At 36.4% G+C, this 115,343-nt stretch carries 108 protein-coding genes, 1 tRNA gene and 1 other RNA gene (1 of these 110 running past the window's edge); 23 read left to right on the forward strand and 87 right to left on the reverse strand.

Annotated features, from left to right (window positions below; genetic code table 11):
- Positions 1-645: 645 nt before the first annotated feature.
- From JZO76_RS11505 to dnaE, 8 genes are all read right to left on the reverse strand, one after another.
- A complete protein-coding gene (locus JZO76_RS11505; protein WP_206904574.1) occupies positions 646-2,133 on the reverse strand; it encodes a HAMP domain-containing sensor histidine kinase in 1,488 nt (495 codons plus the stop codon).
- A complete protein-coding gene (locus tag JZO76_RS11510; RefSeq protein WP_016171674.1) occupies positions 2,130-2,816 on the reverse strand; it encodes a response regulator transcription factor in 687 nt (228 codons plus the stop codon). Before JZO76_RS11510 ends, JZO76_RS11505 begins: the two co-directional genes overlap by 4 nt.
- A gap of 267 nt (positions 2,817-3,083) precedes the next feature.
- Entirely contained in the window at positions 3,084-4,505 is a 1,422-nt protein-coding gene (gene gndA / locus JZO76_RS11515) for an NADP-dependent phosphogluconate dehydrogenase (protein ID WP_206904577.1), read from the reverse strand.
- A 234-nt stretch (positions 4,506-4,739) separates the two neighbouring features.
- Entirely contained in the window at positions 4,740-4,919 is a 180-nt protein-coding gene (rpmF, locus tag JZO76_RS11520) for a 50S ribosomal protein L32 (protein ID WP_010753256.1), read from the reverse strand.
- A 60-nt stretch (positions 4,920-4,979) separates the two neighbouring features.
- Positions 4,980-5,540 carry a YceD family protein gene (locus tag JZO76_RS11525; RefSeq protein ID WP_206904580.1) on the reverse strand — a complete coding sequence of 187 codons (561 nt, stop codon included), beginning with the start codon at positions 5,538-5,540 and terminating at the stop codon, positions 4,980-4,982.
- Between the two features lie 140 nt (positions 5,541-5,680).
- On the reverse strand, positions 5,681-7,465 hold the full coding sequence (pyk, locus tag JZO76_RS11530) for a pyruvate kinase (RefSeq protein ID WP_206904587.1): 1,785 nt from the start codon (positions 7,463-7,465) through the stop codon (positions 5,681-5,683).
- Positions 7,466-7,534: 69 nt separating this feature from the next.
- Positions 7,535-8,497 (reverse strand): 6-phosphofructokinase, encoded by a 963-nt coding sequence (pfkA, locus tag JZO76_RS11535; RefSeq protein ID WP_173103274.1) that lies wholly within the window; start codon positions 8,495-8,497, stop codon positions 7,535-7,537.
- Between the two features lie 158 nt (positions 8,498-8,655).
- Positions 8,656-11,964, reverse strand: coding sequence for a DNA polymerase III subunit alpha (gene dnaE / locus JZO76_RS11540; RefSeq protein ID WP_206904589.1), 3,309 nt, complete (start codon positions 11,962-11,964; stop codon positions 8,656-8,658).
- A gap of 97 nt (positions 11,965-12,061) precedes the next feature.
- Between dnaE and JZO76_RS11545 the strand changes: the two genes are divergently transcribed.
- Entirely contained in the window at positions 12,062-12,241 is a 180-nt protein-coding gene (locus JZO76_RS11545) for a YjzD family protein (RefSeq protein ID WP_206904591.1), read from the forward strand.
- 222 nt (positions 12,242-12,463) lie between these two features.
- On the opposite strand, the gene JZO76_RS11550 is transcribed toward JZO76_RS11545, so the two are convergent.
- Positions 12,464-13,660 (reverse strand): multidrug efflux MFS transporter, encoded by a 1,197-nt coding sequence (locus tag JZO76_RS11550; protein ID WP_206904593.1) that lies wholly within the window; start codon positions 13,658-13,660, stop codon positions 12,464-12,466.
- Positions 13,661-13,874: 214 nt separating this feature from the next.
- Positions 13,875-15,314: an NCS2 family permease gene (locus JZO76_RS11555; protein WP_206904595.1), complete on the reverse strand. Its 1,440-nt coding sequence runs from the start codon at positions 15,312-15,314 to the stop codon at positions 13,875-13,877.
- Positions 15,315-15,598: 284 nt separating this feature from the next.
- On the opposite strand from JZO76_RS11555, the gene JZO76_RS11560 reads away from it, so the two are divergent.
- From JZO76_RS11560 to JZO76_RS11580, 5 genes are all read left to right on the forward strand, one after another.
- Complete coding sequence (locus tag JZO76_RS11560) at positions 15,599-16,402, forward strand: Cof-type HAD-IIB family hydrolase (RefSeq protein ID WP_206904596.1); 804 nt, start codon at positions 15,599-15,601, stop codon at positions 16,400-16,402.
- A 142-nt stretch (positions 16,403-16,544) separates the two neighbouring features.
- Positions 16,545-16,748: a PLD nuclease N-terminal domain-containing protein gene (locus JZO76_RS11565; protein WP_206904599.1), complete on the forward strand. Its 204-nt coding sequence runs from the start codon at positions 16,545-16,547 to the stop codon at positions 16,746-16,748.
- Positions 16,749-17,654 carry an ABC transporter ATP-binding protein gene (locus JZO76_RS11570; protein ID WP_206904602.1) on the forward strand — a complete coding sequence of 302 codons (906 nt, stop codon included), beginning with the start codon at positions 16,749-16,751 and terminating at the stop codon, positions 17,652-17,654. It abuts the gene before it with no gap.
- The gene (locus JZO76_RS11575; protein WP_206904605.1) at positions 17,651-18,415 is read left to right on the forward strand and encodes an ABC transporter permease; all 765 of its coding nucleotides are present in this window, start codon (positions 17,651-17,653) and stop codon (positions 18,413-18,415) included. The genes JZO76_RS11570 and JZO76_RS11575 overlap by 4 nt, the downstream gene beginning before the upstream one ends.
- Positions 18,416-18,486: 71 nt before the next feature.
- Positions 18,487-19,125, forward strand: a complete 639-nt coding sequence (locus JZO76_RS11580; RefSeq protein ID WP_206904608.1) for an NAD(P)H-hydrate epimerase — start codon at positions 18,487-18,489, stop codon at positions 19,123-19,125.
- Positions 19,126-19,315: 190 nt separating this feature from the next.
- Here the strand turns inward: JZO76_RS11580 and asnB are convergent, their stop codons facing one another.
- From asnB to JZO76_RS11605, 5 genes are all read right to left on the reverse strand, one after another.
- Positions 19,316-21,211: an asparagine synthase (glutamine-hydrolyzing) gene (gene asnB / locus JZO76_RS11585; RefSeq protein ID WP_206904610.1), complete on the reverse strand. Its 1,896-nt coding sequence runs from the start codon at positions 21,209-21,211 to the stop codon at positions 19,316-19,318.
- A gap of 204 nt (positions 21,212-21,415) precedes the next feature.
- A complete protein-coding gene (locus JZO76_RS11590) occupies positions 21,416-21,892 on the reverse strand; it encodes a pyridoxamine 5'-phosphate oxidase family protein (protein WP_206904614.1) in 477 nt (158 codons plus the stop codon).
- Between the two features lie 180 nt (positions 21,893-22,072).
- Positions 22,073-22,561 carry a hypothetical protein gene (locus JZO76_RS11595; protein WP_206904617.1) on the reverse strand — a complete coding sequence of 163 codons (489 nt, stop codon included), beginning with the start codon at positions 22,559-22,561 and terminating at the stop codon, positions 22,073-22,075.
- Between the two features lie 435 nt (positions 22,562-22,996).
- A tRNA-Ser gene (locus tag JZO76_RS11600) sits at positions 22,997-23,084 on the reverse strand.
- Positions 23,085-23,267: 183 nt separating this feature from the next.
- A complete protein-coding gene (locus JZO76_RS11605; protein ID WP_206904619.1) occupies positions 23,268-23,846 on the reverse strand; it encodes a TetR/AcrR family transcriptional regulator in 579 nt (192 codons plus the stop codon).
- Positions 23,847-24,252: 406 nt separating this feature from the next.
- Here JZO76_RS11605 and JZO76_RS11610 point away from each other — a divergent pair, with 406 nt between their 5' ends.
- A complete protein-coding gene (locus tag JZO76_RS11610) occupies positions 24,253-25,008 on the forward strand; it encodes a threonine/serine exporter family protein (RefSeq protein WP_206904622.1) in 756 nt (251 codons plus the stop codon).
- Complete coding sequence (locus JZO76_RS11615; protein WP_206904624.1) at positions 25,005-25,454, forward strand: threonine/serine exporter family protein; 450 nt, start codon at positions 25,005-25,007, stop codon at positions 25,452-25,454. Before JZO76_RS11610 ends, JZO76_RS11615 begins: the two co-directional genes overlap by 4 nt.
- Positions 25,455-25,570: 116 nt before the next feature.
- Here the strand turns inward: JZO76_RS11615 and JZO76_RS11620 are convergent, their stop codons facing one another.
- A complete protein-coding gene (locus tag JZO76_RS11620; protein ID WP_206904627.1) occupies positions 25,571-26,002 on the reverse strand; it encodes a universal stress protein in 432 nt (143 codons plus the stop codon).
- A 14-nt stretch (positions 26,003-26,016) separates the two neighbouring features.
- Positions 26,017-27,375: an Nramp family divalent metal transporter gene (locus JZO76_RS11625; protein WP_206904633.1), complete on the reverse strand. Its 1,359-nt coding sequence runs from the start codon at positions 27,373-27,375 to the stop codon at positions 26,017-26,019.
- A gap of 305 nt (positions 27,376-27,680) precedes the next feature.
- Here JZO76_RS11625 and JZO76_RS11630 point away from each other — a divergent pair, with 305 nt between their 5' ends.
- Together JZO76_RS11630 and JZO76_RS11635 are read left to right on the forward strand one after the other, a co-directional pair.
- Complete coding sequence (locus JZO76_RS11630; protein ID WP_206904635.1) at positions 27,681-28,277, forward strand: TVP38/TMEM64 family protein; 597 nt, start codon at positions 27,681-27,683, stop codon at positions 28,275-28,277.
- Positions 28,278-28,401: 124 nt separating this feature from the next.
- The gene (locus JZO76_RS11635; protein WP_206904638.1) at positions 28,402-30,204 is read left to right on the forward strand and encodes a glycerophosphoryl diester phosphodiesterase membrane domain-containing protein; all 1,803 of its coding nucleotides are present in this window, start codon (positions 28,402-28,404) and stop codon (positions 30,202-30,204) included.
- Between the two features lie 204 nt (positions 30,205-30,408).
- Here the strand turns inward: JZO76_RS11635 and JZO76_RS11640 are convergent, their stop codons facing one another.
- Entirely contained in the window at positions 30,409-30,615 is a 207-nt protein-coding gene (locus JZO76_RS11640; protein ID WP_206904641.1) for a hypothetical protein, read from the reverse strand.
- 501 nt (positions 30,616-31,116) lie between these two features.
- Between JZO76_RS11640 and JZO76_RS11645 the strand changes: the two genes are divergently transcribed.
- Together JZO76_RS11645 and JZO76_RS11650 are read left to right on the forward strand one after the other, a co-directional pair.
- Positions 31,117-31,788 carry an MIP/aquaporin family protein gene (locus JZO76_RS11645; protein ID WP_206904644.1) on the forward strand — a complete coding sequence of 224 codons (672 nt, stop codon included), beginning with the start codon at positions 31,117-31,119 and terminating at the stop codon, positions 31,786-31,788.
- Positions 31,789-32,083: 295 nt separating this feature from the next.
- Positions 32,084-32,353, forward strand: coding sequence for a hypothetical protein (locus JZO76_RS11650; protein WP_016171648.1), 270 nt, complete (start codon positions 32,084-32,086; stop codon positions 32,351-32,353).
- A gap of 146 nt (positions 32,354-32,499) precedes the next feature.
- Here the strand turns inward: JZO76_RS11650 and JZO76_RS11655 are convergent, their stop codons facing one another.
- Positions 32,500-32,877, reverse strand: coding sequence for a YxeA family protein (locus JZO76_RS11655; protein WP_206904646.1), 378 nt, complete (start codon positions 32,875-32,877; stop codon positions 32,500-32,502).
- A 470-nt stretch (positions 32,878-33,347) separates the two neighbouring features.
- Here JZO76_RS11655 and JZO76_RS11660 point away from each other — a divergent pair, with 470 nt between their 5' ends.
- A complete protein-coding gene (locus JZO76_RS11660) occupies positions 33,348-33,605 on the forward strand; it encodes a heavy metal-binding domain-containing protein (RefSeq protein WP_206904649.1) in 258 nt (85 codons plus the stop codon).
- An 81-nt stretch (positions 33,606-33,686) separates the two neighbouring features.
- Here the strand turns inward: JZO76_RS11660 and JZO76_RS11665 are convergent, their stop codons facing one another.
- Complete coding sequence (locus tag JZO76_RS11665; protein WP_206904652.1) at positions 33,687-35,033, reverse strand: glucose-6-phosphate isomerase; 1,347 nt, start codon at positions 35,031-35,033, stop codon at positions 33,687-33,689.
- 117 nt (positions 35,034-35,150) lie between these two features.
- Positions 35,151-36,500 (reverse strand): NADP-specific glutamate dehydrogenase, encoded by a 1,350-nt coding sequence (gene gdhA, locus JZO76_RS11670; RefSeq protein WP_206904654.1) that lies wholly within the window; start codon positions 36,498-36,500, stop codon positions 35,151-35,153.
- 124 nt (positions 36,501-36,624) lie between these two features.
- Here gdhA and JZO76_RS11675 point away from each other — a divergent pair, with 124 nt between their 5' ends.
- Positions 36,625-37,887: an NAD(P)/FAD-dependent oxidoreductase gene (locus JZO76_RS11675; protein WP_206904657.1), complete on the forward strand. Its 1,263-nt coding sequence runs from the start codon at positions 36,625-36,627 to the stop codon at positions 37,885-37,887.
- A 261-nt stretch (positions 37,888-38,148) separates the two neighbouring features.
- Here the strand turns inward: JZO76_RS11675 and ybaK are convergent, their stop codons facing one another.
- From ybaK to JZO76_RS11690, 3 genes are read right to left on the reverse strand one after another with little or no spacing between them, the layout of a single operon-like run.
- Positions 38,149-38,634 carry a Cys-tRNA(Pro) deacylase gene (gene ybaK, locus JZO76_RS11680; protein WP_206904671.1) on the reverse strand — a complete coding sequence of 162 codons (486 nt, stop codon included), beginning with the start codon at positions 38,632-38,634 and terminating at the stop codon, positions 38,149-38,151.
- A 6-nt stretch (positions 38,635-38,640) separates the two neighbouring features.
- A complete protein-coding gene (gene aroD / locus JZO76_RS11685) occupies positions 38,641-39,396 on the reverse strand; it encodes a type I 3-dehydroquinate dehydratase (RefSeq protein WP_206904673.1) in 756 nt (251 codons plus the stop codon).
- A 53-nt stretch (positions 39,397-39,449) separates the two neighbouring features.
- On the reverse strand, positions 39,450-40,619 hold the full coding sequence (locus JZO76_RS11690; protein WP_206904675.1) for a class I SAM-dependent rRNA methyltransferase: 1,170 nt from the start codon (positions 40,617-40,619) through the stop codon (positions 39,450-39,452).
- A gap of 209 nt (positions 40,620-40,828) precedes the next feature.
- Here JZO76_RS11690 and JZO76_RS11695 point away from each other — a divergent pair, with 209 nt between their 5' ends.
- Both JZO76_RS11695 and JZO76_RS11700 read left to right on the forward strand, forming a co-directional pair.
- Positions 40,829-42,940: a sulfatase-like hydrolase/transferase gene (locus tag JZO76_RS11695; RefSeq protein WP_206904677.1), complete on the forward strand. Its 2,112-nt coding sequence runs from the start codon at positions 40,829-40,831 to the stop codon at positions 42,938-42,940.
- 106 nt (positions 42,941-43,046) lie between these two features.
- On the forward strand, positions 43,047-43,778 hold the full coding sequence (locus JZO76_RS11700) for a hypothetical protein (protein WP_206904680.1): 732 nt from the start codon (positions 43,047-43,049) through the stop codon (positions 43,776-43,778).
- Positions 43,779-44,614: 836 nt separating this feature from the next.
- Here the strand turns inward: JZO76_RS11700 and JZO76_RS11710 are convergent.
- Genes JZO76_RS11710 through JZO76_RS11720 form a run of 3 tightly spaced genes read right to left on the reverse strand, consistent with a single transcriptional unit; the run spans position 44,615 to position 47,145 of the window.
- Complete coding sequence (locus tag JZO76_RS11710; RefSeq protein WP_206904684.1) at positions 44,615-46,078, reverse strand: sensor histidine kinase; 1,464 nt, start codon at positions 46,076-46,078, stop codon at positions 44,615-44,617.
- Positions 46,078-46,794 (reverse strand): response regulator transcription factor, encoded by a 717-nt coding sequence (locus JZO76_RS11715; RefSeq protein ID WP_206904686.1) that lies wholly within the window; start codon positions 46,792-46,794, stop codon positions 46,078-46,080. The genes JZO76_RS11710 and JZO76_RS11715 overlap by 1 nt, the downstream gene beginning before the upstream one ends.
- Before the next feature lie 9 nt (positions 46,795-46,803).
- Complete coding sequence (locus tag JZO76_RS11720; RefSeq protein ID WP_206904688.1) at positions 46,804-47,145, reverse strand: SdpI family protein; 342 nt, start codon at positions 47,143-47,145, stop codon at positions 46,804-46,806.
- Positions 47,146-47,531: 386 nt separating this feature from the next.
- Between JZO76_RS11720 and JZO76_RS11725 the strand changes: the two genes are divergently transcribed.
- Complete coding sequence (locus tag JZO76_RS11725; protein ID WP_206904691.1) at positions 47,532-48,302, forward strand: Cof-type HAD-IIB family hydrolase; 771 nt, start codon at positions 47,532-47,534, stop codon at positions 48,300-48,302.
- 74 nt (positions 48,303-48,376) lie between these two features.
- Positions 48,377-48,740: a transfer-messenger RNA gene (gene ssrA, locus JZO76_RS11730) on the forward strand.
- A gap of 205 nt (positions 48,741-48,945) precedes the next feature.
- Here the strand turns inward: ssrA and JZO76_RS11735 are convergent.
- From JZO76_RS11735 to JZO76_RS11745, 3 genes are all read right to left on the reverse strand, one after another.
- Positions 48,946-49,704, reverse strand: coding sequence for a hypothetical protein (locus JZO76_RS11735; RefSeq protein ID WP_206904692.1), 759 nt, complete (start codon positions 49,702-49,704; stop codon positions 48,946-48,948).
- A 558-nt stretch (positions 49,705-50,262) separates the two neighbouring features.
- A complete protein-coding gene (locus JZO76_RS11740) occupies positions 50,263-50,490 on the reverse strand; it encodes a hypothetical protein (RefSeq protein ID WP_206904693.1) in 228 nt (75 codons plus the stop codon).
- A gap of 223 nt (positions 50,491-50,713) precedes the next feature.
- Positions 50,714-51,184, reverse strand: a complete 471-nt coding sequence (locus JZO76_RS11745) for a GAF domain-containing protein (protein ID WP_206905317.1) — start codon at positions 51,182-51,184, stop codon at positions 50,714-50,716.
- 149 nt (positions 51,185-51,333) lie between these two features.
- Here JZO76_RS11745 and JZO76_RS11750 point away from each other — a divergent pair, with 149 nt between their 5' ends.
- On the forward strand, positions 51,334-52,401 hold the full coding sequence (locus JZO76_RS11750) for an endonuclease/exonuclease/phosphatase family protein (protein WP_206904694.1): 1,068 nt from the start codon (positions 51,334-51,336) through the stop codon (positions 52,399-52,401).
- 94 nt (positions 52,402-52,495) lie between these two features.
- Here the strand turns inward: JZO76_RS11750 and JZO76_RS11755 are convergent, their stop codons facing one another.
- From JZO76_RS11755 to ppdK, 5 genes are all read right to left on the reverse strand, one after another.
- Positions 52,496-54,010: a helix-turn-helix domain-containing protein gene (locus JZO76_RS11755; protein WP_206904695.1), complete on the reverse strand. Its 1,515-nt coding sequence runs from the start codon at positions 54,008-54,010 to the stop codon at positions 52,496-52,498.
- A gap of 195 nt (positions 54,011-54,205) precedes the next feature.
- Positions 54,206-54,772, reverse strand: a complete 567-nt coding sequence (locus JZO76_RS11760) for a TetR/AcrR family transcriptional regulator (protein WP_206904696.1) — start codon at positions 54,770-54,772, stop codon at positions 54,206-54,208.
- A gap of 262 nt (positions 54,773-55,034) precedes the next feature.
- Positions 55,035-56,525, reverse strand: a complete 1,491-nt coding sequence (locus tag JZO76_RS11765) for a helix-turn-helix domain-containing protein (protein WP_206904698.1) — start codon at positions 56,523-56,525, stop codon at positions 55,035-55,037.
- A gap of 531 nt (positions 56,526-57,056) precedes the next feature.
- A complete protein-coding gene (locus JZO76_RS11770) occupies positions 57,057-58,448 on the reverse strand; it encodes an L-cystine transporter (protein ID WP_206904700.1) in 1,392 nt (463 codons plus the stop codon).
- A 283-nt stretch (positions 58,449-58,731) separates the two neighbouring features.
- Positions 58,732-61,338, reverse strand: a complete 2,607-nt coding sequence (gene ppdK, locus JZO76_RS11775) for a pyruvate, phosphate dikinase (protein WP_206904703.1) — start codon at positions 61,336-61,338, stop codon at positions 58,732-58,734.
- Positions 61,339-61,528: 190 nt separating this feature from the next.
- On the opposite strand from ppdK, the gene JZO76_RS11780 reads away from it, so the two are divergent.
- Both JZO76_RS11780 and JZO76_RS11785 read left to right on the forward strand, forming a co-directional pair.
- The gene (locus tag JZO76_RS11780) at positions 61,529-62,143 is read left to right on the forward strand and encodes a helix-turn-helix transcriptional regulator (RefSeq protein ID WP_206904706.1); all 615 of its coding nucleotides are present in this window, start codon (positions 61,529-61,531) and stop codon (positions 62,141-62,143) included.
- A 4-nt stretch (positions 62,144-62,147) separates the two neighbouring features.
- Positions 62,148-62,972 (forward strand): pyruvate, water dikinase regulatory protein, encoded by an 825-nt coding sequence (locus JZO76_RS11785; protein WP_206904710.1) that lies wholly within the window; start codon positions 62,148-62,150, stop codon positions 62,970-62,972.
- 87 nt (positions 62,973-63,059) lie between these two features.
- Here the strand turns inward: JZO76_RS11785 and JZO76_RS11790 are convergent, their stop codons facing one another.
- The 8 genes from JZO76_RS11790 to JZO76_RS11825 form a co-directional block, all read right to left on the reverse strand.
- Entirely contained in the window at positions 63,060-63,404 is a 345-nt protein-coding gene (locus JZO76_RS11790; protein WP_206904715.1) for a tRNA-binding protein, read from the reverse strand.
- The gene (locus tag JZO76_RS11795; RefSeq protein ID WP_206904720.1) at positions 63,397-64,326 is read right to left on the reverse strand and encodes a mechanosensitive ion channel family protein; all 930 of its coding nucleotides are present in this window, start codon (positions 64,324-64,326) and stop codon (positions 63,397-63,399) included. Before JZO76_RS11795 ends, JZO76_RS11790 begins: the two co-directional genes overlap by 8 nt.
- A gap of 180 nt (positions 64,327-64,506) precedes the next feature.
- A complete protein-coding gene (locus JZO76_RS11800) occupies positions 64,507-65,106 on the reverse strand; it encodes an Asp23/Gls24 family envelope stress response protein (RefSeq protein WP_206904721.1) in 600 nt (199 codons plus the stop codon).
- Between the two features lie 57 nt (positions 65,107-65,163).
- A complete protein-coding gene (locus tag JZO76_RS11805) occupies positions 65,164-65,355 on the reverse strand; it encodes a DUF2273 domain-containing protein (protein ID WP_206904723.1) in 192 nt (63 codons plus the stop codon).
- An 11-nt stretch (positions 65,356-65,366) separates the two neighbouring features.
- A complete protein-coding gene (gene amaP, locus JZO76_RS11810) occupies positions 65,367-65,930 on the reverse strand; it encodes an alkaline shock response membrane anchor protein AmaP (RefSeq protein WP_206904737.1) in 564 nt (187 codons plus the stop codon).
- A gap of 14 nt (positions 65,931-65,944) precedes the next feature.
- Entirely contained in the window at positions 65,945-66,193 is a 249-nt protein-coding gene (locus JZO76_RS11815) for a GlsB/YeaQ/YmgE family stress response membrane protein (protein ID WP_173103316.1), read from the reverse strand.
- Between the two features lie 524 nt (positions 66,194-66,717).
- Positions 66,718-68,175, reverse strand: a complete 1,458-nt coding sequence (locus tag JZO76_RS11820; RefSeq protein ID WP_206904739.1) for a peptide MFS transporter — start codon at positions 68,173-68,175, stop codon at positions 66,718-66,720.
- Between the two features lie 263 nt (positions 68,176-68,438).
- A complete protein-coding gene (locus JZO76_RS11825) occupies positions 68,439-69,029 on the reverse strand; it encodes a TetR/AcrR family transcriptional regulator (protein ID WP_206904742.1) in 591 nt (196 codons plus the stop codon).
- 140 nt (positions 69,030-69,169) lie between these two features.
- Here JZO76_RS11825 and JZO76_RS11830 point away from each other — a divergent pair, with 140 nt between their 5' ends.
- Together JZO76_RS11830 and JZO76_RS11835 are read left to right on the forward strand one after the other, a co-directional pair.
- On the forward strand, positions 69,170-70,195 hold the full coding sequence (locus JZO76_RS11830; protein ID WP_242595891.1) for a linear amide C-N hydrolase: 1,026 nt from the start codon (positions 69,170-69,172) through the stop codon (positions 70,193-70,195).
- A gap of 95 nt (positions 70,196-70,290) precedes the next feature.
- Positions 70,291-70,899 carry a DUF4867 family protein gene (locus tag JZO76_RS11835; RefSeq protein ID WP_206904744.1) on the forward strand — a complete coding sequence of 203 codons (609 nt, stop codon included), beginning with the start codon at positions 70,291-70,293 and terminating at the stop codon, positions 70,897-70,899.
- Positions 70,900-71,258: 359 nt separating this feature from the next.
- On the opposite strand, the gene JZO76_RS11840 is transcribed toward JZO76_RS11835, so the two are convergent.
- From JZO76_RS11840 to rimM, 44 genes are all read right to left on the reverse strand, one after another.
- Positions 71,259-72,437, reverse strand: a complete 1,179-nt coding sequence (locus JZO76_RS11840; RefSeq protein WP_010718181.1) for a tyrosine-type recombinase/integrase — start codon at positions 72,435-72,437, stop codon at positions 71,259-71,261.
- A gap of 103 nt (positions 72,438-72,540) precedes the next feature.
- Entirely contained in the window at positions 72,541-72,798 is a 258-nt protein-coding gene (locus JZO76_RS11845; protein ID WP_370570052.1) for a helix-turn-helix domain-containing protein, read from the reverse strand.
- A 458-nt stretch (positions 72,799-73,256) separates the two neighbouring features.
- A complete protein-coding gene (locus tag JZO76_RS11850) occupies positions 73,257-73,502 on the reverse strand; it encodes a helix-turn-helix domain-containing protein (RefSeq protein WP_010718183.1) in 246 nt (81 codons plus the stop codon).
- Positions 73,495-73,917, reverse strand: coding sequence for an RNA polymerase sigma factor (locus JZO76_RS11855; protein WP_010718184.1), 423 nt, complete (start codon positions 73,915-73,917; stop codon positions 73,495-73,497). The genes JZO76_RS11850 and JZO76_RS11855 overlap by 8 nt, the downstream gene beginning before the upstream one ends.
- A 210-nt stretch (positions 73,918-74,127) precedes the next feature.
- The gene (locus JZO76_RS11860; RefSeq protein WP_010721264.1) at positions 74,128-74,709 is read right to left on the reverse strand and encodes a hypothetical protein; all 582 of its coding nucleotides are present in this window, start codon (positions 74,707-74,709) and stop codon (positions 74,128-74,130) included.
- Between the two features lie 147 nt (positions 74,710-74,856).
- Positions 74,857-75,432 (reverse strand): VanZ family protein, encoded by a 576-nt coding sequence (locus JZO76_RS11865; RefSeq protein WP_206904746.1) that lies wholly within the window; start codon positions 75,430-75,432, stop codon positions 74,857-74,859.
- Between the two features lie 64 nt (positions 75,433-75,496).
- Complete coding sequence (locus tag JZO76_RS11870) at positions 75,497-76,432, reverse strand: LCP family protein (RefSeq protein ID WP_206904747.1); 936 nt, start codon at positions 76,430-76,432, stop codon at positions 75,497-75,499.
- A 399-nt stretch (positions 76,433-76,831) separates the two neighbouring features.
- Positions 76,832-77,605, reverse strand: coding sequence for an acyltransferase family protein (locus JZO76_RS11875; protein ID WP_206904749.1), 774 nt, complete (start codon positions 77,603-77,605; stop codon positions 76,832-76,834).
- A gap of 73 nt (positions 77,606-77,678) precedes the next feature.
- Positions 77,679-78,551 carry a UTP--glucose-1-phosphate uridylyltransferase GalU gene (gene galU, locus JZO76_RS11880; RefSeq protein ID WP_206904750.1) on the reverse strand — a complete coding sequence of 291 codons (873 nt, stop codon included), beginning with the start codon at positions 78,549-78,551 and terminating at the stop codon, positions 77,679-77,681.
- Between the two features lie 32 nt (positions 78,552-78,583).
- Complete coding sequence (locus JZO76_RS11885; RefSeq protein ID WP_206904757.1) at positions 78,584-79,600, reverse strand: nitroreductase family protein; 1,017 nt, start codon at positions 79,598-79,600, stop codon at positions 78,584-78,586.
- 43 nt (positions 79,601-79,643) lie between these two features.
- Positions 79,644-80,741, reverse strand: coding sequence for a UDP-galactopyranose mutase (gene glf, locus JZO76_RS11890; RefSeq protein WP_206904765.1), 1,098 nt, complete (start codon positions 80,739-80,741; stop codon positions 79,644-79,646).
- 30 nt (positions 80,742-80,771) lie between these two features.
- Positions 80,772-82,016, reverse strand: a complete 1,245-nt coding sequence (locus tag JZO76_RS11895; protein WP_206904780.1) for an oligosaccharide flippase family protein — start codon at positions 82,014-82,016, stop codon at positions 80,772-80,774.
- The gene (locus tag JZO76_RS11900; RefSeq protein WP_206904782.1) at positions 82,006-83,166 is read right to left on the reverse strand and encodes a polysaccharide pyruvyl transferase family protein; all 1,161 of its coding nucleotides are present in this window, start codon (positions 83,164-83,166) and stop codon (positions 82,006-82,008) included. Before JZO76_RS11900 ends, JZO76_RS11895 begins: the two co-directional genes overlap by 11 nt.
- A 21-nt stretch (positions 83,167-83,187) precedes the next feature.
- Positions 83,188-84,153 carry a glycosyltransferase family 2 protein gene (locus tag JZO76_RS11905; RefSeq protein ID WP_206904784.1) on the reverse strand — a complete coding sequence of 322 codons (966 nt, stop codon included), beginning with the start codon at positions 84,151-84,153 and terminating at the stop codon, positions 83,188-83,190.
- 740 nt (positions 84,154-84,893) lie between these two features.
- A complete protein-coding gene (locus JZO76_RS11910) occupies positions 84,894-86,135 on the reverse strand; it encodes a hypothetical protein (RefSeq protein WP_206904785.1) in 1,242 nt (413 codons plus the stop codon).
- Between the two features lie 199 nt (positions 86,136-86,334).
- Positions 86,335-87,114 (reverse strand): DUF4422 domain-containing protein, encoded by a 780-nt coding sequence (locus JZO76_RS11915; protein ID WP_206904787.1) that lies wholly within the window; start codon positions 87,112-87,114, stop codon positions 86,335-86,337.
- A 29-nt stretch (positions 87,115-87,143) separates the two neighbouring features.
- Positions 87,144-87,833, reverse strand: a complete 690-nt coding sequence (locus tag JZO76_RS11920; RefSeq protein WP_206905321.1) for a sugar transferase — start codon at positions 87,831-87,833, stop codon at positions 87,144-87,146.
- Positions 87,834-87,931: 98 nt separating this feature from the next.
- Positions 87,932-88,696, reverse strand: a complete 765-nt coding sequence (locus JZO76_RS11925; RefSeq protein WP_206904789.1) for a tyrosine-protein phosphatase — start codon at positions 88,694-88,696, stop codon at positions 87,932-87,934.
- 27 nt (positions 88,697-88,723) lie between these two features.
- On the reverse strand, positions 88,724-89,428 hold the full coding sequence (locus JZO76_RS11930) for a CpsD/CapB family tyrosine-protein kinase (protein WP_206904792.1): 705 nt from the start codon (positions 89,426-89,428) through the stop codon (positions 88,724-88,726).
- A 13-nt stretch (positions 89,429-89,441) separates the two neighbouring features.
- Entirely contained in the window at positions 89,442-90,218 is a 777-nt protein-coding gene (locus tag JZO76_RS11935) for a YveK family protein (protein WP_206904794.1), read from the reverse strand.
- A gap of 40 nt (positions 90,219-90,258) precedes the next feature.
- Positions 90,259-91,137, reverse strand: a complete 879-nt coding sequence (locus tag JZO76_RS11940; protein WP_128704472.1) for a hypothetical protein — start codon at positions 91,135-91,137, stop codon at positions 90,259-90,261.
- Positions 91,138-92,164: 1,027 nt separating this feature from the next.
- Positions 92,165-93,076, reverse strand: a complete 912-nt coding sequence (locus JZO76_RS11945; RefSeq protein ID WP_206904798.1) for a conjugal transfer protein — start codon at positions 93,074-93,076, stop codon at positions 92,165-92,167.
- A 16-nt stretch (positions 93,077-93,092) separates the two neighbouring features.
- Positions 93,093-94,100, reverse strand: a complete 1,008-nt coding sequence (locus JZO76_RS11950) for a lysozyme family protein (protein WP_206904801.1) — start codon at positions 94,098-94,100, stop codon at positions 93,093-93,095.
- Entirely contained in the window at positions 94,097-96,220 is a 2,124-nt protein-coding gene (locus tag JZO76_RS11955) for an FUSC family protein (RefSeq protein ID WP_206904804.1), read from the reverse strand. The genes JZO76_RS11950 and JZO76_RS11955 overlap by 4 nt, the downstream gene beginning before the upstream one ends.
- Before the next feature lie 4 nt (positions 96,221-96,224).
- Positions 96,225-98,672 carry an ATP-binding protein gene (locus JZO76_RS11960; protein WP_206904806.1) on the reverse strand — a complete coding sequence of 816 codons (2,448 nt, stop codon included), beginning with the start codon at positions 98,670-98,672 and terminating at the stop codon, positions 96,225-96,227.
- Positions 98,659-99,048, reverse strand: a complete 390-nt coding sequence (locus tag JZO76_RS11965) for a conjugal transfer protein (RefSeq protein WP_081185903.1) — start codon at positions 99,046-99,048, stop codon at positions 98,659-98,661. Before JZO76_RS11965 ends, JZO76_RS11960 begins: the two co-directional genes overlap by 14 nt.
- Positions 99,049-99,107: 59 nt before the next feature.
- Positions 99,108-99,611 carry an antirestriction protein ArdA gene (locus JZO76_RS11970; RefSeq protein ID WP_206904808.1) on the reverse strand — a complete coding sequence of 168 codons (504 nt, stop codon included), beginning with the start codon at positions 99,609-99,611 and terminating at the stop codon, positions 99,108-99,110.
- Between the two features lie 12 nt (positions 99,612-99,623).
- Positions 99,624-99,845, reverse strand: coding sequence for a hypothetical protein (locus JZO76_RS11975; protein ID WP_010718211.1), 222 nt, complete (start codon positions 99,843-99,845; stop codon positions 99,624-99,626).
- A gap of 93 nt (positions 99,846-99,938) precedes the next feature.
- Positions 99,939-101,120: a MobT family relaxase gene (mobT, locus tag JZO76_RS11980; protein ID WP_010718212.1), complete on the reverse strand. Its 1,182-nt coding sequence runs from the start codon at positions 101,118-101,120 to the stop codon at positions 99,939-99,941.
- Between the two features lie 260 nt (positions 101,121-101,380).
- On the reverse strand, positions 101,381-101,671 hold the full coding sequence (locus JZO76_RS11985; RefSeq protein ID WP_010739401.1) for a hypothetical protein: 291 nt from the start codon (positions 101,669-101,671) through the stop codon (positions 101,381-101,383).
- Positions 101,661-102,803 (reverse strand): DNA (cytosine-5-)-methyltransferase, encoded by a 1,143-nt coding sequence (dcm, locus tag JZO76_RS11990; protein ID WP_206904809.1) that lies wholly within the window; start codon positions 102,801-102,803, stop codon positions 101,661-101,663. Before dcm ends, JZO76_RS11985 begins: the two co-directional genes overlap by 11 nt.
- Before the next feature lie 112 nt (positions 102,804-102,915).
- Entirely contained in the window at positions 102,916-103,224 is a 309-nt protein-coding gene (trxA, locus tag JZO76_RS11995) for a thioredoxin (protein WP_010718215.1), read from the reverse strand.
- Between the two features lie 13 nt (positions 103,225-103,237).
- Positions 103,238-104,164, reverse strand: a complete 927-nt coding sequence (gene trxB / locus JZO76_RS12000; RefSeq protein ID WP_025480321.1) for a thioredoxin-disulfide reductase — start codon at positions 104,162-104,164, stop codon at positions 103,238-103,240.
- Positions 104,165-104,394: 230 nt separating this feature from the next.
- Entirely contained in the window at positions 104,395-105,042 is a 648-nt protein-coding gene (locus JZO76_RS12005; RefSeq protein WP_010718217.1) for an ArsR/SmtB family transcription factor, read from the reverse strand.
- 237 nt (positions 105,043-105,279) lie between these two features.
- Positions 105,280-106,632 (reverse strand): FtsK/SpoIIIE domain-containing protein, encoded by a 1,353-nt coding sequence (locus JZO76_RS12010; RefSeq protein ID WP_206905327.1) that lies wholly within the window; start codon positions 106,630-106,632, stop codon positions 105,280-105,282.
- Positions 106,633-106,703: 71 nt separating this feature from the next.
- Positions 106,704-107,039: a type II toxin-antitoxin system RelB/DinJ family antitoxin gene (locus tag JZO76_RS12015; RefSeq protein ID WP_010718219.1), complete on the reverse strand. Its 336-nt coding sequence runs from the start codon at positions 107,037-107,039 to the stop codon at positions 106,704-106,706.
- Between the two features lie 9 nt (positions 107,040-107,048).
- Positions 107,049-107,423: a YdcP family protein gene (locus JZO76_RS12020; RefSeq protein WP_010718220.1), complete on the reverse strand. Its 375-nt coding sequence runs from the start codon at positions 107,421-107,423 to the stop codon at positions 107,049-107,051.
- 12 nt (positions 107,424-107,435) lie between these two features.
- On the reverse strand, positions 107,436-107,750 hold the full coding sequence (locus tag JZO76_RS12025) for a YdcP family protein (protein WP_010718221.1): 315 nt from the start codon (positions 107,748-107,750) through the stop codon (positions 107,436-107,438).
- Positions 107,751-107,861: 111 nt separating this feature from the next.
- Positions 107,862-111,089: a fibrinogen-binding MSCRAMM adhesin Fss3 gene (gene fss3 / locus JZO76_RS12030; protein ID WP_206904818.1), complete on the reverse strand. Its 3,228-nt coding sequence runs from the start codon at positions 111,087-111,089 to the stop codon at positions 107,862-107,864.
- Positions 111,090-111,168: 79 nt separating this feature from the next.
- The gene (locus JZO76_RS12035) at positions 111,169-111,831 is read right to left on the reverse strand and encodes a hypothetical protein (RefSeq protein WP_010718223.1); all 663 of its coding nucleotides are present in this window, start codon (positions 111,829-111,831) and stop codon (positions 111,169-111,171) included.
- A gap of 370 nt (positions 111,832-112,201) precedes the next feature.
- Positions 112,202-112,549 carry a 50S ribosomal protein L19 gene (gene rplS / locus JZO76_RS12040; protein WP_071864872.1) on the reverse strand — a complete coding sequence of 116 codons (348 nt, stop codon included), beginning with the start codon at positions 112,547-112,549 and terminating at the stop codon, positions 112,202-112,204.
- 131 nt (positions 112,550-112,680) lie between these two features.
- A complete protein-coding gene (locus tag JZO76_RS12045) occupies positions 112,681-113,943 on the reverse strand; it encodes a TIGR00341 family protein (RefSeq protein WP_206904820.1) in 1,263 nt (420 codons plus the stop codon).
- A 216-nt stretch (positions 113,944-114,159) separates the two neighbouring features.
- Positions 114,160-114,897, reverse strand: a complete 738-nt coding sequence (gene trmD / locus JZO76_RS12050) for a tRNA (guanosine(37)-N1)-methyltransferase TrmD (protein WP_206905329.1) — start codon at positions 114,895-114,897, stop codon at positions 114,160-114,162.
- On the reverse strand, positions 114,887-115,343 hold the 3' portion of the coding sequence (rimM, locus tag JZO76_RS12055; protein ID WP_206904821.1) for a ribosome maturation factor RimM. 65 nt of this gene lie beyond the right edge of the window; the window shows 457 of its 522 coding nt (coding positions 66-522); the start codon falls outside the window, past its right edge — the gene reads right to left on this strand; its stop codon occupies positions 114,887-114,889. The genes trmD and rimM overlap by 11 nt, the downstream gene beginning before the upstream one ends.

A 115,343-nucleotide genomic window follows, 5' to 3' on the forward strand; every position in this document is an offset into this window, starting at 1 on the left:
TTAAATGTATTTATTTAACCTGCAGTTGGTTGCTTTTTGAAATGTTTCAGCAACTCTTATATCTTATCAGCTGACTTAATTTCTGTCAACTGTTTTTTTCAAAAAGTTTTAAAAACTTTTTGAAATGATATTTCAACAACTCGCTTTTTAATAACAGCGACTTTGTTAGTTTAACATCTTAAAAATCAGATGTCAACAACTTTTTCGAACTGTTTTGTTAGTTGTAAATAACAACTCATTCGCAACAGCTTTATTAGAATATCATGCCCGATTTAGCACGTCAAGTAAAAGTTTTAACTTTTTTTAAGACATAGCATTTGTTCGGAACAAATAATAATATAGCAATTCTAAATCCAAAAAGCAACAAAAAACACTAATAAATTTTGATTTTTTTCACGACCGAATTTTATTATCGTAACCCAGACGTATAAAGCATTTCCATCTAACAAATGACGTACAATAACTCTCTTAATTCACAAATCATTCGCATAAAATTATGGAATGATTTCTATTTTTTTAAAGGCGTAATCTAACAAATAGATCTCACGACAAAAAAATACCCGACTAGATACAACTTTTATTGCATAACCGCAAAAAGATATATCTAGTCAGGTATTCCATAGAAAAATTATCCCATGAAATAAACTATTTAATTGGAATATATATTTTGAACACCGTTCCTTGTCCTACAACACTATCAACCACAATTTCACCTTTGTAACTGTCAATTAACTGCTTGGCTATAGAAAGACCTAAGCCGTTGCCTCCTTTTGTGCGCGCACGGGCCTTATCAACACGATAAAACCGATGGAAAACTTTTTCTAAGTCTGTTTCCGAGATGCCTTCGCCAAAGTCTTGAATATCAATTTCAAAAAATTGGTTACTTTTTCCAATTTTTAAGTGTACTTCTTTTCGTTCAGTTGAATATTTCACGGCATTATCCAAAATAATAATAATAATTTGTTCGAAATGGTTGCGATAAATTGCCAACGTCTCTTCTTTTGTTAAATCATCATCCAACGTAAAGGTAAATTCTGGATACAGCATTTTAAAGTTATTAAAGACCTGATACGTCACTTCTTTTGCTTGCGTTACTTCATTTGCATAATGAAGCTCCACTTGTTCAGCACGAGATAAATCAAGCATCTCTTGAACTAAGCTTTTCATGCGACTAATTTCTTGTTGACTTGCATTCAAGGCTTCATCTAATATTTCAGGTTCATTTTTTCCCCAGCGCTGCAACATACTTAAATGTCCTTCTATAACCGCTACTGGCGTTCGCAATTCATGGGAAACATCTTCAACAAATTGCTTTTGTTGTTCAATGTACATCCGCATCCTCTCTAACATATCATTAAAAATATCCGCCAAATCTGCTAATTCATCATCGGTGTCAATTTTAGGCATATATGCATCAGATTCTGGATCTTTACGGATAGTATCCATTGTATCGCGCAAAACTTTTAATGGTTTCAAGAAATACGTCGACAAAAAGAAGCCTAAGAAACTAGATAAAATTAATGAAACTACTTCTAAAATAATTAAAGTTAATAATAGCTTACTGCGAATTTCGTAAAAAGAAGACAACTCATAAAAAGTTTGTGCATAACCAATTTTTTCTCTTGTCACTTTGGAAAAGATTGGATGAATGGATAAAAAGCCAGTTGAACCTTTCATCGTAATAATAGTTGGCTCTTTACGTTTTGTCTGCACTAATTCGAAATCATTTTCATGAGTTTTTAAAATGGGCTCTTTTTTCAAGTTGTAGACATACAAGTTTAATTCGGGTTGCCCTAATTCTGAGACAAACTGATCAAGTTGTAAAATATCGCCATCTAAATGGGAAATAGCATCGGGCGTACGATCTTCATTGGAAATTTTTGCAATCGCAAAATAGGCACTTTGCGTTGTCAATTCTTCTTGTCCATTAGCCAAGCGGGAAGTGACCTCTGAAATGACTTCTTCTACATTGTGTCGTTCTTTAGCTACGATTAAGTTAATCGAAGACTTATAGGTAATAACCGCAAAAATCGTAAAGACGATAAATATAAAGAAAGAACTTGCAAAGGCCCACTTAATTGTTAAGGATGGGCCTTTCAGTTCTTTGTTAAAAGTTCTATTTTTTTTGCTCACGAGCGCATCACATAACCAGTTCCCCGGACAGTTTGGATGTAGCTTTCTTCCCCAGGAACATCAATTTTATTACGCAAATAACGAATATACACGTCGACTACATTTGTTTCGACTTCTGTTTCATATCCCCAAACTTTATTTAATAAAACATCGCGGGCTAAAACAACATTCACATTTTCCATTAAGGTTAATAGTAATTCATATTCTCGTTTGGTTAATTCAATTACTTCATTGCCACGACGAACGACACGGTTTTCCTTTTCGATGACTAAGTCACGATAAGTAATAGTCGTTTGTTTTGCGACATTTTTATCCCCTTCAATATCAATCCGGCGAAGTAATGCACGTAAACGAGCTAGTAATTCCTCAATTGCAAAAGGTTTTACAATATAATCATCTGCGCCATGATCAAGACCAGATACGCGATCAATAACAGAATCTCTCGCTGTCATCATGATGATTGGTGTGTTTTTAACTTGGCGCACACGGCGACAAACTTCTAAACCGTTTAATTCTGGTAGCATTAAGTCTAACAAAATTGCATCCCAGTCATTATTTAGTGCTGCATCTAAACCAGTCCGTCCGTTGTAATGAACTTCAGTATGATACCCTTCGTGCGTCAACTCTAGTTCAACAAAACGAGCTAAGTTCTTTTCATCTTCAATAATTAAAATATTACTCATTTGGTTTTAGATCCCTTTTCTTTATATTTTTTTGTAATAAAAAATAGTTGTTTTTTTATTAAAATACTATAGTCATTTTACCATGAAACTATGAAAGAAAAAAGAGGTATCTGAAAATCTTATTAGTAGGTTAATAATCGTCAAAAGTCACACGAGATACCACTTTTATTCACTAAAGATAAAAAAAAGACTGTTGATATTTTCAAAAACACCAACAGTCTTTCCCATAAACAAATTAGAATTATTCAAATTTTCATTGTTTTTTACTTATTCTTCATGATACCAGCTGTAGTGGTAAATTCCTTCTTTATCTGTCCGTTCATAAGTATGTGCCCCAAAATAATCCCGTTGTGCTTGGATAATATTTGCTGGCAAACGTTCCGAACGATAAGAGTCAAAGTAAGCAATTGCCGAAGAAAATGTAGGCACAGGAACACCTGCTTGGACTGCTAAAGCGACTACTTCGCGTACGGCTTGCTGATATTTTTTGGTAATTTCCAAGAAGTAATCATCTAGTAACAAGTTTTCTAAGTCTGGTTTATGGTCATAAGCATCGGTGATTTTTTGCAAGAAACGGGCACGGATAATACAACCCGCACGCCAAATTTTAGCAATTTCACCAAAAGGCAAGTCCCAATCGTATTCTTTTGATGCGGTACGTAATTGCGCAAAACCTTGTGCATAACTCATAATTTTACTGAAGTATAAAGCTTCACGAATTTTTTCGATCAATTCTTTTTTATCGCCTTGATAGTTAAATTTCGCTGGAGCAGGTAAGACTTTGCTTGCAGCTACCCGTTCTTCTTTGTAAGCAGAGATATAGCGCGCAAAAACAGACTCCGTAATGAGTGGTAGTGGCACCCCTAAGTCTAATGCACTTTGGCTTGTCCATTTACCGGTACCCTTATTACCAGCAGCATCTAAAATAACATCGACAATTGGTTTGCCTGTACCAAGATCATCTTTTCTTGTTAAAATGTCCGCGGTGATCTCAATTAGATAACTATCAAGTTCCCCTTCATTCCATTCTTTAAAAATGTCAGCCATCTCAGCAACAGAAAGTCCCAACACATTTTTCATTAAATCATAAGATTCGGCAATTAATTGCATATCACCATATTCAATTCCATTATGAACCATCTTCACGTAATGACCTGCACCATTTGGTCCGATATAGGTTACACATGGCGCACCATCTTCTGCTTTAGCAGAGATTTGTTCTAGAATAGGTGCTACTAAGTCATACGCTTCTTTTTGTCCGCCAGGCATAATAGAAGGACCTTTTAAGGCGCCTTCTTCTCCACCAGAAACACCCGTACCTATAAAGTTGATACCAGAGTTAGCCAATTCTTCATTTCGACGGATCGTATCTTTGAAGAAAGTGTTGCCACCGTCGATTAAAATATCACCTTTATCCAAATGAGGTAATAATTCTTTAATTGTCGCATCTGTTGCCGCACCTGCTTTAACCATTAGCAAAATCCGGCGTGGTTTTTCAATTGCTTCGACAAAATCTGCAATTGTATACGTCGCTTTAAATTTCTTATCTGGATGTTCTTTTACTACCGCTTCTGTCTTCGCAGCTGTTCGGTTGAACAACGCTACTGAATAGCCACGGCTTTCAATATTTAGGGCTAAGTTTTTCCCCATGACGGCCATGCCGACAACACCAATTTGCTGTTTTGTCATTTTGAGTTCCTCCTAGTAGCTTTAATCTTTTCTATTATAACGTAAAAAGCCTTGCTTTCAAACTAAAGGAGGCTATAAATTACAATGTGGTAAATAAAATACAACATAGCCAAAAATCGACTATTGTTTCTTGCTTTGTCTTTGCTCGTGTTTTTAAAAATACAAAATAAAAACCCGCAAAGCTCCATGGTTAGCTTTGCGGGTTTTCTTCATTCATTTTCTCAAAAAAATGAATTATGCTTCTTTAGTCGTTACGTCCTTGCCATCGTAGTAACCGCAGTTGGCACATACGTGGTGGCTTTTTTTCAATTCACCACAGTTTGGACATTCGTTCAAACCGTTGATAGTCAATTTGTAATGAGTACGACGTTTGTTTTTCTTAGCTTTAGATGTTTTACGAGCTGGTACTGCCATTTGTTACACCTCCTTGTTTATGAAAAGCAAGCTATAAATAGATTGCTATTTATTCCAATCTTACTTATCATCATCTTCTGTTGTATTAAACAGTTCTGATAATTTCGCAAGACGAGGATCAATTTTGGGTGCGGCTGTTTCTTTTTGTTGCAGATAGTCTTCTTCAGAGATGACTTCCCAATCTTGCCCAGCAGGCATTTGGTTGGAGAGTTCTTCTTCTTTTGTTAAAACCTGCAACGGAATTGCTAACAAGATATTGTCAGCCACTGATTCATCCAAATCGATTGTCTGACCTTCAATAAGCAAGACCTCTTCTTCTGAAATCAGTTCAGTCCGCATTTGCAACTGCTCAGGCGTCATAAAAACTTCGTCAACAACTAAATCCAGTGGTAAATCAACTGGGTCTAAACTTCTTGATGAAGGAAGCGTCAACGTCGCCTTCAATGTGTAATGAATAAGATAATCACTTTTTGATACAGTAACAAGCCCACTTACTTCAATGGGAGTGATATCTAGTATTTGATTGTCCCGTTTCATTAATTCTTTTTTCAAATCCAATGTCTCTGAAAAAGTTAACGGCGTTTCATGGTATTTGTTTAATTCCAATAAAGACCACTTCATTTTTATCACCTCTAAGCAACAAAAGCTATTATACAGGGAGTATTTTAGCTTGTCAATGAAATTTTCTTGACACCTTTTCAAAAAATAAAACGAAGTAGCCTAGACTACTTCGTTCTAGTAATAAAAAGCTAAATAGCTTCTTAGATAGCTGTTGTTTCACCACGGTATACAATACCACGACGAGGGTCAACAGTGACTAATTCACCATCTTGAATTGTTGTTGTTGCATCAGCAGCACCAACGATAACTGGAATATCTTTTGCGATACCCACAACAGCAGCATGAGAAGTTAGGCCGCCTTCTTCAACGATAACAGCAGCAGCTTTTTCAAATGCAGGCATGTAATCTTTGTCAGTTGTTGGTACAACTAAGACCATTCCTTCTTTAGCACGAGAATTTGCTTCTTCAGCTGATTTAGCGACAACTGCATTTGCGACAACCGTTCTTTCACCAACGCCTTGAGCGTCTAATAGTTTAGAACCGATTAATTGGATCTTCATAACGTTTGTGGTTCCACGTTCGCCAACTGGTACACCGGCTGTAATTAAGATTAGTTCGCCTTCTTTAGCAAAACCTAATTCAACAGCTTTTTTAGCAGCTAAATCAAACATTTCATCTGTTGTTGTTGGTTTTTGTGCAACTGTTGGGAATACACCCCAGTTAAGCATTAAACCGCGTTTTGTACGTTCGTCAAATGTAACAGCCAAGATGTCTGCATCTGGACGGTATTTAGAAATCATTTTAGCTGTATAGCCTGATTCAGTTGCAGCAACGATTGTTTTAACACCTAAGTTTTTCGCTGCACGAGCCACAGATAAACCAATTGTTTCAGTAACATCAGTTTTATCAAATTCATTGATTTGGAATGAACCTAATTCTGATAAAGCTTTTTCAGCTTCAACGTCAATACGAGCCATTGTAGCTACTGCTTGAACTGGGTAGTCACCATTTGCAGATTCACCAGAAAGCATTGTTGCATCTGTACCGTCAAAGACAGCATTCGCAACGTCAGAAGCTTCTGCCCGTGTTGGACGTGGATTTTGTTGCATAGATTCTAACATTTGAGTTGCTGTAATAACAGCTTTACCAGCAGCATTACATTTTTGAATAATACGTTTTTGCACCATTGGTACTAATTCTGGCGCAATTTCAACACCCATGTCACCACGAGCGACCATAATACCATCTGAAACTTTGATGATTTCATCGATATTATCAATACCTTCTTGTGATTCAATTTTAGGGAAGATTTGAACATGTGTCATGTTCTTTTCTTCTAAAATTTCACGAATTTCAAGAACGTCTTGTGCTTTACGGACAAATGAAGCCGCGATAAAGTCAATATCGTTATCTAGGCCAAAACGAATATCGTCTGCATCTTTTTCAGTAATACCAGGCAAGCTAATTGAAACGCCAGGAGCGTTAACACCTTTTCTTGAACCTAACATACCAGCATTTTTCACTACGACGATTAATTCGCGGTTTGCTTCGTCTTTTTCAGTGATTTCCATGTCGATTAAACCATCATCGAATAAGATGTGACCACCAACGTGAACGTCATCGAACAAGCCTGGGTAAGTTACAGCAATTTTTTCTTTAGTTCCTTTTAATTCTGGATCCATCGCGATACGTGTTGTATCTCCAACGTTGAATTGGATATAACCGGCACGACCGAAGTCTGCTTCAGTTGTATCTTGAACAGTAGTCCGGATTTCTGCCCCTTTTGTATCTAATAAGATAGCGACATCTTTACCAGTTTTCTTCACTGCTTCTCTTACCATATTCATCCGGCCTAATTGTTCTTCATGGTCACCATGAGAGAAATTAAAACGGAAAACATTAGCTCCAGATTCGATTAATTGTGAAATAATTTCCACGCTATTACTTGCTGGTCCTAACGTACTAACGATTTTGGTTTTCTTCATTACGTAAACGCTCCTATTCCTTTATTTAAAACAGACATTGCTGTTTTATTAACTTTTAGTAGCTGTCAATTAGAATGATAATTGTTTGTTTAAGTCATATAGACTCAAATCAGGTTTGTGTTTATTGTTTTCAAGTGTGTCGATAATATCAGCGGCAACAACTTTATTGTCTTCGATGCCGATACATAGACCGCCTTTTCCTTGTTCAAGCAATTCTACTGCATAAGCGCCAAATTTACTTGCCAAGACACGATCACGAGCACTTGGAGAGCCCCCGCGTACAACGTGGCCCAAAATAGAAACACGCGTATGGAAATCACCATATTCAGAAAGTTTATCAGCAAATTCATTGCCGCCCATAACACCTTCTGCTAAAACGATTAAACAATGTTTTTTACCACGGTCGCGGCCATCTTGAATGCGTTTTGCAACGGCAGCCATATCAAATTCGTGTTCTGGGATGATGATTTCATCCGCACCACCAGCAACACCAGACCATAATGCAATATCGCCAGCGCCACGGCCCATTACTTCAATAACAAAAGTACGAACGTGAGAAGTCGCTGTATCACGAATGCGGTCAATCGATTCTAAGACGGTATTGATTGCTGTATCAAAACCAATTGTAAAATCTGTACCTGGAATATCGTTATCGATTGTTCCAGGAATTCCTACAGCAGGAAAGCCATGACGTGTTAAGGCCATTGCTCCATGGTAAGAACCATCCCCACCGATAACCACTAAGCCTTCGATGCCGAATTTTTTTAACTGTTCAATACCTTTTAATTGTCCTTCTTTAGTAGCAAATTCTGGATAGCGGGCTGAATAAAGAAAAGTCCCGCCACGTTGGATTTTATCCCCAACATCAGCAACGTCTAAACGGCGAATATCACCAGCAACTAAACCGGCATATCCATAATTGATTCCGTATACTTCGATACCATCGAAGATTGCTTTACGGACCACCGCACGGACTGCTGCGTTCATACCAGGTGCGTCACCGCCACTGGTTAAGATTCCGATGCGTTTCATCTACAATTTCACCTCATTAAAATATTTTTAGGTTTCCCTAAATAATACCATTTTGGCATTAACCACGTTGTCCATTTTACCATTAAAATATGGAAATGTCTTGAGATACGAGCAGAAAATTGAAAAAATTGAAAGCGAAAAGTAAAATTTACTGAAAGTCACTTGAAAACTACGTTATTTTCACCAAAAATATTCTTCAAGTCTTGCGTTACAACAGGATTTTCCGCAATTTGATATTTTTCTGCTAGTATTTTTTTTGTTCCAGTACTTTCATAAAAAAGAATTATTTTACTTGCTCCTGGCGCTTGTTTAATTAAAGCGTACAAGGCTGATAGTTGCTTGTCTGTATCAGCTATACCAGTTAGACGAATATAGCAAGTTGGTGCACTTTTTATGTCGCTAATTTTTTTGGCTAACACAATTTGATCTGCAATTACTTGCATCTCTTGATTATAGGTGCTGATTTCAGTTTTTCCTTCAACGTAGACGACGTCATCGACTGCAAAAGTTTGGCGCACATGACGATAACTATTTGGAAAAATAGTTAAAGAAACTTCGCCAGTCGGATCATTAGCCTCCACAAAGGCCATCTGCTCACCTTTTTTCGTGCGAATCTCGCGGATTCCTCGAACGTATAAAAGAAGATGCACGTTTTGTTTAGGTAGTAGTTCACTAATCAGCTGTACTTGACGCGCAGCTTTTAATACAGGATAACTTTCAGTCGGATGTCCGGAAACATAAACACCTAAATATTGTTCTTCTAAATTCAAGCGCTCAGTCAACGAATAATCACTAATTTCAGTTGGTTTTAACGCCATAATATCTAATAAATCCATACTGCCGCCACTATATTCAATATTTTGAATTTTACTGTCTAAGCCTGTTACAAGTTGTCGTCGATTTTTTTCAACCTCATCGAAAGCACCAATCTCCACCAAAGGCTGAATTAAATCCGATTTAAGCCACTTTGCTGGCAAGCGATACAAGAAATTATCCAGTGATTGAAAAGGACCATTCTCCTTTCGTTCCGCGATAATTGCGGCAATAAAGTCACGACGAGTACCTTTAATACTGCTTAACCCAAAACGAATTTCATGATTGTTCACCAAATAAAAACTAAAACCACTGGCATTAATGCTAGGCGGCAAAATTCTAATTCCTTGTTTTTTCGCCTCTGTTAAATATTCTTTGACTTTAGCAGTATTATTGCGAACCGAGTGAAGTAAGGCGGCAAAAAAAGGCGCCGGATAATGCACTTTTAAAAAGCCCATTTGAAAACCAACAAAAGAATAAGCAAAAGCGTGAGAACGATTAAAGCCGTAATCAGCAAATCGTTCAATATAATCGTAGACCTCATTGGCTTTTGTTTTACTATGTCCCATTTTTACAGCGCCCTTAACGAAATGGCGCCGTTCTTCATCTAAAACATCTTTTTTCTTTTTACTGATGGCGCGGCGCAAAATATCGGCTTGTCCCAAAGTGAACCCTGCCATTTTAGCTGCAACTTGCATAACTTGTTCTTGGTAAACCATAATGCCATAGGTATTTTTTAATATTGGTATCAAACTATCATCCAAATAAGTTACTTTTTCTTGTCCTTTTTTCCGCTTAATAAAGTGATCGATATTTTGCATCGGACCTGGTCGATATAAGGCGTTGACTGCAGCAATTTCTTCAATATTTTCTGGACCTAAACGACGTAAGACATTTTTTATCCCCGCGGATTCAAATTGAAAGACGCCAGATGTATTGCCTGCTTGAAAAAGCTTCAACGTCTTCTCATCAGTTAGGGGAATATCTTTTTGCGAAAGTTTATCCCCTGTAACTTTTTTGATTCCCTTTAGCGTATCGTCAATAATGGAAAGATTACGTAAGCCTAAAAAATCCATTTTTAATAAGCCAACAGCTTCCACATCATTCATGGTAAACTGCGTTAATAAAATATCATTGGCTCCAGCTTGTAAAGGAATTAATTGCAGTAAATTTTTATCACTAATCACTACCCCGGCAGCATGGGTGGAAACATGGCGCGGTAGTCCTTCCAATGTTAAAGCAACTTCAAATAATTGCCGATTTCGCTCACTTAATGCAATCAGATCCCGCAGACTACTGGATTTTTCCAGTGCTTTTTTTAGCGTAATTTTCAAGGTATTTGGAATCGCCTTGCTCCATCGATTGGCCTCACTTTGTGATAAACCAAAAACCCGAGCAACGTCTCGAAGGACCATCTTGGCAGCCATTGTACCAAATGTAGCAATTTGGGCTACTTGAAAAGTGCCATATTTTTCTTTCACATAATGTAGCACTTCATCTCGGCGATTATCGGGAATATCCAGATCAATATCTGGCATTGTGTAGCGCTCTGGATTTAAGAAGCGCTCAAACAACAGGTCGTATTCAATCGGATCAACATCTGTAATTGCTAATACAAAAGCAACGAGGGATCCTGCCGCAGAACCCCGGCCTGCACCTGTCACAATATTACTACGGTGAGCAAAATCCATTACATCCCAAACAATTAAAAAATAGTCATCAAAACCCATTTGGTGGATAATTTGCAGTTCATAGTCAAGGCGCTGTTTATATTCAGCCGTGATATTTTCAACCCGCTGTTTCAGCTTCGTTTCACACAACTGTCGCAAAAATTCAGCAGCAGGTCTATTTTGGGGAACAGGATAATGGGGCAATAGCTTTTGGTGTAAGGGTAGCTCAAACTGACTACAAACCGCTGCAGTTTTTTGCGCATTTTCTAATGCTTGCGGTTGGTTCTGGCGAAAATACTCCGTTAGTTGACTTGCGTTAACTAAGTATTCGCCACTTCCTTGCTCCAATTCAGCAACATCTTGCATTTGCGTGCCGCCTTTTAGGTGCTGCATTACTGCAATTGCTGCTTTTTCCGCTGGATCAATTGTATTTACTTCATTAATAGCAAAAGGTGCTACGCCTTGTTGAAGATAAAAATGCACCAATTCTTCCGCTAATTGTTTTTGAGGAGAAACACCATAAAAAAATTGTTCTTTAGGAAATAGTTCCTGAAAAAAATTAAGACGGTTTTCTGCTTTAGCAACATCTTTTGAAAAAAAGTAATCGACTTCATTTCTTAGTGGTAAAACACCATATAAATTATCTAGTGGAGCAAAATCAGTCAAATCAACTTGACCATTGATTTCTTTTTGACTACTTAAAGCCATTAGCTGTTGATAACCAGCAAAATTTTTAGCAAATAATAAGATCTCATTTTCACCTGCTTGAACAGGTGAATAGTAATCTAAGTGCAAACCAATCACTGATTTTAGACCCGCACGCTGACATGCGTTATAAAAAGTGACTGCTCCAACCAAGACATTGCGATCACATATTCCTAATGTATCGTAGCCTCTTTGTTTAGCCGTTTGCACGAGCCGATTTATCTCAATTGTACTTTGCAACAAAGAATAAGCAGTCACGGTATATAATTGTGGCAGCACTGTATGTCCTCCTTTTTGAAAACACTTGAAAACTTTACATTCAAGAAAAATATGGTAAACTGTAATCGAGAAATGAGCAAGAGAAGAGGTGTCTGCTATGAAATATTTGGTTACTTTGTTTTGGACGTATATCTTAGGTCAAGTCGTTGGCTACCTGGGTAGTGCTTTAAACAGCGGCACTTATGATTTTAAACTTAGCTCAATCATTTCCCTAATTTTAGGAGTTATCATTATCCTAATTGCCGAAGTGGCTACGCCCAAAAAGAAACACGCATAAGCAAACAGTTGTGTCTTTTACACAACTTGACTCAAAAAGATTGCAGTTTGTTGCAATCTTTTTTTGTTTCTTTTGCTTCATTAAACAAATTTACTTTTGTTCAAGTTTAATCCTGGCTTTCGTTGCAACAAACAATTAAAAGGCTGTGATAAAAGCCGTATCACAGCCTTTTATTATGAATAACTTTTTTATAAATAGCTTTTTTCCGCTGAATTAATCAGACTAAAGTCTTTTGTTTAAAACTTTGCGAAAATTAAAAGTCGACAAACAAATGTTTAAGAACACAAAACCACTGGTTACCCAAAAAACAGCACGATACCCCATCCCGTGTGCCACTGTTGAACCCACCATTGGGCCTAGTACTTGACCAAAGTTTGTAAACATTTGATTGTAACTATAAATTCGACTAACGCCTTCTGGTGGTGTGATTTTTGAAATCAACGTATTAATAGAAGGCATTAAAGCTCCGGTTGAAAAACCGAGAATAAAACGTAGAACACCTAACTGAAACGGTGTTTTAACAAATCCCATTGGAATAAAACAAATAAAGGACAGTACTAAGCCAAAGAGTAGAATTTTTTGATTTCCAATTTTATCCCCTAATTTTCCCAATGTTGGCGAAGAAATAATAGCAGAAACACCAGCGACTGAAACAATTAAGCCACTGACAAATAAGATGTTACTACTATCGCCACTTAATTGGCGAATATAAAGCGTCAAGATGGGACTAATACTCGTTACCCCAACTTGTAAAATTAACGAAGTGATAAATAAACCAATCAATACTTGAAGGTTAGAGACTCGGTTGAATATCTGCTTAACAGTCAATAAGTCGGTTTTTTCAATTGGTACAAAGTCTTCTTTAACAAAGAAAATCGTTAAAATAGTCGTAATTGCTAAAACCGTCCCGGTAATAATGAATACATTTTCCATACCAAACCACTGAGCCAACGCGCCTCCCATTGATGGACCGATTAAATTCCCCGCAACTGCACCAGTAGACAATGTTCCAAGTGCCCATCCACTTTTTTCTCTTGGTGCTTGGGAGGCAATTAATGCCGTTGCATTCGGAATATAACCTGATAAAATCCCCGTCATAAACCGCATAATCAAAAGCCAGTATACATTAGGTACAAAAGCCAACGAGCCCATCGTAAACGTCATCCCAATTGCAGCACGAATCATCATTAAGCGGCGACCCTTGCGATCTGCCAAATTCCCCCAAATAGGTGCAACAATGGCCGAGGCAAAGGCTGTAACGGAAATTGCCAAACCAGCAAACAATTCTACTTGATTTTTGGGTGTGCCCAACTGCTCAATATAAATAGGAATAAAGGGCATCACCAAACTAAAACTAGCACCGGTAAAAAAACACCCAATCCACGAGATAAATAAATTTCGTTTCCAATCTAACTTCATAGTCAACCCTCTTTCATTACTACTATAGCCTATTTTCCACAACAGGTGAATTGGAAAGCCAAGATATGTGGCAAAAAGACAGCAATTTTTTAATGAATTCGCTTATCTTCCATGAAATATTTTTAAAGAATTAATCGACAAAAAAATCTAGAGTAAAAGCCGAAACGACTTTTTCCCTAGATTTTTATCTTATAAATGAGATAGTAATTTTTAATTAAGCAATTACAGCTAAAATAATAAAGTTTAAGATAAATAAAATGTCTACAACCCAAAGAATTGGAGAAATTTCATTAAATTTGCCTTTAATTACTTTCACAATTGTATAGAAAATGAAGCCAGCTGCGATACCGTAAGAAATACTGTAACAAAAGCCCATAAAAATTGCAGCAAAGAAAGCTGGTACTGCCTCTTCTAAATCAGTCCACTCAATATCTTTGAAAGAAGCCATCATCATGACCCCAACTAAGATTAAAGCCGGTGCTGTCGCTTGCGCAGGTACAATAGAAATTAAAGGTGAAAAGAAACTGCTAATTGCAAATAAACCAGCCACAACAACAGATGTTAAACCAGTTCGTCCGCCAGCACCAATCCCGGCTGCAGACTCAACATAAGTAGTCGTGTTTGACGTACCAAAAATCGCACCAATTGAAGTTGCAATCGCATCTGCAAATAAGGCTTTGTCCATTTTGGTGTTAAAACCACGACTGTCTTCTAAAGCATCTTCGTCTTCTTTAGAGAAAATTCCGGTTCTGCGACCAGTACCGATAAATGTCCCAATCGTATCAAAAGTATCGGATAAACTAAAGGCAATAATCGTCATTAAAACTTGTGGAATTTTACCAGCATCACGAAACAGTGATTGCATACCTTCACTACCAAAAGCTGCACCAAATGTGGTTTTTAACTCGTTAATGGAACTGCCTAAAGAATTAGCTTTCCAATCGATTGCACTAAGATCAACAACACCCATGAAAATACCTAAAATTGTCGTTGCCACAATCCCAATTAAAATAGCACCACGAACATTACGTACGACTAAAATCGTCGTTAACACTAACCCAATAACAGCTAATAAGACCGGAGCATTATTAAAGTTAGCTAAAGCTGGGACAATCCCACCATTCATCGTAACGTTAACGGCTTTATCCCCTTCCACAACACTACTTGTAATGGTTGCAGAATCCGCACTAAAGCTCAAAAGGTTCGCGTTTTTCAACCCAACATAGGCAACAAAAATCCCGATTCCGCCACCAATAGCATGCTGCATACTTTCTGGAATTGCGTGGATAATCATTTTACGAATTTTGGTAATCGTAATAAAAATATTAATCAAACCGCAAATAAAGACCATCGCCAAGGCTTGTTGCCACGTGTAACCAAGGCCAAAAACAACCGTGAAAGTGAAAAAGGCGTTAAGCCCCATCCCAGGTGCTTGTGCATATGGCACATTGGCAAAAAGTCCCATTACTAAAGTTCCAATTACTGACGCAATAATTGTCGCAAGGAACACCGCTTGAAACGGCATACCAGAAGCTGATAGAATCGTCGGATTTACGAATAAAATATAACTCATCGCAAAGAAAGTCGTTAAACCTGCGACAAATTCCGTTGAAACATTTGTGTTACTTTCCTTCAATTTAAAAAACTTTTCCATTAAAATGTTCACTCCTACAAAAGAATAAGGGCATATTTCGGATTTATCATCCAACAAAGACTGATTATAATTTCTCAGTAAAAATAAAACAATCTTTTTCTCGATGTTTTTTGATCACCGCCTTGATAATGTTCGTGTTTTGCTGTGAAAACAAATTATTCCCCCTTTATTTCACTTCGCTAATTTTTTTTAAAGGTATCTTTGTTATGAACCAGTCCGCTTGTGAAAAATATAAAATATGTTAAACTAAAACAGCGTATCTTTTATACGAGGGGAGAATATATATGAATAAAAAACTAATTGCCATTGACCTAGATGGTACAACTTTAAACGCCAAATCCCAAATTAGTCCTAAAACTGAAGCTGTTTTAAAAAAAGCGATGGCAACTGGGCACATCGTCAGCATTGCGACTGGTCGCCCATTTCGCATTAGTGAAAAGTTTTATCACCAATTGGCTTTAAATACGCCAATGGTTAATTTTAATGGTGCTTTAGTCCACGTGCCTTATACAAAGTGGGCTGCAGAATCTGAAACACTCTTTAGCCGTGATATTGTCTTTGAAATTTTAAAACAAAAAAATGATCTTCAATTAGATTTTGTTGCCGCTGAAAATCGCGACACATTCTATGTCGATCGTTTGGATTTTGGCAGTGAATATCTCTTTGATAATCAGAAACCAACCCCTGATAATTTGTTAGAAAATCTAAAATCAAATCCAACTTCGATGTTGATTCAAACAAAAACTGAATTGGCACAAACGGTTTCAGATACCTTAAAAGCGCAGTTTTCTGACTACATTGACGTTAGAACTTGGGGTGGTCCTAATGCAATTTTGGAAATCGTAGCCAAAGGAATTCAAAAAGCGCGGGGTGTTGAAATTATCGCTGATTCTATGGCAATCGATCGAAAAGATATCATCGCGTTTGGCGATGAGCATAATGACTTGGAGATGCTTGATTACGCAGGTTGGGGCGTCGCAATGAAAAATGCGAGTCCTGAAGCAAAAGCAATTAGCAATGATATTACAACTAAAAGTAATGATGAAGATGGTTTAGCAGATTATTTGGAAAAATACCTTGCTATTTAAGACTTCTAGAGAAAAAAAGGTTGGGAATTTTCAGAATGAGAATTCCCAACCTTTTTTCTTTGCAGCTTTGTATAGTTTGTATTATAATTATTAATACAAACTATACAATCAAAATAATTTAACTAAATAAGGAGTGATTTACATGCAATTAAATGTCCACGAATATTTACCTATTTTAATACCACTAATTATTTTACAACTTGGCCTGGCAATTTACGCTATTATCGACGTATTAAAACATCCCCACTACAAATTTGGTAATCGAATTGTTTGGATTATTATTTGTGCTGTATTTTCTTTTATCGGACCGATTGTCTATTTTGCTTTTGGTAAAGGAGAAGATTAAATGACTTCCATGTTAACCCTGCAAAATGTAAAAAAACAATTTGGTAGTAACCTTATTCTTGATAATTTAAGCTTAACCATCCCCAAAGGCAGTATTTTTGGCTTTGTTGGTGAAAACGGGGCCGGAAAAACAACCACGATGAAGATTATTTTAGGACTTTTAGCTGCTGATAGTGGTTCTGTTACTATTGCCGGACAGACAGTAAAATACGGCGATACCACAACCAATCAAAAAATCGGCTACCTTCCCGATGTGCCCGCATTTTATGATTACCTCACGGCTACAGAATATTTAAGTTTATGCGGTCGTACGAGCGGTATGTCAAAAAGTGAACTGCAGCTGAAAATCCCCTCCTTACTAACAAAAGTTGGTTTACAAACAACAAATCAAAAAATTAGTGGCTTCTCACGGGGAATGAAACAGCGCTTAGGTTTAGCCCAAGCTCTCTTAAATGAACCGCAGTTATTAATCTGTGATGAACCAACTTCCGCCCTCGATCCATTAGGACGCAAAGAAGTATTAGGCATTCTAGCAAGTTTAAAAAATGAAACCACAGTTTTATTTTCTTCTCATATTTTAGCTGATGTAGAAGCCATATGTGATCATGTGGCCATTTTAAATGAGGGAAAAATCCAATTAACTGGCCCACTAGCAGAAATTAAAACAGCTCAGCCTAATCACTATGAATTACGCTTTGAAAGTCCCGCTGATACGGCTCTTTTTTTAAAGCAAAATCCACAAGACTGGCAGCAAGTCGCGCAAAAACTCGTCCTACCAAGTTTACCGCAAGAAGATTTAGGCTTACAAATTATCAAAAGAGTCGCTACATTAAACCTAGTGCCGTTGGAATTTAAACTAGTCGAGCCAACATTAGAAGCTATATTTTTAAAGGTGGTGACAAAATGAAACAACTCCAACTTTTCCTGGCTAAAGAATTTTTTGCTAATTGGCGGACTAAAAAAATTCCGATTTTATTTATCATTGCTCTTGCTGTTGGTATTTTATCGCCTTTTTTAGCCAAAATTATGCCAGATATGATGGCTTCATTACTGCCAGAAAAAATGACTATCACCTTACCTGCATCTACTTCTATTGATAGTTGGACACAGTATTATAAAAATTTGCCACAATTTCTTTTATTAGCAATCGTCTTATTATCAACGGGTATAATCAGTACTGAAGTTGAAAAAGGCACGCTTATTCCTTTTATCACAAAAGGATTATCCCGTTCTGTTTTGGTAATAAGTAAAGCACTATATCTCTTTTTTATTTGGACTTTTACGCTTTTTCTGTCGTTTGTGACCAATCTGGGCTACACTGCATATTATTTTAATGATGGCAAAAGCCCGCATCTTTTGTTACCACTTTTTGGTTTTTGGCTATATGGCAGCATCATTTTAGCCGCCACTATTTTCGCCTCTAGCTTGGCCAAAAATATGGGCCAAAGTCTTTTGATCGTCGCAGTCTTTTATTTAATTAGTAGTTTGAGTGGTATCTTTAAGAAAATAGACCATTACAATCCTTTTATCTTGGGTACTAATTCTCTTAATTGGTTAACCGGTAAAAGTGATTTTACCCCCTATTGGCCTGGTGTTATGCTGGCTATTCTCCTTATTCTTTTATTTATTGGCTTAAGTTTAGCTATTTTTAGAAAGCGGCGCTTATAAGGACTTCTTTGGTAAAAAAGCCACGTTTTCGTTACAATCTAGCTAAAGGATAAAAAGTAGGAGGAATTAATATGACCCAATTAGTGAACGTACAACAAATGAAGACCTGTGAGCAATACACCATTGACACGATCGGTATTCCTAGCATGGTCCTCATGGAAAAAGCCGCATTAGCAGTCTTTGCAAAACTAACAAATGAAAAAAAGAATGACCTTTCGCAAATTCTCATACTCTGTGGCAGTGGCAATAATGGCGGCGACGGTTTTGCACTTGCGCGTTTACTTCACCTTGCCGACAAAAATGTTACGATTTATTTCGCCGGAAATTTAGATCATCTAACAAAAGAATGCCGACAACAATATAATATTTGCCAATATTATCAAATTCCTATTTTACACCACTTAGAAACTTTCTTAGGTTTTACAATTATCATCGATAGTTTCTTAGGGATTGGCGCTACAGGTGAGCTAAGCACAAAGGCAAAAAATGTTATCGTGCAAATAAACAACAGCAAATTACCCATCGTAGCCATTGATGTCCCTTCTGGCATTGATGCTTCAACAGGTAGCTCCCTAGGTGCATTTATTCGTGCGGACACAACAATCACCTTTCAATTTAAGAAAACTGGCTTCACCGTCTCACCAGGAAGTAACGCCTGTGGTAATTTGCACGTTGTCGATATCGGTATAAGTGATGCGCCTTTAAAATAAAAAACTTTGCGACCGCTCTTAAGCTTTACCACAATCAGAAAAGTTAAGGGACTCCCTAGCCATAAGCCATAAGCAAAAATTTGCAAATCTGTCAGATAAAAAAACCAAACGTTTGACCTTTCAAGTGGCAACGCCTAAAAGTTAGACTTTCAGACGCGCCTTTTGAAAAGTTTTACGTTTGGTTTTTTCATTATAGTGTTTCGTAAGTAATTGCTTTTGCGGTAGGAATTTCTTCATCGATAAAGTAAACTTTATACCAAGTTAGGAAAGTAAAGATTGTCCAAATTTTACGTTGTACTTCGGCTTTACCTTCGTGATGATCGTTTAATAATTTCATGATTTTTGCTTGATCAAAGAATTGTTTAGCAAAATCAGCCGTAAACAACGCTTTAACTTCTTCATAACCATGATCTTCTTTTAACCAAGCTTTAATTGGCACAGGAAAACCTAATTTTTCCCGATTTGCCCATTCTTCTGGCAAGTGACGATTAGCTGCTTGGCGGAAAGCATCCTTAGTATTGTTTTGATTCATTACATATTTTGCAGGAATGCGTTGTGCTAATTTCATCACTTCGATATCCAACAGTGGCACTCGTAATTCAAGGGAGCTGGCCATAGAAAGTTTGTCTGCTTTTAATAAAATATCTTTTGGCATCCATTGGTGGACATCCACGTATTGCATTTTATTAACTTCACTTTCAATTCCTTTTGTTTGATCAAAGTGAGGATTCATAATTTCTTTGACAGAAGGCGCATTTTGAAATTCTGGCTGCAAGTAGCTAGCCGCTTCTTGTTCTTCAAAAACTTTAGCATGGCCAATAAAGAAATCGCGTGCTGGTGCGGTTGCTTCATACAAATGAATGCGACCATGGAAATTACTCATTTTCCCAAACTTGCGACCAATAGAATAGCGCATCCCTTTTGGTAATTTTTTTAATCCTTGGGCAAAAACGCGTACCATTTTAGAGTTGGTATGGAAACCATATGTTTGGTAACCGGCAAATAATTCATCTGCTCCTTCCCCTGATTGTACTACCCGAACAGATTGTGAAGCTAGGTTCGCCAAGAAATAAAGGGGTACACAAGATGGGTTAGAATCTGGTTCATCTAGATGATATTGAATTAATGGAAATGCCTTAAAGGACATATCGCCATCAATAACAGCTGCTGTATTGTTTAAGTCCAACATTTTGGTTAACTTGCGTGCTTCAATCGCTTCGTTATAGGTCTTGTCATCAAACCCAATTGAAAAGGAATGATCCGGACGTAAAACCGAAGTCACATAACTTGAGTCAACCCCACTCGATAAAAAGGCTCCCACTTCAACATCGGCAATCCGGTGAGCAGCAATTGAAGCTTCAACTGTCTTATCAATTTCTTCTACCCATTCTTCTTTTGAATGGTCATCTTTTTTCGTAAAGTCAGCATCCCAATATTCTTTAATTGTTAGTTTACCGTCTTTATACGTATAATAATGTCCTTCTGGTAAACGGTAAACATTTTTAAAGAATGTTTCACCGTTTAATGGTGAATATTGGAAAGTCATATAAGGTTTTAAAGCGGCTGTATTTAGTTCTTTGTTGAAATCTGGATGAGGTAAAAAGCTCTTGATTTCTGAACCAAACATAAACGTACCATTCATTTCAGCATAATAATACGGTTTAATACCAAAATGATCGCGGGCACCAAATAATTCTTGTTTTTCAATATCCCAAATGGCAAAAGCGAACATTCCCCGTACTTTTTGTAAAAGTTCAGCACCCCATTCTTCGTAACCATGCAATAATACTTCTGTATCTGCATGCGTAGAAAAAACGTGTCCAGCGGCAATTAATTGTTCTCTCAAAGGTTGAAAATTGTAAATTTCACCATTAAAGATAATAACCTTGCTACGATCTTCATTATAAATAGGCTGTGAGCCGCCCTCTAAGTCAATAATTGACAACCGACGAAATCCCAACGCTACATTTTTATCTGTATATTTACCAGAACTATTAGGACCACGGTGGACGATGCGATCCATCATATCTTCAATAATTTCTTGTTTTTGATCCTTGCTATTCACAAAGCCGACAATGCCACACATATTTTCACGTCCTATTATTAAAATTTCATTTTCTACAAACCAGGACTTATCATAACATAAAATTAATAATCCTACGACTGAATTTACCAAATGCCCTTTTATCCAAAAAAGTTTTTTACTTTCTCTTAATATTTTATAAAAAATTAGCCCGCTGTCTTAAAAGCAGCATGTATTTTCTACTACCTTTATTGCTTTTTTCCACACTTATGGCGTGTGGACTTTTGCAGTCATGCTATTGACTTTAATTGCAATCACCGCTGTGGCATTTAGCGCTTTGGTAGGGATTACCACTTCTTTTTTCGGGTCATAATGCGTGATAATTTTTTGTAACGCCGCTCTCTTTTTCTTTTCATCGGTTAAAATCAATGCCTCCCCGGTCCCAATTATGCTTTGGTAGGCATAAGAATAAGATTGTCTTTTTTCATCTATGAGCAGTTGCTGCCCACAATCCATTTCAAAACCAATCTTATTATTTTTAGCCAGCAACGCCAATTTTAGCCCTGTCTTTGCACCATGAATAAAAAGCGTCAAATCATTTTCTCCTGACCATTCATAACCAAAATTAACGGGCACAATATAAGGGTAGTCTGCTTGCGTCATTGCCAAACGTAAAACCAAACATTGGGCCACTATTTGCTTTATTGTTGCTACTTCTGTAACTTCGCGATCTTTTCTACGCATAATTGCCTCCTGTTTTCTTTCTATTATATAGATATCTAACACTTTTAGCGAAATAAAAAAAGACCAAAATGAGTTTGGTTAAAGTTTTATTTTCCCGCCATGCACGGAAAAATGCGTGGGGTATAAAAACTATCACTTCTCATTTAAGTCTTTCATTTCAAATTCACTTCATTTACAACTTCAAATCTCTGCAGCAACAGGTTTTAATTCAAAAATAAATTTGAAATCTCGTTGTTGTATATCACCACTGTATGTCAAATCGTATTCGTGGGCTAAGACGTTAACCGTCTGCCCACCCAAACGAATCACTGCATTTCCCACCAAAGCCAAACTGGTGTACATCTCTTTAGCTATGCCGTGAGCATCATTGTTACGTTTGGCTAACTTCATCAACAGCTCGGCACTATTGCAGTCATCTCCAGATTGCAACACAGAAGTAATCATTTTAGATGCTTTAATAAATGGAAATAATGGCACAACACTAATTAACAACATAAATGCAAGTTTTCCTTTCACCACAATTCTCTCTTCATTTCCTGTAATGGCGTCTTTAAGCTGTTTAAAATCTGAATACTCTGCTTGCGATAGCGGAACATTGGCAAAAGCATTAAAATATCGCAAATCCTCTTTCGTCAAATCCGTTTCTATCTGATTTTCTTTGTGATTCATTTTAATCCCTCCTTAATTACTTTATGCCACTTTTTCTATTTTTATTTTAACACTTTTTTAATCAATCGCAAATAAATTACCAACAACCTTATTTCAAAAAAAGTAAAAATAAAAAAATCGTAAAAAAATTTTACATAAAACAACGAAAAAAAGGAGCAAATAGCGCTCTAATTCCTCATCACAAATAATTAAATAAAAAACAAGCTGCTACACTAAAACTATAATTTCCATCTGATTTGTTATTTTGAAAAACGGTACTAAAAAGCAAGCATATCACAAACACTTTTGGCAAAGCATTTGTTTTAATAAACCACCTTAACACGTTCAAATAAAAGCTTACAAAAGATTATAGTCAGTAAAAAACTATATAAACATATCTTACGACAAAAAACGCTAGGCAAAAGTCAAAATAACTTTTACCTAGCGTAATCTTTAAGGAGAGTACGGGATTTGAACCCGTGCACCGGTGTAAACCGGCTCGCTGGATTTCGAGTCCAGTGCATTACCGCTCTGCCAACTCTCCATGGGCTACTTCTTTTATTTTCGTCAAAATTGAAAAAAAGTCAATTAAGATGTACCTCATAAAAAAACGCGAATTAACTGTCATGAACTACTCCTTTTAAAAACAGCCTGCCTTTGAAAGAAAAAGTATTATGAACAGCTAAGACGCGTCTTTCTTTTATAAGCGTGATTTTTCACTAGTAAACTAGCCTTCCCCATTAAAAATTTTTTCTGGGGCCTCCATTTTCAAAATACCATCAACAGCAGATTGAATTAATTCACCAATTTGTTCTTGAGAAGGGTGAATAATACCAGAAGACATCAAAGAAGCAATTCCTGTCACTGTGATCCAAGTCCCATCATGAAGTGCTTTGATGTACTCGTCAGACAAGTCAGCATATTCTGGGCAATTTGCCACCATATTTTTGAAGTATTCATATGAAAACTCGTGCATCATTTTGCCACCGCCATATTCATCAACAAATAAGGCAACATACAAATTACGATTTTCTTGAGCAAAATTAATGTAATTCAAACCCAAGTCAACAATTTGATTTCCTGTATGCTTAATCGGAAAGACATTTTCTTGTAAATCCCGCATAACTGTTTCAACCAAAGTGTTTTTAAGATCTTGCATATTTTTAAACTCTAAATAAATCGGCTGGGTTGAAATCCCCATTTTTTTAGCAATGTTACGGGCTGTAAACTTACTGAAGCCATCTTTTGAAATAACTTCATAAGCGGCTTTCAATATTTGATCTTTTGTATAAACCTTACGACGCATAGAAAGTCACCTCTCCTTTATAATAACATTTATCATCCATAAGTTTATTGTAAACAAAAATAGAATTTTTGGGAAATGATATACCTCAAAAATAGTTATCTATCTTAAAGAAAAAAATTCGTACGATAACGAGAGATACCAAATTAACCAACAGTTCACAATAAATTTATGACATAAAATATCTTAAAAAGATAATAAGACATTTCACAAACTATTACAACCGTTATTTTTATTAAATCTATATTAATTTATTTTAAGCTAAAACAAAAATTTCTCAATTTTCTGATATTTCTTTATCAGTGTTTTTGAATAAAACGGCAAAAAAACTTTTCACCTAATAAAAATTAAAAGCAATTCAAACAACGAAATGATAGAATAGAAGCAACTTTACAAATGAGGTAAACAAATGAAAGAAGAGCTTGTTTTAAGTACCTGTCTTATGGCGGGTAAAATTATGATGGAGAATGGTTCAGAAGTATATCGTGTAGAAGATACGATGAATCGAATCGCAGAAAACGCTGGGATTTCTAACACTGTTAGTTATGTTACGGCAACTGGCCTATTTATGAGTATACGTAATTCTTCTTTTTCTCAATTAGAAGAGGTACATGAACGTTCCATCAACTTAGAAAAAATTGTCGCCGTCAATCATCTTTCCCGCGAATTTGCAGCTAAAAAAATTACTTTAAACGAGTTAAATGCACGACTAAAACGTGTGAACTGTGATACACCGAGTTTTTCTTTACTTTGGCAAGTGCTGGCAGCAGGTTTTGTTAGTTGTACTTTAATGTATATCTTTGGCGGGACATGGCAAGATTTTATCCCGACGTTTTTTATTGGCTGTCTTGGATTTATCGCAGGAATTTATGTAAAAAAATGGTTACAAATGCGTTTTTTAGATATGTTTGTTGCAGCTTTTGTTATTGGTGCGTTGGCTATTTCATGTGTAAAGCTGGGATTAGCCAGCAATGTTGACCACATTATAATCGGAGCGGTAATGCCTTTAGTCCCTGGTGTGGCCATCACGAACTCATTTCGTGACATTTTATCAGGGGATCTGCTAAGCGGGGTTGCTCGGGGGATTGAAGCTTTATTTATTGCGGCTGCTATTGGTGTTGGAATTGCGACCACGCTGCTTTTATTTGGAGGTGGTATCGCATGATCTTATATGGCATTCATTTTTTCTTTAGTTTTATCAGTACTGTAGCTTTTGGTATTATCACCAATATCCCCAAACGTTCCTTATTAGCAACAGGTTTAACCGGTGCCATCGGCTGGATGGTGTATTGGTTATTACGACAAAACGCGCAAGGATTAGGCTTTTCTAACTTTGTCGCTGCCATTGCGATTGGCTGTTTCAGCATCTTTTTTTCACGGCGTCTTAAAATGCCGATGATTATTTTCAACATCCCCAGTTTGGTGCCGCTAGTTCCAGGCGGTCCTGCTTATCAAGCCATTCGTGAATTGGTGTTAGGTGATTCTGCCAAATCGTTAGATAATCTAAAAATTGTCATTATGACTGCCGGTGCGATTGCCGCAGGCTTTATGATAACATCACTCGTTGAAACACTGGTATTTAAATTTAATTCTCCTATCAAAAAAAGGTGAGACAAAAGTTAGTTTACTTTTGTCTCACCTTTTTTATTACGGCTATACCAGCAGACGTGGGCCATTTTATTACAAATAAATGGCGTTTTAATCGTGGTTTTTATCACAACTTTATTTTAGCGAATAATTAAAACTGAACAACTTGCTCCTTTTGCGAGTAAAGCAGCTTGACTTCCTAAAACTAGCGGGGCATGACTTGGTTTACTTTTGGAACCGCAAATTAGTAAGTCTGGTTTTACCGCGGGTAAAACTTTATCTAAAATAACTGTTGCCGGTGTTCCTTCATCGACCACAACCGTTGCCTCTTTTACTCCTTTGGTTAATGCTTGTTTACGGTAGTTTTCCGCTATTGCAATTGTATTTTGCTTATGCAGCGCAATTGTTTCAGGCGTTAGATACTCGTACACATTCAAGCGATTAATTTCGAAAATAGTTGTAATCGTCAATGCTGCTTGATGCTCCATTGCATATGTTAACGCATATTCAAAAGCTTTTTTTGAATCATTCGAATCATCTACTGCTACTAAAATACACTTAAAAGTATTCATTACTCCTCACCTTCCTACCCATTTGCACCTGTTAATGTGCTGTAGATTAAAAACAGATTTAAAACGGTCAAAACAATAGCGATCACCCAAGCTAAAATTTTCATCCATGTTGGGTTAGCAAATCGACCCATGATTTTTTTATCACTCGTATAAATTGTTAATGGAATAATTGAAATCGGTAAGGCAATACTCAAAAAGACTTGCGTATAAAGTAGCAAATCTTCAACTGCAGATTCTCTACCACCATATAAAATGACACAAATAATAACGGGCACAATTGCTAACAAACGTGTTACTACTCGACGCATCCACAATGGCATCTTCAAATTAATGAAACCTTCCATCACAATTTGCCCTGAAAGTGTTCCGGTAATAGTAGAATTTTGACCAGAAGCAAGTAACGCAACAGCAAAGAGCGTACTTAAAAGTGGACTTGCGATATTTCCTACGATACTTGGATCTTTTAAAGCATCATATAAATCAACAAATTTTCCTAAATCACTGTTTGTCCCATAAAATAATGCTCCACCTAATACTAATAATAAGCAGTTGACTACAAAAGCTACAGTCAGCTGAATGTTGGAATCCCAAGTGGTAAATTTAATTGCTCTGGCTTTTTCTTCCTCATCGTTGCGGTCAAATTTACGGGCTTGTGAAATAGAGGAGTGCAAATATAAGTTGTGGGGCATAACAGTTGCGCCGACAATCCCCAATGCCAATAAAAGCATCGATTTATCGGTGGCAATTTTAGGATCTGGAATAAAACCACGTAACACTTCACCGAGCTGCGGTTGTGCTAACGCAACTTCATAGGCAAAAACCATGAAAATAACTGCGATTAAAACTGCAACAATCGCTTCAATCTTTCTAAAACCTAGTTTCGTCAATAATAGCAATAATAAAACATCCAATGTAGTAATTAAAACCCCTATGATTAAAGGTAGACCAAATAATAACTGTAATGCCACCGCACCACCAATTACTTCGGCGATATCCGTTGCCATAATCGCTAATTCAGTAATAATCCATAAAACAAACCCGGTCTTTTTCGATGTGTGTTCCCGTGTTGCTTGGGCTAAGTCGCGTCCGGTAACAATTCCTAATTTTGCTGCCATACTTTGTAACAGCATCGCAATCAAACTCGATAATAAAATGACACTTAACAAAGCATATTTGTATTCTGCACCACCAGCAATTGAAGTAATCCAATTACCAGGATCCATGTAGCCTACAGCTACTAAAGCACCCGGGCCACTATAAGCGAGCAGTGTGCGAAAGAAACTAGCGTTTTTAGGAACCTCAACTGTATTATTGATTTCCTCTAAGCTTGGTCCATTTGCGTATTCAATTAATTTTTCTTTTTTATGACTCATCTCATCACTCTTTTCTATGCAACTCAATTATTTTTTAGGTTAACCGAAACTTTTGACAAACTGAGTGTACACCTATTTTTTTTAGCTGTAAACTAGAAACACATTTAAAAAGCAACAAATAATCTTTAATTTTTATAAATCAGCCTTCAGTAGGATAGCTTTTCTTATTAAAAGCTCTTATAATACAGTTGGTTCAAACTTATTAGCCAACTTACAAATTTGTTTGTTCTTTGTCAGTCAAAACACAGGGCAAATAAAAAAATTCCTTGTATAATATTAGTATATCAAACAAAGGAGATGAGACCATGAGTATCGCTCTTTCTCGCAAAATTATTAATACGATTTCTGTTATAGGCATTTTAGTTTCAATTGCCTTAACGATATATTTTATCAATTTAGGTGTCTTTAAAGATATCAACGCTCTAAGAGGATTAGTCGGTGACTCGATTATTTTAGGTCCGATCATCTTCATTCTCTTACAAATTTTACAAGTTGTCATTCCCATTATCCCCGGCGGTATTTCTAGTGCCGCGGGCGTGTTGATCTTTGGACCTTTTGCTGGTTTTGTTTACAATTATGTGGGCATTTGTATTGGTTCAATCATTATTTTCCTTTTAGGACGCCGTTACGGGAAACCATTTATTTTAAGCATGATCAGTGACAAGACTTATAATAAATATATTGGCTGGTTAGATAATCAAAGCCGCTTTGAAAAATTGTTTGCCCTAGCCATTTTCTTACCTGTTGCGCCTGATGATGCCCTTTGCTTAATGGCTGGTCTTACCAATATCTCAGTTAAAAAATACGTTTGGATTATTTTATTAGCAAAACCACTATCTATTTTCTTATACAGCATGGCTTTAATTTATGGTGGTTCATTTTTGACTGGACTGCTTGGCTAGAAATAAAAATGCCCCACTTAGCTTAACTCTGAGTGGGGCATTTTTATCTGCAATTTAACTTTTACCCGCTCTATTTTCTTTGTTGAAAGTTGTTTTTCCGCTACAATAGAGATAGGTGATGAAGATGAAGTATTTAAAAGAGTCAGTAAAAAATACCTGGGATTTTTTAGTCAAAACAAATGTTTACTTTCGTGATGTCTTATTAATGCATGGCTTCATTTTATTTGTTGTCATTCCCCTTTTAAGCAGCTCAACCAAATTTATTTTAAAACGCGGTGCGATTCATTATTTATCCTATGATAATTTAGGTGAAATTGCGACACAACACCCAGCAGTTACTTTTTTGTTAGTGGTCATCTTGCTGCTGATTTTATTGTTGGTTTTCTTTGAGTTTACCTTTTTACTTTTAAGTGTGTACTTCATTGAGAAAAAGCAACCCGTTTCGTTGAAACAACTGTTACGGATGACGATGATTCAGTTAAAAAAATTGCGGCCTAGCGTTTTTATCTTTTTTCTTTTTTACTTTTTACTAATTTTACCCATCGGTGGTTTGAGCTTTAATTCTGATTTATTAGCACGCATTAAAATTCCTGCTTTTATTATGGATTTTATTTTTACCAACCGTTTGTTAATTATCTCAGGTTTTGTTTTGGGCTATCTTGTTCTTATTTATATCGGTATTCGTTTAATCTTTGCTTTACCAGAGATGATTTTACGTGATCGTCCCTTTAGAGGTGCCTTTAAGGAAAGTTTTTTGATTACAAAACGGCGCTTTTTTGCCATTATTGGTCGTTTTTTATTTATTGGTGGTGCAATTTTACTAATAACCGGGCTTAGCTTTACCATTGTGGTAGGAGCACAAGCCTTGATTGAAGAATTTTTCCCCGACTATGCGTTAATTAGTGCAGTTTTTGCAATGACGTTGCTCCAATTTTTTTTACTTGTCAATTTGGTTTTATCAACGGTTGGAATTTTTTATATTATTATCGATTTTATGAACGACGAAGGCTTCTTGCCAGAAATCCCTAAATGGTTTTATCAAGAATCGTTACCTAATCCGCGCCTTGAAGGAATTAAAAATACCTTACTCATTTTAATTGCAGTCTTTTTTGGAGTTGGTGTTAGCTTGTACAACATGGATTATCTCAATCAAGAAATTACGAAAATTCCACTTACAATTTCCCATCGTGGCGTAGATGATGGCAATGGTGTTCAAAATAGCTTGGCTTCTTTACAAAAAACCAGTCAAAGCCAACATCCTGATTATGTCGAGATGGACGTCCAAATGACAAGTGACCATCAATTTGTTGTTATCCATGACTTTAATTTGAAAAATTTAGGGGGTGTCAATCAAGCACCGGAAAAAATGACCCTTGCTGAAATTCAAAAAGTGACTTTAAAAGAAAATGATCAAACTGCGAAAATCCCTACTTTTGATTCTTATCTGGCGGAAGCAAAACGCCTGAACCAAAAATTATTAGTCGAAATTAAGACGCAACAAAAAGATACTGCGCCAATCGTTCAAGTTTTTTTGAAAAAATATCAAAATGAAATTGTTTCAAACCATCATATGCTGCAAAGTCTATCTTTTTCAATTGTTGAATCCTTGAAAACACAGGTACCTCAACTTACTGTTGGCTATATTTTACCTTTTAACGTGGTAGGACCACCAATTACAAAAGCAGATTTCCTAACGATGGAATATTCGACGATTAATCATAATTTCATTTCCTCTGCTAAAGAAGATGGCAAGAAGGTTTTTGTCTGGACGCCAAATAGTAGTGAGGATATGAGTCGGATGATTTTTTACGAAGTAGATGGCATTATTACTGATCAAATGGCTACGTTAAATCAAACTATTAAAGATGCACAAACTAAAGTCACTTATTCTGATAAGCTATTAAACTTTGTTATCGGAGTTGGTTAAGTAAATAAGCTCAAAATCCGTTTTGAAAAGTTCTATCTTAACCGTACAGATTGCTTTTAAAGCAAAAAAAGGCAGCTGCGCCAAAAGTCAAACTAACTTTGGCGCAGCTGCCTTCTTAATTATGAAATACAGCAGTCATACTGTACTCAATTTTTAAAATGACAATTCCTGTTTTCCTAGTCGTGACTAGAAAGTTGTCATTTATTAGGCTACAACCGCAATATCTCGGATATCTTCATAACGTACCAACAAGCGATTTTGCGCTTCAATCACTTTAGGTCGATCACAACGCTCACATTCTGTAACTGAAATCAAGACTGTATTCGTATATGTATGTTCGACAAAGCCTGCGACTTCGCTCGTTAATCCGACTGGTTTGCATAAGTATGTTTTCCCAACTTCTACTTCCATTAATAACACCTCCCTCACTTAATTTCAGGTATATCATAACAGAAAAAATTAAATTTGAAAACGCTTTTTGTCTATTTTTTTAATTTTTCCCACTCTTTTATTTTCGATATAGACCAAAATGATTTTTTTATCAATTTCACTTCTAATATAATTTATCCTCTTTTTTACTCCATAATGAAAAGCGCAAAATAAAGCTACTTATTCAGATATTAATTTTTCTCAAACCATCTTCCAACTTCCTTTTCCACTTTCAATCAAAACCAATACCAATTTATAAATGAAACAATATTAATAGAGATTATGATAAAAGAAGAATGTTTTTTTCAAAAATTAAATTAGAAAACACTTTTTAAAAAATAACTATCGCTATAAATAAAAACAACACGAAATTTATTTCTTTTAATTTGAACACATCTTCTCTTTTTTGTATATAGGGCCTATCTTTTTACAGCCACCCACTTTATTACTATAATTAATCTTATAGAAAGGAGATGAAAAAATATGGCTTTATTCAGAAAATGCTTTGGTGAATTTATGGGCACTTTCATGTTGGTTTTTGTCGGAACCGCCACTGTTGTTGTTGGTAAAACAGATCCACTTGCGATTGGTTTAGCATTTGGGTTGACGATTACTATTATGGATTTAGCAGTCGGTCACGGTGCGTTGTCAAATGGCTTGTTTAATCCTGCTGTTACCATTGCAATGGCAATTAACAAACGAGTTTCTTGGAAAGATTCAATCTTTTTTATCATTAGTCAATTTGTTGGTGCTATCGTCGCTTCATTCTTTGTCGGTATCTTTGGCAAAGCGTTGAAGGTTCCTGCTGGTTCTTACGGTCAAACAGACTTTAGTGAAATTAGCGCAGGTATGGCATTTGGTGTCGAAACACTAATTACCTTCTTATTTATTTTTGTTATTATTATGGCTACTAGTAAAAAATATGGTAGTGGTGCGTTAGCATCTTTTGCCATCGGTCTTGTCTTGGCACTGTTAATTATTGTTGCCTTAAACTTAACGGGGGGATCTCTAAATCCTGCTCGTAGTTTTGGTCCGGCAATTTTTGCTGGTGGTACTGCTTTAAGTCACTACTGGGTATACTTATGTGCACCGGTTGTCGGTGGCGTATTAGCGGCATTAGTCACACAATTTTTAGGTAGCGAAGAAGAAGCTTAATCTTCCTGCTAAATAAAATACTAAACAGTTCCCATTGGGAGCTGTTTTTTTTATAGTATTATCGCTATCTTTTTTAAAACTACAACAAAAAATTTAACACTTTTTAGCCGAAATGAAGGTTCAGAATTAATTTTTAGCTGCTAATTTTAGCTTGATTTTAGTTTGTCCATTATTAATTTTACATGATACATGTAAGATATTTTTTTACTTGAATTTTTTCTTTGAACTTCTTTCATGCAGGATTGTGCAAAAACCTTTATAATGATGAAAGAACATTTTAGATGAGGTGAAAAAAATGGAAGAATTCGAAGGGCTGCTAGTAAAAACTGTCCTTTTACAAGAACAACCTATGCGCCTATCCTTAATCAAATTGGCTAAAGATGGTGAAATTACCGAAGGAATTATTAAAGATCGCTATCTTTCTAACTATATTTTTCGATTACCTAATAATAAATACACACTAAAAGTCACTGGCAAACGCAACCAACGCAATCAACTGGTTATTAAACATATGCAAATAAAAAATGTCGACGACTACATTAAAGTTATTGGCACGCCAGAATAATTTGAAACGCTCTTTATAAACGTAAAGCTCCCAAGCCTAACATTGCGGCTTTGGGAGCTTTTTTTATTCGTATGATTTAAAACTTCACAAGGATTAAAGTATCCTGTTAGTTAGTATCTACTCGATATTGGCTACTTTACTCAGCATCACTCAATCACAGCCAAGGCTGCTTGCGGAATATCGGTTTTTTTGACTTCTTCATAGGTTTTGACAAAAGCCCCTTTATTTTCCAATTTCAAATAGTGACCTTTTTTTAATTCTGAGATTCCTGAAAATTCAATTGTGCGTTTATTACCTTTTTCATCAGCAGCCACTTGACGATAACGAGCTGTTCCGTATCCATTTACTTCTTCAGGTTGCGTAGTCTTCACATAGACATTCCCCTCTTTAACAAAAGGATTCACACGATCAACTATTTGAGCAAACTCCCCAGAAGCATCATCTGAAAATACTACCGCGCCCCCAATTAACACACCTAAAATTACGGATACGCCTACTACACCTTTGATTAATCGTTTTAACATATATTTGCAACTCCTTTAATTGTTTTTCTTGATGTATTTATCATAACGGGTTACAAGTAGAGAAGTATCGTACTTTAGACTTAGTTTTCCTAACACAATTGTCACCTCTGGGATAACTTTGTAAGATTTAAGGAGGAATTAAGTTTTTTTAGCGATCTTTAGTTTATTCTTTTAGTGGGCGAGTTTTGGTGATTTATTCAAAGGTAACTTGCGACGATAAGTTGTCTTTTTTTGAGAGGCAGGTTTTATTCCTGTCGTCCCCGTTATTTGCTTTTGGCATCACGATTTATTAACATCAAAAGCTGCCGCTAGAATCAAATGCATTCAAGATGACAACCTAAAGAGCTGATCGATAAAATATAAAACACGGTTTGTAAATCAAATGATATTTTTTTCATCTATTTTAGCTACTGATACTTTTTCTTTAATCTGTTACACTAATCAAAAACTTATGTTTGGAGCGATTTAGAATGATTACATCTACCCTTTCGTATTATCCCGGTAAAAAAGTAGTTAAAGATTTGGGCATTGTATACGGTTTTGACGATAAACTACGTCCAGTTCGAGCTGTTGCCGCTGTCTCAACATATCTAGATCAAGCGCTAAAAGATATTGAAAAAAGTGCTGAGATACTGGGAGCAAATGCTGTTTTAGGAATAAGCTTTGCGCTAACCGATAAAGCATTACCAACCGTAATGGGTACAGCAGTTGTTTTAGAAGACGCGTAGTTACTCGTTAATTGCTCAAAAGCTCGTAACCAGACAAAAAAAGACGACTGCATTTTAGCAGCCGTCTTTTTTGTCTTCTGATTATAGACGTTCGTTCAATTCTTTTGATAATTCTTCAAAGCCAGGTTTTCCAAGGAGTGCGAACATGTTTTTCTTGTAGGCTTCTACTCCGGGTTGGTCAAATGGATTAACACCATTTAAGTAACCTGAAATACCAACAGCGATTTCAAAGAAGTACATTAAATAGCCTAATGTGTATGCATCCATTTCTGGAATTTTTACTAATAAGTTTGGCACATCACCATCTGTATGGGCTAATAAAACACCTTCAAAGGCTTTTGTATTCACAAATTCAACTTCTTTACCTTGCAAGTAGCCTAATCCGTCTAAATCTTCTTTTGTTACGGGGATTTTCACTGATTTACGCGGTTTTTCAACTTTAACTACCGTTTCAAAAATATTGCGGCGTCCTTCTTGAATGTATTGCCCTAATGAGTGTAGATCAGTTGAGAAGTTAGCACTAGAAGGATAAATACCTTTTTGGTCTTTCCCTTCAGATTCGCCGAATAACTGTTTCCACCATTCAGAGAAATATTGCATACCTGGTTCGTAGTTAATTAGTAATTCAGTGACTTTACCTTTACGGTACAAAATATTACGCATAGCGGCATATTGATAAGCTTCGTTTTCTTCTAATTTATCCGAAGCATAATCGTTAGACGCATCTGCTGCACCTTGCATTAAAGCGTCGATGTCGGCGCCACTAGCAGCAATTGGTAATAAGCCAACCGCAGTTAAAACAGAAAAACGTCCGCCAACATCATCTGGAATTACAAAAGATTCCCAGCCTTCCGCATCAGCTTCAACTTTAACCGCACCTTTTTCTTTATCTGTTGTAGCGTAAATACGTTTGTTTGCTTCGTCTTGACCGTATTTATTAATTAATAATTCTTTGAAAACACGAAATGCAATAGCTGGTTCTGTTGTCGTCCCAGATTTTGAGATAACGTTAACTGAGAAATCACGATCGCCAATAACTTCAATTAAATCAGCCAAGTAAGTTGAAGAAATTGAATTGCCGGCAAAGAAAATTTGTGGAGCTGACTTGTCATTTGCATTCATGTAGTTGTAAAATGAGTGATTTAGAAAATCAATGGCAGCACGGGCACCTAGGTATGAACCACCAATCCCAATAACGACTAATACTTCTGAATCAGATTTGATTTTTTCTGCCGCTTTTTTAATGCGAGCAAATTCTTCTTTGTCATATTCTGTTGGCAAGTTAACCCAACCGATGAAATCACTTCCAGCACCAGTGCCGTTACGCAATGCTTCATGGGCTGCAGTGACTTGACTTTGCATGTAGCCCAATTCATGTTCATTCACAAATGGTGCTACTTTTGAATAGTCAAATTTAATATGTGACATTTAAGCTCCTCCTTGAAATGGATAAATTTAATACATGTATTACTTTACGTTTTTTATGCTTTTTTTTCAAGTAACTTACTGTAAGAAAAGCGCAACAAACCAACCTGTTTGCCAGCTTTAGACAAGTCCTTGTGCTAACATTGCTTTTGCTACTTTAGCAAAACCGGCAATATTGGCTCCCATCATTAAATTATCCTTCTTACCGTAACGTTCCGCCGTATCCCGACAATTTTGATAGATATTTAGCATAATCGCATCCAACTGGCGATCAACTTCTTCTTTACTCCATTGTTGTCGTTGTGAATTTTGCGCCATTTCTAACGCTGAAACGGCTACCCCGCCAGCGTTAGCTGCTTTGCCTGGACAATAGAAAATATTTTGTTCAATAAAATATTCCGCAGCTTCCATCGTGCACGGCATATTGGCACCTTCTGCGACTACCTTCACGCCATTATCAGCCATTAATTTTGCTTTTTTAATATCAATTTCATTTTGCGTAGCACATGGTAGGGCAATATCTGCTTTAACTTCACTATCCCAGACTGATTCTCCGTCAAAATATTGCGCATTCGAACGATTTTTAACATAAGCTGTTAAACGTTCCCGCTGAACTTCTTTGACCTCTTTTAATAAGTCTAAGTCAATGCCTTCTGGATCATAAACATAGCCACTAGAATCAGAGACAGTCACGGCTTTTGCACCAAGTTCCATTAGCTTTTCAATCGCATAAATCGCTACATTTCCGCTCCCTGAAACAATAACTGTTTTATCTTTAAAGCTGTCTTTTTTATCTTCTAATAAATGTTTGACATAATAAACGACACCATAACCGGTTGCTTCAGTCCGCCCCTTACTTCCCCAAAATTCCAAGGGTTTTCCAGTTAAAACCCCAGCATCGTATTGCTTTAAGCGTTTATATTGGCCAAACAAGTAACCAATTTCTCTAGCGCCAACACCAATATCTCCAGCTGGAACATCTGTATCTGGGCCAACGTGTTTGGCAAGTTCCGTCATGAAACTTTGACAAAAACGCATGATCTCATTATCAGATTTACCTTTAGGATCAAAATCAGCACCGCCTTTACCACCACCGATTGGCAAATCTGTCAAACTATTTTTAAAAATTTGTTCGAAAGCTAAAAATTTTAAAATACTTAAATTCACACTTGGATGAAAACGCAAGCCACCTTTATATGGTCCCAACGCCGAGTTGAATTGAATCCGGTAACCACGGTTTACTTGCCAATTTCCGTTGTCGTCTTGCCACGGTACACGAAATTGGATTACGCGTTCTGGCAACGTAATCAATTGTAGCAAATTATTTTTTTGATACTCATCATGTTCTGCTAAAAAAGGCTCAATGGTTGAGAAAAATTCATCTGCAGCTTGTAAAAATTCTGTTTGATCACGATCTTTTTCGTGAAGACTTTGTTGGACTTGTTGAATATACTCTTTTGCGTTTGTCATAATTTCCCTCCAAGTAAAATATTTGTCACGTTTTTATTTTACCAAAAAACGTCCTTATCGTCAGAATTATTTGATAATAGAACAAACTTAAAAACTATGCTACACTTTTGCCAGAGGTGAAATCATGGAAAAAAATTACGATGTAATTGTGATCGGAGCAGGGCCGGCTGGCATGATGGCTGCCATTAGTGCAGCTGAAAATGACGCAGAAGTTTTATTAGTAGAAAAAAACAAACGCCTGGGTAAAAAAATGCTCTTAACCGGCGGCGGCCGCTGTAATGTGACGAATAATCGCCCCGTTGATGATTTAATTACCCACATCCCGGGTAACGGAAAATTTTTATATAGTACCTTTGCACAATGGAACAATACTGATATTATGGAATTTTTTAGCAGTCGCAATGTAGCGCTAAAAGAAGAAGATCACGGACGGGTATTTCCTGTTACCGACCGCGCTAAAACAATCGTCGATGCCTTATATGAAGAGTTAAAACGCCTTCACGTTACCGTTTTAACTAATACTAGCGTTACCAAGTTGGTTCATGATGACACACAAGTTTATGGGATTCGTTGTGATAAAGAAGAATTTAACGCACCTTGTATCATTATTACAACTGGCGGTAAAACCTATCCTGGAACTGGTTCTACCGGGGATGGTTATAAAATGGCCAAATCCTGCGGACATACGGTTACCCCTCTTTTTCCAACTGAGGCTCCATTAATTTCAGATGCTGCATTTATTCAAAGCAAAACTTTGCAGGGTCTATCCTTACAAGACGTTAAATTAAGTGTTTTAGCGGGCAAAAAAATTGTAACGAGTCATACAATGGATTTACTTTTTACGCATTTTGGTCTCTCTGGTCCAGCTGCTCTTCGCTGTTCCTATGCAATAAATCAAGAACTGCGTAACGGTGCCCCACATGTTCCAGTCTGCTTGGATTGTTTTCCTAAACAAACCAATGCAGAGCTGTTAGCGGACTTATCCTTACGATTGGAAACGAAAAAGAGCTTAAAGAATGCCTTATCACAGTGGTTACCAGAACGCCTATTGCAATTTTTTCTTAATCAATTAGATTTAAATGATATGACTGCTGACAAAGTGACCGTAGACCAATTGGAAAAATTAGTCTTACTTGCCAAAAATTTTGAAATTCCCATTATTCGTACTTTTGCACTGGAACGTGCTTTTGTTACTGGTGGTGGCGTAAATTTAAAAGAGGTGATTCCAAAAACTTTAGCAAGTAAACTTTGCCAAGGACTATTTTTTGCCGGTGAAGTATTGGACGTCAACGGTTATACAGGTGGCTATAATATTACAACTGCTTTATGTACAGGCCATGTAGCTGGCAAAAATGCAGCAGAAGTTGCCAGCTGGCAAAAATATTAATCAGAAAAGTGCGTAAACTTCCCCTAACGCTAACATAAGCGCAAAATTTTTGGAGAGTTAAGGAAAAAAAGAGGTCGTTTGAAAAACTAGACATAAACAACCTGTTGTCATCAGGTGATTTATTCATGTGAACACTTCATACTTTTCTGATGGCTTACAAAAAAAACACGATGTCAGGTGTGTAAAAATCTCAAACTCAAGCTGTTAGATTTTTGCTCTAACTTTTTGAACTCGGGATAAGTCTGATATCGTGTTATTTATCTATTCGATTAAATCAACAAGTTCTCCTTGTACTAACCCTTCTAAATCCCCCACAGCAATTTCTAGTTGCAAGCCACGCTTGCCTGCAGAAATTATTATAGTAGGAAATGTTTTTGCTGTTTGATCAATAAAAGTTGGAAACAACTTTTTCATGCCAATTGGCGAACAACCACCTCGAATATAGCCTGTTGTTTGTTCCAAGTCTTTTAAATGTAGCATGTCAACTTTTTTATTGCCACTGGCTTTAGCCAGTTTTTTTAAATCCAGCTCATGATTACCTGGAATTACTGCGACAATTACACCGGTCTTATTGCCGATGGCTACCAACGTCTTAAAAACTTGAGCGGGGTTTTGACCTAATTTTGTCGCTACCTCTGCTGCGCCTAAATGATTTTCACTCCACTCATAAGAATACTCATGATAGGCAATCTTTTTTTGCTCCACCAAGCGAATAGCATTCGTTTTAACTACTTTCTTTTTTGCCACAACAACTCACTCCTCTAGTGACAAAGCCGCTAAAATTCGGGACATTTCTGTAATATCGATTTGCCCTGGTGCAGAACTTTCTTCTAATGCGGCAAATGTCATGACTGACCCCATCAACTCACCTGCAACCCGCGTAATTTTACCTAAATCCCCCATGGCAATTAAAATAAGCGGTACACTAGCTAAGCCCTGCATTTTTTGAGAAAGGCCCATAATTTGCAATACATCTTTTAAAGAATGGGGCATTACCGCAATTTTTCCAAAATCAGCATCAAACTGGCGCATTACGCCTAATTTCATGACTAATTCTCCATCAGCTGGCGTTTTGTCAAAATTATGACTACTCAAAAGCAGTGCTGTTTTTTGTTTTTTTAACTGATTTAAAAAGCCTCGGCCTAAAAACTCAGCTCGCTCCAATTCCACATCAACAATATCAACCAAGCCGCTTTCGGCTACCGCAACATAAAGATTTTGGTATTCCCGTAACGATAAGTCAGCTTTTCCGCCTTCTTTTAATGTTCGGAAAGTAAATAGGAGAATTTTATCTTGTAACGCTGTTTTAAGATGAGATAAAACTTCTAATACAGCGCTTTGATTTGAAAAGTCTGTAAAATAATCCACACGCCATTCTACTACTTCACAAACTGAAGTTGCTGCCAATTGTGCTTGTGCTAAGAGTGTTTGACTATCTTTACCGGTAAGTGGCACACAAATTTTCGGCACGCCCTTACCAAAGGTTACATTTTTTAACGTAACTTGCATTTTTTTCGCCCCTTTTAACATTCATTTTCATTCTCAGCCGTAACTGAGGTCTGTTATTGTTTCACTTGATAAATTAAAACTTTCAAATAATTGCCCTCTAAAAATGTTTGGCTTATATGAAAATCAGCTGGCAAACGTTTTATGTCCAATAATTTGTAGTCAACCTTGGCAGTAACAAACTCTTTTTCAATCATCTGTTGGAATTTCTCTAAGGTAACATTAGCCGTATTGGCAGAGGCGATGATGATTCCTTCATCCGTCAAAATTGGCAGACTGTCAGCGATTAACTGACCGTAATTATTTTTTACTTTAAAAACCTGTTTTTTATTGCGGGCAAAACTTGGCGGATCTAAGACAATTACATCGTATTTCAACCCTTTTTTTAAAGCATAGGAAAAATAATTGAAAACGTCCATCACATGAATTTTTTGTGCTGCTAAGTCAAGTCCATTTACCTCAAATTGCTCCCTTGTTTTTGGCAAACTACGCTTGGCCAAATCAACGCTTGTTGTATGAAGTGCTCCCCCCATAGCTGCCGCGATTGAAAATGCTCCTGTATAACTAAACATATTTAAAACCGTTTTTCCAGCTGCTAGACCATCTACTAAAAGGCCCCGTACTTGTCGCTGATCTAAAAAGATTCCTGTCATTAACCCTTCGTTTAAATAGGTCGCAAAATTGACAGAGTTTTCTTTTACAATTAACGGTTCTGGTGCTTTTTTGCCATATACATATTGCGATTCTGGCAGCTCACTGTGAAAGCGAATCTTCTCATAGGCGCCTAAAACTTCCGGATAAATTTCTTTAAAGGCAGCGACAATTTTATTTTTTTCTTCATATAAAGTATCGTTGTACCAAGAAAAAACAACATAATGGTCATACCACTCGATTGTAATCCCCCCTAGCCCATCACCTTCACCATTAAAAATGCGAAATGCCGTCGTTTTTTCGTCATTAAAAAATGCTTGGCGAATTGCCTTGGCTTTGGCAAATACCTGAGTATAAAACCTGTGATCAATGGCTTCTTCTTGCCAAGTTAGCGCCCAACCGATACCTTTATTTTGTTTACCAAGATACCCCTTGGCCAAAAAATTGCCTTTTTGATCCATAAAGTCCACCCAGCCGGATTTCATTTTTAGATCTGTGGCAATATCATCTGCTTGAATTAATGGATAGTGTTGGCGTAATTTTTTAACGCCGAATTTATTCATTTGAATTTTCATACTTTCACCTGCTCTTCTTTCAAAAAAAGTATAGCAAAAATAACAGCATTTGTCTGTGCTTTATGAAGTTAAAGAATTACTTAATTAATTGGCCTTATCACAATTTCAATTGACAGAAAAAAATCAGATTAGTAAAATGTAAACAGTGTATATTTTCATTTTTTCATTACAGCTTGCAAAAGCAGACTTGGAAAAGGAAGGATAAAACAGTGAAAAATATTAAAACTCCCGCTTTCTTAAATAAACGGCTGGGCTTCTTTACCTTATTAGCCGTTCTTTTTTGGGCCAAAAACATTTTTGCCTATTTTGTTGATTTTAACTTAGGCATTGAAAGTATGCGTCAATACTTCATCTTATTCATTAATCCAATCGCGACAACTTTATTCTTGTTGTCCATTGCATTATATGTCAGACGCACAAAAGCTTCTTATATAACTATGATGGTGATTTACTTTTTGATGTCGTTATTGCTTTTTGCTAACGTTTCATATTACCGTGAATTCACCGACTTTATCACAATTAATACCATGCTTGGAGCTGGTAAAGTTGCTAGCGGTTTAGGTGAAAGTGCCATTCGCTTGTTCCGCCCTTATGATTTACTTTACTTCGTTGATATCTTGGTACTTGTTGCCATGCTATTTGCTAAAAAGATTAAGATGGATGATCGTCCCGTTCGCGCGCGGATGGCATTTGCTATCTCCACGTTATCTGTGATGATCTTCTCTGGTAACTTATTCTTAGCTGAAGTTGATCGCCCAGAATTATTAACGCGAACATTCTCTCGTGATTATTTGGTCAAATATTTAGGGATTAACGCTTTTACCGTTTATGACGGTGTTCAAACCTATCAAGCTTCTCAAGTTCGGGCTCAAGCAAGTGCCAATGACATGAAAGAAGCCCAAAGCTATGTCAAAAGTCATTATGCAGCACCAAATAGTGAATACTTTGGGATGGCCAAAGGCAAAAACGTTATTTACATTCATTTAGAAAGTACGCAACAATTTTTAATTGACTACAAATTAAAAGATGCTGAAGGTAAAGAACATGAAGTAATGCCATTTATCAACAGTTTATATCATAGCAAGAGTACTTTTAGCTTTGATAATTTCTTCCATCAAGTGAAGGCCGGAAAAACTTCGGACGCTGAAACATTAATGGACAACTCATTATTTGGTTTAAATCAAGGTGCTTTGATGACCCAATTAGGTGGAAAAAATACTTTCCAATCTGCGCCAAACATTCTAAATCAAACACTTGGATACTCCAGTGCCGTCTTTCATGGTAATGCCGGAACTTTCTGGAATCGAAATGAAACGTATAAACGTTGGGGCTATCAAAACTTCTTTGATGCTTCTTACTACGATGTAAATGACAGTAACTCATTCCAATACGGTTTACATGATAAGCCATTCTTTGAACAATCTGTTAAATACTTGGAACAATTGCAACAACCGTTTTATTCAAAATTTATTGCCGTTTCAAACCACTTCCCTTACTCACAATTTACAAATGATGAAGCAGGTTTCCCAATGGCAGATACAAACGATGAAACAATTAACGGCTACTTCGCTACAGCTAACTACTTAGATCGCGCAGTGGAAGAATTCTTCCATTACTTGAAAGCTAGTGGCTTATATGATAACTCTGTAATTGTTTTATACGGTGATCACTATGGTATTTCAACTTCACGGAATAAAAACTTAGCTGAACTATTAGGTAAAGATAAAGAAACATGGACAGGTTTTGACGATGCTCAAATGCAACGGGTTCCTTATATGATTCATATACCTGGTCAATCAAAAGGTGGCATTAACCATACTTATGGTGGTCAAGTTGATGCCTTACCAACCTTATTACACTTACTGGGTGTGGATACCAAAGATTACATTCAACTAGGTCAAGACTTACTTTCAAAACAACACGAACAACTTGTAGCTTTCCGCGATGGTGATTTTGTTACTGACAAATACACTTATTACGGTGGAACGCTATACGATAACGCAACTGCTCAAGCGATTACTGCTCCAGATGAACAGTTGAAAACACAAGTTACAAAATGGAAAGATGAAGTTGGGAAACAATTAGCAACTTCTGATCAGATCAATAATGGTGATCTGCTGCGTTTTTATACCGGTAATAACTTAAAAGAATTAGATCCTGAAAAATTCAACTATAAAAATGCTTTGGATCAATTAGGCAAACAAGAAAGCAAATTAGGGAATAAATCAACTAGTGTCTATTCCGAACATGGGAATAAATCAACTCAAGATTTATACCAAACTAAGACCTACAAACAATACGAAGCAGAAGGTCATAAATAATTTATAAAAAGAAGTTTCGGTTTTTAACCGGAACTTCTTTTTTTTGCAAAAACAACTTCATACTTTATTCAAACTCACCTCGTATAATTTTTATGAGGTGAAAAAGATGCGGACAGTTCATTATGCAGTTGCCAGTTTACGTTACCATAAAAAAATCTATCTTCCTTATTTTATCGTACTAGTTCTTTTGACTGTCGCACTATTTTTTGCACTGTGTTTAGTCAATTCAGCTCAGGCCATTTACTATGGTCTCCAAGATTTACTTGCCAACAACCCAATTAATGAAAATAAACAATGGAGCGCCCCACTCCAATTTTTCTTTACACAAATGAAAAATATTTATTGGTTGGTGGTGTTAGGAACAGTCAGTTTGCTAACGCTGTTTACCTTCTTGTTTTCTGGTCATGCTTTTACTCGCCGCAAACGAGAACTACAGACTTTTTTTACTTCAGGTCGCTCTCATTTACGAGTTGCGTTGCAAATTGCTTACGAGTTTGTTTTACCCGCGCTTTTCATTGTTGGCTGTCTAATTTGCCTTGTTTTGATTTTCCAGCCACTAGTACAACGCCTTTGTGAATTGATTCATACCCATACTGCACAAATCATTCGATCCAATGATTTAGCAAATCTAAATAATAATATAAAATTTGGAGTCCGCTTACCAAAGGACTACCCGCTTTTAATTCAGACAGTTTTCATTAGCAATCGTGATTGGCTACAAATTTTTACTAAAACAGCTTGGCAAACGTTACTTTTATTGCTAATTAACTTTGGTATTGGGTTACCCCTTGGGGCTTTATTAGCCAAAATACGCTTATTAAAAAAGAGCATAAATTGATTCGTCATGATTCCATCATTAAGAAGCTATTGAAGTAAATAATTGTTATTTAGTTTGCGCAAAGGCTATTTATGTAAAGTAAAGGAAGTGTTTTTATGGAAAAAATTAGCCAACAAAATTTTAAAGTTTTTTATGGTAGGACGTTATCAGAAGCCCAGCAAAATTTTCAGCGAGAATTACAACGTCTCACAGCAGATGTTGGCAAAATCAGCTTAACTCCTGATTTTATTCCTTACCTTTCGATAACTGAAAATCTATTAATGGGCTTTCCCAATAAGTTTTATAAACAAAAAATTACCGAGCTGCCCTTAGCCAAAGAACTTCAAATCACCGCTGGACTTTTAAACAAAGAAGTCGCAAGCTTAACTATGGTAGAAATCATTCAGTTACAGCTTTTTCGTGCTTTATTAGCAAATAATAAATTTATCTGTTTTGAAGATATCACCACCGCCTTAAATATCCCGCAACGTCAACAACTCTTCAACCTTTTTCGCGATTTGATTGAAAAAGATGACTTGGTAATCTATCTTTTAACCACCGATGAGGCATTAGTCGATAATTTAAAACAAGTAGAANNTTCTACTTGTTTTAAATTAAATAAGGCTTTAATAATATCCGCAGCTTTTAGTCATAAGGCAAGAAAATTAAAATTGTTACTTAAATTTTTGAATTTTCGGTTTATGATCAATAAAAGCTAATTTGTAAAGGATAAGCTAGATAATCTAACGCAAAGAAATTTGTTGCCATAAAAATTTTATACGTTTCGAGTCGTTATAATTATAGTTATAAAAGAGGAGTAAATCCCGCAAAAGCTTCAAGGGGGATTTACTCCTCTTTTATTTTTCTTTCGTATCGTCAACAATTTCAATATCTGGGAAAGTAATGGTAAATTTCGTTCCCTCATTTAATTTACTTTCAACTTTGATGGTCCCTTTATGCAGACGCACCAGCTGTTGGACAATTGGTAAACCTAAACCCGATTCACCAAATTTACGATTTTTTCGAGAAGGATCTGCTTTGTAATAACGATCCCAGATGTTACGTTGTTGTTCTTCGGTCATGCCGATGCCAGTATCTTGAATCTCTACGATCGTTTCTAAGTAGCCTTTTTTCAAATTCACATAAATATCGCCATCTTGCGTGAACTGAATAGCATTTTGAATGATGTTGACCACCACTTGAACGAAACGATCATAATCAGCATATACTTCGATGGGTTCTTTAACCTCAAAGTGCAGCTTATCTCCTGCCGCTTCAGCTTTAGCCTCTAATTGGGTTGAAATATTTTTTAAAGCTTCGGTACCATTAAATTTTTTAACTACAATTGAGATTTGATTGGTCCGGATTTTTTCATAGTCCAAATTTTCATTGACGAGACGTATTAAGCGTTCTGTTTCATTCTTCATCAAACGGACTGCATTTTCCTTTTGATTTTCAGGAATGGCGTTGTACTCTAGCCCCTCTAGTAAACCATTAATAGTAGTTAACGGTGTACGCATTTCGTGAGAAGCATCTGCCATAAACTGTTTACGCCGCTCTTCTTGCCGTTCGATTTCTTCTTGTGATTCCTTTAAAGAAACCGTCATTTTATTAAAATCATCTGCTAGTTCGTCAAATTCATCTTTATCGTGAACGGGCAGCTGTACATCAAAATTTCCACTGGCAATTTCTTTAGTCGCCTTTTTCATGCGATTAATCCGCCGTACCTGCATACTAGCGTAAAAATAGCTGATGATTAATGCAATCACACTTGAAATAATAAAACCTTTAAACAAGTTCAAGGTAACTGCGTTCACGCTATCTGAAATGTTTTTTGCCGGCTGCGTCACAATTAGCGCACCGTAAAATTCCCCTTCTAAATTAAAAGGAACCATAGCATAGGAGGTAACTTCATGTTCACCAAATACATTGGTATCTGAAGTTTTTTTCTGTCGCTCGCCAGCTTTTAACGCCGTCCACTGCGTTTTGGTAATCGAAAAATGAACGTTAGCATTCGTGGGGTAGGTAGACTTGCCACTTTTATCCACAAAAACAAAATTAACGTCTTGTTGATTTAACGCAAGTTCTGTAAACATCAAAGAATTATGAAGACTTTCATCTGGCGTTGTAGCCCCAGCATTGGGCAACTCCGCATAGTTTTGCGCAGTTTTAGCCACCGATTCTGCGTAACCGAATAATTGCCGATAATTATTATCTTCCATGGTCTGTTTGGTCAATTGGGTAAAAGAAATACCAACAATTAATAAAATTACGGCAATTACGACCCAAAAAGCCATTAACTGCTGATAAAGGTAGCGCATTATGCCACCCCAGAATCATCAAATTTATAGCCAACACCCCAGACCGTTTGAATCACTTGTGGTCCTACTTTTTCAATTTTTTGACGCAATTTTTTAATATGAGCGTCTACTGTGCGCTCATCCCCAAAGTATTGGTAATCCCAAACTAATTCCAGTAACTGTTCCCGTGAAAAAACTTGACGCGGTTTTTTCGCTAAAGTATAAAGTAAGTCAAACTCTTTTGGTGTCAATCCGTCAATCAGGGTATCATCTAAATAAGCTTCTCTGGTTTTCGTGTTCATTTTGAAGTGTTTTGTGACAATATCAAAAGTCTCATCATCATCTTTTTCTGTAGCTACTTTTTCCGCCAGCTCACTACGGCGATGTAAAGCCTTCATACGCGCAATCAGAGTCAATGGACTAAAGGGTTTGGTCACATAATCATCTGCCCCCATCTCTAAGCCAATCACTTGATCACTTTCTGAGTCTCTAGCCGTCAACATGATAATCGGTACAGTCTTGGAAATTTTACGAATTTCCCGCGCCACTGCCATTCCGTCTAAACCGGGTAAATTTAAATCCAAGGTAATCATGTCCCAGTGTCCAGGTTGTGCCAAAAAAGCGTCTAAACCTTCTTGCCCATCATATTTAAAAGTTGCTTCCCAACCTTCATTTAGAAAAAACATCTGCATCATTTCTGAAACAGCTTCATTGTCTTCAATCATTAAAATATTCATTTTTGTCCCCTACCTTTCCTTCTCTTTTGCTGTATGGCGACGATCAAAACGCTGTAACAGTTCCTCTGTTCCAGCAAAAACACCAATAATCGGTAATGGAATTAAAAGCATTTCCGCAATAAAATAATTGGTATTCCCCGTTTCTTTTAGTAAATATCCAATCAATGTACAAAACAAGCCAATCCCTAATAAAAAAAGGCCATTTATTTTCTGAGCATACCGCCAATTTCCAACATTTTTCTTTGCTAAAATTGAGGGATAGCCGTAAATTGGATTTGGCTTTTTCGCTGGAAATAAAAAGAAACAAAAGCCAATAACCAGCATAATGACGCCAACGTATAAAAAAATCACAACTGCTTCACTCCTTGCCCATAGTATAACTGAAATTTATAAGCAAGACCAACAACTTCACATTTTCTTCAAGCAAGCTTGCCGATTTTTTCACCCTTTGCTAAGAAAAATACAAAGAACACACTTTAGATTTGACTGTTGCCTTTTATATGCGCCAATAACTGTTAAATGGCACTATCAAATCCATTTATAAATCGGCTTTCTAAAAACTACTCCAATTTTCTATTTCGCTTACTTTTCCAGTAAAATTACTAGTAAGCCTGTGATTATTTTGCTAAAGTGATAAGGAAGATTAATTTATTTTTTGGTAGTTTGACTAAAACATATGACCTATGCCTTGTTATCTACCTCAGCTTTATTCAACTCGCAAAAAAGGAGAAATGCAAATGACTTATAAAGCCACTGCTTTTTTTGATTTAGACGGTACTTTACTAGATGATAAATCGCAAGTCCGTCCTGAAATTAAAGAAGCCATGACACAATTAAAAGAAAACAACATCTTACCGGTAATCGCAACCGGACGAACTGAAGTTGAAGTTGCAGCGATTATGAAAGAGGCCAATATCGATAGCGATATTATTATGAATGGCGCCTTTATTCGCGTCGCTGGTGATATTATTTTTTCAGATGTATATGATAAAGAACTAATTAAAGAAGTTTACGACGCCGTTAAAGAAAACAACGATGTTATTTCTTTTTACAATGAAAAGGAAATCTGGTGTAATGCGCACAATGAATTTTTGCTAGGTGCCTATGACTTTATCCACACCCCTGTTCCGCCTATTGATCCAGAAGGTTATTTAACCAAACCCGTTAACATGCTCCTTGTCTTAGGCCAAGACAATGACACCTATTACACGAGCCAATTTCCACAACTGAATTTTTATCGTAATACCCCTTTTTCTCTTGACACTGTTAAAAAAACTGTTTCAAAAGGTAACGCTGTAAAAATTCTGCAAGAAAAACTACAATTGACTGACGTTCCTTCTTACGCTTTTGGTGATGGCCCCAACGACTTAGCTCTTTTTGAGGCTTGTGATATTAAAATTGCCATGGGTAATGCAGTTGACGTATTAAAAGAAAAAGCTGATTTTATTACGAAAAAAAATACCGAAGGCGGCATTATCCACGCCTTAAAACATTTTGAATTAATTTAGTAAAAAAGGTTGCCAGACTTTTCACAGTCTGGCTTTCATGTTATAATTATTTTTGCTGTAATGCCCTTTATTTTGGGGACGTTACGGATTCGACAGGCATAGTTCGAGCTCGAATGGCGCTTCGTAGGTTACGGCTACGTTAAAACGTTACAGTTAAATATAACTGCTAAAAACGAAAACTCTTACGCTTTAGCTGCCTAAAAACAGTTAGCGTAGATCCTCCCGGCATCGCCCATGTGCTCGGGTAAGGGTCTCAAATTTAGTGGGATACACTAAGTTTTTCCGTCTGTAAAACTTAGCAGAGATTATCAGACTAGCAACGTAAAAAGCCTGTCTCTCGGCGTTTTACTAAGCGAATTTCAAAAGAGCGGACTATGAGCGTAGTCTTTTGGGTGGCGATGTGTTTGGACGCGGGTTCGACTCCCGCCGTCTCCATAAAAGAAGTGCAAAATCACAAAAGTGGTTTTGCACTTCTTTTTTTAATCTGCCAGTCATTTTTATTTGGCGCTTGTCATATCAATGAAACATGATTATAAAGTCGACGCCCTTCAAAAAAAACCATGCTCAAAAGAAGATCAACTCCTTTTAAGCATGGTTTGTATAGATGATTATATTTTTAACAATAAAATGAAAACTAATTTTTCTAGCTCGCTTCTACTGAAGGAATAGCGTTATGTTCCAGCACTAGGTCTCTCACTTTTTTAATCTCAGCAAGAGAAGTAGTTGGAAACGAAAGAACAATATCTACATTGGCTGGTAAGCAGCGCAAAACTTGTCGCCAGTCAACAAAGCCACAATCTGGTGTTGTTATGACCGGTAATTCATTAATATATGTAACATCTTGCAAAAAAATTTCTGTGATATACTCTTTTAGCATGTCTACGGCAACTTGCTCATCTTCTCCAACAAAGCGCCAATTTCCAAGATTAAATAGATAGCCTAGATTAATAGGAAGTACTTTAACTGCTAAAAGAAACTCTGCAATCTTATCAAGTCTTCCTGATGGATAAGCTTGATCGTTGGTTACTGTAATTGTAATGGCCAATGAATCTAATTTTCTAAGGGCTTTTAATCCAGCTGGGCTATAGTCACCAATCGTTAAAATTAGCTCTGTTGCTCCTAAATTTTTAGCTTCCATTAAATAATGCGGCACCATTTTATTTAACCGGCCCATTTTAAACAATTCATCTTCAATAACATAACTAATTTTTAACCCTAATTTTTGTGCCATGGCCACTATTTTTTTTATTTCATCTGTTTTTGTTACTTCTTCAAGCATTTTGTGGTGAATAGTGATTCCTTTAAAACCCATTTTTTGCAAATCAATTAATAGTATTTCTTTTGTGTAGCCCATGCTTTCATCCAAAAAAGTTACATCAAATATAAGATTTGGAGCATTCACCTGTGTTGTCCTCCCATTTTTAAAGCGTTTTTATATCCGTTATGGTAAACCGGTTACTTAAAAATGTCAAATTTGATAAAAAAACAAATATTTCCTTCAGTTTCTTTGCCAGTATAATGATACCAATAGTCCAATTATTTTAACATGACAAAACAATAAATATTTTTTTGCAAAGATTAATCTCTTTAACTAAATTTAGTGCACTATTTCATATTGATTGTCCCGTAAAAAATGATTTATCCGCTGTTATATTTTTGTCACTTTTGTCTTAATTTTTGCCAAACTGTAAAAAAAGTTCATCATTATGTAATTCCTTTGCATGTTAAAATGATAAAAAAGGAGGTCTTTAATTTGGAAAAACTATTTTTTATCCCTTTTAACTGGATCTATTCTTTGTTGTCTTAAATAAAAAGTTAGCTCAGGTGTATGGCACCTCTTTAACTATCGCAGGCTAAACTATAAAAAGACTTCAAAAAGCAGTGTATTCTTACAAGCTACTTTTTGAAGTCTTTTTTTGATTTTTAGACTCCTGTTTTTTTCTAAAAATCTTAGTTTGGCTTAACTAAAGAAACATTCCACTTCAGCTTTGCCATAAACCTCTGAGTATTTCACAACAACTTTCCCAAAGCGTTCTTGAATTTCATCATGATCAACCAAATCATATTTTTCAACGCTTAATACTAGACAATTCTCCAATTTTTTAACAACTTCACCAATAACACGACGTTGTAGTCCGACTGGTTTACATTCATATACATGACCTAAACTAATATTATCTCTGTTCATTGTTTCTCCTTTTATAACTTTATTTTCATTATTTTATAATATAAATATACCATTATTTAATTATACTGCCAAGTGTTTTTAACAAAAAAGACAAAAAAACTCTGAAAACAGCTCGTAAAGACTGTTATCCAGAGTTTTTTAAACTAATAAAAATTAAAAAGTATTAATTTTTAATGAATTGTTCTTCGTATTGTCTGTGTAATTTTTCTTTTAGCTACTTTGTTTATTGCATTAGTAGTTGTGCATATTCTTCTAAAAAATTTTGATCAATTTCATCATAGCTACCTGTTTTACTACTATCAAGATCTAAGACTCCGATTAATTCATTATTCTTAACCAAAGGCACGACAATTTCAGACAGCGCAGCAGAGTCACAGGAAATATAATTTTCATGTTCTTTCACATTGGCTACGATAATTGTTTGTCGTTTTTGAGCGCTTTCACCACAAACACCCTTCCCCATTTGAATGCGGGTACAGGAAACGCGCCCTTGGAATGGTCCTAAAATTAACTGATCATCTTTAAAAAGATAGTAGCCAGAAAATACAGTATCCGGCAAGGTTTCCTTTAATAAAGCAGAGGAATTGGCGAGATTTGCCAATAGATCATCCTCGATTTCAAGTAATCCTTTTTGTTGCAGTAATAATAATTCATAAGCAGCTATTTTTTCTTCTTTCGTCCAAGCCACGCACATCACCTCTTGTTGGGGATTATACCCCAAACTGCTTGAAAATACTTCATTAAAGTTAACTCTAGTAAAAAAAATCTAAAAAATAATTCGTAAATTCAATCGTGTGACAGTTTTTATGATTTTGTGTAGGATAACTACCAGGAGGTAAGAAAATGAAAAAATGGTTGAAAATAATTTTACTACTCATAGGCACGTTTCTTTTAGTAGTAAGCGGATATTTAGGGTATGTCTTTTTGAGTTATCATCGTATTGCCGATAATGTAAATTTAAATGTCAAAGCCCAGCAAGAGAAAACCCTAGCAACAAACACAAATTACCGCGCACTAACGTATAATATTGGCTACGCTTCTTATCCACCGACTTACAGTTTCTTTATGGATGGCGGGACACAATCCCGGGCTGATAATAAAGGGATTGTTTATAAAAATCTGGCAGGAATTACCAAATCCGTAAAAAAACAAAAGCCAGATTTAGTCTTCTATCAAGAAGTTGACGAAAATGGTGATCGTTCTTATCACGTTAACGAAGTAAATTTGCTCCAACAAAAATTTGGTAACTATAATAGTGTCTATGGGGTAAACTATGACTCACCTTATCTCTTCTACCCTTTTTCTGAGCCCATTGGCAAAACAAAATCTGGCTTAGTTACGTTGAGTAAGAGTTCATTAATGCAGGCCAAACGCTACCAGCTGCCCATTGATAAAGGCGTCACAAAAATTTTAGACTATGACCGTGCCTTTACAGTAACAAAAACTCCTGTCAAAAATGGTAAAGCATTAGTCTTAATTAACATTCATTTATCAGCATATACCAAAAACAAAGCTATTCAAAATGCACAATTAAAAAAACTCACAGATTTTTTGACAACAGAATATGAAAAAGGCAATTACGTTTTAGTTGCCGGCGACTTTAATCACGATATTTTAGGAGATGCTCCTGCGGTTTTTGGCACTGCCAAAACGCCTTTGACTTGGACGCATCCTTTTCCAAAAGACAAGTTACCCAAAGGATTTCATATTCCCGTAAACAATTTAGCAACTGCCAAAGTTCCTTCTGCGCGAAATTTAAATGAGGCTTATAAAAAAGGCCACACCTTCGTGACTTTGATCGATGGCTTTATTGTTTCAGATAATATTGCGGTTAAAAATGTCGCAGTGGTAGATACAGATTTTGCTTATTCTGATCACAATCCTGTCACGCTTGATTTTCAATTAAAATAAATATTACTGGTATGCTTTTAAAAGACCGAATAATTTAAAAATAGCCACTGCTATCTTTAAAATAATTCGGTCTTTTTTACCGCTAAAACACTTTTTAAGATACCTTTTCCGCTAATTCGGTCATATTTTCAGTTAATTCACTGACTTTTTCTTGTATTAAAAAAATATTGTGCCAAGACAAATACGAGTCGATATGTAGCACAGCCAAATTATCATCTAGTTTCAAGTCTTCTGTGGTTAAAATTAAGTCATAGTGGCTAATTTCTGTCATGAAGTCTTTTTCAGCTTGATTTCCTTGCACTATTTCAAAATTACCATAAATTTTTTTGGTAATCTGCATAGCTAAGTAGCTTTCTGCGGTAGGCGACAAACTCGAAAGCAGCAAAATCTTAACTCTCTTGTGACTTAATTTTATTTTTTTCATCCAATCTGGTACAAAGGTGATAAGCCAGTATACATAAGCAATAATGAAGTCTTTTTCAAAATAAAAATGATAGCTCGTGGCAATATCTGTTACTAATTGTTTAATTTTCTCTACACCAAAGGGATATATTTTTGCCATTGCGACAACGAAATCTTTTTTATCAAGACGAAGAATATTTACACAAGTACCATCAGTTGCATAGAGAAAAGAAAAATTTTGCAAAATACAACTAAGCTCTATTTGTTCCTCTTTTGTTAAGGGTTTTGTCAACAGTCCACTAAACTTGGCAACCAGTTGCTGGTGAATGGCAAAATGAGTCTTGCCGCGTTCATTATTTTGCAAAATTGCTGCCAATTGATTTGTGTTCAAAATTAAGCTGTCACTATATAAAAGCCAAAATGAATCTTTGCAATTTTGCTCATCATAAGCAAAGTTAAAAGCTTGAAAAACCAACTGCTGAAATTGTGTTGCCACACTTCCTGTTGGTAATGCAATACCTTCATTTTGTAGTTGCCATTTTGAGAAATGATGGTGATTTTTAATCCGCCATAAGCTAATGTATAAATTATAAACCAAACGATGAACAAAAATATGTTTTTGTAAAAAACCATTTTTTTGAAGAAACGCTTTTACAAAGTCGATCAACAGATTTTGTTGCTCTTTTGTAAGGGTTGGCAAACTAATTTCCAATTGATAATTTTTTTCTGAAAAATAACGATAATAGAGTTGCCGAATAGTACTTTCTTTTCCTTCCAAGCGTAAAGGGCGATGTTTTAATTCAACGCCGATTTCTTTTAGAGCAGCTTGAATTTTTTTCAAGTAACGTTGCGTATTGGAAACACTTAAATATAATTCTCCTGCCAGTTCGGTAATATTATCGTGCTGCTCGTATAATAAAGCCTCAAAAATCTGAAACTCCGAGGATCGCCGCAAAAATTCAGCATACAAACGACTAACGGAGGATGATTTTTGCATTTTAAGCTGATGTAATCCTTTATATTTCTCAATTTGTGCGATATCTTGTTCTTCATTAATCAGACGTATATCGTTTAATAAGACTGGTAATGAACATTGCAATTCCTTTATTAGCGTATCTGTTGGTAGTCCATATTGACTTTCATGTAGTAATTCTAATAAGTGTAAATGCCGTAGCATGCTTTTACTTAGTAGTGACCTTAAGTTCATCAAATCGCCCCTAACCCCATTTATTTCGTCTCTCTTTATTCAGAGTAGCAAAATACAGCTATTTTACAATCCTCCATCAAATAATAGTAAAGAAATCCCCCTTTATGAGATTTTCTTACCACAATAAAAAAGCCTTTTAGCTAGCAGATAGCCATTATTACAATTTGGCTACTTCTACTTTACTAAAAGACTTCATTAATTTTGTTTGGCGATATGTTGGGTTAGATTGTCTACTAAATCATTTAGTTGCAACAACATAACTTTTTCTTGCTGCACTTCAATGAAACGGCGATGGGTCAGCACACTTCCAATTAGAAGTAGAAAATACTTCTCTTGTAATTGCTGTTGCTGACTTGTAGATAACTGGCATAATTTGGGGTCAGCTTGAATCAAATCATAAAAGAATTGTTGGGAAATTGTTTGAATCGTACGACAAGTTGTGCTCTTTTTTTTAGGATAAAAAAAGATATGTAAAAACAATTCATAACATTTCTGATTATAAACGACAAAATGTAAGGCAAAGTCAGCTAAACCATTCGCATAATCGACTTTTGCAAAACTTTGATTAATTTTGGCAAAATAATTGATGACCAATGCTTGTTTTAAATCATGCATCGAATCAAATTGTTTGTAAATTGGCTGGGTACTCATTTTCATATAGTCGGCTAAGTTACGGGTCGTCAATTCATCAAAGCCATATGTCTGAACAAACTTTGCGGCTTTATCTAAAATCATTTTTTTCGTAAATTTTGTTTTCCTCATATAACTCCCCCTTATCTAATAAAATTCTAACAATTTAATAGAAATAAAAGTTCTGATTTTTTTTACACCCCTGTAAAAATATTAGAAAAATCGGGAAACTATTTTTAAGCTACTAAAAAATCCAAAAGCTCAGGCAATAAAACTTCGCTTTTGGATTTTTTAATTATCACGAGTATTTAAATGAAATTTAGCCGATATACAGCCAATAAGAAAATTCTATTTGTGCTAGGAGCTTTATCCTACTAATTTTAACCTAACTTTTTTACCCTACCCGTTTTTGTTTTGTTTTTACATATTTCAAAATTTCTTGAATATTCAACTCCGGATGAGAAACATTAATATAAAACAATTGTTCTTTTTGAATTAAATCACCAATTTCATAATTACTTAATACGATATCAAAGTCACTACTGCTATTCCAAGCAGTGGCATATAGATTCGGATACTTATTCAGCTCATACAGATAATATTCCGTCATTTGCCGGGCCAAAAGTTGGTTGCCGACATAATAAATCCCCACATGATACAAGGCTTCTTTTTCTTCTTGTAAATATAAAAAGGCCCGTCCTAGATCACCCCGTAGCGGATCGGTGATCTTTTGATGAAAAAATAATTCTGGAAAGTAACTTTCTAATTGCAAGACAATCCCATCAAAATGTTTTTTTTGATCAATAGCTTCCAATTTATCTAAATAGCGATTAAAAAAGATAGCTTGATCCATCATAATCTGTCCTTTTAGCAAAATATTTTGCCAAATCGACTTGATTACATTATAGACGACATAACTATTTTTAGTTGAGGTAGCTTCTGATAGAAAAAGAAATGTTTGCACAAAACGAAAGCTGACAAAGTTATGTCTTCGACCTAGATCTTTTAATTCTCTGAACAATAAAGAATCCGAAGAAGAAAAATGGTGGCTCATGAAAAAGCAAATCAAGCGGCTCACTTCACTATTTTTTTGGGTCGGAAAATAAACTAAATGCTTATGGCATAAATTTTTTAAAATGCCAAAACTAGACATCTCCTGCACGCCACTAATAAAGCTCTCCCGATTACCTAGATTGCGGATTTCCGCCACAAAATCAGCCTCAGTAGCTAGCTGATCTTTTCCTTGTTCGCTGCGAATTTTCACGACCCATAAGTAGAGGGTCAATTCATGTAAAAAACAATGATTAACGCGAATTTCTAAGCATTGTTCCAAATCAGAAATAAACGCGGTCGGTAACAACTGCTCTTGTAATTGTTCAATCTTTGTAACAGGAAGTGTATGAAAAAAAAGAGAACTGAAAAAATGACGAATTTGCAATTCAGAACCTTGAATTTGATTATTTTTAATAACCAAATCAAATTCAAGTAATAATTGATTCAGTTCCTTTACCTCAGCATAATAAGTTGCCATACTTAACCCATTTAAATCGCAAAAATAGTTAACATTCACATTTTCACGAAAAAAAATCTCTTTTAAAATCTTATACTTACGGGAATATTGCATCAAATATTTTGTAATAAAACTTAAATTCTGAGTTAAATCAATATGTAAATAATATTCATAGTTGGAAGCAGTCAGTTGGAACCCTTCCATATCCTTAAAAATTGCTTGAATATCTGCCACTAGTTTCAACAAGGTCGGTCTTGTCAGTGCTAATTTTTGCGCGACTGCTTTTTTAGTAGCACGATTTCCTCTTTGGGTCAGAAAACGGAGAAATTCCATAATTTTTTTATCCCAGTCATTTAGGAGTTCTCTTCTGTACATCGTATAACCTCTTCTCTAGCTTTAAAAGATAGCTGCTAACAATTGGTACTACCTTTTAAAAACACTGCCATTATATCATAGACCATAAAGTAAAATTTCTAAAAAAGATAAAAAAAAGAAATATTATCACTTTTTTAGCCAAAAAAGTTTCAATAAAAATTATTTTCTACCAATTTGTTACAAAAAAAGAAATTCGGCTTGATTTTCCATTCTAGCAAAAAGATATTCAGGAAACAATCCTTTTTTAAATTTTTTTCACTCGGATTCCCCCTTATTTTCTAATACCTTTTTTTAATTGTGGAAAAAGATTGGCCTATTGTGAAACATCCCCCCAAGAAAAGAAACTTGCTTTTAATTTATCTTCGATAAGACAGTGATAATTCTGCTACCTATTACATTTAAGTAAATTACAATATTTTTTTGTGAAACATTTTTATTAAAACGAAATAAAAACAGTAAGGATTAAACGCGTAAAGACAAAAATAGAGTTCTCTATTTTAACTTTACGCATTTTCCTTACTGTTTTTGTTATTATGCTTGGGTATCAATAAGAGCGTCAGGATTTTCAAGGACGCTACGATCAATTTCTTTAATTCTTGTGGAAGTGACAATTCCTGCCACCATCGCATCACTGACATTAATTGCTGTCCGAGCCATATCAATAAGTGGTTCTACTGAAATAACCAAACCAACAATAGCAATCGGTAAATTCAATGCACCTAAGACGATCAACGAAGCAAAAGTAGCGCCACCACCAACTCCGGCTACACCAAAGGAACTAATCGTCACCACGGCGATTAACATTAAGACAAATTGGATACTAAAAATATCAATACCGGCAGTTGGTGCAACAATTGTTGCTAACATCGCCGGATAAACTCCCGCACAACCATTTTGTCCAATTGAGATACCAAAGCTAGCAGCAAAATTCGCAGTAGCATCATCCACTCCAAATGCCTTGGTTTGTGTCTCAATATTTAATGGCATTGAACCAGCAGATGAACGTGAGGTAAACGCAAAACTTAAAACTGGCAATGCTTTTTTCAAATAAGTAACTGGACTGACTTTGACAAAACTTAATACAAGTAAATGGACCAACATCACGACAATTAATGCACTATAAGAAGCCAAAATGAATTTGCCTAAGTTAACGATTGCCGCAAAGTCACTTGAAGCCAATACATTGGTCATTAAGGCAAAAACGCCATATGGTGTTAAGCGTAAAACCAAAGTTACAATCCGCATGACAATTTTGTAAAGACTGTCCATCAACTTTTCAAAAAATTCCGCTTCATTTGGCGCTTTTCTTTTTACACCAAGATAAGCAACACCGACAAATGCCGAAAAGATTACAACCCCAATCGTACTGGTTGCCCGTGTGCCAGCTAAATCAGCAAAAACGTTGGTTGGAATAAAAGATAGAATCTGTTGTGGAATTGATAAGTTTTCCACTTGTGTCTGGCGTTGTGCCAATTCAGCAATGCGAGCAGATTCAGCTGCACCTTGCGTAAAAGAGGCGCCATCTAAATTGAATACCACAATACTCGTGTAACCAATTAACGCCGCAACAGCTGTTGTTGCTAAGAGCGTTGCCAAGACGGTAAAACTAATTTTTCCTAGCTTGTTACTTTCTTTCATGCGTGTAAAAGCACACACAATTGAAACAAAGACAAGTGGCATAACCAACATTTGTAATAAGCTTACGTAACCATTTCCGACAATTTGAATCCATTCTAAAGCACCAGCGGTCACAGCGTCTTTTGTGCCAAAAATTAATTGCAATAGTCCGCCAAAAACAATCCCAGCAAACAATGCCACAAAGACGCGGGTTGAAAATTTCAAGTGTTTTTGCTGTTGGCGCCAAAACACATAAAGCAGCGCAGCAAAAACTACCAATACAGCAATAATTAATAAAGTAGTCATCGAATACCCCCAAATAATTCCTCTAACATCACGTTAAGATTATCTACTTTCTTTTAAAAAAAGAATTTCGATTTACTTATTATAAGTTAGTTTACTTCATCTGTCTTTTATTACGACTTATGAAAGCGGATCGAATTTTGGGATTGGGATTTTTTATAAATTATTTTCAATTCCAAAAAGATTCTACGAAAATGTGCGTAAAAAATGGGATACTTTCCTGATAATTAAAAAACCCGCCTCTATAAAAGTGGCGGGTTTGCATTATCTTACGACAGCCTTCAAGCTACAATTTTATAAGTTGTTTTTTATTTGCAATTGCAGCCTTGGCACAAGCGAGACGGGCGTTAGGAATTCGAAATGGTGAACAAGAGACGTAATCCACCGGTAAGGTTTGGATAAAAGCAATAGACGCTGGATCTCCCCCCACCTCTCCGCATACTCCAACTGACAAAGATTCTTTTTCTTGCTTGCCATTTTCTGAAGCAAAACGCATTAATTTTCCTACGCCTTCTTGGTCTAAATGTTGGAAAGGATCACTTGGCAAAATTTCCTGATGCGTATATGTTGGCAAAAATTTATGGGCATCATCTCTTGAATAACCATAAGTCAGCTGGGTTAAGTCATTTGTCCCAAAACTGAAGAAATCTGCTACTGCTGCTAATTGATCAGCAATCAGGCAAGCTCTAGGAATTTCAATCATCGTTCCAATTTCAAAAGGCAAGTTTGTTCCTGTTTTTTCAAACAAGCCGTTAATAACTTCCTGACAACTGTCCTTTACTATCCTAAATTCTTTGACTGTCCCCACTAAAGGAATCATGATGTGGGGCGTTATGGTAATTTTTTCTTGCGCAGATATCTCAAGTGCCGCCTCCATAATCGCTGCTACTTGCATTTGATAAATCTCCGGACAGGTAATTCCTAGGCGTACACCCCGCAGACCCAACATTGGGTTTACCTCTGCTAAGCTTTTTACTTTGGCGATTACCTCTTGACCATTCAAATTCAACTCTTTGGCGATTGCACGCAATTCTGATCTATCTTGAGGTAAAAATTCATGTAATGGTGGATCCAATAAACGAATTGTACAAGGCAATTTTCCTAAAATTTGATACATTTGACGAAAATCACTTTTTTGCTTTTCCTTTATATACACTAGTGCTTCATCCATGCGAGAACGATCGTCAGCTAATATTAATTCCCGCATCATCTTGAGGCGTTCTTTTTGGAAAAACATGTGCTCGGTGCGTGCTAACCCAATTCCTTTTGCTCCTTTTAAAAGTGCCTCTTTTATTTCTCGCGGTGTTTCAGCATTCCCATAGACAGCCATTGTGGCATGGGCATCACAGATTTTCAAAACTTTTTCTAAAACCGCTGAAGTTTCGGCCTCATTTAAAGCCAGTTGACCTAAATAAATACGACCGCTGCTACCATCTACTGAAATAAAATCACCTGTTTTTAAAATCCCATTGGTAAAGTTAGCAACCCCTTTTTCTTCATCGACTTGCAAGTCTTCACACCCTACAACACAGCATACTCCCATTCCTCTAGCGACAACCGCTGCATGAGAAGTCATTCCGCCACGAGCTGTGACGATAGCCTCACTGACACTCATACCTTCAATATCTTCTGGGGAAGTTTCATTACGGACTAGAATTACCTGGCTGCCTTTATCAGACATTTCTTTTGCGGCTTTCGCGGTAAAAGCCACTTGACCCACCGCAGCTCCTGGACTTGCCGGTAAACCGCGAACAATCGCTGCTTTCTTTTTAGCATCATTGGTAAAACTTGGATGCATCAATTGCGCAATCATTTCTTCATCAAGGCGATTAATCAATGTTTCTTCACTGATTACGCCTTCTTTCATTAAATCGTAGGCGATTGCAACTGCCGCTTGGGGTGTGCGTTTACCGTTGCGAGTTTGCAGCATATACAATTTTCCTGCTTCAATCGTAAATTCAACATCTTGCATGTCGCAATAATGCTTTTCAAGTTGCATAGCAATTTCAATTAATTCAGCGTATACATCTGGCATTTTTTCTTGGAGCGTACAAATTGGTTCGGGGGTTTTAATTCCTGCGACGATGTCTTCTCCTTGTGCTTTTAGTAAGTACTCCCCATACACGCCTTTTTCTCCTGTGGCGGGATTGCGGGTAAACATCACCCCTGTTCCAGAATTTTCAGAGTAATTACCAAAAACCATTTGTTGAATGGTAACCGCAGTGCCTAAATTATCCGAGATATTGTGAATACGACGATATACCTTGGCGCGTTGATTATTCCAACTGGAAAAAACTGCCTCCACGGCAATTTGTAATTGTTCAAAGGCATCTTGAGGAAATTTCCGCCCTGTTGCACGCGCAAAAATCTTTTGGTAATTCGAGATAATATTTTCCCAATCTGACTTTTCTTTTGTCCCAGTTGGAATTGCTCCAAAATTTTCAGCTGGAATATTATAAACAACATCAGCAAACATTTGAATGAAGCGACAGTAACACTGAAAAGCAAAATCTTTATTTTGGGTAATTTCAGCTAGTGCATAAACTGTCTCATCATTTAACCCCAAATTCAAAATTGTATCCATCATTCCTGGCATCGAATATTTCGCACCACTACGAACCGATACTAGCAACGGATTAAGACCTATACCAAAACTTTTATTCGTTAGCGTTTCCAATTCTTTTACTTGAAAATTGATTTCAGCTATCAAGCCTTTTGATAGTGTTTTTTCTTCTTGAGCTAAATAATTTTTACATGCATCTGTACTAATAATAAATCCATTTGGCACTGGTAAATCAAGATTTGTCATTTCACATAAATTAGCGCCTTTGCCGCCCAAAAGATCCTTCCATTCTTTTTTACCTTCTTGAAAACGATACGTTAATTTAGTCACACCATTACCTCCAAAGTGATATACTATTTAATATAAAACGACTATACCTTTGGAAATATATTTTGTCAATAAAAATATGTGATATACTGTTAATTAATTTAGTTACACTATATAATTATAATGTGTCACACCTGCATAAAAAGTGATAAAATCAAAAGATAGTATTTTATAAAAGATTGGAGGGATTGTGGTGGAATTATCCCAGCGACAATTAGCAATCACTGAAATCGTAAAGAAAAACCAACCAATCAGCGGAGAAAAAATTGCTGAAATTCTTGGTCTATCTCGTGCCACCTTACGAAATGATTTTTCCATTTTGACTATGACAGGTGTTTTGCAAGCACGTCCAAAAGTTGGCTATGTTTATGCTGGACCAATAAACCAGAGTGAAACATTGGAGGAATTACTCGCGGTATCTGTGAGAGAAATTATGATTCCGCCTTTAAATATTTCACAAGAAAGTACGATTTACGATGGAATTACCACCCTTTTCATGTACGATGTCGGTTCCTTATATGTAGTAAACGATGCCCACGAATTAGTCGGTTTATTGTCCCGCAAAGATTTATTACGGGCCTCATTAAATAAGATGATTGATAAGACACCCGTAACAGTGGTCATGACGCGACTCCCGCAAATTAGTACTTGTTTTGAAGATGATCTGCTTTTAACTGCTGCAGAAAAATTGCGCACACTGCACGTTGACTCGCTACCGGTACTAAAAAAAAGCAATCCTAAAGTTGCTGTAGGTAAAATTACCAAAACCCGTATTCACGATTATCTAATTGAAAATATAAAGGAGTAAGCCGATGGAAAAGTTATCGATTGTAGTTATTTCAGATGTCTCAGGTGATGCTGCCCAAGTTTTAGCCAATGCTGCCGCCGGACAGTTTCGCGGAAAAGATATTGATTTGAAACGTTATCCTTTAGTTCGTGATAAACAAACGCTAAAGGAAATTTTAGCAGAAGCAAAAGAAAATAAGAGTGCAGTCCTGACTACTTTTATTCAAGATGAGTTAGCTAATGAAGTCAAAAGCTTTTGTCAGGAAAATAATCTACAACATCAAGAGCTTTTAAACTCCATTTTGCACATGTTCGAAACCTTGACAGATACAGCACCAATCAGCGACCCTTCGACGGTTAGTCAATTAAACGATCAATATTATTATCGAATGAATGCCATTAACTTTGCTTCTCGTTATGATGATGGTAAAGATCCCAAAGGCTTTTTAAAAGCAGACTTAATTATTCTAGGGCCTTCTCGAACGTCAAAAACACCACTTTCCATGTATTTGGCCAACCAGTCGATTAAAGTTGCCAATTTGCCCCTAATTCCAGAAGTGAGTTTACCGCAAGAATTAGAACAAGTCCCTAAAGAAAAGATTGTTGGCTTAATGGCCGATCCCCAATATATAAAAAAATTCCGTCACTCTCGACTTTATGCCTTGGGTCTTACCAATGGTAGCAGTTATACCGACGAAACCCGTATTCAAAACGAGATGCGCTATGCAAAAGAACTGTACCAAAGATATGGTATCCAATCATTTGATGTCACAAATCGCTCAATCGAAGAAACGGCTGGTTTAATTTTGGAGACTCATCCACATTTAGCCAGTCTTGGGAGCAAACTTTAAAATCACGCTAAAAATAAAGAGGATAAATTAAAATGCCAGTTTGACCTGATGCCTTTTAATTTATCCTCTTTATTAGTAAAACTGTATTCAACCAGCAATTGTACCATTGGGAACTTCTTTTTCTGGTATTGCTAAAACCGGCGTAATTTTATTGGTATAGCCTATATCAAAAAGCATCCCATGGGATTCAATCCCAAACATCAGCTTGGGTGCCAAATTAACGACAAATAATGCCTGCTTGCCTTCAATTTCTGCTTGGGGATTTTCTCGTTCTTTTTTCATCCCCACTAAAATGGTTCGTTGAAATTCACCGAAGTCTACCACTAAACCCACTAACTTATCAGAGGCAGTAATATCAAAAACTTTAACAATTTTCCCTACACGGATATCTATCTTGTCTAAATCTTTCATCGTAATCGTTGATTTAACCATTTGTATTCTCTCCTTGGGTAAAATAGATTCTTCTACCAGCCATTTCAATTTTTTCAGTCTGAAATGCTTGTAATATTTCTTGGTGCAATTGTGTTGCGACGTAAGTACCCTCAGTATAGTAGACAATATAGCGAACTTTTAATACAATTCCGTCTTTTGTGACATCAACAATTTGAACTGGTTTTAATTCACCGTCAAACAACTGCATTTTTTTCATTACAGCTTTTTTAAACAGCTCATCTGCTAAGTATTCTTTTTCAAACTTTTCATAATAGTTTAAAAGAGATGCAGCTATAATTTTTTGTGCCAGTTGCCAATTACTTTCAAAAGCCAAATTGTAGCTGATTTCTTTCCAGACAAAAGGCGTCATCTCATTATAATTGTAAACTGCTTCTGTCAAAATTTTACTATTGGGAATTTTGACAGTTCGGCCTGTAGGGGCTTCTGCGTCAAACCAATGACTAATTTCCATGAGTGTAAAATATAAGATGCCAACAGAGATGATTTCACCTTTAACGTTACCGATTTCAATTCGATCATAAATTCTAAAGTGATGCTTATTCACAATTAAAAACCAACCGGCCACATTACTGATTAATCCTTTAATCGCCAACGAAAGAACTACACCAATAAAAATCAGTACAATTAATAATGTATCCAACGCATTTAACCACAGGCGCGTTAAGCTAATTAAAAATAAAAAACGCAATAAAAAACGTGTAATTGTTCCCACGATATTTAACGTTTTGACATTTTCAATAATTTTGCGCCAAAGCTGATGAAAAAGCCACTCCAAACCGATTAACAGTAGTAATAAGACGACTGACATGCCAATTTTACCACTGAACTCATTTGGATCTTGAATATTATTCATCATTTCTTCTAAAATTTTATCCCAAAAATTTTCTGTCGACTCCCCCATCACGGCTCTCCTTTTTTATACCTTTCTTTTATGTTACGCCAAATGAGAACGTTAAACAAACGTTAACTTGACGAGTATATAAATAAGGCCTTCATGCTTTATCTTGTAAAAACAAAAAAAACGACAAATCAGCAAGTTTTATACTGCTGATTTGTCGGGTTAATTTAAAAAGGTAAGTCGCTACTCTACCCGTGGTTCTCTTGCTTGTTGTACATTTTCTTTCACGTCTTGCGCGCCATCACTAACTTTATCTCCGGCTTTGCCTAAAGCATTTTTTGCTTTTTCAGTTTGTTTAGAAGCAAATTCACCTGTAGCAGATGCAGCGTCAGATAGCTGATCTTGAACAGTAACAGAATCTTTTTCATATTGTTCTTTTGATTTCACATCGACAACGTCAACGTTAACTTCAATAACATCTAATCCTGTCATATTTTTCACTTCACGGGCAACGACTTCTTTGATTTGATTGTAGATAGAAGTAATGTCTTTGCCATATTCAGCTACAATGGAAAGATCTACTGCCACTTGTTTTTTACCAACTTCAACATCAATGCCAGAAGTTGGGTTGTCTGTATTCACTAATTTACCAGCAATATTAGAGAAGAAACCACCATCTACTGTTAGTAAACCGCTGATTTCATCAAGAGCGATACCGATGATTTTTTCAACAACTTTGTCATCAAAAGTCAATTCACCTTTAATCCCCTCAGCTTTTGGTACTGGTGGTTTTGGTGGTACCGGTTTTGTTTCTGGTTTCATACCTGGTGTTTTGTTTTCCATGTTAAATTCCTCCTAAATATTTGTTAACCGAACTTACGGTTTAATCACTTAAATTTTTTAACGCTTTGAGCGGAATTGCTCAAAAAAACCAATTGATTGCAGATAAAAACCCAAATATAAGCCAATTGCAGTAAATATTACTAACAATAATGTCTTTAAAATACCAATCGTAAGAATTAATATTGCCAGTAATAAACCAAGGGCTCCACAAATCAAAGGATATTTATATTGTGCTGCTAATTCTTTCATCATTATCCCTCCTATAGAACTCTTGGCTCATCGTTTTCGTGTTTTTGATCACGAAAATCTTTGAAAATTACATCCGTTACGATTTCCTGTTTGGCACCAAATAATTGGTTTAAATCGGTTTTGATTTTATCTGCAAGCGCTTGTTGTCTTTGTGTAGTCTGAAAGACTTTGCGCATTTGACCACTAACGTAGATTTTAATTTTCTTTTTCTTAATCACAGCTTTAACTGATGGATTAGCAATAAAAGGTTCCTCTTTGACTGCTGTTAATACGTAGCTTTCGATTGCCTTTTTTTGGATTGTCAACGTTCCATTTTCAGTGTTAATTTCCAATTCATTACTAACTTTAGGAAAGAAAATAATCACAAAAATACTAATAATCAGCAAAATCAACAAACCTGCTGCCGACCAAAATAAAAATTGCCCCATGGCATCGCCAATAAGTGGATACGTTGTAAAAGGGCGTAGTACAAAAGACCAGCCTGCCACATATTGTGTTGTAATCAAAGTGTGAAAAAGGGGAAAGAATAAGAAAAAGATTACTAAAAGTAAAACTACCTTTGTACTTTTTCGCATACAATCACTTCCTTTTAGGCTGCTTTTTTACCGACAAAAAATGATACGACTGCAACTAAAATAACTGCACCAATTAAAGATGGAAAAATTGCCATTCCTCCGATTACAGGACCCCATGTGCCAAATAGAGCTTGACCAATCGATGAGCCAATTAATCCTGCTAGTACATTTAAAATTAGTCCCATTGAAGAACCTTTATTTGTAATTGCACCAGCAATCGCTCCAATTACACCACCAACAATTAACGACCAAATAAATCCCATGATATACCCTCCTTTTTAAAAGAATTTCAAACGTTTACTTTTTGTTAACTTCTATAAAAATCATAGCATTTTCTGAAAAAAATCTTAAATAAAGTGTATCTAAGAAAAAGTGCTTTCATAATAAAAAAACAAAAAAATATTGAAGAAAAATGATATAAAACAAATAATATTGAATTAAAAAGGTTCCTTTATTCCTATCAAACTACTGTTTGTCAACGTATTAATAAATTATTAAAGAGTTAATTAAATAGCTTTTCTTTTAGGAAAACAGAAATTTTCACGTAATAAAAAAACAGCAATAAAGATTAAGAATTTCTTAAGGGGAATTTCCTTCTCAGCCCTTTTTTGGAAAAGACAAATAGCTGTAAAGCTAGTATTTAAATAAAAAAAGTACATTACCAGCCTCTTTAAAGAAACTGACAACGTACTTTTGTAAATCAATAAGAAAGGATAAGTTTATCACAAGTAAAAATGGTGATTTAAATACTTTTGCTCTAAGTTATGGGATTTCTTCAGTCTTTTTATTAATGAATATTACCAATCAACCGACGAATTGGTTTTTTAGCACAATAAAGTAGGATCCCTACAACAACGGCTACCCCACCAACAATCGCAAAGTAACTTCCTTCTGTGCTAGGTGAATAAAAACGGGTTATTTGCGCATTGATTGCTTGTGAAGAAGCATCTGCCAATAACCAAATAGCCAAGGTCTGCGCTTCAAAAGCTTTTGGCGCTAATTTGGTCGTGACAGACAAGCCCACCGGTGAAAGGCACATCTCACCGGCAATCATAATAAAGAAACTCCCTACTAACCACATTGGGCTTACTTTATGATCAACGCCGAAAATTAAGCTTGGAAACATCAACAATACAAAGGAAAGCCCTGCTAAGATCAAGCCAATCGCAAATTTCACTTCTGTAGTTGGCTGTTTTTTACCTAACTTTGTCCATAGAGCGACAAAAACTGGCGTCAACAATACGACGAACAGCGGATTTAAGGTTTGGTATAGACTAGCCGGAATCGCGATGCCAAAAATGGTAGATTGGGTACGATCCGCCGCAAAAAGTGCCAATATTGATGAGCCTTGTTCTTCTAGTGACCAAAAAACTATCGCGGATAAAAACAATGGGATATAGGCTAAAACTTTTTTCTTTTCATCAGCGGTAACGTCTTTTGAACGTAACATCGTCGTAAAGTAATAGACCGGCAGCAATATTCCTAAAACACTAATACTGTCAATAAAGAAATCAACATCCAAACGGTTGAAAATAAACGCTCCACCAAAAAGGATGCCAACTAAAATTGCAGCCACAATCAAATTGCGGAAAAATTTGGTCCGTTCGGCGCCGACTAATGGATTGGCAACGTTAACGCCAATATTTGCTAAAGTTTTGCGTCCTTGGATACGGTACTGGACTAAACCAAAGAACATCCCCACTGCTGCAATTGAAAAACCTAAGTGGTAGTTAACATTTTGTCCTAGCGTCCCCACCACAAGCGGGGCGATCAGACTACCGATATTAATCCCCATATAAAAAATGGAAAATGCTGTATCGCGGCGTAAATCCTCTTTGGAGTATAGATGGCCCACCATACCGGAAACATTTGATTTGAGCATCCCGGTGCCAATCACAATTAAAATCATCGAAATAAAAAGTGCCGCTAAACCAAAAGGCGTTGCTAAGACAAGATGACCAAACATAATAAAAATACCGCCATAAAATACTGTCTTGTGGGATCCCAACAATCGATCAGAGATCCAGCCTCCCACGATACTCGACATATAAACTAACGAACCATAAATCGACATGATAGCAACTGCAGTTGATTTAGGCAAACCCAAGCCGCCATTTGTAACGGCATCATACATATAATAAAGTAGAATTGCGCGCATACCGTAGTAGCTAAATCGTTCCCACATTTCAGTGAAAAACAATGTCGCTAGCCCTCGCGGTTGCCCCATAAAAGTTTTTTCTTCCATAAAAAAGCCCCTTTTGCTTCATTTTTTAAAATAAAGAAATTTTTCTGAAAATTCACAGAGACTAGTTTATTCTTTTCACTTATAAAATTCAAGAATAATTGACTGAGAGAATTTTTGGGAAAGTACTATTTTTTTTAACCACAATTAAAAATTCATTTTCAAGATAAAGCGGGTTATTTTTAAATCAGGCTTTTATAATCTTTTTTCATGAGATAAAGGTTGGTTTTTTCACATTAATCAATTTGCTAAAAGCGCAGTGAGCTTCATAAATTAAGCCGATTTGAAAATTTTTTCTTAACTAGTTGATTACTTATTTCTTCATCAATCGTTGCAATCATTGCAATCAATTTTTCTTTCGAAAAAGAAAAGTCAGACTTACTCCACCGTCTTACAAGCATAAAACTTCCCTGTACCTGATAATCTGCCAGATAGAGAAGTTCTCCTGAAATATACTCTGTCTGAAGTATGACTTGCCAGCTTTTAAAACAAGCAGATTGAAATAATACTGTTAAACGCGCTAAAAATGTAGCTGGTGCATGATCACTAAAGAGCATCTTGCAAAATTTTTGATTCTGATCTACATAAGTAAACAGCAGTTGGTAGTACTGCGTTAAATCCACAGTAAAATTTTCATTAATTAACTGGTTTAACTGTTCAATTACGCTATCTTCTATTTCTGTGTATAACGCATAGATATCTTCATAATGCGCATAAAAAGTCGAGCGGTGCACATCAGCGTAATCTGTTAATTCTCGAATTGTAATATTTTCTAATTTTTTTTCGTTAAACAACACCGCTAAACTTTCTTGTAAAACTTTTTTTGTACGTCTTACGCGACGATCTGCTTGATTCATCTTTTTTCTCCTTAATCGACAGACTATCTCCCTTTTGTCGGTTAACCGACAAAACGGCTGTTTATTAACCATTGTAGCCAAAAGCATTCGCATAATACAATAATTTCATCAAAAAGAAAAGAGGTAGTATTGTGAAACGAATGTTAAAACTTATTATGGGAGGCGCATTATTTCTTTGCATCATTTTAGCCATCCTTTTATTTACTAAGATCAAAACAATCAATTCAATCAAAAAAATTGAAGGTGATTTTTATCACGTTCGTTATACAGCCGATTATAAGTTAGATGAAATTTTGGCCCATGGTGTCGCAAGTGTTAAAGATTTGGAAAAACAAGTATCAAAAAAAATATTTTTTGGCTACCCAATTGAAACAAACGAAAACTTATTCGGCTGTAGCGCGTTTACAGCGGTCACGCCTGCTGGAAAAAAATTAGTCGGCCGGAATTTTGATTACGCTAAAGCCGGCTCACTACTCGTCTACACAAAACCCAAAAAAGGTTATGCTGCTTATTCAATGGTCAGTTTAGCTCATCTTGGTGTTTCAAAAAAAGAACAGACAATGCCTGAAACACTGCGAGGTAAACTGGCTATTTTAGCCGCTCCATACGGATGTGTAGATGGCATGAATGAAAAAGGGTTAAGCGTTTCTGTTCTTGAATTACAGACCGAACCTACCCAACAAAACACCGGTAAAATACCTATTATCACCACAGTTTCTGTCCGCATGCTATTAGATAAAGCCGCAACGACAGAAGAAGCCATAAATTTATTAAAAAAATACGATATGCACTCTTCTGCTGGGAAACCTTATCACTTTTTAATTGCTGATCGCAGTGGGAAAAGCGTCGTAGTTGATTGGGCTGGCCAAAAAATGAATACTATTTCCACAAACATCGCCACAAATTTCCAACTTTCTAAAGGAAATAATTTGGGCGTTGGTATCGGTCATGAGCGATATAATATTTTGAAAAAAACTTTAACAGCTAAAAAAAATACGTTATCTGCCAAAGAAACGATGAATCTATTACAAAAAGTGAGTATCCCGTGGAATGGTGAATGGCAAACAGAATGGTCAATTGTTTATCATTTAGATGATTTTACTGTCGATCTTGTTAACGATATGAATTATAAAAATCTGCATCATTTTTCAGAAAGCAGCAATTAAACAAACACTTAACACACTCTATTTAAACTAAAACAAACAAAATAATGCAAATCTAAACAAAAAGTAGTAAAATAAAAAGAGAAAGGGGTTACGAAATGAAAACAGTAAAAGATTCATCTTTCAAATCTTATGGCCGCGTTATCACAGAACATGATTTCAGCAACATGATTCAAGCAATGGAAGAAAAGAACATGATTGGTGTACCAGAATCTGGTAATCAATATATCGCATCAGTACCAGCTATTGAAGCATTGCCAGAATTTGATTGGGTTAGAAAAAATATTTTTGCTGGCCTATCGATTCAATTTGGTTCTGGAGCCGGTCACAACCAAGCCATTACCGCAATTGAATTTCATCAAGGCAGTGAAGTCATCGTCGCTGTAACCGATGCACTATTAGTTGTTGGGCATCGTTATGACATTGTCAACAATACTTACGACGCCCAATTAATGGAAAGTTTTTTATTAGAAAAAGGAACTGCAATTGAGCTATTTGGCACAACCTTGCACTACAGTCCAATTGAAACAAACAAAACGGGTTATAAACAGGCCATTGCCCTAATCAAAGGCACCAACACTCCACTAACAGAAGAAGTGGACAACCCATTAGTTAAAGTCACCAATAAATTCATGTTAGTCCATGAATCACGTACAGATAAAATTGCCGACGGCTTTTTGGTTGGATTAATTGATAAGCGAATTTAGACTTATTTGAAATACGAGTATAAAAAGTTGACTACCACTAACTTTTTATACTCGTATTCTTTTGTGTATTAAAAAATGTCTTTTATTTAGCTAAGTAAAGGATTAATAAAGGCCAGGTTTTCTATCTCACTTTTATTAATTCAATAATAGGACTAACAAAATAAAAAAAAGAACCCTTATAAAATAAGGGTTCTTTTTCCATTCGATAATAATAATTAACGACGGATTTCTTTGATACTTGTGAAAAGTCGTTAAAGTATTGATATAAAAAGATTTTTATTACCTCTGACTACACTTTGACTAGTTTATGAAAAATTGGCTCTTTAATAATCCTATAATACCAGCGTTTTCACCGTATTTTAGTCTTCCAAAGAACGAAATGCAAGTAATGGTTTTACCTTTTCATTATTAGTCAAATGACGGTAGATTTTTGAAGTCGTTTTGTCCGTATGACCTAATCGATCCTTCAAGACATCCCAACTACAATACTCGGCTACTAGACTAGCCATTGTGTGGCGAGCTAAGTGAGTATGGAATGACTTTCCAATCCCTGACCGCTCCACGCACCGCTTAACGTGATCATTTACATATTCCCTGCGATAAGGCACCCCACGTTTACTAGCATCGAGATAAACAAATAAATAAGTCTCATCCACAATAAAGCGATGATGCCCTCTCATCTCAGCTAAAGCACGAATCAATTGCTTTAGCTTTTCCATCGCCAATGGTGTTACCGGCACTCGTCTAGCAGAACTAACTGTCTTAGTAGTTTCAATACGAAAATCTTTACTCTTTCCTTTAACCGCTGTCTGTTTATAGAAGAGAATTTCATTTCTTTGAAAATCAATATCTTCTGGTTGTAAAGCAAGTGCCTCACTAACACGGCAGCCTGTATAGAATAGAACATGAAAGAGAACTGACATAGGTAATTCTTCATGGACAATCCCATAGTTCAAGAACGTCCTCAACTCATCTACCGTCAAAAACTTATCTTCCACATTATTGACAGCTTCTTTCAAATCCCGAACGGTTACTTGATACTTAGGTATTCTGACTGTCTTCATTGGATTTTCACTTACTAACTGCTTTTTGAGACAGTACTTGAAAACCATGTTTAGGACTTGAATCAGAGATTGTAGACTATTTTTAGCATAGCCTAGGTCTGTACCGTTGAGGCCTCGTTCCTTCAAGTTGAAAACCAACTCTTGTAGTTCATCTGATGATAAATCACAGAGTCGTTTATTGCCAATCCAACGATTGATGATAGTCAGTTGTTCTGCTCGCTTATCATAGGTCGATTCTTTTTGTTCATTTAAGGACCGGTAATATTGAAACCATTTTTCACCTACAACGCTAAACTTGTCGTTGCTTGCAACAATCCTTTTCTTGTGTCGTTGCTCCTTTTCCATTTCCAGATAAGCAAGTTGTGCTTCCTGTTTTGAATTGAAACCACGTCTTGTTGTTCGAAATGCTTGAAAATACCAAGTGACTCTGCCAGTAGAACTAATTTGTTTTTTAAAACGATCTTTTGTTTTCATTTATTGATTCCTCCTATTTCGAAGGAACCCAACAAGCGAAAAATCTTTGGAAATCTTTCTATCTATGCTTCCATTGTACCGCATCTTAATAAAAAGATGTAACCTATAAAGATCGAAGTAGTCGCATTTGTTCACGAAAGCCATCTGCATCACTCTTCCTCATCCATTCTAAAACATCGTCTCGCAGGTAGTGTCCTCGAATTCCATACCAACAAGACGGAAAATCGCCAAGTTTGACCAAGCGATTTAACGTACTATCACTGATTTGAAAAAGACGTTTCAAATCAGTATTAGTAAGTACTAGTGGTAGTTGCGCCATAGCAAGTAGCCTATCTGTGTATTCTTCTAGTTTCTTTTGCAAGTACGGATAAAAATCAGTTTCAAGAACTCTTTGATTAGTAGGATATTCCAATTGCTTCACCTCTTCTCTATCGTAAAAAATCTTCCCAGTATTTCTAAACAAAAATTAGGTATCATAAAGCAATGACGTAGATAAGAAAAATCAAGTCTTAAAAATAGTAGTTTTTCATCTATCAGCTGCTCTGCCAAAGCACATAGGAATCTCACCTCCCCCCAGTAATGGCGGGCCAATTTGGTTACGGAAGTATCATTATCTAGTTTTCATCTTTACATTTCACTATTTCTGTCGCTCCGATCATTCGATCCTCCTGGCGTAATAAAATGTAAGATTAAAAAACTAACGTACTGATAGATTCATATTTAATTTTCAATGGACATGGCTTTTCAGCCTATGATAATCTTCTAGAAATGAATCTAAAAAACTTCCATAGAATGAAAATTGGAAAGAGGAAGGCACTACTAGCGACTGACATCAAAGGTCAGGATTTTTTCAATTAGTTTGGTTTCCAAGTTTCTACGCAAAAACTCATCAATATAAACAGACGATGTAGAACCAACTTCATAGTTATTTCGCAATGAAAGTCTGATAATATACTTCTGATAGTGATGAAGAACCTCTGTGATTGCCACTGGCTCCCCAGAAACTGCCGAAACAATTGTCTCTACTTTTAATGAAGAAATAGCCTTGTTAGTGTCATTATTCATGGCTATTTTCCTCCAAATACTTCCTTAACTCTTCTTCAGCTTTCCTTCGTTGGTACCACACACCGCCAACACTCATCCCAATTATTTCCCCTATTTCACGATCGTTGAATCCAGCAAAATAATAAAGTAAGATAATTTTTCGTTTAGGTTCGCAGAGTTGGTGAATTGCTTCTGCTACATCGAGATTTGCGACTAATAGTTCCATACCTAGAGCTAGAAAAACCTCACTATTCTCCATGGAAGTATCGTTGATTTGAAAAGATGCTAGAGCTGATTCTGGTAATTCAGTTAATGAAATTTGCCGTTCTCGGAGTCTGGCATATTGCTTTTTGATATTCCGTGCTTCATTGCGAATGACTGTTTTACAAAAGCTATCAAAGATTTGTACAACGCGGAAATCCAATAAATCTTTCATATTCTTTCCTCCTCATGTTCAAACAAAGATTTTGTAACTCATTGCTTTCCTCTTTCCACTACTAATACAATTTGGGCAGGTCTATTTTTCGAAGAATCGGAATTTTTTTCAAAAAAATAGCGCACAGACAAATTTGTCTATACGCTTCAAAAAAAATCATAATGAACATTAGTTTAGTTAGCAACAATAAATAGATTTTTTAAAAATTATCTAGTTATTGTTTTGTAGAACGTGTTCGAGTATTGCCGCTGCTTTTCCTTCAAACACGCATTCTTGGTAATTATCCGTTAGATTATCTTGATTCAATAGAATCGTAACAATCGAATCATTGTCACTGATTTCCTCGTCTTCTTCCTTGAAGGCCGCAACCTGCTCCTCGGACAAACCTAAGTCGCCAAACTTCGTCCCCGACCACGTGCCATCATCGCTTTTCCCATAGGCCGCTTCCAGCTTCGTCAAAGTCTCCGCAGCTTCCTCCTCTGTCGGCATATAGCGCAACGTCACGCCAATCAAGCCAAAGCCCGGCTCAAAGACCAAGTCCGGAGCAGCCATCCCCACTTCCGTCTCCATGGCACTGGTAAAAGAGAATACCTGATATTTTTCGGGAGTGACATCCAGCGCCGCCTCTTCCACATCCAAGTCTAAGGCCTCCATAGCCTCATCTTCTCCCATCCCCCAACTAACATCTTCAAAAGGTGGCGTCCAGTCATAGGTCACATCCTCGGGCTCCTCCTGGGTAGAGCAGCCACCTAAGAAACACACTGCCAACAAGCCTAACAAAAGTTTTTTCACATTCACTCCTCCAGTCAAAATAAACTCAAAATAAATTGAAAGAACACACAATAAGCAACTACTAACATGAAATTAACCAAAATAAGTGTCAACGGCAACATTAAAATGTAGGAACCTACAATTTTAAGTTGCCCTTGACATAACTCCCTACTCCTGAAAATGCTCATGCAATGGTTGATAAAGATGATATCCTAGCAGGCAACCGATAAAGTTTAAGAAGATATCACTTATCGCAAATGTGCCAAGGTAAAACACAAACTGTATCATCTCAATCCCCACAATCGTCAGGAGAGCTACGATGACAAACTCCCGATAACGAGCCTTCATCCCATACAAAAGTCCCAGTGGTATGAAGTAGCAAACATTTAGTAGTGCCTCAAGCCAGCTTAGCCTCCCACCCATCAAAAAGTCGATAGGATTCAGAATCAAGGCCTGATAACGGGGAGCCTTGGTGAATAAAACGACGAACAATAAGAACAAATACACACTAAAAAATAGATAAAGATAAACTACGGATAATTTTCCTAAAGACCACTGTAGGTAAAACAACCAAATCACCAATGCAAGAAAACTGATTAACACCAATTCAGTATAGGCAAAACGCTCCATCGTCTGGGCAATCCGAGGATACCCCGCTAGAACCGGCAGAGCAATAAAGTGGATTAACAGACCACTGACGCCCACCGCGACTAGCAACGCCACCACGCTCTTGATTACTCTCACGTCACCCACTTCCTTTCACAAAAATGGCGCCCCACATCAGGACGCCATTCATCACTATTGGTACTTAAAGGTCCAACTCACCTTTCAAGATGTCTTGCACCCGTTGCAACTCATCTTCGGAAACCCGTTGGTAACTGATATTGTCTTGCATGAAGCCTTCTCCTTGCATCTGCTCTGTCTTCACATTGGTAAAGGCATCCCGATAATTCAAGACAATCTTCTTCATGTCAGCAAAATGCATATCCGTGGTCACATTGGACTCCATCGCCTCTAAGACTTCTTGATACTTAGTAATCCCATCCATCGACAACAGCTTCTTCACGACACCGACGACGATGGCTCGCTGCCGTTCTTGCCGACCATAGTCTCCTCGAGGATCTTCCTTACGCATCCGGGAAAAGGCAAGTGCCCTATCGCCATCCAACGTGTTTAAGCCATGCTTGAAGGTATAGCCACTTTGAGTGAACTCACCACTATTGGAAACCTCCACGCCACCTACCGCATCTACCAGTTCCTTGAGGCCTTTCATGTTAATAGCTACATAATGATCAATCGGAATATCCAGATAACTTTCCACCGTATCCATCGACATCGCCGCCCCACCAAAGGCATAGGCGTGGTTAATCTTATCATCTGTCCCATGACCCACGATCGGCACATAGGTATCTCTGGCAATGCTGACAATAGTGGTCTTCTTCTCTTTCGGGTTGACCGTCGCTACCATCATGGTATCCGAACGCCCTTGTTCCGTACGACCTAAATCACCGGTATCAATCCCAAGTAACAAGACTGAAAACGGATCTTGTTCTTCCAAGTCTACTGCCTGTTCCCGCTTGGCTGGATTGTTACGTTTAACAGATTCATACGTCTGATCCGCTGACCCTCGGACATCGAAGTAAACCTTGGCACCAAGTCCGACTACTACCAATGTGATTGCAAGAATTAGTCCCACGATTCCTAAAATGATTTTTTTCCCTGTTGACAATGAATGATCCCTCATTTCTTGGAGATGAATGTTAGATAGTTGCTCAAAAATTCGGTAAGACTTTTGTTACTACGTAAATTGAACTTTTAATGGTAGGTACATATGGAAAAAACAAATATCTTTTTTTAAGCCCCCTATTTTTCCGATAAAATTTACATTCTAGATAAGAATCTTTAACATAAAAACTACTATTATTTTTAAAACAATATTTTTTCAAGATTTAACTTATTAATAATTTTTATCCCAATTAAACAGATAATAAGAGATAGGAATGCAATAAGGAGAGATAATCCCCATAAGTTTATTGATGGAATTAATTTTAATAAGACAATGCGCAAACCAGCTAATGGAATCAAATGCATAACATAAAGCTGCATAGAATTTTTCCCCAAGTAAATCATAAAACCTTTCAATTTAGAAAATTTTTGGTGAAATGTAGATAGATAAACTTAATGATAAAATAAATCCAACAATCGAAGTGATAAAAAATAAATAGTATCTAACATATTTCATTTCCAAAACCGATACATATAGATAGTTAACTACTATAAATAATAAAATCATTCCAAGTAGCGCTGTTACGCCTACTTTTTTTTCTTTTTGAATGTAAGGTAGCACATAAGATCCCAGCATGAAAAAGATAAAATATTTTGTAAAATTAGACATCACCCAAACATCAGGTAAAAAAGGACCTATACAAAATAAACCTATTGAAATACAAAATAAAACATTTAGTGATTTCTTATTAAAAAAAATATCTACAACAAAATAAACTAAATGAAAGAAAAATAGCAAGTACAAAAACCAATACTGCGAAAAGGGAATAACTGGTGATTTAACAAAATCGATAAGACCTAACCCATTGTTTGTAAATTTAGATGCAATTTGCATAAATAAGGCTGTAATAAATGACCAAACAAAATACGGATAAACCAATCTTTTAGTTTTCTTTTTTAAAGCTGTAGGTTTATCCTTTTTCAACCATTTAGTAAGAAAGAAACCACTAACAATAAAAAATACTGGCATATGAAATCCATAAATTACTTTTTTTGTAATATAGATTGAAGAAAAATCTGTATTCAGAGATAGATTATTACTATCAACAATCCCCTGAACAGCATGACCAAACACTACAAGTATTATAGTAATTCCTTTTAAAATATCAATAGTATCAATTCGTTTATTCATACTCATATCCCTTCGTAAACGATGGCAGTCTGTCATTTTTCATAATTAAATCAACAAACATATCATTTCTTTATTATAATGTCGCCGCAAGACGCTTAATATAAGCCTTCAATTCTTCACCAATTTCAGGATGTTTCAGACCCATTTCCACATTAGCTTCAACCATGCCTAGTTTATCCCCAACATCATAACGCTTGCCTGTAAATTCATGGGCAAAAACCCGTTGAATCTTATTCAAACTATCAATGGCATCCGTCAACTGAATTTCGTTGCCGGCACCAGGAGTTTGATTTTCTAAAATTTCAAAGATTTCAGGTTTCAATAAGTAGCGACCAATAATCGCTAAATCGCTAGGTGCATCTTCAGGCTTTGGTTTTTCCACAAAAGAATTCACATCATACAAGCCCTTAGAAACTTCCTTATTTGGATTGATGATCCCGTACTTAGAAGTTTCGTTATGGGGAACCTTCATTACAGCCAAAGTCGATGCTTGAGTTTGTTCATAATCATCAATCAGCTGTTTCGTTAAAGGCACCTTATCTTCCATGATGTCATCTCCCAACATCACGATAAAAGGTTCATCCCCCACAAAAGCCTTCGCCTGCAAGACTGCATGTCCCAAGCCTAGCGGATGTTTTTGACGAATAAAATGCAAGTTAATGGCAGTCGTCGCTTCGACCAATGCCAACAACTCAGTCTTATTCTTTTCTGCAAGGTTTTGTTCCAATGCCAAATTGGCATCAAAATGATCTTCAATCGGTCGCTTGCCCTTACCAGTTACCACCAAAATATCTTCAATCCCAGAAGCAATCGCCTCTTCAACGATAAATTGAATCGTTGGCTTATCAACAATTGGCAACATTTCTTTGGCAATCGCTTTTGTCGCTGGTAAAAACCGTGTACCTAACCCCGCTGCGGGGATGATTGCTTTACGGACTTTTTTCATTGTACTCTCTCCCTTTGACAACTACGTTCATCTTATAAAAATGTTGTTATACTTTCTGGATCATTTCTAAATGATTTACAATATAGATTTTCTTGATTAAAATTCCCAACTGCAATATACATAATTAAATTTTCATTTTCTGGTACGTTTAAAACTTTTCTTGTACTTATTTCGTCTTTAATATTAAACATTGTATGAAGAGGGCATGCTGCTAAACCCACATACTCCAAACCATTCAATATTGACATGGAAAACAACCCACCATCGATATATACTTGATTTCTTTCTTTTGTTTCAATAAAAGCGCTCGTATCCGTTGTTATCAGTAGCAGACAAGGCGGTAGCTTATATCCTTTGAAACCAGCTTGTATATTTAAGGCTTGTTCAATTAATTTTTCATCGGTTATCACTCGAATTCGAGAGGATTGTCGATTACATACAGAAGGTGTTTTCATTGAGATTGCAATTACTTCTTTAATCCTATTAATATCTACTGGATCATCTGAATACTCTCTTATTGCAAAACGATTTTCAAAAAGCGTTTTATAGTCTTTCTTTTGATTATCTAATTTCTGTTGAATATTAACTTCTTCAAAACCACCAATTTTTGAAGTACAATTTGCAATCTCATTTTTAATAAATTTAAAATTATTTGTATAGTGTTCGGGAAGTTGTTTCCCCAACTTTTCGTGTTTTTCAGCATAGGTCTTTAAACAACTTAGAGCATTTATGTAAACCTTGTTTTCTTTTGAATATCCCTTATTAATATATTCTTTAAGAAATCCAGATAGTTCTGTAAGAGGATTTTTGCCAAATCCCGCTCTAAATTTACGATGACTTAGCCCTTTTTCTAACTGATGTGCCCGAAAAGTAATTTTTGCATTTAATTGGTTCTCATCAGATGAAAAGACGTTTGAAAAATTATCATAATACTTTTTTTTATCCCATCGATATTGCTTTGATAAACTAAATTTTGACGCTTTAAACTTTAAATACGCCACATTCTTAGGTCCTAGAGTTCTTTTTACACTAGATTTCAATGAAGTCATTGTCATTGTTCCTCCTATAATTAACTTCTTGCAAATTACTTAATCAGAAATATTTTTTCGTCAAACTCAACGCTTCAGCAATCACCATGTGCATATCAAAGTATTTGTACATGCCCAAGCGGCCGCCAAAAATCACTTTACCTTCTTTGCCAGCAAGATCTTTATAGTGTTGGTATAGTCCGTTATTTTTATCATCGTTTACTGGATAATAAGGTTCATCACCAGGATGCCAATCTGCAGGGTATTCTTTAGTAATAATGGTTTTTTCTTGCGTACCAAACTCAAAATGCTTATGTTCGATAATCCGTGTATAAGCATGATCCGCATCAGTATAATTGACTACCGCATTTCCTTGATAATTTTCTTCATCAAGGATTTCATTTTCAAATTTCAATGAACGGTATTCCAAACGCCCGAATTTATAATCGTAATATTGATCAATCATTCCAGTGTAGACAATTTTGTCAGCTTCTGCTTCAAATTGTTCCCGATTATCAAAGAAATCAGTGTTTAGTTGGACTTTGATATTTGGATGATCCAACATTTTTTCCACGATTTGTGTATAACCACCAATTGGAATTCCTTGGTATTTATCGTTGAAATAATTGTTATCATATGTCAACCGTACAGGTAAACGTTTGATGATAAATGCTGGTAATTCAGTACAAGAACGTCCCCATTGTTTTTCAGTATAATCTTTAATCAATTTCTTATAGATATCTATGCCCACTAAAGAAATAGCTTGTTCTTCCAAATTCTCTGGCTCTTTGCCGCCTAAAACTGCCCGCTGCTCGTCAATTTTCTCTTTGGCTTCAGCAGGAGTTACCACACCCCATAACTTATTGAAAGTGTTCATATTGAAAGGCATATTGTAAATTTCACCATGATAATTAGCAATTGGTGAATTAGTATAACGGTTAAACTCCGCAAATTGATTCACATAATCCCAAACTACTTTATTTGAAGTATGGAAGATATGGGCACCATATTGATGGAACTGAATGCCTTCTACTTCTTTTGTATAAATATTTCCGGCAATATGATCACGTTTTTCAATGACCTTAACCTGATGGCCCTTCTTCGCAGCCTCATTTGCAAAAATCGCTCCAAAAAGACCTGATCCGACTACTAGATAATTCATTTTTAATTTAACTCCCTCACACTTATTAGACTAATCTCCTAATTTTTTTGAAATCAAGTATCTATTTCTATATAACGCAATACCTCTAAAAATGGCCATCAATAAATTAACAACGCTCATAACAATCACAACATTTAACAATGTAATACTATTTGTAGCCCATAGTATGAAATAACAAACTAAATTTACTATAGTTGCAAATGGTAATGCCGCATTAGCATAGTTTGCCTTTCCAATTGGAGATAAGGCAGGGTATCCCAAAAACAAACTGAAAAATCCAAAAAAGGTATTCACCACTAAAATTCTTAAGTATATACCCGCTTCTGCATAGTTTGGTCCTAAAACTAAGCTACATACAAAATCAGCAAAAACAAAAATAACAGTACACCCTAAAAACCAAATTATTCCACCAAAAATGATAATTTTTTTCAAAAATTTGTAATCTTTATTTCGTACCATATGTGGATAAATACTATCATTTACTGGTGTCAACAACATATCTCCAGCAGTAGTTATTTTGGTAATCCCGGATAGAATTCCTGTCTCAATTGACGATGGAGAAAATTTCAATCCCAAGAAAAAAGTACCTATCGAATTATTGATACTCACTGAAACTCTTGATAAGAAGTACGGAAACCCCTCACGAAGTATTTCAATTATACTTTTAATACTAAGAGAAGTAACCTTAACACCCTTTTTAAACATCATTATTACAGTAATTATTAAAGCAGCAAGGTCTCCTATTATATAAGATAATGGAACCAGATTTACTTGTTGATCACCAGATACTAGAAATAGCACCAACCCTATACATAATGACTTTGCAATGACAGCTCTTATTGTTATAGTTTTCATTTCTTCTATTCCTCTAAAATAAAAATCTGGTAATAAAGCTTTAATAAAGGAATCTAAAATAAAGAGCCCCACAAACAGAAAATTTTCTCTAATCATTTTAATAAAAACAGCACTAAATAAAAACAGAAATAATGATATTATTGATAGAAATATTTTAGCAAAAGTAACAGTTGTAACAGCCTCATTTATTTTGCCAAAATCCGACTGATACTTTGCAATTTGTGCCGTACCTGAAATGCTGAATCCATATTCTACAATCATTTGAAAAATTAATACAAATGACATCGAAAAGCCTACCAAACCAAATTTTTCAACACTTAATACACGAGAAAGGTATGGGAACAACATTAGTCCTAAAAAATAATTTGAAAATGTTAAGATATATAAAAACAAGGTGTTTTTAGCAATTTTATTTTTCATTCTTTATCAACTCAGTTTGGGTTTTTTTTACCTCTTCTTGAACAGTAGCTAAAGAAGTCTGCAGCCACTCCAAAGAGTCCGTCTTTAATTTTTTTAAATTATCATTAGCAACTTTAAAATCGATATTCTTATTTAAGTGAATCTCAGTATTTGCAATAACATTTTGTTTTGTTAATTCTAATAGTGATAAAATAGAGTCCAATCTCTCATCAGTTTTAATTTTCCCACCATCATTATCTGCAATTCTAAAAAATATTTTATTGTAGATTATTGAAAAAACAATCCCGTGAAACGAATTTGATATTACATATTTAGCATCATGAATATATTTTATAAACTCCGATGGCCCTGCTTCAAAATCAACTTTTTGCCCATAAATTTGACATTTATAAGTATTTACGCCAGTGAATACTGTTACCACAGGTAAATTTAGCATCTCACTAATTTTCTTAACAGTAGATAGCACTTCTTTGCTCGCCTTGATACAGTAAAAAAAGATATAATCCCCATCAAATTTACAATCAGCGTTATTGTATAATTCATTGTAGTCATTTTTTTCCAATAAGAATGTTGGATCTAAAACAACTTGAATACGTTTTTCAGGAATCAATTTATCTAAAGCTACTTTAACTGATTGTTCTCTAACAGATAGGTATTCAAATTTCTTAATACTTTCAATAATATCCGAACCAAATTGATTTGTAAGTGATTTACCAAAACTAGGAGCATAAGAAATTTTGTGTTGGTTTACTGGCAATAAGTATATGTTAGAAAAATCTGGCATAGAAGCATTATTCCAGATCTGGTCACTACCAGCAATTAAGCAATCATATTCCTGAGAAACTTCAGCAAATTTATTTTCCTCATCAAACCTATCAGTCAGATTTAAATTATCAAGCACATTATTAAATCTATTCTTTCTTTTAGTTAATTTATTATAATGTGGGATATTCAACGCACCTTTTATCAATCCTTTTAATGATAATTCTTTAAAAATGATATTCTGATACAACGAATATTGAGCAGTTGGTACAAAATTAATAATTTTATTTGGATATCCCATTTTATAAATAGTTTTTTGCAGCGCATAGGCTTGTAAGAATGAGCCATTATTATGTGCAGTGTGTAAAGTTACAGTCGCTGTCTTCATTTACTAATCCATCCATTCTTTTTATCGATTAATTTTTAAGTATAAATTCCAACAATACCTATAGCCATCTAACCCTAAATATTTAAGAATTCTGTAAGCTATTTTATCTCTTCGAGGAATAACTTCACTTCTGATTAACTCATCATAAGAAAGAATATCCTTTTTTAAATCCAAGCTAATATTTTTATAATTTTCTCTATTTTTAGATGTTAGAATTTGATTCAAAGTACTAAATCTAGACCACAAAATTCTTCTTTGTGTATATAAGTTTAGAGACGGATATCTTTGAAGAATAAAATCTGCTGCTTGATCTGTCATCTCTAATAAATCTAATTTTTTTTCTGTAAATTGTCTGTTTACAGTTGAATCCTCTCTATTGACATAAAAATAGATGCTTTTTGAACCAAATGCAATTTTCGATGAATTTGCAACTATTTGATATGTTATTAATGAATCTTCAAAAATTTTTCCACTTGGAAATCTATGCTCATTAAAAAATTCCTTACGGAACATTTTTGCCCATACTCCCATATCAAATCCATCATCTAACAACATACGTTTTATAGTTGTCTCAGCGTTCATAACTACCATTTCTCCAGTACCTCGATCTTTTCTTCTTTTAGGAGTTATATAGGTATATGTAGCTATAGAAATATCGGCTTGATTTTTTATAGCAAGATTCAATAAAAATTCTATATAATCTGGAGTAACATAGTCATCAGAATCAACAAAAGTAATCCACTCCCCATTAGCATTATCTAATCCCAAGTTTCTAGCATCAGATTGACCACTGTTCTTTTTATGATAGACACTTATTCTAGAATCTTGTAAGGCTAAGGTATCACAAATATAACCAGATTTATCTGTAGATCCGTCATTGACTAGAATAATCTCTATGTCTTTATATGTCTGATTACGAAGGCTTTTAACACATTTAGTTAAGTATCTTTCAACGTTATAGACTGGTATAATAATACTTACTGTCATAAATTTCTCCTTTATTCCAATACCAAATGATAACATTATAATTTTTTTAGTTATATTTTAACTTTCCTTTTGTGAAGCTTGTAATCACAAAATACAGGACAATGAAATAATAGATCATTTCATTATGTGTACTATAAAAAGTTGTCGTTATAATAAACGAAAGAAAAAACAATACCACAATATATTCTTTTTTACATAAGAATTTTTTTAAATAGAAACAAAAAGCAAAACATAAGAAACAAAAATAAAAATAGGAAATTCACTAAAAAATGAAAAATGAACAGAGTGCATAGGTATTCTTCCCTGAAATACCGCAGCAAAACCAGTAGGATCCAAAAGTTGAAATCTAGAATAATCAATTCATGTTGCTAAAAATAAAACTACTACTATCCATAAGGCTGATTCCAAATAAAATGTAACAATATCTTTTAATTTACTTTCTATATTGTACCAAAATAATAATAAACTTAATCCTGTAGACCCAAAAATTTCTCCAACAGATAGACTAATCTATCAAAAATGTAAATAGAAGCATACTTTTATAGAAGAAAAATTTCAAATGATTTTTTAGCTGCATAGAACATATACACTCCATATTGATAAAATTGAACCTTTTTCACTTCTGCTGATTAAATGTTTCCAACAATAAAATCACATTTTTCAATATTCTTTATTTACTTAATAACCTTTTTTAGCAGCTTCATTTGCAAATATAACTCCAAATAATTCTAAGCTTACTATTAAATTAACAGCTCTCCCTCATCTGTTAATTTAATTGCTGTTAAGAAAGCTAGAATAGCAATTGATATTGTAGTATATGTTATTACAGTATTAAAAATTAGCAATAGATAACACAACACAAAAAAGACATTCTCAAAATTCTTTTTTTTCAAAGAATATTTAGTAAAACTAATGAAGGGAATTGTATAAAACAAAAGAAATAACAGTCCACCATCTTGTATAATTTGTGAAAAAACACTGGTATGTCCTGTAAGAATTCCAGCTTTTTCTGCTTTGAAACCATATCCGAATAGCGGACGCAAACCCCAACTATATACAGCATTACTAAAATTATTTATCCGTATATCATCAGAGTTTCCCATATTAATCTTCTCATTTAATAATTTTATAATAAAAAAAGAAGCGAAAAAGAAGATGATCGGTGTGAAAGCTAGTATTGGAAGGTTGACACCTCCGGTTTCTTTTTTTAAATTTTTAAGAATTAAAAAAAACATGCCGAGAGCTGTTACAATGAGTCCCGTAGTTGAGTACGTGGTAATCAACGCAATTAATCCAATCATTAATCTATATCTTTTTTTATCTTCAAATAAGAACAACTCGAACAATATTGCTATCACAATTACAAAAGCATACATTGGACCTTCAACAAAGATACCGGTATTTCTTCCCTGGCTCAATAAAGAATATGCTCCTGGTTGAGCTACAAAAAACACATTATAAAAGGATGCTATGTTTTGTGCTCCCCCCCAAAAAATATTAACAATTTTTGTTGGAGACAAAACTTTTAGCGTTGGGCCTAGAATATAGAAAAAAAGTGAAATAACATTTATTACAAAAACACCATTGATAATATCCTTAATAAAATAGTATTTATTATTCTTTTTTAATAAGAAATACATATAAATTAGATCAAAAATAACTATTAGTAAACCTAATATCATAAGGCTTTCTTTGATATTTCCTATTTGACTCATATTTCTATATGGGAAAAAAATATTCAAAACAAAAATTAATACTATTAGACTATTCATAAACATACAATTAGTCAAAAAAATTTTTAGTATAGATTTATTAAATATCATTTTCATTTCTTCTGATTGAATTACAATCAAAAAAATCAATACTAGCACAAAAGTTATCGTTATTAATATATCACCAGGAAATGTTGTCATTTTCGTATAGACTGATTGACATCCTAAAACAAGCAAAAAGCTTAATATAAACTGTAATTTTCTAATCATAATTACCCTTTCAAACTATTTTTATTATGTTTTTTTCAGGCTTTTGTTTTATTCATATTATGTGATAAATTCAATAGTTCTTAATTTTATAATCTTTTTTTACCCATTTATTTCTCGTAAATTGAAAGAAAATTCCACATAACTTCTCTTGGTTTTTCAATTTAATTTCCTTCATGATATTTTTTCTAAAAAACAAGTTTTAATACCTACTCACTTGTAGTTTAGCCTTCAAAAATTTAGTTCCTTTTTCTAGCCATGATCGTTTTTCCATAAAAATCACTGGAATTTCTTCGTATGAACAGCCATTTTTATCTATCCAAACATCCAACAAGATTTCACTTACTCGACCAAAAACTCGTGCATGGAAACTATTGTATTCAGAAATATCTAGCTTTTCCTCTAAAGCGAATAAAATTGAAAACATCCATTCACAATAAGAATCAAATTTTTCTTCTGACATAATAAACATGTTAAACATATGAGCAGATTTTCGTTGTAAAATTTTATCATAAGAAGCTAGGTAGTCAGGATATAGAGCTTCAATAATTTCTCGTGTCACGACCAAGTCTTGTGGGTAATGAGTATGGTTATAATGAGATTCAATTGACTCAATGTAGTAATTTCGCTTTTTTGGTAATACAATGTCGGCTTTGTCCAATTTTTGCATTAATGTTTGTTGATCTAAAACATCAGTGAATGTCCCTTGAGCAAAGATACTAACATTTTTATTTTTTGAAAAATGGCGGCGATAATGGGATAATCCTTTGTAATCCGCAGATACATTTTTCCATAACCAATATAAAGCCGTTAATTCTGAATAATTGGCATTTTTACTAGAAATATTTTCACCAGTATTGTCTTTTTCATACCCCAATTCCTCAGGATGCATTGCAGCGCCACTTTGGATAGGTAAGTACATCTCATCTTTAGGCATTTGATAGCTTTTATGGGTAGCAATGCCAATTTTAATAGTTTTCATTTACGTCTATTCAATCCCTTTTTTCTAATTTAATATGCCCCATTCGGCTTAATCATTACTTTAATAGTTTTGAATATAATCTTGATATCATTCAAAGTACTACGATTTTGAATGTACTCCACATCGAAGTCCACCATTTCTTCAAAGCCAACTTCATTTCGTCCGCTGACTTGCCATAAACCTGAGCAACCTGGTTTTACCAATAACCGTTGCATGTCATGGGGAGTGTATTCAGCGACTTCTCTTTCCAAAGGTGGTCGAGGACCAATCAGACTCATATCCCCTTTAACGACATTTAAGAGTTGGGGTAGTTCGTCTAAACTGGTGCGACGAATCATTTTACCAATTTTGGTAACTCGAGGATCGTCTTTCATTTTAAACATGGCACCATCGATTTCATTTTGTTCCATTAGTTCTGCTAATTTTTCTTCAGCATCGATACACATAGAACGAAATTTATACATGGTGAACAATTTGCCATTGCGCCCGACCCGTGTTTGGGCAAAAACCACTGGTGAGCCAGGTTCTTCTTGGCGAATTTTATAAGCTACATATGCCATGAGTGGTGAAGCAAGAACTAATCCAACAGTTCCGCCAACAACATCAATTCCTCGTTTAACAAAATCATAGCCTTTTTGTCTTTTCAATTTTTCTTGATCGACCCATTGCAACTTAAAATACTGATCTTGGTAGTGCTTTTTTAAATCATCCGCCTTCATGATATTAAAAAAGTTTTCCGTCATCACCATTCATACTCCTCCTGTTTTTCTCATCTCTCTATTTCCAAAAAATTTTATAAGTAACATCGTCAGCTCAACTAAAATAATCCAAACCGTTTCTTCTTAGCTTCTGTATAATCTGGGTATGTGACCGCATCCCCATTTATCAAATCTTTCGCCACTTGTTCCATAGCTTTGACTTTTTCTTCATCAAAGTCATGTCCGATTTGGCGAAAGGCTTCTTTCATTGCAAACGTTCTTTTTTTGATACCATGAGCGTCAGACGCCATCATCTGAACGAGGTTATGCTCAACCATCTGCTTTGCCGTCTTTTGGATGTCTTTACCAAAGACACCTATGTAGCTTGGAGCGGTGAGTTGCGCGAGGCACCCCATCTCCAAGTATGGAATCAGGCGATTGGGATCTTCACGAAACTTCGCATTTCTTTCCGGATGGACGATGACTGGCACCTTTCCCATATTTCGCAGCTTGAAAAAAAGTTGCTCTGTATAGGCTGGGACATCCATCGTAGGAAATTCAATCAAAAGATAGGTATCTGCTAAATCTGTAGACAAAATCTGATCTTGTTGGATTTCTTCTACTAAATCCCCCGTAATCCGCACCTCTTGCCCTTCCAGTAGGGTCAGAGGGAGGTTACGACGGTCGAGTTCCGCCTGGAGCTCAGCCACTTTATCGATGACCGCAGCTTTCGGATTCACATATTTTCCATTATTATGATGGGGGGTACACAAGATATGTGTGATGCCTTGGCTGATGGCTTTTTCTGCCATGGCAATGCTATCAGCTAACGTATCTGCCCCATCATCTACTCCCGGTAAGATATGACAATGAAGATCAATCATCCAATCTCCTCCTCAAATCAATTCAACTTAGTTACCATAATAATAGTAGTAACCTTGGTCTTTCATATTTTGCGTGCCATTGTATACCACGCCTAATACCCGCGCTTGCACCATTTCCAACAGATTTTTCGCATTGGTTAATGCATCTTTTCGCGTGACGTTTTCTCTAACAACTAGCAGTGTGCCGTCAGCTTTTGACGCCATAATCTGAGCGTCCGTCACGGCGACCACGGGTGGCATGTCGAAAATAACAACATCATACAGGTGGCGTGCTTCCTCAATGACTTGGTTCATACGTACAGAGCCCAGTAATTCAGAAGGGTTTGGCGGCTTAGGACCACTTGGTAAGATGGCCAGATTTTCGATTCCGACTGTGCGCGCATTTTCCAAGATGCTTTGATTGGTACTCAAGACGAGGCTCAGACCGGTATCATTACTTAACCCAAATGTTTTGTGAACCGTTGGCTTACGCATATCCGCATCCACCAAAAGCACACGTTGACCGGAACTAGCGAAAACTACGGCAAGATTCGCTGAAGTCGTGGATTTACCCTCTGATGGTCCAGAGGAAGTCACGACGATGGTCTGAATTTTTTTGTCTGCTGAAGCAAACTGGATATTGGTCCGAATCGTCCGGTACTGTTCTGAGATTGGTGACGTTTTGTCTGCTAGTGTGATGAGACTGACGGCACTGGTTTGTTGGCTATGATGTTTACTGTTTCGTTTTCCCATAATCGATATCTCCCTATACTCGTGAGCGACTGCGACGAGCTTTGTCTTGTTTGGTTGTGGAATTGTCCTGATTTTGCACTGCAGCGATTGAGTTTGTGGTCTTCTTAAGCTCTTTATCTGTCATTTGTGGGACTGAGCCAAGGATGGTAAAGCCGAGATTTTCTGCTACGAACCGGCTATCTTTGACGGTACGGTCCAACAGTTCCAATAAGAAGGCCAAGCCAACCCCTACCATCATCCCTAGAACCAAGCCGATTGCTAAGTTCAGCTTGTTGTTGGGAGAGACTGGTGTCATGGAGGCTTGTGCATTTGAAATGATTGAAATCTTGTCGACATCCAAAACATCTTTGGCATTTTCTTGGAAGACTTTCGCTGTGGTGTTGGCGATATGTTCCGCATCCACTGGTTTTGTATCGGTTGCTACGATGGAAAACATTTGGGAATTCTGGGATTGTTGGACTTGGATGGCACCTTTGAGTTCACTGACAGTTTTATCCAGATCATATTCTGACTCCAGACGATCTTTGACAGTGCTCATAACCAAGTCGCCAGTAATCATATCTTTATACGTATTAATCATCAATAAGTTCGTATTGACATCTCCGGCATTGGTCGCATCTGTTCGAGGTAGTTTAACAATCAATTGGGCTTGTGAATTGTATTTCGGCGTAATGATAAAAAACGTCGCCACGCTTGCCAGAGCCAAGCCAGCGAACATACTAATCAATATTGCAGCGACATGCTTCTTTAAGATGTCAAATATTTCCTTCAAACTGATTGTCTCTTCCATTAGTGTTCCCACTTTCTCTTTCATTTTCTACAAAGACTGTTTACTGTTCGTCGTCAGGCTCAGCATATTCTTCGGTGAATGCTTCTTCATGAGAATTACCTTCATCAGAAGACTCATTTCCCGACTCACCGCTATCACCTGGTGACAAGGTACCGTATCCTAACTGCTCACTTATGGTGTTCAGTGAGGCTGTAAAGGATTCCTTATAGGTGAGATTACGAACTTGACCGATGCTCTCTGCTAAGGCAATATAGCTTTCATAATTTGCCTTGTCTGTGATTTGACCATTTTTAAGTAAGCTGTCGATGGTTGCTTCAATGTTCTTAATCCTAGTCAACTGTGCATTGGCAAAATCTAGATACTCAGTGATATTTTTTTGCCATTGGTCAGCTAACGTCGACAGTTTCAAGGTTTCTCGAATTTCTCCGATTGATTCGTCTGAAATGTCTTTTTTAATCACTACATCATTAACCGGCTTCTGCCAAGAACTCACAGGATTCTCAAACAAGTTATTGGTCTTTTCTTGAATAGTTAATTTGTCATTGACCAAATTAACTTTTTTCACAAGGGCGTCTTTGGTCTCTTGAATCCCCCCAGCATCGTCTGTTAGGTCTTCTGCTTGAATATGGTATTCTTCAGCATCAACTTTGACAGATTCAAGCTTTCCTCGTACGGCCGCAAGCTCGGACTCCGTCAAATTTTCTCTCAAAAAAATTGATTGACCTTCTTGATAAAACGAATCAATGGTTTTTGTGAGAGTCGCTAACTGCTCTTGGCTTTTTGCAATGGTGCTATTGGCGTACTGAACTCGTTGTTCATACTGATGTGTTTTATCGGCTCGGTAACCGATGTAACATATACCCAGTGCTCCGATACCGACGGCTACGACAGCTAGGCCTTTTGCTAAGGGTCTTCCCATCTAACTTTACTCACTCCCAAAAAATTGTTATTTGTCACAATTGTTCATATTATACTATACTCAACTAAATATTTCCAAAGTATCCAAAAAAGTGTTTTTTGAAGCTATTTGCGATAAAGATTCAAAAAAACTAAGCATTGTACACTTTTAACTCTAGTGATGCACCAACTATAGTACGTTTCGCATAAACGATATTTTATCAAATTGGATAGTCAAAATATGACTACCTACTTCGATATGCAAAAAAACATAAAAGTATGAATCTATCAAATTATGCAGCATTCTGGAATAAACTAGTTAGCTGAGTACAAGTCTCTGGCTGTACTTAGTAGATTTTTCTGTTGTTGCTATCATAGTGGCTGTCCAGAATTATTGCAAGTAGTATTTTCTGAGTTTTTTTCGAAAAAATGACTTTTCTATTTCCCGCAAAAAGAATCAGTAACTAGAAAAGTCACTCATAGATGTTGTTTAATGTAAGTGTGTAGGATAAGTCTGCCGAATAACTCCCGGCAGTAGCATCAAATTATGATTTTCAATTTTAGCACTAAGAGCGTACTGCTACATCCCAAGTCAAGGATGTAGTTATTCCCAATTTAGTGTTACCAATCCAAACCGATAGTAATTTATAAATATCCGTCAAATAAATTGACACTAAACTTAGGAGACAGTTTTATGAACAGATACAGATGCTTATTTCTTTTGTGAGTCTCTTTTTGATTTGCATACAAGAAAAAAGTGTTGGCAGAAAATCGGTTTCGATTTTCCACCAACACAAAATATTATAGAACCTTGATTTCATACGCATTACTTAGCCTTGCTCCACTAAATGATACAGATTAACTAGGACACTCGTATCATTTTCTCCTGCGGTTCCCTTCCAAAAAAACCATTAAATCAATATTAATCTCAGAAATTAATACTAAAAAACCGCATCATTTATGATACGGTTCCCCATGATTGATCCACCTTACTTGGTGAATTCACTCTACCAACAATAACATCATTCACCTATTATTCTAACTTGTTTTTATTCAGAGACAATAATTCTCCAATTTCCATCATTTTGTAATTCCAATTCATACTGAAAGTAATTCGTTACTTTTGATAGAGTATCAAGGTATTTTACATCAACTCTCACTTGAATACTTTTTTCATTTTGTGTATAAATTGGATTCACTAATTCCACAAATTTAAGATTCGAATTGATTGGTCGCATAACATCATTTTCTACATAATACTCAAGTTCTTTTTCTGAAGCAGTTGGATAAAGCTTGAAAAAGGTCTCTAGAAACTCAGTGATTTCCTCCGATGTCTTAGCATTAATCTCTGAATCAGTCTCTAGTTGTTTTGCTTTATAATTCGCTTTTCCTGGCTTTGCAATCATAGTCGGTAAGCTTATCATAATATGGTTTCCTTTTTTATCTTCAAAAATACTCACTCGATATGCAGAAGAAACCTGTTGTGTCTTTTTCCCCTCTGTAATCTTTTGCTCCACTAAAAATGAAATAACAAATTCTTCTGAGTGCTTCTCAACATCTAGAATTTTTACTACTTGAACTTCGGAACTAGTGGGAATATCCGCTCGAACCATATCTTGACTTAAAGTCACCCCTTCCTCAGTCAGATATTGTTCAAGAGTAGTCATTCTCTTTTCGATGGCTTCTTTGTCATTCTTCCAAGAAAAATACTCCTTCGCAAAATCAATCGTAAAGTTCTCGACACCAGAAGTATTCACTATTTTTTCTTTCACAACCACTTTCTCATGAGTCGTGTGTCGGTCAATTGCTGTGAAATTTTTGTATATCCCAAAAGCGAGACTACAAAACAATAAAAACCAAAGGACAAGAACCATTTTTCGATGCTTGCCCACTGAAATTACTCGTTCTTTCTTCTTTTTTGGAGTCTTCTCCTTCTGACTTCGTTCAATTTTTATGTTCATTTTCCATTCCTCTTTTCTATTGTTTGTATCGACCGGCTCCGATAAGATGTTGCTGCCAATAGGGTTCGGTAAGATTCGTCCAGCCCACTGGATCTCCCGCATGGAACATCTGATTCTCTCCTGCATAAATGCCTACATGAGTCACATAAGTACCGGCATCATAAGTTGAGTGAAAGAAAATCAAATCACCTGGTTTGGCATCTTTTAGGTCAATATGAGCCATGGCATCATACTGATCTTGTGCCACCCGTGGAAGTTTCAGACCAACTTTGGCGTAACACCACTGGGTCAAGCCACTACAATCAAAGCCCGTTTCTGGACTCGCACCACCAAAGACATAAGCAGTACCTTCATACTTAAAGGCTTCATCAAAGATTTTTTGTACTGTCTCGTCATCAAATTTACTGGTGGTAAGATATTGTTTCACCAACAAACAATAAAACATATTCCCATAGTTATAGCGCCACCCACCATTTTCCTTAATCGCGATTGGATTAGGATAATCGACTTTTTGACCGCCAGACTTCTTTCTTGAAAAAGATTCTGCCAAAGAAAAACTATGCTTCTTTCCGTTTTTTGCGACATGATCCAAATAGCCGCCACCGTAGTTATAGGCCTGAATGATACTATCTTGGTCACAGCCTAACTCGTTGGCCCGTTTAACCAGAGAAGCAAAATAGAGACACCCTTGTTTAATGGATGCCTCGGTACTCAATGAATTCGGTGGCAAGCCAGCTGACTCAGAACTTTGCATCACATCTTCCATTGTGCCGCCAGATTCCACTTGGATAATCGCCAAAAGAATCGGAACATACTCTGATATGTCCGATTCTTTGGCGTACTTTTCAACCATTGAGCGGTGTTTCAAGACTTCTTCTGAGACACTACTGCCAACTGGAGAAGAACCAGAACTACTATTTCCTTCACTATCCTCGCCAAACAATAACCCGACACACATCAAGATTCCCATAAAGGTTATGGTCAGAATGGCTAGCGAAATTGTACTCAGTTTTTTAATGGTCATTTTGATTCACCTGACCTTGATTTCGAACGATAATCCATCCTTTTTTGTACCTTTCGACTACCCGCTTTTGCAAGAATGGATCGCTTCTTCGCCTGTTGGATAGGAGTTACTTTTCTTACTGGTTGATTGTTTTCTTTCGTACTCAATTTTTGATTTGAGAGTCTTCGTTTGATTTCAGGATTCGAATTCATTTTTACAATTCGATTGGCTGGTACATTCCTTGGTATCTTACTTTTCTGAGATTTGGATTCCTCTTTTATCGGAACATTGGTCCTACCTTTTCTATGACGATTTGCTGAATTTCCCAATACTTTCCGCTTTTCAGCCATATTTTCATCTCTACGTTGTCGTTGTTTTTCTCGCAACTCCGCTCGATTCGCTTTTTCTTGGACAAGTCCACGCTTGAATTCTTCTGGTGCTTTTTTCGTCTTTTCGATTTCTTTATGCAGATTGTATTTCAAATTAGTTGGTGTATTCCTTACTTGATCCTTTACTTGTTGTGCTTTGTCTTTTACCATTGATTGGGTATCTAGTACCTTGCCGATTTTTCTTCCGGTCAAATTCATTCTGGTTTGCTTTTGGTTCTTTGAGGTTGAAGAATTCTTTTTTGACTCATTAATAGTCTCTGGATTATCCGATAACGATGGATTCTTTCGTGGAGAAAAACCAGGAGACTTCAATCTGGATTTTGATTGATCTTTTGCTAGTTTCCCACCAACTGCTGCACCACCACCAAAAGCCAATGTTCGCCCAACATTTCGATTAAGTTGCCGTAGTTTACGATTCATCAACATTTGCGGTTTCCGCATGACACGTCTGCCCATTGACTGGCTATCATTGCTTTGGAGGTTGAACATACTCATAATGTCCCCCAATTTGAAATAAATCCCGGCAAAAGTCACAATTTGCAGAAATGCTACCATAAAGAAGGGATAGGTCGCTGAAATATTGAAAAACATGGTAGAAATACTGAATGCCGTGGTGATAACCAAGGTCACTCCCGCTCGCATCATAATCGTATTGAATAAGCGAATAATCGCCTTTTTCCCCAAACTTTCATAAGTTGGCAACATCGACAATAAAAAGCTAATAGGTAGAAACATCGCAAAGATAATGAAGAGAATTTGTGAAAACAACATAATTCCTGTCAAAAGAAAGACAAAGAAGGAAATCCCAATATTGAACAGCACCAAAAAAATCACGGTCCCTAAGCGGCTCATGGTCTTGGTTATACTTAGATTCGCATTGTCATTGTCTTCAATCTCCGCTTTGACCGCTTCTTCCCGATCCTTGCCCTTGTTTTCATCCGGACTCACGAATAGAATCTTGTTGACCCGATCTTCGCCAATTTCCTCTATATTGGAATCATCAAATTGCAAGAGTAACCAAGGCTGCTGGACTTGAATTGAAAACAAACTATCCCGAATCAAATCCACGCTATCTTTTCCTTGGCTTTTTGAATTGGGTACAACAATCTCGGTCCCAAGGCTAAGAGCCGCTTCACTAACATCTGAACTAAAGTCATTAATTTTTGTGATATAGGTAGGCGCATACGCAATAAAAGAACCCGAAAGTAGAAAAATCATCACAAAATTAATCACGGCTCGAACTGCTTTCGTGGTTTCTCGTTTTAATAATCCGGTATACGCCACATACACCCCTAGAGCTAAAATCATCAATAATAGAAACCCAAAATAAAATCCGGAGGTCTGGAGTCCATTTTCAGTAATACCAGCCAATGTTTGGATATTCTTTCCAATACTTTCAGCCGTATCCGAAATGAAATCTAGTTTATAAGCTTCTTGAACCACATAACCCGTGGCGTTCGACAAATACAAACTCACCGTCCAAATGAAATTAGTAATGGCATAAAGACCATACATTACGCTCTTTCCTAAGCCATCGCCCCAATTCCACGGTAGCCAATCCCATGAACTATCCACAAAGAAATCCAACTGATAGTTACCAAGTGAATATTGGGAATAAATATTTCCGGCTTCAACTGTATCATCAACCAGACCAGTTGCCTCAGCTATCGTACCGACTAAACTCAATAGAACTGTCAGAGTGATGATGCTAATAAAAACGATTCCCACAATCCGAAAAAGTTTCTTTTTCATCCCCTCACTCCATTCTCTCATGAATAGGTGGACGGGTATCAAAAGCATGGAAGAGTTCTTCAAAGACTGGATGAACTTGAACCACACCTACTCGCCCATACAAATCTTGCATTAAACACTGACCGTTTTCCAAATCTCTCAGGCGTTTTTGATTGCTTTCATCTTCTCTATCCAAGCCAAAGAATTCCAAGGTTTTCTTGATTTCATGAATATCGGTACTGCGAAACGCAAACTTCAACCCGATATTATTCTTCAAGCGTTCATCCAGTAAATCATCACTATTTTGCGTAACAAAATAAACTCCGGCATTCATGGCCCGCCCAGCACGAACGAGCTTATTCGATAATGTTTTTCCTTGTGCCACTTGAAGAAAACTCCACGCCTCATCCAAGTCCACTATCTTGAAAATTTCTCGGTTGCTATGGATGAAGTCCAAAGCAAAAGTGGAAATGACGATTAGCATAGAAACACTAAGCAACTCCATGGTGGTATATTCTTCAAAAGTGGTTTCTGCATCTGGTAAAACTAAATCCGCTACTTGAATGATATTTAACTGTTTATCTAAACTAATCGACTGGGTAATCGAACCATCTGAGAAAAGCAAATGGGCAAAATCATAATCGGTAAAGGACTCGATATGATCGGCGATATTTTCCGCAACTGTTGAGCCCTCTTTTCGAAGCTCATTAATAACTTGTAGTAACCCTCGTTGATCACTTTGAGTAACGGTTCGAATGGCTTTGCGCAAAACAGGAAACTTCTCCCCATCCCGACTAGAAATTCCTGTTAAAAAAGTCAGGATATCAATCGCTAGACTTTCTGAGTCTTTCTTTTTCTTCATGATGACATATGGATCAAGTAAGCCTTGATTTTCTGGCTTACTAGTCAAGTTGAGAATATTAATTTCATCCGCAATTTCTGGCAAGGTTTCTTTCCATCCACCACGTTCCCCTTTTGGATCGACAATCACAGCTTGACCACCAAAAAGGACGGCATAATAGACTAAGAGATTATTACTAAAGGATTTACCTCCACCAAGAGAACCAAGAAAAGCTGCGGCAAGTGCATTGGTAACTGACCCCTTTACCCCTTGTGAAGCCAATGCCGGTTTTAGATAAACATTGCGCCCCGTATCTACATTGTAACCAAAGTAAATGCCTTCCAATTCTCCTAACATTTGAGTGGCGCCAAAACCAAGTCCTGCTAAAAAATCAGACGTAACATATTGGATATAGTCATTCATATATCGCTTACTAGAAGGTAAGAATTCTTCATGTAGACCCATCATATCGCCAAAGGGCCGGACTAGTTTTACATTGGTATCGTCATAAAAATCCAAGACTTCGTCACAGCAGCGTTTTAGTTCATCAACTGATTCTGCACTCACTCGAACCACATAGCTCAATTTGTACATGGATTCCTTGGACTGATCCAAGGTGGTTTCTAGTTCATCTACTGAATCCAAAGCGTCCAAAACATTCGAATTGGTCTCATTGTCGGATTGATAGGCGTGGTTGTCTAAGTCTTTCAGTTCCTTTTTCTTGTTGCGAACGGTGGCAAGTGCCTTTTTATTGGTGACAATCTCTACATTCATACTCGTGTCGATAGGAAACGTGAATTGTTGTTGCTGGTAATAAAAAAGTTCCGAGGAAGGAAATTCCATCTCTCCCACAATCGTGTTGATTGTTAGATACGCGACATAAGACTCGTGATTTTCATGTTCCATTCGTAAGTGCCGAGGCTTTTCTTCAATCAAACAACGACTGGGACGTAATAAGTCATAACGTTTCACCAGCGTTTCTGATTTCAGCTTTTTCTTTGGCAGCTGAAATTCATATTCTTCAAATGGTGTACCTTTTTCACCATAGATATGTTCAATCAAGTAAGTCAGATCACTCGGTGTGACTCGTCTGACTTTAAATCTCCGAGCTAATTTACTTTCCATTAATTTTTCAAGCTTAGTATACCGGCGAATTTCTTCATTGGATAAAGAAACAAAATCCCCCATCAAATGATGATTCACCCCATAGACAAATTCTTGAATCCCAGAAAAGAAAGATTTTTTGAGACTTTTTAGATTGACCTCTTCATCTGTCGCAATCAGTTTGAAGCCAATAAAAAAGCGATAATCAATCTGACTATCGCCAATCATAGATACTAATGCATCTGTCTGTAAATCAATTCGTTGTAATGCAACTTCTTTGAGTCGCCCGGTAATCTCTTTCTTCGATCGTTCTTGCGTGGCCCGAATACTACTTTCTGTGGCAATTTGTAAGGCATGGATCTTGCCTTCTCTGTTCTGGGCAATCAATTGACGAAAGCTATCGTGTACTTGATATTTCTGTTCAGGTGATAAAAAGGAGTAATTATAGGGCACTAGCTCATAGTATGCAAAACATTCTCCTTCTTGGTTAAAGACAAGATTATTCTCGATATACTTAATCGGGTACATAGTTTACACTCCTTACCAAAGTGACAGGTTCATCCCATCGTTTCTTCTTTTCTTTGACTTTCTTTCCTGCAAAAGTAACCTTAAACCGCAAGTGATAACTGATAAAGGACCGTAAAAATCCCAATGGCTTCTTGCCGTCAAAGGTCTTTTGCGACATAAACCACATAACCGCCGCCGGTATGCCCAAGTATTTTAAAAAAGCCCCCTCTATCATAGACAGCGGAGGCACATGGGCAAATACGATGACAAACAGCAAGGACAAAACAAACCAAGCCATCTGGTTAAAGGTCACAGGAAAAGGCAGCTGAAAGTCATTAATCGCGTAAATGACTTTTTCAACTGCCCAGATACTGGTATAACTTTTTATTTTCTTCATCAAATCATTCCTTTAAAAAGAAGGATAGTTTAGAAATCAACTACCCTTCAATAATTTTGTTAATATGGATACTCAAAAACACCTCGACTCGTTACCAAATAATTTCCCCCAATCTCCAAGTCTCGACCACACGCATCAAAATCAATATACGTCTTCAAGTGTTCTGGTACTTCGCCAAAATCACCATTTTCAACAATCAAGAAATACGCTACATCACTCATATCATCACAGTCCGGATAATAGACAATATCATCCACATGCTCTACCATTTCTTCAAAAGAATTAAAGAAAGCGTGTTGAATCTCTGAAGCAACTTCACCAACTGGTGTTCCTTCAAGTTCCTCCGCTAAGCCACACAACCGATTAATTTCCTCAATTGACGTATATTCATCAATCTCAAAAGGCAGTTCATAATCATGAATCGCATATTCTTCATATTCGTCATTTAATCCAATCCGTTCTTTCACTTCATCAAAATCGATAGGTGGGGTAAACCACGCCCCCACCAACTCACCTTCATTGTATTTTCCAAGATTCGCGATATAAATACGCATCTGTTCCATCATGATTCCCCCTTATGCACCGACGATTCGATTAAACAAATTCAGTAAGACATCTTTCACACCAGAAGCATTAAAGACTAGACCTACCGCAATCAAGGCAACCACCAAAAAGCCAATCAGTTTAGAAAACTCTCGCTTAAATCCTAAAAATAAACCAATGACTACAATCGCCAGTAAGACTAAAGATTGGGCGTTGGTCAAAAACCATTGATACAAATTTTGTCCGAAATTCATTTCATCACTTTCCTTTCTTTTCCATTGCTTGATCCGCCACTACCACCAAAAACCAATAACATATCTTTCCAATTTCCATCAAAATTCCTCTTTTCATACAATCAAGTTTTCAATTGCCATACTTTGTTGTTCTAAAATCTTTTTGTGCCGTTCAGATAATTCGGCGTTTAATACCATGTCACTAATAAAAGAGGTTCCTCTAATACGATCCAATTCAATCGTCATTTTTAAAGTAGGGGCGACTTGCCTTCCTAACCAGTTGTAAGTTCGTTCTATCGTGTACGGCTTTGGCTCTGAGGTCAATTGAATTTCTTTACGATTTCGACCGACAAATCGGCCCCACTTTTCATTAAGAGGCCAGTTGGTTCTTCTTTTCCCTTGTACCTTGTCTGCAATTCGCATGTAGCGAGTAATGATTGAAAACGTAGTGCTCTCAATACTTCTCCCTTTCATCAAATCCATAATTGCGTGATAAGCACGTTCATTTTTCAACCGAATTTCAAACCGATTCTTCGTTTCTGTCTGGTCGAGAGGTATCCCTAGTTTGATATATTGCTCATAGTCTTTTTCATAGAGACAAAAATAAACCTCACTTTTGAGACTGCCTATATATAAGGTATTCCCCATGCCATCCTTTTCATCAGCTTTCAACAGCTCCCCCGACCGATAACTTTTAAAGGTTCGGAACAAGGAAATACATTCTTCGTTTTGGCATTTTTTGGTTAAATAGGGAATATTCAGTAATCCTGCACGGTCATTGATTGCCAAATCCAATCGTTTCATCACGCCGCCTAACTTTAAACTTGTCTCAAAAAAATCATACCAACTTCTTTTTTGCGCAAGTAAAAATGTTTCGAATTGCCGACAACCACGTCCTTTCATTTCAATGAGAATACCTTTGTCTTCTTCCTGAGATACCATCACTACAATATCTCCCATAACATATTGTTCTTGGTAAGAATAAAAGGCATAATCCTCATGAAGCATATAATCAAAATTTAGATGCAAAACCTCTTGTATAATTTTTCGTGCGTTTGTAGTTGGAAATCGAATGCGTACATAATCAAATAGCAAAGTTAAAGGTAAATCAGGGTTGAACGTTTCTAGCTGTTGAAAAATCTTTCTCATGACACTTTTAGCCGGAACCTTCTTTCCCGACTCAATTTTATTGAGATACTCTCGTGATAAATCACAAGCTATTGCCAATTTGTTTTGAGTGACCTTATACTCCTTCCTTTTTTCCTTCAATAGTTCTTTTGTAAAATTTCTTCTCATTGATGATTCACCACCAAATTTCAAAATGTGAACTATCCAACTTGAGTTCACATTTTCTAAAAATACTAATTATCCTTGATATACCAGCAATTCTTAATCGTTGCTTGCTTATTTTTTGTGTTTTTGTACCCCCCTGTTAGATACGGGGGGTGAGACATCATGGCCGGCTGGCGCCGTCCATGAACAGGCACAGCACCACGGAGGATTTCTGCTTCGCAAATCCTCCGCGGTCAGCGCCTATCAGTTGGTTTATTTGGCGGTTACTCCTCGGCAATGCCCCCAATTTCCAACTCTGCCTTAATCTCAAACAAGTCTTGACGGATATTCGATTCTTTTGCATGATCCGCAATCCGTTCCAATTCACTGATGACTTGATTCAGCTCAATTCGAGCATCGGTTTCCTCGTCCATTACATATGAATCACCAGGGACTTTCACCCCATTTTTGCAAATATCAAAATTGAGCCGGCGTAATTCTTCTTCTAGTTCTGAATCTGACTGAATCTTACCAATCACCCAGTAGATTTCTCCAATCAACTCATCATAAATCATGCCTATCCACCTCCTTTAATCTTCTGGCAATATCAAAAATGACCGGAACTGTCACAGAGTTTCCGGCCTGTTTGTACAATTGACTATCTGAATTGACTTGAGCTGCCCGATCAAAAGCACAGTCTGGAAAGCCCTGAAGCCGCCAGCACTCTCTAGGTGTTAGCTTCCGAATCTGATACTGATTTGTGACGACTGCTTGTTGGTCTCCTGTTAATAAGGTATGCACACTTTGTTTTCCCAGACGTCCTCGGCGACTTGTGGAATTAGGAAAAGCCAGGTTCACACTGTCCCCTGGCTTCACCTCTTGATATTCTGTTTTATTTTTTCGAATCATGATCTTCGTTCCCCCTTGTTTCGTTGACAAAGTGGGAGCTGTTCCGGTCACCTCGTAAACCCGATTACCTTGTTCAAAATTTCCCGGCAACATACCGGCTACTGAAATCCCCTCATTTACCGGCAATGCGATTTTGATTCCTTCATCGCCTGTTAAGGTTGGTGCTACACCATCTGAACCATAGACTTGGCCCCCCATTCCACGATTGGAAGGATTGATATTTACTAAGTTTCTGATGTTTTGATCAGATGTTGGAGACGATCCAATGATAGGAAATACCTGTTCGGTACATGCGTCTCGAGAATGTCCGATAAGGAAGACCCGCTCGCGACTTTGGGGAACGTAGGCCTTTGAGTTAAACACCTGCCATTCCACATCATACCCCAATCCATCCAGCGTTCGGAGGATCGTCTCGAACGTAGCCCCTCCTTCGTGATTGAGCAACCCTCGGACGTTCTCAAGGAATAGAAACTTAGGTTGGAGAAGAGCGGCGAACCGAGCGATTTCAAAGAATAAAGTACCTCGAGTATCGGAAAATCCTTGCCGCTTTCCCGCAATTGAAAAAGCTTGGCACGGAAATCCGTCGCAAAGGATGTCCACTGGTCCGAGGGATTGAATAAACTCGTCTGATATACTTGTGATGTCATGCATTTCCACCTCCTCTCTAGTATCATGAATTGCCTTATAACTACGCCTAGCAAATTCATCAATTTCACAAAAGCCGATACAGTGATGGCCCGCTTGTTCCATACCTAAGCGAAAACCACCAATCCCGGCAAATAAATCTAAAAATGTCATAAATCACCTCATTCATTGCAAAGAAAAAAGCCAAGAACATTTTTTGCTCTTGGCTACTAGGCTATTCACTTTGTCACATTTTCTATCCAAATATAATTAATTTTTTTGCTAATTAAGCAAACTCATTCAATATTTTTGCTAAAGTTTCTTTGTCATGTACGCCAACAAGCTTGTCAACAACCCGACCGTCTTTTTTTATCATTAATGTTGGAATACTCATCACACCGAATTCACTAGCCGTAACTGGATTATCATCCACATTCAATTTAAAAATTGATACCTTATCACCCATCTCAGCTTCTAATTCATCCAAAATAGGAGCCTGCATTTTACATGGACCACACCATGGAGCCCAAAAATCGATTAATGCTAATCCCTGACTTGTTTCTTCTTTAAATTGTTGATCATTAATTTTTTTCATTTCTTCACCTATTCTATACATTTATTTTTGAGTTTTCTTCAATATATTTATATGCCTCTTGACCTGCAATACTTCCATCACCTACAGCTGTTGTAACTTGACGTAATACTTTTTCCCTCACATCTCCAATAGCATAAATACCAGGAATGGTAGTCCGCATTCTCTCATCCGTTCTGATCCATCCATTATCATTTACAATTCCTAAGCTTGTAAATGGTTGGGTAATAGGATCTAAACCGACATAAATAAATACTCCGTCAGCAGTAATTTCTTTCGACTGATCGTTTTTTGGATTTTTTAATTGAACTGAGGTCACTTTCATTTGGTTTCCCTTAATTTCCTCAATTACAGCATTCCATTCAAAAGAAATTTTTTCGTTATTAAAAGCACGTTCTTGAAGTATTTTTTGTGCCCTTAAGGTATCTCTTCGATGGACAATTGTTACCTTAGAGGCAAATTGTGTTAGGTAAATAGCTTCCTCCACCGCAGAGTCTCCACCACCAACTACTAATAGTTCTTTATTTCTAAAGAACGCGCCGTCACATACCGCACAATACGATACACCCATTCCTGAATAAGAATCTTCACCTTTTACTCCAAGCATTTTATGAACTGCGCCTGTGGCAATGATTATCGTTCTGGCTTGATACATTTCATTTAAGCCATTAATAATTTTTATACTGCCACCATTCTCAATTTTCTCAACAGTATCATGCTTTAACTCGACACCAAATTTTTCTGTACCAGCAAGCATCTTCATGGATAAATCTGGTCCTAGAATAGATTCAAATCCTGGATAGTTCTCAATCTCTGCAGTATTGTTCATTTGTCCTCCAGGAAGCCCCTTTTCTAACATCAACACTGAAAGATTTGAACGTGCTGCATATAAAGCAGCGGTCATACCTCCGGGTCCTGCCCCAATTATTACTACATCATAGATCATAGGTAACCTCCTTTAAAAATTTATCACTTTAGATTCTAATTTAATCATGATTTTTTGTTCCTACGTTACCACGATTACATCTAATTCCATTTACATTCCTCCACAATTTCTAATTCAAAACCTATTCAACTAACGAGTTGAATACTAACATAAATATATTTCTCTGGCAAAATATTTGTATCAAGAAAAAAACCGCCTAATTAATAGGCAGTTTCAATTTCTTTCTATCAATGAGAGATATGATGTAAATTCCAATCATTTACACTTTCGCTAAGTCGAACAGCCTGTCGACCATGTTTTTCTAAAATCGCAATTGCCTCTTTTGCCATCAAGCAATGCGGCCCACGGCAGTAAGCAACGATTTCTTTATCTTTCGGTAAGTGATTAATCATACTTTCCAACTCTTGCACAGGCATCGAAATAGCACCAGGAATATGGGCAGTTAAGTATTCCTCTGAAGGTCTTACATCAATCAGTACAACCTCTTTTGCCTGAATCTTTTCTTCTAAATCTTCAATCGTCAAAATGTAATCGTCTTCTTTAGGATTTTCAAAATTTTGCTTAATCACATTTCGCTTAACAAGCTGATCTTGGGCGGTTTCAAAAAAGAGCGTCAACATATTCTCAATGTTCACATCAAAAACTTGATAATAAATATAATTTTTATATTTTTGATTTTTAACTAAGTGAGCTTTCAAAAGGGTCTGTAAATGTTTGGAGACATTCGCAACAGATAAATCAGTATCTTTTGCAATATTCTCAACTGTTTTTGGAGATTGCATAAGAAGGCTCATGATTTCCAAACGATTTGAATTAGCTAAAGCTTTCCCCATCAAAGAATATTGTTCAAATAACTCTTTATTAGTGTGATTCATCTCAATTTTTCTCCTTTAAGATTTTCAATCTCTTCTACTAAAATAGTTCAATTAATAAGTTGAATAGTATCCATTTAATCACGTATTGTCAATTGCTTTGAGTTTTTTACTTTCAATACTGTTCTCCTGTTTGACATAAATTTATATCTTGTTTTCTAGAAATTCATGATATTTACCTTATCTCTAAAAATAGATTAAGAAAATAAAACAGATTAAATGTCGGTTTGTATTTTAGCGTTATTCTTTAGATTTAAGATTTACTTGTATTATGTCCTGAATGGCATCTAAAAAGTTATAACTCTTTGGAACTAAAGGAGTATAAAACTCACTAATCACACTCCCGCCTGTATCCACATAACCTCGTCCTTTGATGCGTTTCATAAAGAAGTTTTTTTCAACCTCACCAAACATCATGGAATACCCGAGTTCACTCATCCTTCCCAAGGCCACACGGAAGTTAAATTGATCCCGAATCCCATCTCCTAAATATTTCGCATCCGGTCTTTGACAAGCTAAAATCAGAAAGAAACCAGATTGACGACCTAACATCACGATTTGCTTGAGCTTATTCAAAATCACCGCACTTTCCTTCGTTGTTAACATCTCCATATAAGCCACGTATTCATCAAAGATTAAAAAGTTGGGCGGAAGTCCCAAATACGCATAATTCTCTCCTGTTTTGTAGTTTGGCATTTCTTTCATCGCCACACTACGAGCCATCATGCGTTCATAGAAATCCTCCACACAAGTAGAAATTTCATCTTTTTGGGAGTATACGTGAGTCATTACCGTGCTTAAATCGGCTAAGTCCGCATTTTTTGGGTCAAGAACAAATAGTTCTGCATCAGATTTCAGCAAAGCCTCGATAATGGTGAGTAAGAAATAGGTCTTCCCACCACCAGTGCCACCTGCGATTAACATATGAGGTAAGGAATCATACGCCCACACTTGATTTTTCATCAATCGCAAAGCTCCATTTTCTGCCACCACCTCCTCAATTCCAATTCGATTGGCAATCATATCGTAAAGCAAAGTATATTCCACATAAGAATCCTTGAGTTCCTTTTCCACTAGCTCACAATACAGCCCACTCTCCAACTTCTTTTCTAACTTTAAAAGCTGATCCTGATACTTTCCTAATGATATTTGGATACGAATGGAAATCAAGCCGTTCTCCATACGGTAATAGATTTTGGGGAAGTAACTGATGGTCTCCTTCGTTCGGCTCCTATCCAAATCTTTGAAAAAGCCTTCACTCTGGGTTTGTTTCACTTCGTACCAATGATTTTCCAGAATCATCCGGGCTAGCTTTTGTCGATGCCACAGACTTCGCCAGTGATCATGAAAAAAATGAATATAAAATAACATTAGACTTCCCGAAAGCGCCAGACTTCCAAGCAGACGGACTAAATCTTTCATAGCCCAAGTGATTTCAATAGTGGAAAGTGATAGCTTAGAAATATCTAGCTGCCTAAGCTCTTGAAAATAAAAGATGCTCATCCAGCCAATGAACAAAGCGATTAACCATCCAAGAACAAAGTGATAAATTAAGTGTTGATCGCTTGCTCGTATCCGATGTCCTTTGTACAATTTGATGTTTTCCACCTCCAATCGAAAAAAGCCCAACAGAAATTTCATTGGGCTAATTTCAACAAGTTATGCTAGTCATTTACTGCTATGGGGAGTTGCTTAGTTTCAACTAATTGCTTTAAAAAACTTTCAATGGCATCCGGCATTTCCACACCAATCTCTTCTAATACGGATTCGGCTTCCCGACACAAGCGTTCATCTACTTCCACAACCATGAAGAAAGAGCCTTCTTCATCTAACCAATCCAAGACATCGAACTCTTCTTCGTCTGGTTCAAGAAAATCTTGATGCATAATCAGAAATACTTTTTCGTTCACCGTCAGAGCTTTGTTCATTTGTTCTTCGGTTAGCTCTCCTTTGCCATATTGTTCCAGACAATCCATCATATGCTCAACATCAATTTTCATCCTCTTCACCTATTTCTTCCCTTCGTTTTGATTGGTAGAAGTTCCTTGATTTTGCGGGCGTTTCAGTACCAAATCATCCGCTTTAATGAACCAGTTGACGGTGGTCCCTTCTCGGAAAACATAATTGGCGACAGTATCCACAATTGGATTCACCAAATCGACTTCTGCATCATAGGCAAACTCACGTAATGGAACATTTGCTGGAATACTGACTTGAATCATTCGACCTTGAGCCGAGGATTTCAAATTATAAGTCCGTTCTTTGATCTCATTACTAATCGTTCCATCCTCATTTTGTTTGCGAACTTCCCGGCGCAATGCGGAAAACCGCAATTTCCCAAACGTTAATCCGGAATCTACAACAATACCTTCTGTTAATCTCATATTCTTTTCCTCCTATGCTTTCACTAAATCATCGACATGCAACACGTAATCGGTAAAACCACGGTTCTCGATTTCATAACCCTTGGCAACTAAGTGGGGATTGACAGCCTTCAATGGTTGATCTTGATCAAAATCCTTTTCCCCGGCTTCCGCTGCGACCACCACTTCAATATCATCGGCGCGTTGCTTACTGGAATATAAATGATAACTACGACCAATCACCGTAGTATACCGCCCATATCCTTCTGTTAGAATTTCGCCTTCACCGGCATAACTTATCTTTCCAAAGGTTTCGACCATATTTGGTACGACAAATTTTAATTCCATATTTTTTTCCTCTTTTCATTTTTAGTTTGGATACAAAAATAGCGCGACCACTTTTTTAGGAGGCGATCGCACACATTGGTTTTTACTATTTACTTGTTTCATCTCATCACCTTAGTTTCGGCGATTCCAGAAATAATACCCAGCAGTCGCAAAGATTAAGGTAAACCCAATGAATAGGAGAACGTTGGAATTTTTCTCCCCAGTTTGAGGGAATGTCTTTACTGTGGGACTAGATTCTTGAGAGTCACTTGGAACAGTTGGTGTTTCCGGTTGGTCTGGTGTACTAGGGGTTGTCGGAACTTCTTTTGGTGTTAAGGTTTGGGATTTTTCTTTCAGATCTTCATTGTGTTTGCCATTGATATTGCCATCTTTGTCGTAATTGATTTCCGCAAAGGTAAACTTAGTTCCTTCTGGATATTTGCTGGTATCGACTTTTTCTGCAAGCACGGTTTTGGTGAATTCTTTGTCATTCACTTCATAATCAATCTTGCCAGATTTCCAAATTTCTTTGTTTGTACCATCTGGTAATAAAGCATACAAAATGGTTTCAAAGGCTTCTTTTGAGCCATCCAGAACATCATGGGTAATGGACACATCGTCAAACATATCTACCACATCACCATGAGTAAAGGTCTGAGATCCGTCTTCTAAGTGCGCTTTTGTTTGGATGGAAACATGACGTTCCACTGTACAATTGACAGTTTGTGCTTGATTATTCAAACTAGCATCTTTTGCGACTGGCTCATCGCCCGCTTCAAAAGCTTCCTTGTTTTCATACACATAGTTGAATAAGACAATGGTTTTATCCAAAACTTGTTCGGCGGTTAATTTATGCAGAATTTCCCAAGTTCCTGTTTTCTCTTTGTTCGCCAAAGTTGCGGTTGCTTCGGCAATTACGACTGGTTTCGCTTGTTCATCTTTTTCTTGGTCAGCTTTTGTGGCTTCCACATCGATTGCTTGAGCCACCACATACCAATCGTCTTTGATTTCATGCAAGTTGTAACTCAATTTATCAACTAGCTCTGTAGAATCCAGAGTTGTCAATTCTTTGTTTCCGTCTTTCCAAGTCGCTAGAGAAGTTAAGCTGTCTTCTTCCTCAGGCAAATCATAAAGCATTAAACGGTTCAGACTAACAGAGAAATTCGTATTGGTTAGCTTCTCATAAGGTACTTTCACTGTTTTAATCGGCTGCTTTTGTCCTTTTTCGGTAATGGTAAAGACATATTCGATCTTAGCATAGTCTTCTTTATTTTCTTTGAAAGTAGAATGGATTTCTAGCGGTGTAATCTTTTGGAATCCTTCTGGTGCTTCTACTTCTTCTAGTAAATAATCCCCATAAGGCAGATTTTCAAATTTGCCATAACCATCAAAGCCTAGCTGTTCATTGTAAGCTGTGGTCGCTTCATCCTTAGCACCGGTAATTTCCTCGGTTCCTTCTAACGGTGTTACCTTAAAGGTTAAATCATTAAAGCCCGTTTCGGTAGTCCCGGCAGCAGATCCGGCAAACTTGAAGAAATCAAAGCCGAAGCGGATTACTTGTTCCTTTGCCGTAACATCTCGGGTAATCACGGCATTTTTTTCGTTATCATCCACTTTTTTGATGGAAACAGGGTACTTGTTTCCATCTAAGGCGTAGCATTCTGGCGCTTTTGTTTCTTGCCAGTAATACTCATTAATTGCTAAGTGTTTAGCAGCAATTTGATTCTTTTCATCTAAAGTCAAAGTCACAGTTTCATCAGAAGCTTTCGTGCCCTTCACTAATTCTGGTTTAAAAGTCTCGCTCCATTTAACAGCTTGACCATCTTTTGCAGTAAAGAGAGTATATTCAGCTCCTGTAAACTCAGCTTTCCCTTGAGTTTTATCCCCAGTATCCTTGTCTTCTTTCGTCAAAGTGGTTTCACCAGTAATTTCTTGGTTTTGCCCTTTCACATTACTGGTAACAAGAGCCACGGTCTGATTGGCATACTTCAATTCAACTTTTACTGGTTTAAAAGTATTTACGAACCCATTACTAGCTTTGGTTTCTGTCACATAGTATGTTCCTAGCTCCAAAGCATTAGCAATATCTTTTGGTGTCTCCGCATGACCTTTTTCGTCAGTTGTGATTTCTTGGACAATTTCACCAGTTGGGCTATCTTTCCGTATAGCAAAAGCATTGCCAGCTAGTGAGTAATTATCGTTCCAAAAATCACTACCTGTTTCAACTCCAGTTTTATCCAGAATAATCTGACCTTTTTCTCGCGTATTTTTTGAAGTCACGGAAATTATTTCGCCCGCTTTAATGGTGGCAGTCAGTGGTGTGGTATCAATCGTATAAGGCGCCGGCACCGATTTTTCAGTAATGGTTACTTTCGTGCCATGAGGAATCCTATCCAATATCGCAATTCCTTCTTTATCCGTAGTCACGTCTTTTTCAGGAAGTACCTTGCCGAAATCTAAATGAAAAACTGTCCCAGGTACCACGTCACCAGATTCTTTATCGATTTTTTTGATCTTCAAAGAGCCCTCAGTTTCCACGTCAATTTTGATAGTGTAGGTATTGGGCTTATCAATCGCCCCCGCCATCAAAGTTTGTTGGCCAGCCATTTTATAAGCTACCGGTGTTCCTGTATTAGCGGATTTCTTTAAGGTTAACACACCGCTTTCTTTTGAATTGGCATTCGGGGTAATCACTAATTGATTGCCATTCACCCGATAATCAATGTTTGCGGTATTTTCGATAACCTCATCAAACTCCGATAAATTCAAGCCATTCGTATCGGTTACAGTCGTTGATTGACCTAACACGGTTTTCACTGTGGAATTATGAAAGCTTGGTTTCTTCTGATAGTCGGCAATTGCTTGATTAATTTTTGCCTCAATAGCCGCAATATTTACTGCACTACCATCGGAACGTTTGATAGAGTGAAGTGTATAGCCATTGACTTCTTGCCAGATCATCTTTTGAGCAACAATATGAGTATCCACATCCGTACCCGCTTCTTTCCATAAAACCGAAACTAGTTTTGCTTTTTCTGACATATCCGGTAATGGATTTTTCTCATAACCTGGAGTGAATTCATTGTAAATTGGCACTCCTGGTTCAATACAGAAAATATCTTGTTTCACACCATTGTAAACTGCATAGTGCGGAACGGTGACTTCTGACATAGGACGCCCATCACTAAACGTCCCTTCGACAGCATACTGGTGAGCCAAATCCAATTCAACCGTCACTGTTTGTGGATGCGTAACTTCCTCCGCAAAAGCAATCGTTGGCCCAAGTGATCCACCGATTGTTTGACATAATAGGCCCAGTGTTGCAAGCAACCGCCAATTCTTAAATCTTGGCTTTTTCATAAAATAAATCTCCTTTCGTTTTTGGGTAATAAAAAAAGACGTCCAAATTTCAATTTTGAACGTCTGATTTAGAGTGCTACTATTTAGTTTTCTTTGTCTTGGATAGGTTGTTTCTCTGCTTATAGATTTTGATTCTTCGATAATCAAATCCTATCTCTGTCATTAATTCCTCCCAATTTTTGTTTGTTCTTTTCATGATTGTATCAACTGACGGTAGTTTTGGGGATTGAACTAATTTTCGAAACTTTGTCATTGATAAATCATCTTGTAAGTCCAAGCGGATTATTTCATTTTTTAGTTCTAACAGCAGTTCAAAATCAGTAAAACTAGGTTTCTCATTTTTCACTTTAAAAAGAGGCCGTATATCTCCTAACCGCTTTTTAACAGTGCTAAGTGAAGGAATGTCCTTCTCTACTGATTTTTTTTCGTACATTCGCTGAGAACTTATCTTCTCACACTTAATAAAAGATTCTACTATTTCCAATAATTCTTGTTCTGACATTCTAGACCATTTTCCATAATCAGTATTTTCTTTTCCTATACTAATCAATAAATTCTCCCATGATCCATATTTTTTGTTAATGAACCACATGCTTGGTGCAGAATTTGGATTTTCTGCTAGCTTTTTCTGGTATTGACGGCTAGATTTAATTCCGTGTTTTTCGATGAATTCATTAATTGTTAAAATCAGTTTTAAATCACTTTGATTTTTCCAAATGATACGTCCATCATTTTGCTTCACGATAAAAACTCCTAAAATTTATTTAGATAGAAGCCTATCACATCAACTTTTTAGTAGAAAAGCACATGTTTTGCCTTTTTTGCTAATAGCTGACCCTTTAAGAAACTCGGGTTCAAAAGTTGCTAAATTCGGTAAATGTTTTGGTATTTTTCGTATTATATTTGTCGTCAAGCTGACTACTAAATTTTGCCCTATTTTGACGACACTGATAGTCAATGTCGGACAATCTAGGACAATTCGGGGGAATATGAGTGAAAAATGGTTCAAAACAGCCAAAAATGGCTAAAAACTGTGATAGAGAAAAAAGAAAAAGCCCTTGATATACAAGGACTTTTCACAGATTTCAGATTTCCAAGGAAGTTTTCCGTGTTTATCTTCTGATTTCTTTGATACGAGCAGCTTTCCCGTGTAAAGCACGCAAGTAGTACAATTTTGCACGACGAACTTTACCGTAGCGAACTACTTCGATTTTAGCAACACGTGGTGTGTGCAATGGGAAAGTACGTTCAACGCCAACACCGTTTGATACTTTACGAACAGTGTAAGTTTCGCTGATACCAGCACCGCGGCGTTTGATTACAACACCTTCAAATAACTGGATACGTTCTCTTGTACCTTCGACAACTTTCGCGTGAACACGAACAGTGTCCCCAGGACGAAAAGCAGGAATGTCAGTACGTAGTTGTTCTTGAGTTAGTTCTTGAATCAATGGATTCATTTTTATCATTCTCCTTATTTCCAAACAATCATAGGATGACACACCCCAGCGGATTATCGTAATAGTTGAGTGAAACACTCACTAAAGTATACTACCATAGATCAAATCAGGATGTAAAGAAGATTTTCTTGTCATTTTCCTTTTTTTATGACGCTTTTAATGGCATAGTCGCTATTTGCAATTAATTTATCTAAAGTAGCTTGTATTTGTTCTTGTTGCTCTTTTGTCACGTCTGAAGCGATAGTAACGATTATTTGCCCTGTCTCTATTTTATTGGTAGTTAACCTATCTGTTTTAACCTTTATTACCTGAGTTGCATAGTCAAGAAAAAGTTGGCGTTTAATTTCACTTAGTGTTTCAGTTAATGACGCACTTTCAGCCTGATTCGTAACGACTTTGGCTGCATTTTGATTTTGTAATTTTTGATCAATATAACGGTCAATGTCTTGCATGTTAACCGTTTCGTTATTTGCCACTTGATTGATCACCAACTGATAATCCTCTAAATGATAATCACTAAGTTTTTTAGCCAAATCTTCTAATTCGGCTCCCGCAGGCTTAGTTCCCAATAAATCTAAGGTTAACTGATGTCGCTTGCCGTCAATATTTTGATTTAAAATATAGTAATCTGCCATCGCTTCAGCGACAAAACGTTTAGCCCTTTGTTGCGACATTTCAGTTTGAATTAGCGTTCCTGCTGAGATAAAACTTGGAATGGCAATGAGAACTGCAGCCCCTATCATCATATAATGGCGGCGTCTTTGTTTTGTAGTATCCACCTGCATCCGAAAATTCAAATGCAACACCCGTACAACAATAAATGTTGTAATCATAATAAAGGCAACATTAACTAAAAATAAATAACCGGCTCCCAAAAAGATTGACCACGCTTGGGTATAAATACCATACCCCATCACACACAGTGGTGGCATTAAAGCTGTAGCTATCGCGACACCGGGTACGATATTATTGGCTTCTTTTTGTCTAGCACCAATCATCCCTGCGGTTCCACCTAAAATGGCAATTAGTGCATCCCAAATCGTTGGTTCCGTTCGAGCCAAAATTTCACTGCTAGCATAAGTTAAAGGAGAAAACCAAAAATAAAGCATTGCTGTTACAATAGCAAATAGCGCCTCTAAAACCAATAGGCGCAATGCTTGAATTGTCAGTCGACTATCAAAAACTCCTAAACCTAGCCCTAAGCCTTGAACTGGTGCCATTAACGGCGAAATGAGCATTGCACCAATTAAAATCGGTTGTGAATTCATATTTAAGCCAATTGAAGCAATAAAAATGGCACAAATCAAGATGACAAAATTTTCTTTTTTGATATTGATACTAGCAGAAATCTTTTCATAAAGTTCCTCATTGCTTAGCACACTACTTTTCGCCATAAAAAGGACTCCTCTCATCAAGGTATCTCTTTTAATTGTACCAAGAGAAAAGTTTTTTATGAAATTTAAACTTAACACCAAATTTTATTGAGCATATCAATTATGAAAAACACACCGATAAAAAAATTAAAAAAACTCGTCATTCACTGTGGTTGCTCTATACAACCAACAGTAATTAACGAGCATACACTTAATCAAGGTTGACTTTTAATACCTTTACGCTTCTTCTTGTTTAATTTCAGCTAATAGCTTTTCCATTTCTTTTGTTAAAGGAAATTGGGCTAGCATATCGGGACGACGCAAATAAGTACGCCGCAATGATTCTTTTAATTGCCAAGATGCAATCAACTTGTGATTGCCGTTCATCAAAACTTCTGGTACTTTCATTCCCTCAAATTCGGCTGGCCGGGTGTATTGCGGATGCTCTAATAAACCTGTGGAATGAGAATCCGTTTGAGCCGAGGTTTCATTTCCTAAAACATCAGGTAATAAGCGAACTGTGGCATCAATCATGACCATCGCCCCTAGCTCGCCTCCAGTTAGAACATAATCCCCCAAAGAGATTTCATCTGTCACTAAACTCCTAATTCGTTCATCATACCCCTCATAATGGCCACAAATAAAAATTAAATGGTCTTCTTTGGAAAACTCTTCTGCTACGCTTTGATCAAATTTTTTACCCGCAGGATCTAGCAAGATCACTCTTTTTTTGACAGTTGGTGTTTTTGCTTCGATTGCTTTTAAGTTGTCGTAAATCGGCTGTACTTTTAAAAGCATCCCCGCGCCGCCGCCATAAGGATAATCATCTACTGTTTTATGTTTATTATTGGCATAATCGCGAAAATTAGAAACATTGATCTCCAATAACGCTTTGTCCTGCGCTTTGCCAATAATAGATTCACCCATTGGTCCTTCAAACATCCGGGGAAATAGCGTTAAGACATCAATTCTCATCGTCAATCAACCCTTCTGGCAGTTCAACATTGACCACACCATTGTCCAAGTCAATTCCTGTCACAACTGACGCGATATAAGGAATTAGGGCATCTTTTTTACCTTTACGTTGTACGACCCAGACATCATTTGCTCCCGGTGATAAAATTTCTTTGATTTTGCCAATTTCTTGCTTATTTTCATCCAAAACTGTCAATCCAATAATTTGATGATAATAATATTCATCTTCTTCCAAATTAGCTAAATCCTCTTTGTTCACTTTTAAAATACCATCGCGAAAATTTTGGACATCATTAATATTAGGGTAACCTTCAAAAGTTAATAGATCAAAGTTTTTATGGCGGCGATGACTTGCTACAGTCAAGCTTAAAGGAGGCATACCTTCTTTGAATAAAAGCAAGGTTGCCCCTTTTTGATACCGTTCTTCGGGAAAATCTGTTAATGAG

Origin of the sequence: Candidatus Enterococcus myersii (assembly GCF_017316025.1) — a bacterium.
GTDB classification, from domain to species: domain Bacteria; phylum Bacillota; class Bacilli; order Lactobacillales; family Enterococcaceae; genus Enterococcus_C; species Enterococcus_C montenegrensis.

Excerpts from the sequence above, each read along its gene's own strand:
- JZO76_RS11510 (WP_016171674.1), bottom strand. The coding sequence starts at position 2,816 with ATGAGTAATATTTTAATTATTGAAGATGAAAAGAACTTAGCTCGTTTT.
- gndA (WP_206904577.1), bottom strand. The coding sequence starts at position 4,505 with ATGACAAAACAGCAAATTGGTGTTGTCGGCATGGCCGTCATGGGGAAA.
- rpmF (WP_010753256.1), bottom strand. The coding sequence starts at position 4,919 with ATGGCAGTACCAGCTCGTAAAACATCTAAAGCTAAGAAAAACAAACGT.
- JZO76_RS11525 (WP_206904580.1), bottom strand. The coding sequence starts at position 5,540 with ATGAAGTGGTCTTTATTGGAATTAAACAAATACCATGAAACGCCGTTA.
- pyk (WP_206904587.1), bottom strand. The coding sequence starts at position 7,465 with ATGAAGAAAACCAAAATCGTTAGTACGTTAGGACCAGCAAGTAATAGC.
- pfkA (WP_173103274.1), bottom strand. The coding sequence starts at position 8,497 with ATGAAACGCATCGGAATCTTAACCAGTGGCGGTGACGCACCTGGTATG.
- JZO76_RS11545 (WP_206904591.1), top strand. The coding sequence starts at position 12,062 with ATGAAATATTTGGTTACTTTGTTTTGGACGTATATCTTAGGTCAAGTC.
- JZO76_RS11550 (WP_206904593.1), bottom strand. The coding sequence starts at position 13,660 with ATGAAGTTAGATTGGAAACGAAATTTATTTATCTCGTGGATTGGGTGT.
- JZO76_RS11555 (WP_206904595.1), bottom strand. The coding sequence starts at position 15,314 with ATGGAAAAGTTTTTTAAATTGAAGGAAAGTAACACAAATGTTTCAACG.
- JZO76_RS11560 (WP_206904596.1), top strand. The coding sequence starts at position 15,599 with ATGAATAAAAAACTAATTGCCATTGACCTAGATGGTACAACTTTAAAC.
- JZO76_RS11565 (WP_206904599.1), top strand. The coding sequence starts at position 16,545 with ATGCAATTAAATGTCCACGAATATTTACCTATTTTAATACCACTAATT.
- JZO76_RS11570 (WP_206904602.1), top strand. The coding sequence starts at position 16,749 with ATGACTTCCATGTTAACCCTGCAAAATGTAAAAAAACAATTTGGTAGT.
- JZO76_RS11575 (WP_206904605.1), top strand. The coding sequence starts at position 17,651 with ATGAAACAACTCCAACTTTTCCTGGCTAAAGAATTTTTTGCTAATTGG.
- JZO76_RS11580 (WP_206904608.1), top strand. The coding sequence starts at position 18,487 with ATGACCCAATTAGTGAACGTACAACAAATGAAGACCTGTGAGCAATAC.
- asnB (WP_206904610.1), bottom strand. The coding sequence starts at position 21,211 with ATGTGTGGCATTGTCGGCTTTGTGAATAGCAAGGATCAAAAACAAGAA.
- JZO76_RS11590 (WP_206904614.1), bottom strand. The coding sequence starts at position 21,892 with ATGCGTAGAAAAGATCGCGAAGTTACAGAAGTAGCAACAATAAAGCAA.
- JZO76_RS11595 (WP_206904617.1), bottom strand. The coding sequence starts at position 22,561 with ATGAATCACAAAGAAAATCAGATAGAAACGGATTTGACGAAAGAGGAT.
- JZO76_RS11605 (WP_206904619.1), bottom strand. The coding sequence starts at position 23,846 with ATGCGTCGTAAGGTTTATACAAAAGATCAAATATTGAAAGCCGCTTAT.
- JZO76_RS11610 (WP_206904622.1), top strand. The coding sequence starts at position 24,253 with ATGAAAGAAGAGCTTGTTTTAAGTACCTGTCTTATGGCGGGTAAAATT.
- JZO76_RS11615 (WP_206904624.1), top strand. The coding sequence starts at position 25,005 with ATGATCTTATATGGCATTCATTTTTTCTTTAGTTTTATCAGTACTGTA.
- JZO76_RS11620 (WP_206904627.1), bottom strand. The coding sequence starts at position 26,002 with ATGAATACTTTTAAGTGTATTTTAGTAGCAGTAGATGATTCGAATGAT.
- JZO76_RS11625 (WP_206904633.1), bottom strand. The coding sequence starts at position 27,375 with ATGAGTCATAAAAAAGAAAAATTAATTGAATACGCAAATGGACCAAGC.
- JZO76_RS11630 (WP_206904635.1), top strand. The coding sequence starts at position 27,681 with ATGAGTATCGCTCTTTCTCGCAAAATTATTAATACGATTTCTGTTATA.
- JZO76_RS11635 (WP_206904638.1), top strand. The coding sequence starts at position 28,402 with ATGAAGTATTTAAAAGAGTCAGTAAAAAATACCTGGGATTTTTTAGTC.
- JZO76_RS11640 (WP_206904641.1), bottom strand. The coding sequence starts at position 30,615 with ATGGAAGTAGAAGTTGGGAAAACATACTTATGCAAACCAGTCGGATTA.
- JZO76_RS11645 (WP_206904644.1), top strand. The coding sequence starts at position 31,117 with ATGGCTTTATTCAGAAAATGCTTTGGTGAATTTATGGGCACTTTCATG.
- JZO76_RS11650 (WP_016171648.1), top strand. The coding sequence starts at position 32,084 with ATGGAAGAATTCGAAGGGCTGCTAGTAAAAACTGTCCTTTTACAAGAA.
- JZO76_RS11655 (WP_206904646.1), bottom strand. The coding sequence starts at position 32,877 with ATGTTAAAACGATTAATCAAAGGTGTAGTAGGCGTATCCGTAATTTTA.
- JZO76_RS11660 (WP_206904649.1), top strand. The coding sequence starts at position 33,348 with ATGATTACATCTACCCTTTCGTATTATCCCGGTAAAAAAGTAGTTAAA.
- JZO76_RS11665 (WP_206904652.1), bottom strand. The coding sequence starts at position 35,033 with ATGTCACATATTAAATTTGACTATTCAAAAGTAGCACCATTTGTGAAT.
- gdhA (WP_206904654.1), bottom strand. The coding sequence starts at position 36,500 with ATGACAAACGCAAAAGAGTATATTCAACAAGTCCAACAAAGTCTTCAC.
- JZO76_RS11675 (WP_206904657.1), top strand. The coding sequence starts at position 36,625 with ATGGAAAAAAATTACGATGTAATTGTGATCGGAGCAGGGCCGGCTGGC.
- aroD (WP_206904673.1), bottom strand. The coding sequence starts at position 39,396 with ATGCAAGTTACGTTAAAAAATGTAACCTTTGGTAAGGGCGTGCCGAAA.
- JZO76_RS11690 (WP_206904675.1), bottom strand. The coding sequence starts at position 40,619 with ATGAAAATTCAAATGAATAAATTCGGCGTTAAAAAATTACGCCAACAC.
- JZO76_RS11700 (WP_206904680.1), top strand. The coding sequence starts at position 43,047 with ATGCGGACAGTTCATTATGCAGTTGCCAGTTTACGTTACCATAAAAAA.
- JZO76_RS11710 (WP_206904684.1), bottom strand. The coding sequence starts at position 46,078 with ATGCGCTACCTTTATCAGCAGTTAATGGCTTTTTGGGTCGTAATTGCC.
- JZO76_RS11715 (WP_206904686.1), bottom strand. The coding sequence starts at position 46,794 with ATGAATATTTTAATGATTGAAGACAATGAAGCTGTTTCAGAAATGATG.
- JZO76_RS11725 (WP_206904691.1), top strand. The coding sequence starts at position 47,532 with ATGACTTATAAAGCCACTGCTTTTTTTGATTTAGACGGTACTTTACTA.
- JZO76_RS11740 (WP_206904693.1), bottom strand. The coding sequence starts at position 50,490 with ATGAACAGAGATAATATTAGTTTAGGTCATGTATATGAATGTAAACCA.
- JZO76_RS11745 (WP_206905317.1), bottom strand. The coding sequence starts at position 51,184 with ATGTGCGTGGCTTGGACGAAAGAAGAAAAAATAGCTGCTTATGAATTA.
- JZO76_RS11750 (WP_206904694.1), top strand. The coding sequence starts at position 51,334 with ATGAAAAAATGGTTGAAAATAATTTTACTACTCATAGGCACGTTTCTT.
- JZO76_RS11755 (WP_206904695.1), bottom strand. The coding sequence starts at position 54,010 with ATGAACTTAAGGTCACTACTAAGTAAAAGCATGCTACGGCATTTACAC.
- JZO76_RS11760 (WP_206904696.1), bottom strand. The coding sequence starts at position 54,772 with ATGAGGAAAACAAAATTTACGAAAAAAATGATTTTAGATAAAGCCGCA.
- JZO76_RS11765 (WP_206904698.1), bottom strand. The coding sequence starts at position 56,525 with ATGTACAGAAGAGAACTCCTAAATGACTGGGATAAAAAAATTATGGAA.
- JZO76_RS11770 (WP_206904700.1), bottom strand. The coding sequence starts at position 58,448 with ATGACTACTTTATTAATTATTGCTGTATTGGTAGTTTTTGCTGCGCTG.
- JZO76_RS11785 (WP_206904710.1), top strand. The coding sequence starts at position 62,148 with ATGGAAAAGTTATCGATTGTAGTTATTTCAGATGTCTCAGGTGATGCT.
- JZO76_RS11790 (WP_206904715.1), bottom strand. The coding sequence starts at position 63,404 with ATGGTTAAATCAACGATTACGATGAAAGATTTAGACAAGATAGATATC.
- JZO76_RS11795 (WP_206904720.1), bottom strand. The coding sequence starts at position 64,326 with ATGGGGGAGTCGACAGAAAATTTTTGGGATAAAATTTTAGAAGAAATG.
- JZO76_RS11800 (WP_206904721.1), bottom strand. The coding sequence starts at position 65,106 with ATGGAAAACAAAACACCAGGTATGAAACCAGAAACAAAACCGGTACCA.
- JZO76_RS11805 (WP_206904723.1), bottom strand. The coding sequence starts at position 65,355 with ATGAAAGAATTAGCAGCACAATATAAATATCCTTTGATTTGTGGAGCC.
- amaP (WP_206904737.1), bottom strand. The coding sequence starts at position 65,930 with ATGCGAAAAAGTACAAAGGTAGTTTTACTTTTAGTAATCTTTTTCTTA.
- JZO76_RS11815 (WP_173103316.1), bottom strand. The coding sequence starts at position 66,193 with ATGGGATTTATTTGGTCGTTAATTGTTGGTGGTGTAATTGGAGCGATT.
- JZO76_RS11820 (WP_206904739.1), bottom strand. The coding sequence starts at position 68,175 with ATGGAAGAAAAAACTTTTATGGGGCAACCGCGAGGGCTAGCGACATTG.
- JZO76_RS11825 (WP_206904742.1), bottom strand. The coding sequence starts at position 69,029 with ATGAATCAAGCAGATCGTCGCGTAAGACGTACAAAAAAAGTTTTACAA.
- JZO76_RS11830 (WP_242595891.1), top strand. The coding sequence starts at position 69,170 with ATGTTAAAACTTATTATGGGAGGCGCATTATTTCTTTGCATCATTTTA.
- JZO76_RS11835 (WP_206904744.1), top strand. The coding sequence starts at position 70,291 with ATGAAAACAGTAAAAGATTCATCTTTCAAATCTTATGGCCGCGTTATC.
- JZO76_RS11840 (WP_010718181.1), bottom strand. The coding sequence starts at position 72,437 with ATGAAAACAAAAGATCGTTTTAAAAAACAAATTAGTTCTACTGGCAGA.
- JZO76_RS11850 (WP_010718183.1), bottom strand. The coding sequence starts at position 73,502 with ATGAATAATGACACTAACAAGGCTATTTCTTCATTAAAAGTAGAGACA.
- JZO76_RS11855 (WP_010718184.1), bottom strand. The coding sequence starts at position 73,917 with ATGAAAGATTTATTGGATTTCCGCGTTGTACAAATCTTTGATAGCTTT.
- JZO76_RS11870 (WP_206904747.1), bottom strand. The coding sequence starts at position 76,432 with ATGAGGGATCATTCATTGTCAACAGGGAAAAAAATCATTTTAGGAATC.
- JZO76_RS11875 (WP_206904749.1), bottom strand. The coding sequence starts at position 77,605 with ATGAATAAACGAATTGATACTATTGATATTTTAAAAGGAATTACTATA.
- galU (WP_206904750.1), bottom strand. The coding sequence starts at position 78,551 with ATGAAAAAAGTCCGTAAAGCAATCATCCCCGCAGCGGGGTTAGGTACA.
- JZO76_RS11885 (WP_206904757.1), bottom strand. The coding sequence starts at position 79,600 with ATGACTTCATTGAAATCTAGTGTAAAAAGAACTCTAGGACCTAAGAAT.
- glf (WP_206904765.1), bottom strand. The coding sequence starts at position 80,741 with ATGAATTATCTAGTAGTCGGATCAGGTCTTTTTGGAGCGATTTTTGCA.
- JZO76_RS11895 (WP_206904780.1), bottom strand. The coding sequence starts at position 82,016 with ATGAAAAATAAAATTGCTAAAAACACCTTGTTTTTATATATCTTAACA.
- JZO76_RS11900 (WP_206904782.1), bottom strand. The coding sequence starts at position 83,166 with ATGAAGACAGCGACTGTAACTTTACACACTGCACATAATAATGGCTCA.
- JZO76_RS11905 (WP_206904784.1), bottom strand. The coding sequence starts at position 84,153 with ATGACAGTAAGTATTATTATACCAGTCTATAACGTTGAAAGATACTTA.
- JZO76_RS11910 (WP_206904785.1), bottom strand. The coding sequence starts at position 86,135 with ATGATTAGAAAATTACAGTTTATATTAAGCTTTTTGCTTGTTTTAGGA.
- JZO76_RS11915 (WP_206904787.1), bottom strand. The coding sequence starts at position 87,114 with ATGAAAACTATTAAAATTGGCATTGCTACCCATAAAAGCTATCAAATG.
- JZO76_RS11920 (WP_206905321.1), bottom strand. The coding sequence starts at position 87,833 with ATGAAGGCGGATGATTTAAAAAAGCACTACCAAGATCAGTATTTTAAG.
- JZO76_RS11925 (WP_206904789.1), bottom strand. The coding sequence starts at position 88,696 with ATGATTGATCTTCATTGTCATATCTTACCGGGAGTAGATGATGGGGCA.
- JZO76_RS11930 (WP_206904792.1), bottom strand. The coding sequence starts at position 89,428 with ATGGGAAAACGAAACAGTAAACATCATAGCCAACAAACCAGTGCCGTC.
- JZO76_RS11935 (WP_206904794.1), bottom strand. The coding sequence starts at position 90,218 with ATGGAAGAGACAATCAGTTTGAAGGAAATATTTGACATCTTAAAGAAG.
- JZO76_RS11940 (WP_128704472.1), bottom strand. The coding sequence starts at position 91,137 with ATGGGAAGACCCTTAGCAAAAGGCCTAGCTGTCGTAGCCGTCGGTATC.
- JZO76_RS11945 (WP_206904798.1), bottom strand. The coding sequence starts at position 93,076 with ATGAACATAAAAATTGAACGAAGTCAGAAGGAGAAGACTCCAAAAAAG.
- JZO76_RS11950 (WP_206904801.1), bottom strand. The coding sequence starts at position 94,100 with ATGACCATTAAAAAACTGAGTACAATTTCGCTAGCCATTCTGACCATA.
- JZO76_RS11955 (WP_206904804.1), bottom strand. The coding sequence starts at position 96,220 with ATGAAAAAGAAACTTTTTCGGATTGTGGGAATCGTTTTTATTAGCATC.
- JZO76_RS11960 (WP_206904806.1), bottom strand. The coding sequence starts at position 98,672 with ATGTACCCGATTAAGTATATCGAGAATAATCTTGTCTTTAACCAAGAA.
- JZO76_RS11965 (WP_081185903.1), bottom strand. The coding sequence starts at position 99,048 with ATGAAGAAAATAAAAAGTTATACCAGTATCTGGGCAGTTGAAAAAGTC.
- JZO76_RS11970 (WP_206904808.1), bottom strand. The coding sequence starts at position 99,611 with ATGGAACAGATGCGTATTTATATCGCGAATCTTGGAAAATACAATGAA.
- JZO76_RS11975 (WP_010718211.1), bottom strand. The coding sequence starts at position 99,845 with ATGAATTTCGGACAAAATTTGTATCAATGGTTTTTGACCAACGCCCAA.
- mobT (WP_010718212.1), bottom strand. The coding sequence starts at position 101,120 with ATGAGAAGAAATTTTACAAAAGAACTATTGAAGGAAAAAAGGAAGGAG.
- JZO76_RS11985 (WP_010739401.1), bottom strand. The coding sequence starts at position 101,671 with ATGATTTATGATGAGTTGATTGGAGAAATCTACTGGGTGATTGGTAAG.
- dcm (WP_206904809.1), bottom strand. The coding sequence starts at position 102,803 with ATGACATTTTTAGATTTATTTGCCGGGATTGGTGGTTTTCGCTTAGGT.
- trxA (WP_010718215.1), bottom strand. The coding sequence starts at position 103,224 with ATGAAAAAAATTAATGATCAACAATTTAAAGAAGAAACAAGTCAGGGA.
- JZO76_RS12005 (WP_010718217.1), bottom strand. The coding sequence starts at position 105,042 with ATGAATCACACTAATAAAGAGTTATTTGAACAATATTCTTTGATGGGG.
- JZO76_RS12015 (WP_010718219.1), bottom strand. The coding sequence starts at position 107,039 with ATGAAAATTGATGTTGAGCATATGATGGATTGTCTGGAACAATATGGC.
- JZO76_RS12020 (WP_010718220.1), bottom strand. The coding sequence starts at position 107,423 with ATGAGATTAACAGAAGGTATTGTTGTAGATTCCGGATTAACGTTTGGG.
- JZO76_RS12025 (WP_010718221.1), bottom strand. The coding sequence starts at position 107,750 with ATGGAATTAAAATTTGTCGTACCAAATATGGTCGAAACCTTTGGAAAG.
- fss3 (WP_206904818.1), bottom strand. The coding sequence starts at position 111,089 with ATGAAAAAGCCAAGATTTAAGAATTGGCGGTTGCTTGCAACACTGGGC.
- rplS (WP_071864872.1), bottom strand. The coding sequence starts at position 112,549 with ATGAATCCATTGATTCAAGAACTAACTCAAGAACAACTACGTACTGAC.
- JZO76_RS12045 (WP_206904820.1), bottom strand. The coding sequence starts at position 113,943 with ATGGCGAAAAGTAGTGTGCTAAGCAATGAGGAACTTTATGAAAAGATT.
- trmD (WP_206905329.1), bottom strand. The coding sequence starts at position 114,897 with ATGAGAATTGATGTCTTAACGCTATTTCCCCGGATGTTTGAAGGACCA.